The organism is Litchfieldia stipae, assembly GCF_014837155.1.
Lineage (GTDB): Bacteria > Bacillota > Bacilli > Bacillales > Bacillaceae_L > Litchfieldia.
On sequence record NZ_JACYHA010000010.1, the window covers coordinates 1 to 115,343 of the forward strand.

Genomic DNA, 115,343 nt, shown 5'->3' on the forward strand with positions numbered 1-115,343 from the left:
CTATCATTTGATTCTTCGATATAACCCTTCAGTTCCATAAGGAACTGCCTAACCTTTACCAGAGTGATGTAACCATCCTCCATTTAAGCTAGGAACATTTCGCACAACTAACCTGCTCCTTTAGTTCAATAAGTTTCTCGATTCTTCTCTGCTCAATTCACATCCTGAACAGTCTTTTTTGGTTGTGCAAATAAACTTAACATCAAAGTAAAGCCAGTTACTATTCCAAAGACGTTATAAGAGGAAATTTTATAAATCCACAAGTTAATTAAGGAATCAATGAAAAAATCTGGATTACTGTAGAAGGCTGTTACAAGTATAGGGTAGATAAATGAAAGTAGCATACAGGGTAAAGCTACACACCAAAACAATGATGAATTGATATTGTATGACCACTTTTTTATAAAAAGAAGAGAGATATAGATTCCGAAGATTGTTGATACTAATGGTTTGGACCATAAAACAAGGACGTGATTAAAGGTTTCTTGAGCCGATAATCTTAGCTGCTCTTCAATATTAAAACTAACTATTGCTAATATGGTTAATCCGATAACCCAAAGTAATTTCGAAACATAATTCAACCACTTGCGTCTCTCCACTATTTCACCCGCCCCCATTATTTATTTCTTCTTCAACTAAACTGCCGCTTTAGTTCAATAAATTCAACAAAAAGGGCTTTAATTCCTTCCTGGATCAAAGCTCCCGTTAGCGAAAGAAGGCAGCTTAAATAATAAACCCTAATATCAATACCAGTATAAGTGTTCCAGTACCCTTCCAACCTAGACTACCCACTAAATCAGAGAGGTTATTTCCGTGAACACTACTAGAGGGATTGTTTAACTCTCTTTGCCTAACCTCTCTCGTCTTTCTACAGGCGTTTCAGCATCTTTTCTCATCCTAATCCCCCCCATAAAAAATAAACAAAACTTTATCAAGAAAAAATCATAATTTAGATTTTGTTTTCCATTTATGATAATAACCAATTACATAATACAGACAGAAAGCAATTGCTCCTAAACAAACTATATACAGTAACACGATATGCGACATTGAACCATTATGGGGTAAGAATAAGTCATAATTCATATAGAAAAATAAGAGTAGAATCCCCAATTTGAGAAGATATAGATAACATAAAACTAAATCATATCTCGGCTGATTTTTAAAAAAATGCTGATACACTACTCTTATTAAAACTACAGTAAAAAATAAAATAGTAAACCAAATAAGAACCGTTTCAAATATGTCAGGTTCCAATACAATTCCCTCCCTCATTTTTATGATATATATAATTTAATAATCCTGCCTCGTCAGTTTAAGTGAAACACTTCACAATATCATAAATCTTCATACTAAAATCATACCAGAAGATAACGAATTATTGTTTATAATTTCCACAATTATGGTAATCGTTGTTTCACAGTATACGTCTAATACGAAAAAGACCACCCTAGAAAGAGTGATCCCCTTACATTATTATTTAATTACAAATATTCTTGTACTGCGTAGTAAATAGATCTGTTGTTTTTTCTTCTTTCATATTCATCCTTAGGCTTTGATTGCTGAAGATTTTTATGAAACTAAAGATCCCATTATCCAAAAACATCAATCCATTAAGCTCTCATCTATATATACTTCCATTCCCTCTTCTTCCAGGCATTCACCAAAAAATTTAACTGCTTTCCGATAGTCATGGTTTAGTATATTCAAATCTTGGTCATCTGCATCATATACAGCCACTACAACATCATTTGCATAAAGATTAATATAATCATCTGATCCCTTTAATTGTGCCTCTATGCTGAATTCTTTGCCTTTCATTACTTCTTAATTTGACTTTAATGCCTTAGATACCAAGTCTTTAATTTCTTCCATTTATATAGCCCCCTATAGTTAGCTCTTTATAGGTTGTAACATAATAGAATGTTTATGTACAATTTAATTTTGATTGTTTTCTATGGGTTTAGCTTAACAACCTATTTTTTCTCACAGGCAACTGGAGACCAAAAGCCATCCTTTTTGATCACTACTTCCCCGTCTTTATCAAAGTTATCAAAGCATTTCTCTATAATGAGTTCATTTGCTTGATGATTCTTGTAAATCAGGTTAAATACTAAACCGCCTATCGTTAGAATAGCAATACTACCCAGTATTGCTAAAATCATATGTAATTTATTTTTGTTCAAGTATGCCCTCTCCCTTTATAATTTTTCCCTACCTATGGCTATTCCCAAAAGCAACAATCTTTAGAAAACAGCCTTGAAGCTTATACTTACTACAATAAATATGACTGAGAAAACTGAACAAACCTCTCGCATTGTTCTCCCCCTTATCAAGGGTCGAAATACTTAGGTCCGAACAAAAAAACTCAAGTAACATAACTACTGTGATTAATTTCATGTACAAGTGTTTGTAATGCGTTACCTTGATGTGAATTTTCCATACTTTTTTGGATGACATCTTTATTTTCATAGAGCTTATCTAATAACTCTTTTAACCTTTGATCATTCAGATTTTCTTCTTCCAAGGTAAGTGCGTATCCTTTTTCTTGGAATGCTTTTGCATTCAAAATTTGATCTCCTCGACTTTGCTCTAGTCCTAATGGAATGATTAACATCGGTATTTTTAGTGCTAAAAATTCAAAAATCGAATTTGCCCCCCCCTTGAAATCACAAAGTCAGTAGCAGCTAGAATATCAGCTAACTCTTCATGTATATATTCGAATTGACGGTATCCTGGTACAGATGAGAAATGTTGCTCTGTGTTATTTTTTCCACACAAATGAACAACTTGGTACTGTTTTGTAAACTGTTCTATTGAACCTCTGACAACCTCATTTATCTTTTTCGCTCCTAGACTTCCACCCATGATTGTTAGAATCGGACGTTTATCATCAAATCGGAGAAACTCTCTCCCTTTTTTAGCAGAACCTGTTACTATCTCTCTTCTTATAGGAGAACCTATCACTGTTGTTTTGTCTTCCGGAAAGAATTCCTTCGTCTCACTAAATGAAGTGAAGATCTTGGTTGCAAATCTAGTAGAGATTTTATTAGCCAACCCTGGGGTCATGTCACTTTCATGAATGAATATTGGTATTCCTAGTGATCTAGCGGCTATGATAACAGGGACGGATACAAATCCTCCTTTTGAAAAAATCAAATTTGGCTTCAATTTTTTTAGAACCGCTCTAGCCTCTGCACAGCCCTTAATTACCCTAAACATATCCACAACATTTTCAAAATCTATGTATCTCCTAAGCTTTCCACTACTAATCCCATAGTAAGGAATGTTTATCTTTTCAATTAATTCTTTTTCAATGCCTTTTTGGGAGCCAATATAATGAATATCCCAGTTCTTAAGCTCTGAGATTATCGCAATATTTGGTGTGACATGACCAGCGGAGCCTCCACCAGTAAAAACAATTTTCTTATTAGGCATATGTCCTCCTGAGTTTTCGGTTATTTGACTTCTATTATATTCCTGTAATCTTACTACTATTAAACACCACCATATAAGTGATGTAGATATATATTATTCTTCCATGTCTTCCGGAAACTGATATAGTACTGGTAGCTTAATTATTTCCTGTAGATTAATTATTTCATCAGTCATTAAATCCAATAGTTCATTATATCGTTCATTTGCTAATCTCTTAGCTTCATTCCCCTCCGTTCTTGACTCCCACTTGAGCTCGACAAATTTATGGTAGAAAACATGATCACCATAGACAATGTTATTGGTTACAAGAGTCAAAAATGAATGCTTTTGTTCTTTCGTTAGATCTGAGAAATTATGTGCTCCGTATTGATGCGTAAATTCAGCAATCAACGCATCAACGGGATGATATAAATTCAGTAGTCTTTCTTTAGAAGTTTGGATTAATAATTCTTCCTCTCTTATTCTACGTTGCTCAACAAGTGTTTGTTGAATGCTATTCTCTGAAGATTCAATTGTCTTTTTATGCCGTAATAGGTGATAGCACCAGCAATTAATCCACCTAGAACTGCGCCCCACAATGTTGCTAATGTGCTAATCCAAGTTTTTTCATCACCTGCTACTGGAAGAATACGAACGAACATTAAGAGATTAATCAGAATTGGCGTAAACACCGCAATCATAATTGCAGAAAACACAATCTTATTAATTTTTTTATCTAGTATAATATTAGTCACTTCAATTCCCCTCCTATGTATGTATCTCTGGCTAATTAAATATGATTTTTTCAACTTTTACATTGAACAATACGAACTATAAATAGAGAGTGTGTGAATTTGCTATACGATTATTGGTAAATCTTTTTAATTCTAATTTCTTTGAGCAAAAAACTAAATTCTTTCAGTCTATATTGCTTAGAATAGTCTACTAAAGACAATTTAATAGAATAAATAATAACAATAACTCCTAGAGCAATTAACGCCAGTTGGATAAATATAATTTGACTTGTTATAAAAAATTGAATAGCTAGCGGAATTAGTGAGATTATAACACCTTGAGAAAAACTTTTCTTTATACTTTCTTGGCTTATCGAATGACTTAGCTCATCTTTTATTAGTCCTTCTATTGTATGATTAATATTTTCATTGATTAAATCTATCCCCAGCCCATCTTTCACATTTTTTATAAACCTTTCGAGATTTCTGAGATTATATGTTTCGACACTACCATACTGCTTTTTTATAAGGGTACGATTCCATAACGAAGCAAAAAATACTGTAGTGAAATATATAATAAAAATAACAAACGCAATTAACAGATTTTTTGTTAAAAATACTCCTATTAAAATTGCTTCAAAAATTATTAAAATAATAAAAATGATAAACCATTTATTTATTATCACTCCATCAACAATAGTGTTATGAAACGAATATACCTTGTTGTATTCTTTTAATAGTTTATTTAACATTAATATCCCCCTTCGATTTCTGTTTAATTATTTCTACGTTATCCAAAACTATAAGTTTCATTAAAATAAGATGAAGAACCTTATTAGCTTTTTTATAAAACTATATAAAATTATAGTATATATGAAAAAGGATGTTCCCTAGCAATTGCTAGTGGAACATCCTTTTAAAATTAAATTCACTGATCATTGTTTATTTATACAAAATATCATCCCTAAGCGACCCAACTTTAGTTAAAGCCTGATCAATATCACCTTCACCCACACCAAAGTGAGCGAGGGCATCATGAAGATGTTTGACGATTGCATCAAAATGCTCTGGTTGAATGTTCATTCCTTCGTGCGCTTTTGCCATTGATTGGCCAGAATATTGCTTAGGACCTCCAAGGGCAAAGCTGATGAATTTTGTTTGATGTTGAATTTGTTTTTTCATATCAGTATGCTCAAAAAAGTGACTAACCGTCTCATCTTTCAGAACTAATTCTGAGTAGAAATACTCAACTACTTTGGCAATCGCTTCTTCTCCACCTAATTTTTCATATAATGTTTGTTCCATCTCCGAACACTCCTTTTCTTGAATTACTTCATTAATATTAGCAAGTTGTTCCAATTTCTATACTGTAACCTTTGCTCACATACAAGTATTATGGTTCAAACCAAGCTTCTACAATAAGCCTCAGACACCTTTTGGATTGCGTCTTTATTTTTAATCATGATCTCGCGTTGGCCCTTCATTTCAATCCAGCCTTCCTTCTGAAATTTGGACAGTTTTCGGCTCAGGCTTTCTGGGGTTAAGCCGATAATATTTGCCAAATCTGCCTTACGAATGTCTAATGAGAACCGTCCCTGTTCTTCCCTCCATTGTTGCAGAAGGACTGTGGCAATGCGTTGTTCTGCTTTTGGCATTTGCAGGATGGACACGAGCTCCTCCGTTTTTTTCAACCGCTGACTTAATTCCTTTAATAGCTTTAACGCTATTACTGGATATAGCTCCACAAGCTCCTGAACATGACGTTGTTCAATCACACAGACCTCTGTTGCTTCCAATGCTTCGATATTCCCAGTACATTCTCGTGCTTCAAAAAGTGAATATTCTCCAATGAACTCACCAGGCGATAGGATTCGTAGAATATGTTCCTCCCCAGACTCTAGAATTTCGTTTATTTTGACCTTCCCTGTATGGATAATGAGTAGCTTATCTAGCACTTCTCCCTCGATAAATAGTACGTCATCCTTACCAAATTTCTTAGGATAGGCTAGTCCTTCGATATGCTCCATTTCTCTAACGGAAAGCGTATTAAATATAGGTACTTTGTTCACACATGAGACCTTATTACCATGATGACTGCAAGCTTGTTTTGACTCGTCCATAAGTACCGTTCACCTTTCTTCCAAATTGTAATAGTCGAATAGCGTTTAGAATCACTACTAATACACTTATTTCATGAATCAGCATCCCGGCTGATAGAAAGATTTTTCCATATAAAACACCAAGTAGCAGTAGTACGACCGTCCCAACAGCCAATGCCATGTTCTGCTTCATGTTACGAATAGCCGCTTTTGCAAGAGCATATCCATAGCCAATTCGTTGTAGGTTATCACTCATAAGAACCACATCGGCTGTTTCAATCGCTATATCTGTACCCGCTGCCCCCATCGCAATTCCAAGATCTGCCATCGCTAGAGCTGGTGTATCATTAATCCCATCCCCAACCATTGCAACCCGGTAACCTGCTTCCTGCAGTTGTTTAATATGCGCTACCTTTTCTTCAGGTAACATTTCAGCATATACGTGATCAATTCCAAGCTGCTTGGCTACCTTCTCTGCTGTATATTTATTATCCCCTGTAAGGATCAGCGTTTTCTTTATCCCTAATTCCTTCAATTGCTGAATCGCTTCCACTGCCTCATGGCGCACCTGGTCGGCGATTGAAATATGTCCTTCAACATGGCCATCCACTGCAACAATGACCACGGTATTACCTAATAACTCCTGCTTTTCTATTTCTAGCTTTTGAGAGTGTGATAGTTCAATATTATGTTTCTCTATCAACTTCTTATTGCCAAGTATAACGAATCTCTGATGAAACTTTGTGACTATTCCATGACCTTTTTCAACTGTAAATTGGCCTGGTTTATTGACGAGCGATATCCCGCGAGCTTCCGCTTCCTTCACAATGGTTTTCCCAAGATGATGCTCTGATATTTGCTCAGCTTCAGCCGCAAGCTGAAGAAACGCCATCTTGTCCATATTATACGAAGTAATACTTGTGACAGTTGGTTTCCCTGCTGTTAACGTGCCCGTCTTATCAAAGACAACAACATCCACCTTTGCCAAGCTTTCGATCACTTCTCCTCCTTTCATCAATATCCCCTTCTTCGCTCCGTTCCCTATTCCTGAAACTAAGGAGACAGGTGCTGAAATGACGAGGGCGCCAGGGCAAGCAATGACAAGGAATGTTAAGGTCAATTCAATATTTCTCGTAATAAGAAACACAAGGATCGACATCATTAAGATCCCTGGCGTGTACAGATTCGCGAATTTCTCAATAAACTTTTGGGTTCTTGCCTTCGCTTCCTGAGCTTCCTCCACTAACTCAATGATTTTTGAAAAAGTGGTATCTTCTCCAACCTTTTCAGCGATAACCTCCATATATCCGTTATCCACCACCGTCCCGCTAAACACGTGATCATCTACTTTTTTCACGACTGGCACCGATTCTCCCGTAATCGTGGCTTCATTCATAAAGCCATGACCCGAAATCACCCTCCCATCCACCGCAACCTTTGTTCCTGATTGAAGCAGTATCCGATCCCCCACCAACACCTCTTCTATTGGTAAAATAAGCGACTTGCCCCCTCGTACGACAGTAGCAATCTGAGGAGCCATATCTACTAGAGACTTTAATGAATTCCTCGTTTTTTCTAATGATCGCAGCTCCAAATAAGCACCAAACAAGAACAAGAATGTCACAACCGCTGATTCCACATACTCCCCAATGAGAATCGCCCCAACCACGGCAATTGTGACCAGTAGCTCAATACTAAATGACTTCATCATAATCGATTGGATTGCCTTTTTAGCAATCGACCAACCCGCAATACCTGTAGCAGTAAGTAGCATGACCTCCTGCAAAACCAACAAACCAAGCTGATGAAATAGAAATGCAGCAACCAATAATGTTCCTGAACCAATCACTAGATGTATTTTTTTTATCTTCCCCATTGGAATATCCCTTCTTTTTTCTAAAAGGCTGATTTCTGGAAGTATATTGTTTTTGAGACATAGATTAATTGATGAAAAGTATATAGCAGCCTGAATACACGGAGACTCCCGTGGGATGCGTGTTGCCCCACAGGACGCGGAGTGTATTCAGGCTGCGGCTTCAAAATCAACATTCATACGAAACAGCCTTCTAAAAAAAGCATCATTTTACAACCGTATATCCTAGCTTCTCAATGATTGACCTAACACCATCAGCATTTATAATCGTTTCATCACAGGTCGCCTTCACCTTGTTAGAATGAAACAACACTCTCGCCTCGTCTATTCCGCTTTGCTTATTTAATGTGTTCTCTATTTTCTTAATACACGACGGACAACTAAGGTCCTCCAACTGAAATTGGACTTTGATCATCACTCATCTCTCCTTTATGCTTTGATGAGTTTAGTATAATTTCATTCAACACGAGAAACCTTGATTATAATCAATTTTTGCTAAATGAATTTCAACAAAAAAACGCTCCTTACAAAATGTAAGAAACGTTCGTATTTATTCCACCACTGTAAATGCCGGTAGCGGATCATTAAATAAGCTCCAGTCCATCTCCATTTCTTCATCAGTTAACAAGCACTTGTCTAACGAAGCTTCAATCTCCTCTCGATTCATATCAATTCCGATAAGAACGAGCTCATTCAATCGATCACCAAATTCTTCATCCCAATTTTCTAGTAAATCAGGTTCTTCACTTAGAATTTGATTTCTTTGCTGTTCAGGATAAGCTGCCAGCCATTCACCTGCTCCTTGTAGCATGATGGAAGTACCCGCTTGAGAGAGTAAGCCTGTCAGATCATTTCGTGTTGGTAGCCAAAAGAAGCCTTTTGCACGAACGACATCTACCGGCCAATTCTCTAACCATTGCAGCCATCGTTCTGGGTGAAATGGTTTTCTCCTGCGATAGACAAAGGATGAGATGCCATATTCCTCTGTTTCTGGAATATGTTCTTCTGTTAATTCCTTAATCCATCCTGCCCCCTGACTTGCCTCTTCAAAATCAAATAAGTTCGTATCTAAGATGTCATCTAATGCAACCTGTGCATGAGTACTTTCAATGATTCTTGCATCTGGATTGAGCTTGTGAAGAACCGCTTTTAGCTCCTGAGCACTCTCTTCATCTACTAAATCCATTTTGTTTAACACCAACACATTCGCAAATTCTATTTGATCGATTAATAGATCCACCACTTCTCGCGTGTCCGTCTCATCTGTCCCCTGCTTTCGATCTAGAAGACTTTCACCTGATGAGAAATCATGCCAAAAGCGATTTGCATCAACAACGGTTACCATCGTATCCAGTCTGCAAGTTTCAGATAAATTAATTCCCACGCTCTCATCCACGTATGTAAAGGTTTGAGCTACAGGAATCGGCTCCGAGATTCCCGATGATTCAATCAAAATATAATCAATATCCCCCGCTTGAACGAGCTTTTCCACCTCAATCATCAAGTCTTCTCTTAATGTGCAGCAGATGCATCCATTCTGAAGCTCAACTAATTTTTCATCCGTCCGAGAAAAACCACCTTGCTTAACCATCGTCGCATCAATATTCACTTCACTCATATCGTTTACAATCACGGCAATTTTTTTATCCTCACGATTGTTTAACACATAATTTAATAATGTTGTTTTCCCTGAACCTAAATATCCACTCAGCACTGTTACTGGTATTTTTCTAGTCAATTCCTTCACCTCTTTTAATAAATAGTAACCATTACGATTTATATAGTAAAAAAATGCTTCCATTTCTCATTTTATCAACCTTTAAATCGTAATTGTTACGATTAACATCATAATCAATCTTTATCTAAATTGCAAGTCATTTTAATTAAAAGATGATCAGTAGGGTTATTGAAGGTGTTTGTCGAATTAATATATACGCAAATTGGAAAAGGAGGAAAATCACCTTGGATCCCGTTGAAGGTTTTGAAATCAAAATGGCTACAATCCACGATAGTATGGCCATTATTAAAATATTAAAACAGATCGCTCAATGGATGAAAGATCATGATATTAACCAATGGAGATTTCTATTAGCTGGAGGTGATGATGAAGAAATTGAACAAGCCATCATAAATCAAGAAACCTACATTGTTTTAAAAGATAACGATATTGTGGCTACGTTCACACTATTATCTACACAAAGTGAATGGGATCAGCATATTTGGGGAAAAGAAACTTCTTCAACATCACTTTATATACATAGACTTGCCATCATTCCTCCTTATATGAAGAAAGGATTAGGCAAAAGACTATTGAACTGGATACAAGACCATGCAAGTGATTACGAATATCTGAGGTTAGATTGTGTATCAGAAAATAGGAAACTGAATACCTTTTACAAGGACAATGACTTTGAACTTATTGGTGTTACTGACGGTCATAGTAAATATCAAAAGAGGATAAAAAAGAATTAGAAATTCATAAAAAATGCTTGGAGTTTATTATGCTCTAAGCATTTTTCGAATGCTGAGTAATTCAAAATCAGACGTTAATGAGATCCTTTCTGACAACTCATCCAAAAGCAAATAACCGCAATAAGACTACAAACATACGGAATGGTAGCGTATCCCCAGTAAGTAATAATCGTGCCACCAACTAACGAGCCAAGCGAGATTCCCCCATAAAGTGCCGTAATATTCCACGCCATCACCACTCCACGTTCCCTTGGATATTCAGCAGATAACCTTGCTTGGTATGCGGCATACCCAATATAGCCAAGGAGTGACCATATAAATAGTAGAAAATAAATCAAATAATCCGTCGAGAATAAGAACCCAATCCCAACAAGTGGAAAAGGTAGACAAAGCAGGAACGCGATCGAAATCTTCCTTTCTCCAAACCGATCGCTTAATCTGCCACCTATCAGACTACCAAACACCGCTCCAACTCCATAAAAAGTAACAGCGTAGGCAATTTCAGCTGTTGTAAATCCATTCTCGCTATACAGAGCCGCCCCTAAGTATACATAAAGAGCATACATCGCAATCGCCCAAAGCGTGATCACACTTACTGATCCTAGTATTCTAACCAGATTTCCACCTAGTAGCTTTCTAGTTGTTTCCGCTTTCGGCAGGTTTCTCCAAGCTATATAATTAACGATCGCAAGAATAGCACCACAACCGGCTAATACGATAAAAACAGACCGCCACCCAAGATAATATTCTAGCAAAGTCCCCAATGGAGCCCCTGCCCACAGTGCATTTAAATGCCCTGAAATCACAATCGAAATCCATGTCCCCCTCCGATTTGAAGGAGCGATTTCTCCAATAATCGCATAAATCAAAGGCGTAATCATCGCAACAGACAAACCAGCTACAACCCGACTTACAAGGAGACAGAAAAAAGAAGGAGCAATCGCTGTTAGCACATTCGAAACAGCAAACATTAATAAGCCAATCGTAATTAAGACCCTTCTCCCTTTTTTATCTGAAAGCCATCCAAAGAAAGGGGCCGCGAAAGCATAGGTAATCGCAAACACAGAAACCATCCACCCCGTCTTCGCAGAGCTCACATCATACGCTTCTGAGATGAATGGCAATAAAGGAGACACAACAAATAAATCCACACCCATGACAAACAACGTCATCCAACCAACGGCCAAACTAACTCTCCCCTGCAGCACCACGACATCCCCTTAAGAATCATAATCCTTATATGTATATTAAATTGGGGCTGAGAAAGTTAATGGTTTCTGGGAGGGGATTGAGGAAATAGAATTTGGATAGAACATGTGCATATAATCATAGATTTTTCCTGTTAGACTAGCCAATAAGACAGTATATGAGATACTAACCACTGATTTGTTTGGGCACTCCTATTGGACAAGACATTAGCTTTTTATCAGCGTTCTGTCCTGTTGCGCGCTCCAATTGGACAAGACATTAGCTTTTTATAAACGTTTTGTCCTGTCTGGCCCCCCAACTGGACAGCACATTTACTTTTAATTATCGTTTTGTCCTATTGGGCTCTCCAACTGGACAAAGACATAAGCTTTTTATCATCGGTTTGTCCTGTTGGTCACTCCTACTGGACAGCACATTTGCTTTTTATCATCGTTTTGTCTTGTTGGGCATTCCTATAGGACAGCACATATGCTTTTTATCATCGTTTTGTCCTGTTGGGCACTCCTACTGGACAAGACATTTGCTTTTTATCAGCGTTCTGTCCTGTTGGGCGCTCCTATTGGACAAGACATTTGCTTTTTATCAGGGTTTTGTCCTGTTGGGCGCTCCTATTGGACAGCACATTAGTTTTTTATCAGCGTTTTGTCCTGTTAGGCGCTCCTATTGGACAGCACATTTGCTTTTTATCATCTTTCTGTCCTTTTGGGCTCTCCAATTGGACAGCACATTTGCTTTTTATCAGTGTTTTGTCCTGTTGGGCACTCCTATTGGACAACACATTAGCTTTTTATCATTGTTTTGTACTGTTAGGCACTCCTACTTGCCAAGACATTTGCTTTTTATCAGCGTTTTGTCCTGTTGGGCTCTCCCACTGGACAGTTCAAAAGCTATTTATCATCGTTCTGTCCTGTTGGGCACTCCTACTGGACAAGACATTTGCTTTTTATCATCGTTCTGTCCTGTTGGGCTCTCCTATTGGACAAGACATTTGCTTTTTTTCAGCGTTTTGTCCTGTTGGGCTCTCCTACTGGACAAGACATTTGCTTTTTTTCAGCGTTTTGTCCTGTTGGGCTCTCCTATTGGACAAAACATTAGCTTTTTATCATCTTTCTGTCCTATTGGGCACTCCAATCGGACAGAACATAAGCTGTTCATCATCGTTTTGTCCTGTTAAGCACGCCAATTGGACAGCACATTTACTTTTCATCATCGTTTTGACCTGTTAAGCACTCCTATTGGACAGTACATAAGCTGTTCATCATCGTTTTGTCCTGTTAAGCACGCCAATTGGACAGCACATTTACTTTTCATCATCGTTTTGTCCTGTTAAGCACTCCAATTGGACAGTACATAAGCTGTTCATCATCGTTTTGTCCCGTTAGGCTACCCAACTGGACAGCACAAGAGCAATTACTCATTGAGTTGTCCAGTTAGCTTCTCACACAGAAAATCCTTTAATTAAGCGCCCCATAAATCACATTACGCAACCTCGGCTGATGAATCTCTTCGAAATTAGGTAGCATCTGCTGCATGTAGACGGCAGAAATCTTTTCCTTTGGATCAACCAGCATCCACGTTCCAGCCATGCCGCACCAGCCAAATTCCCCTATCGAGCTGTTACTCCCATTTAAAGCTGGATTCATCATCGTTCTCACACCAAGCCCGTATCCATAGCCCTTTAGGTAGGACCAAGTATAATCGGCATGCTGCTCTGGTGTTAATTGGTTAGTAGCCATGAACTCAACGGTTTTTCTACCTAGAATTCGAGCACCATCCAACTCCCCGCCATTTGCTAGCATATGAGTGAAGCGGCTAAAGTCCCCAAGAGTTGATAACAATCCCGCCCCTCCACTTTCAAAGGTAGCCTCTTCTTGATAATCCTCATCCATCACTGTATTTTTCGTTAACTCGCCGTTCTCACTCCGATTATACAAGCTGCAAAGGCGATGTTTTTTCTCCTCTGGGATACGGAAGAACGTGTCCTCCATTCCTAGTGGAGTAAAGATTTCTTCTTCCAGATATTCACCAAACCTTTTTCCGGAAATCACTTCGATTAAGGCACCGAGCACATCATGACTTAACCCATAACGCCATCTCGATCCCGGATCAAAGGCTAAGGGAATCGCAGCCAATGCTTTTGAAAGCTCCCTAACTGTTATTTTTCCACCTTGCTCTTCCCTCAAAGCAGTTAGAGTTCGTTTCACCTCGCGTGCTGGCTCATCGCCATCACCACCGTAGGATAACCCAGAGGTCATGGTAAAAAGATCTCGAATCTGAATAGATCGAGTGGTAGGAGCTTTCACTACTTCTCCGTTCTCATTTTTATCAAAATACGTGAGATTCTTAAATTCCGGCAAATATTCTTCTAATGGATCATCAAGGAGAAATAATCCCCGTTCATATAACATCAGGGCAGCCGTACACGTGACCACCTTCGACATCGAATAAATGCGATAAATTGTATCTTGATCGATCGCCTTTTCCGATTCCACATCGGCTACCCCAACATAATCCTCAAAAACCGTTTTTCCTTGATGTGTCACCGACAACGTACAACCAGCTGGTCCCTTCTCTACAAAGCTTCTTAATAACGGACGTAATTTATCTAAGCCTTCCACGATAATCTCCCCTTTTTACCTAAGTTTGAATATATATCTATAAATTCGACGTTTAAGTGGCAGTCCCTTCAAGACTATGAATCAACTTCATACTTATAGGAAAGCAGTATGTTCTCAAGTAATAGGACATATGATAGACTTATTTTATCTGAATTTACAAAATAATCCACTGAAGCTGGGAGTGAAGAACGCTTGTTGTTTCAAAATGATCGTTTAAAAGTACGAAAATTAGAGGAACAGGACAAGAGCCTTTTAGTGAAATGGCTCTCTGACCCTGCTGTTCTTGAATTTTATGAAGGAAGAGATAACCCTTTTGATCTAGAAAAAGTAAATCGTGTTTTTTATCACTCCGAAGACAATGAAGTTAGATGCATAATCGAGTTTGATCAAAAGGCAATAGGTTATATTCAATACTATCCATTAGATGAGCAATCAAAAAAGGAATATGGTTTCAGTAATGAAATCATTTATGGAATAGATCAGTTTATTGGTGAAGTAGAATATTGGAATAAAGGAATTGGAACATTGCTTATCACATCTATGATTACTTTTTTACTGACGGATAAAAAAACAGATCGAATAGTGATGGACCCTCAGATTAGAAATACAAGAGCTCTAAAATGTTATGAAAAATGTGGTTTTAAAAAGGTCAAAATCCTTCCAAAGCACGAGCTTCATGAAGGAAAATATCAAGATTGTTGGCTAATTGAATACCAAATGAATTCGATCTAAAATCATTTTTGAAGGATTAAAAGAGCTTGAAAAAAACCTAAGTAGTTCAGTTTTGAAGTAGCAAAACTGAACTCCCAAGGTTAATATCAAAATAAATCGCATACTTTTAGACAACTAAATCTCAAGTTAAACCTAATCAATCTTATTATTTGGTATTGGGGGTTCAGATTTTTCATCATTAATTTTCCAAGTCCCATCTTCATCTATTAGCTTGTACTTACTAGAGAGTATATATCCTGGGTAGTCAGGATTAGTATAATTCAAAGTTATCGTTTTGCACTCAAATTGTTTAGTTTGTCGTGATGTCTTGGTGTCCATCTGTTCAGGGAAGGTACATGAACTAATTCCCTCTGTCTTTTCTACCACCTTCTCAAGTTTTTCTGGCTTTTTCTTTAATGAAACCTCTCTTATTTGGGCAATAAACTCATTGATACTCATTCCAAACATCCTCTTAATATCTTCTTTATAGCCAGATGAATATAATTGATATAACAACTCAAGTTCATTTTGTTCACGAGATTCAAAGATCAGTCCAATGGTTTCTTTGGCTGTCAAAGGGTTTGAGCTGGGTAAAATAGTCGGGGTAGAAGTGATTTCTAAAATATACCATCGTCTTTCTCTATTGTTTTGTTTTAACAGCATTTCTCCATTAACCTCTATAGGTCTATCTAGGATATCTATTGCTTGGTAACTGAAAGCAACCACTGCATCATTTTCCGATTCCGAAACTACGTTTACACTCTCAAATTCTACTGTTTTTTCCTTATGGAATAGACGTGTTATGTCATTTTGTTCATCAGCAAGTTGATTATTTATAAATTCGGGATGTAATAATTCATGAACATCTTGTTTATTGTATGCCACTTGAAAGTTAGTTACGGTGCTTATCGGTGAAAGATTAGGTGGCTTTTCTACTAAAAAGTGTGTTGCCACAATTACCATAACAATGATGAATGAACCAATTATTAATTCCCTCACCTTCACCCTCCCCACTCCTTTATACACTCTTGAAAATTCATTAAGTTGCCTTTGTTCTTCAGAAAACTTAGAAATAAGCTCATTTTTAACACTAACTAGCCCCATCCACCACATCAATCTTAAGGACAATCTTCGTTTTCTCAAGATACGTAATCTGATACGTTTTACCACGCTGAATCGTAAATGGCTCCCAATAGAGCGTCAAATCTCCTTCGTCTGTTTCAAGTGCCGTTAAGTTTGTATGCATATTCGGACCATAGACATCCTTTACATACAGCTCCTTCACAATCCAATCGCCTTCGTGATAATCGTTGATGGCCGCACTTTGCGTAATGACTTCTTGGCTACTGAAGCGAACGAGCCACGTGCAAAATACCAATAGACAGACACCAAATGTGGCAATCATCACGACTTTCGTCCGCTTTACTTTATGTGGATTTTTGAAGGTGATGACTGCACATAGATACAGGAAGAACGCGCAAAAGCATAATGCTCCAAGATACAGGCCCGCCCCACCAAGTAGTTCAAACCAGAGAACATATGTAAAATCAGGATAAAACAACTCCCGCAAGAAAAGAAATGCGGCTCCAATCAAGATAAAAACGATCGCTGCTCCCAGAAAAACATAAGCGATTCTCATTCGTTTCTGATCCTTTTCTGTTTCAATCTTCCTAGCTACATGTTGCTTTCTCCCCATAACAATCACCTGCCACTTCATTAGGATATGTATAGATATCTACGTATTAGTGACATCAAAGGTTTCCTTTTTAATTATCGATAAACCTGCCAAACAATCATCCAAGCTATTAATAGAATCATAGTAATTACTGACATGATATAGCCTGTTTTCTGCCACTTAGTTAAGAGGGCTTTTTTCATTCGCACAAGGAGTAGTACCAATGAAACCACTGCACTTGCCGTCAATACATAATTCAAGCCAAAATGAAGATACAGCTCAGAGTAAGCTCGGTTTGAATTGGTTAACATTCGAATCGCTAACACCACAATATTGATGATGATCCCTGTTCCAGAGAGAGTTAATAGGACATTCCATTTTGATAGCTTAGTAGATTTCTTCTTTCTATTTACAATCGCACGTACCAACAGAACGAACGGTGCAATTAGAAAATAGAGCAAACACACGATAAAAATCACTAACGTCGCTGTCAACCATGCCTGACTCTTATCCATTGGAAGATAATCTGCATAGGTGGTAGAAATCTGTTTAACCACTCCATCGTTCACATGAAAATACATGATCTGATTTGGAATAAATGCAGGGTTCCCATCTGTTAATTGATAGACATATGGACTTGTTTGACGATAATTCGCTTTGTACCCTGAAGCATTGATTTCAATTTCCTGATCGTTAACAGCCGATATGTCTAGAGGAATGAAATAATAGTAATAGAGATTAATAAACCCATCCATCATGCGACGCGAGGATAAATAAGTTCCCTCCACTTCACTTGTACTAGGGAGATTTTCTTCAACCGTAAATTCTTTTTCACCCACTAATTCACTCACCAAACCAAACAGAAGGTTCCCCTCTCCAGCCTGATTTGTTAACACAACCACCCCGAAATTCTCCTCAGGGACAATATGAAAATTAGTCGAAAAGGCAACAGTGTTCCCTGAATGTGTCAGACCGCGATACTTCCCAGCATATTCCCAAAAACCGTGTGCAATACCAGGGACATCCTCATTCACTGAATAACTGGTCGACAGCATCTCATGCAAGGTTTGATCCTGTTCAAATAATGGAGTGTGCTGCCCCTCTCCTGGCATCAACGCCATCGCAAACCGCGCCAAATCTTCCGCTGTCCCGTTCATCCCACCACTCGGATACATCGGAATATAGAACGGAACTGATTCATCAAATGTTGACCAATCTAGCATCGTATAACCTTTCGTCTTGTTCTCAATGATATCTGGATCATCCTCGATTAGTAAATTTGTCGTTGATTGGTTCATATCTATCTTTGAAAAAATATGCTCCTCCACATACTCATGAAACGGCTCCCCTGTTAACTGCTCCACAATATATGCAGCCAATGAGGTCGAGTAATTCGAATACGCAACAACTTCTCCAGGTCTGTACACCTGATTCGGCTCTGTTAATTTTAACGTTTCCTCCAATGTTGTCATCTCAGGAGAAGGCATCAGCAAATCAAAGATCCGGTCCTCAAACCCTGCCGTATGATGCATTAATTCAAGCATGGTAATGGGTTCATCATAGTTCAATTTCGTTAAAATTCCGTCTGGTAAATAAACACTGATATCCTCGTTCAAATCGATTAACCCCTGCTCAACCAGCTGCATAACAGACGTCCAAACGAAGAGCTTTGTCACCGACCCCCATTCCATCACTGACGTGTCCGGCTCAACCACCACTTCACTCGCGATATCTCCATACCCATATCCTTTTGAAAAAATGATTTCTTGATCCTTAACAATCACAATACTCGCACCAGCAACCGAATGGCCGATATGTTCTTTGACATACTCATCAACAAACTCCTCTAAATCCTCCACCTGAATCCCTGAAGGAGTTGTCATCTCAGTTGCTGAAAAAGCTCTTGGAGTAAATAAAAAAGATAGACTTATAAAAATAAGAAGCATTAACCCTACATTTGTTTGTTTTATCATTAGTTTCTCCTAACTATTCCTTGTTTTCGAAGAATACGGATCTATGTATAAGTCTTGGTTGAATGTTCAAAAGAGTACATTAATTATATCAAACTTCTGAGGGAAAAATATCCAATCTTAAGATTCAATCGTGACTTTACAAAATTTTCACATTTTAAAAATCAACTTTCTTTCTCCCTTTGCCATTTCGTTAGTTAAAATAGGTATTAAATGGAATAGACTACAAATTATAAGTAGGTGGAAAGGAGCAAGATGATATGCAATTTTATCGTGAAAGCAAGGAAGCCGTTCTTTCGCATTTGCAAACAGATGAACATGGACTTTCACAACAGGAAGTACATAAGCGTTTGGAACGTGATGGCTATAACGAAATAAAAGGGAAAGAAAAAGTACCAACGTGGAAGTTATTTATCGAAACATTTAAGGACTCGATGGTGATTGTGCTATTAATTGCTGCCGGGGTTCAGTTAGTACTTGGAGAAGTTGTAGAAGCGTTGATTATTTTCCTTGTGCTCATCATTAATTCCATCATTAGTGTGGTCCAAACGAAAAAAGCGGAAGGTTCACTTGAGGCATTACAGAATATGTCTGCTCCAAATGCGAAAGTGATACGAAACGGCGAACGACAAACAATTGCAGCCAGAGAGCTTGTCGTCGGTGATATTGTCCTGCTCGAAGCAGGTGATTATGTCCCTTCAGACGGTCGTGTTCTAGAAAGTGGATCATTAAAAGTCAATGAAGGAATGCTTACTGGTGAATCTGAAGCTGTGGAAAAAGATGTGGAAGCAATTGATCAAGAAGCAGCCTTAGGTGATCGACGTAACATGGTGTTTAGCAGCTCATTGGTTGTCTATGGTCGATGTTCCTTCGTTGTTACAGGTACAGGGGAACAAACGGAAATTGGGAAAATCGCCGGCTTGATTGCCACAGCCGAAGAGAAACAGACCCCATTACAGCGAAAGCTAGATGCATTCAGTAAGAAGCTTGGTGTCGGAATCCTCATTCTCTGTATCCTTATTTTTGCAGTAGAAGTGGGTCGGATCTGGTTCGGTGACAATACCGAGGATATGACAACGGCCATTTTACATTCATTAATGTTTGCCGTAGCTGTCGCTGTCGCCGCTATTCCAGAAGCATTGTCATCGATCGTAACAATTGTTTTATCAGTTGGAACGAACAAAATGGCAAAGCAGCATGCCATTATTCGGAAGCTACCAGCTGTAGAAACATTAGGCTCTACCAGTGTTATTTGTACCGACAAAACGGGTACCTTAACACAGAATAAAATGACCGTAACAAATTATTTCATCGCAGGAGATGGAAAAAAAGCTGAACTTCCAGCATCTCATGAACATTGGAGCAACGCAGAGGAAATGCTTTTTAACATCATGGTGCTCTGTAATGATTCCTACATCAACAATGAAGGAAAAGAAGTGGGTGACCCAACAGAAGTAGCGCTCATTAACTACGTTAATCGCTATGAAGAAATAAGAAATAGCTACAAACGAGAAGCAGAATTACCTTTTGACTCAGACCGTAAATTAATGTCGACGGTGTATACCATGAATGGCACTAGAATGATTTTAACTAAGGGTGGACCTGATGTGATGTTCAACCGTGTGAGTCATGTATTATTCAATGGGAAAGAAGAGCCACTAACAGATGAATTACTACAGCTTTTTAAAAAGACGAATGAAGACTATTCCAATCAAGCGCTTCGAGTTCTCGCTTATGGATTCAAACCATTGCCAGCTGATAAACACACCATTGGTCACGAAGATGAAAATAACTTAATATTAGTAGGTTTAACTGCCATGATGGATCCACCTCGTGAAGCAGTCTATGGATCAATTGAGCAAGCGAAGCAGGCAGGTATTCGTACAGTCATGATTACAGGTGATCACAAAACAACTGCTCAAGCAATCGGGAAAGAAATTGGACTTATGGGTGAGAATGATATTGCCCTGACAGGCCAAGAGCTAGATGCATTATCTGAACAAGAATTAGATGAGAAATTAGAACAGATATCCGTCTATGCCCGTGTGTCACCTGAGAATAAAATTCGCATTGTCCGTGCTTGGCAGAAGAAGAATAGAATTACCGCAATGACTGGTGACGGTGTAAATGATGCGCCTGCGCTTAAACAGGCAGATATCGGCATCGCCATGGGAAGTGGGACAGATGTTGCCAAAGACGCATCATCAATGATTTTAACAGACGATAATTTTGTATCAATTGTTAACGCCGTTAGTGTTGGGCGTACGGTATTTGACAATATTAAAAAGGCAATTGGCTATTTATTCGCTGGTAATTTAGGTGCGATTATTGCAATTTTATTTGCCGTAATCATGGGCTGGGCTAGTCCATTTACTGCACTTCAGTTGTTATTTATCAACTTAGTGAATGATTCCTTGCCAGCTATTGCATTGGGAATGGAAAAATCAGAACCTGGTGTCATGAAGAAGAAACCACGTAATATTGATGAAGGAATTTTTGCAGGTGGCACACTGCGAGCTGTTATCACAAGAGGAACACTGATTGGGATTGCGGTCATCATCGCTCATTACATCGGATTACAGCATTCAAATGAATTAGGTGTCGCGATGGCATTCTCAACATTAATCATCTCACGTACTTTACAAACATTTGCCGCACGCTCTACGACACAAACCGCTATTGGCGCTGGATTCTTCAGTAACAAATACGTCATCGGTGCCGTCGCATTAGGCTTTGTTCTGTACGGATTTACCCTATTACCATTTACGCGTGATATCTTTGCGATTACAGCAACATTTGGCTTCGAGGAATTTCTAATAGCACTTGGTCTCTCCCTTGGAGCACTTATCTTGATGGAAATTCTGAAAATCCTTGTACGACCTAAATAAGGTTAGGCATTGAATCACTGAGGTCCATTATAAAAAAACTCCTATGTGATTTGTTTGAGAACAAATTGGCATAGGAGTTTTTTATTGCTTTAAAAGGTTATTAAGTAGCCATTTTGGAACAATCCTATAGGCTGATTTCATATAATTTGTTACGTTAACCCCGCAGCCAGAATACACTCCGCGTCCTGTGGGTGACCGGTGAGCCTCCTCGTCGCGTTGCTCCTGTGGGGTCTCACTTTGGCCACTGGTCCCACGGAGTCTACGTGTATTCTGGCTGCTAGATTCTATATTTTACCACGAGTAATGATAAACTCAATCACTTCCTCAATCGATAACCGATTCCGATGACTAATTGAAATTCCCGCATCCTCCAACTCTCGCTCCATCACCGACACATCATCCGTCACGATTTGGAAAGGTGCCTCTTCCACCTTCATCACATGTGGATGATTCTTCAATGCTTCTGGAAGATCAGAAATCCAGAGCCTTGCCCACTTATTATAGATTTCATCTTTTTCAAAGGTAGTAATAATCTTTCCCTGATCCAAGATGGCAATATAATCACATAATTGCTTCACTTCATCATTATTATGAGTGGCAAGAATGAGGCTTTTATCCCCTGCCTCCATATACTGCATCAGATCCTCTTTCATTTTCCGCTGTGAAATAATGTCCACACCTGCAGAAGGCTCATCTAATAACAGGATCTTCGCATCATGGCAGATGGAGAAAATAAACTCTACTTTTTTCTTCGTCCCTTTTGAGCACTTCTCGAACTTTTTTTCCTCATCAATACTGTATCTCTCAACCAATAGCTTACAGTACTGATGGTCCCAAGAAGGATACCAATACGAGATCAAGGATGATAGCTCTTTAATCGTGTAATTCCCAAATGGTTCAAGCAATTCACCTGCATAACCAATTTCCCGTTTAATATCGGTTTCCTTTTCAGTCATCGAATCTCCAAAATACTGAATCGACCCGCTATCAGCTTGAAGGAGATTCATCAGCATTCTGAAAAAAGTAGATTTCCCGGAGCCATTGGTCCCCACCACAGCAAGGGCGGTTCCTTCCTCCACCTGCAAATCAATGGGACCTAGTGAAAACTTCTGATAATGCTTTGTTACCCCTTTTATCTCAATCATTGAGGTATTCATGATCATCCCCCCATTATTGACTATCAAACTTCCGGTTTAACACATCCGTGAAAATTGTCGACAAATCATCCTTCGTGCAGCCGACCTGTCGTCCTTGTTCTATCGCCTTTTCAAACGCATCATACACAACCTTCTGCTTCGTTTCTTCCTTTTGTAGCTCCTCAAGCGCTCGAACAAATGTCCCTTTTCCTTGAACAGTCTTGATATAGCCACTATTCTCTAGATTTTGATAGGCTCTTCTTGAAGTAATGACGCTGCACTCTAACTCACTAGCCAACACACGAATGGATGGGAGCGGTGTGCCAGGTGCAAGATGTCCACCTACGATTAGCGCTTTTAGTTGCATTTCTATTTGATGATAAATCGGTTCTCTACTTTCCTCTGAGACACGAATCGGCAGCTTCATCGCTTCCCCTCCCTCCATTACAAGTAATCTCGTCTCGCTAATCTCCGGGCCAGCAATTTGTTCCAAACCACTGAACTACCAACACCGACCAAGAGGGGGATGACAGCTACTAACCAACCATGACTTTTAATAAGAAGTAATACCCATTCAGCAACCCCTTGATCCATAAATCGATAGAACAAAAAGATCGTCAAGAAATAGATTACGATAAAAAACCAAGGAACAATATGCAGTACTTTCCCATTTGTCCCGTATTCAATCACAGGATTTATGCCACCTAAAGTTAGGGCATACCCAAACCAAAACAACACAAACATCCAATACTCAGCCAGCGTCACATTCCCAAAGAATCCATCCGATAAGGCAAACGACATCGCCACATAAAAGGCCAACGAAATGACGACCAACGTGATCATCATAAATACCATCCGACTTAACGCAAGAATCGGAACTGGAATCGGTAATGTACGAAGGAAGGCCATTCGTTTGCTAAATGGATCCTCCTTGATCGTTTGAAAGCTTAAATATGGCATAGACATGAAGACCGCTCCAAACGCTGGTGATGTTGCGATAAAAATAACGTCCAACAACATATAATTATAAAACGGCGATTCTGCCCCAAATAAATGTTGAACCATTTGCTCAAGAAGATTCGACGTGATCAATCCCAAAAAGATGGTCACGACGAACGTAATCGCCAACGCTCTCCATTGTGCTTTTACTTCCTTTTTCACTAACCAAGCTACCTGTTGATACAAGTCACTTCCTCCTCTTAGTTAAAAAGATTTGGTCGATCTGCATAACCTAAGAAATCCACACCGAAATGAACTAACACAGCAAAGACGATACACCAAATCACAATACTTGCCGTCATCCAAACAGCAACCTTCTGCTTCGTTCCACCTAATGTCAAGCTCACAAATGCCGTAATATGACTTCCAACCACTAACGGTCCAATCAGAGCTAACCCAGGCAACCCATACTTATTCCAAAGATTCTGTGCACGAACCATACGCTTTCCAGGTTCCTTCTCTTCCCCACCTTTTCGCTTCCTTCTCCACGCCTTAATTTTCTCCACGAAAACAATCAATAATAGTACAGTCGCAACATTACCAGCAATCGCAATAAGAATTGCAGCAATCGGAGACAACCCCGCAATCATCGCTAACGCAACAACCCCATACCCCTCAAAAAATGGCACCGCCGCTAAAATAAATACTAATACATAAGCCCACAAATATTCTAATACATTCATCCTAAATGACCCCCTATAGTGTTATGGTGTTTATATCTATATGAACACTATAACACTGTGTGTATTTTGTTGTAAAGGGGGGGAATGTAAATTTTGAGGGGTTAATTGTAAATTATTTTTTCCGTTAAAGTGGGAATGGAGCTGGGCTCGGGGGAAATAAGCGAAGGGTTTTCCGTTATATCAAAAATAGAGCTCTTTTCGGGCTAAATAAGGGAAGGTTTTCCGGCTATACAATGCAAAATCGCCTATTTTCACGTTTTTTGAGCCGATAGGCGGAAATTCTTCCTCTATTTAAGCTAATTTGGATCATATTTTCTAAATAAGCGGAATTCCTTCTGCTATTTATCAGATTGGACGCTTAACCTGATCTCCCAACCGATAAGAGCGGACTCTCTTAATCCCAGATGCGGGAATCAGCATCTTTTTATCGACTAGTTGAGTCAGTACATTTCTTACCGTCTTGTCACTTAGCTTCAAATACTTCTCCACTTCCTTAGGGAATATAGCTTCTCCTTTTCGAACCACTAGTCTAATTACTTCCTTTTCAACAATGGACAAAGAGGTCAGATCCAGTTCATCACCCAGCCATTGGCCAATCACTTGCTGAACAATCTGTTGGCATCGACGAGGCTTCTCACTCACTTGGTCATAAGAAAAGCGAACCACGGTCCATCCGTCAATCACCAACTGATTTTGACGTTCAAGGTTGTCTGAAAATTGCCATCTGCTTATGTTCTTTAGGTGTGGGCCATACCCGTCGACCTCAATGCATATCCGGATGCCGGGACGAATATAAGCAAAATCTAAATACCTTTTGCCATCCTTGAAATCATCGACTTCATATTCTGGATGAAGGTACTTGAAGTGGAAAAATAATGGCCACCACACTTGCTTCAAAAACAACATTTCAGCCTGATTGTGACCTTCTTGTAAGCGCCGCAACCGTTCACCTGTTCTTACCTGAAAGTGAACATTCAAAAAGTTCTGATATTCTTCTTCAAATCCCATAGGATTCCTCCTCCTATCCAATGGTCATATCCTTAAATTCCTCTACTATCAAATTTCGATACCACTATTTACTTATTTGAACTTCGGGCAGTTTTTTTAATGATGATGTTAATGCGAGTGAAAAAAGAAGTTTAATGTGGCTTAAATTGTAGAAAGTAAAAAGCGGAATAGCAAAGATAGAGGAAAATTTGAGGATAGAACTATTTTTAGTTTAATAAAATTCTTATATTTGTCAATCCGTTTTCTTTATCTTCTGACAAAGTCATTCTTTCAATTCTATCCGGATGTTCTCCCCCCCTCCAACCTTACAAAAAGATGTCTAACCCCAGTGCTGTTATATTAACTCATCTTGATCTTGCATACCGTTACTGGTGAATGTAAAATAAGGGAAGGTTTTTCCGTTATATCCAAAATGGAGCTCTTTTCAGGCTAAATAAGGGAAGAATTTTCCGCTATCCGAAGCAAAAGCCCCTATTTTCCCGGTTTTTGAGCAGATAAGCGAAAATTCTTCCGCTATTCAAGCAATTTTTCACCACATTTTCTAAATAAGCGAAATTCTTCCTGCTATTTTCAGACCATCTATACCATCCGCTCAACCGGAGGATCTCCCCACTGAATTCTACCTGCTAATATTCCAAATTGGACGATTGCTTCCCCTAGCGAATCCTCAATGCAGTAACTTCCTTTAAGGAAATTTCAAAGTACTCCCCATCCCAACAAAAACGGCCCAACCAAAAGGCTGCACCGTTTTTTTTCTATTCTACAATATAAACTTCAAGGACTTTCGTATTGCCTTTCGTGTTGACGAATACATCGTAACGTCCCACTCTGTAAGTCCCCTTGGCATTGTTGTTGATGAGGATGGTCTCAGTCAACGTCCCGCTTCCGCTTCCATCTGCATAGATTTCATCAATCGTGATGACTAATTCATTTTGATTTGCTTTCAGCTTGTTAACAACTGCAGATGCTGTGGCTGTTTCTACAGTATCCACGACAAAGACTTCAGACCACTCACTGGCACCCTTAGCATTCAACGCGCGGATTCTGAATTGATACATATCACCATTTTTAGCTTGAGCGAGAATACCATTCAGATTGGCGAATTGATCAATATCCTGAGTGATAAAACTTTTCACTCGTGTATTGTGAGCGATTTCTGCTAAGGTGACCCACTCGCCTTTATTTGTGTTGAACTGGATTTCATAGCTTTCAGTCAACACATCACTATTTGCCCAATCGATCGTGAACGTGCCTTCATGAACAATAATCTTACCAGGTGCCGGAATATGTTCCGTACCAAATGCAGAACGGACTTCCTCATTAATCCTGACGTTAGTGATTTCAGGAACGGCTGGAACAGATACAGGCGCGATTTCAGATTGGGAACCAGAATTCGTTTCGATTTCAGTTCTCAAAGCAGTTGCCTGCACCAAAGCCAACAAGCACTTACAAAAAACTTTACAAGAACTTGGTATCGATCCTATTACAATGCATGGCTTAAGACACACTCATGCAAGTGTTCTATTATATAGGAAAGTTGACATCAATTACGTAAGTGAGCGTTTGGGACATAGCAATATCGAAACGACTTATAAGCACTATTCTCATGTGATTAAGGAACTGCGGGAGGAAGATGAGAAACTTACGATTGAAACTTTTGAGAATATGTGGGCTCAGAGAATAACTCTAAACTTTCTTATCACTATTCAATAAAAGCACCTTTTGTTGAAAAAATTTTTTTATTGAACAGTATCCTTGTACTATTAAAAAAAAAATGCTTGTTTTCTTCCTAAGGCTCACTCTTTATTTAAAGTAATAAGTGCTAAATAACAGTCTAAAAAATGTTCATAAATAATCCACCCACAACATAAAACACTAAATTAATTCCTAGACTAATTCACTACCAAAAATTAAAATTTAAAAATAGTAGGCATCTTAACTAATCAAGTTCCTTACTATTTATATTTTGATAGGTAGCTTAAAAAGAGTTGCCGTATGCAACTCGGATGTTTATTTAACTCTTTTTTTGCCCCACAAACTGAATAACATGTGCCAAACCATTATGAAATTCTCCTTCATTCCTTACAACCTCGCCCATAAAAAAGTGAACAATCCGCCAATCAGAAAAAACGTTTAAAAACTCTTCTGGTTTATAAAGTAGTTCTACGTTTTGTGGTCCGCCACTTTTGTATGGTATCTGATAAACCGAATAACCTTCTGAAATAAAATAACCACCTGGTTTAATTGTTTCTTTAACACCTTCAAGTGTTTTTGTACGTAATGCCTCTGGAAAGTGTCCAAAAATACAAATCAATTCATCCCAATAATCTTTATCCCAGTTAGCTTCATTTAAGTCTACAAGCTTTGTTTGAACTGTTACATTTCTATCCTTGGCAAGCTTTTCTGTTTTAGCCAGTCCGGCTTGCGCATAATCCCATGCAGTTACATTCATTCCTTGTTGCGCCAAGTAGACCGCATTTCTACCTTCTCCTTCAGCAATAGCCAATGCTTCTCCTGATAGGTTTTATTTTTTATGGATATCTGCAAGAAATAAGTTTTGATTAGTTCCATAAACATAATTCTCATTTTTAAATCGATCATTCCAAGAATTCATAGCTTGTTCTCCTTTGATTTAATTTTTTAGTGGATACTTTTTATTAACTGCTCCATCATTTCCTTATCCATCGGTCCGACAATTTTCTTTCGAACAATCCCCTGCGAATCAATTATATAACTTGTTGGGATCGTAAAAGCTTGATATGTTTCTTCTATATCGCCTTTAGTATCAAGCAGTATTGGAAAAGTTAATCCATAATCTCTTACAAATTCCCCAATATCATTTGTGTTCTTTTCTGCAGTAGTTAAATTAACTGCTAAAATTTCTACATTATCATTTTGTTGTTCTAGATAAAATTCTTGCATATGAGGCATTTCAGCTTTACAAGGCGGACACCAAGTAGCCCAAAAATTTAAAATGACTTTCTTTCCTTTAAAGTCAGACAGTTTTACTTCTCTTCCTTCTAATGTCTGGAGTTGAAATTCAGGTGCCAAATTCCCTTCTTTTATTCCACTAATTAAATCATTATTTTCTATTCGATTGTTAAGGGAGGTTTCATTCATATTTTCTTTTTCTGAAAATGCATAGTCATATACTCCCCAACCTAAAAGACCAATCAAACCTACTAAGGCAAGTATTTGTTTGTTCATAATCCCACTCCTTTAAAAATCGTGAATGTAGAGAGATAAGCACTGATCTTTTCCATTTGACCAGTGAATAATAACAATCCCATTATGATAAGAATTACTCCATTAACTAACGAAAGCTTTGGTAAAACCTTATTGATTCTTTTAACCACATTTAAAGAGTATGTCACAAGAAAAGATAACAGAAGAAAAGGAATGCCTAGACCTAAGGCGTATATCCATAATAAAAACATGCCAGAATAAATCGTTTCAGTTGAACTAGCCAGTAATAAAATGGACGATAAAGCAAGTCCTACACAAGGTGTCCATCCTGATCCAAATGCTAAACCAAGGATAAATGATTTTAGAGAACTAGCTTTGGACTTCCTATTATAATCAAACCGTTTTTCAGTCATTAAAAACTTTATTTTAAACACACCAAGCATCTGTAACCCAAAAATAATGATGAGGAATCCCCCTATCATTTGAATTAATTTCTTATTATCTAAAAATATTTGTCCTACAACACTTGCCGAAGCTCCTAATAATACAAATACAATACTAAATCCAAAGATAAAACTTATTGAACGAGAAAACAGGACACTCTTCTGGGTATTTACTTTTCCATCTTTTACTGACCCATCGGTTAAATGAGCAACATATGCAGGAATTAATGGAAACACACAAGGTGAAAAAAATGAAAGTAATCCTGCAGTTAATGCAAAAAATATTGTGATATTCTCCAATTCTTACCCACCTTTCTTTCTACTGTAGTTTTCTATCCCAAAAGTAAAGAGACAAGATGATTAATCCTACAAAAAACCACTGCTCCATCGAGAAAATAAAGACCGTACTTTCATTGATTAGACTCAATGAGAGTATTATTTTGAAGAATGAAAATAAGACGATGACAGAAAAAAATGACTTATATGAAGATAGAATTTTTTTAACTAGGATGAGTATCAAATTAGTCAACGAATAAATGCCGATAAGAACATGATAAATGAAATTATCCTCTACGAAGGTTGCGGATAAAAAGTGATAGACAGACAGCACTGAAAAACTAAATAGTAATCCGTATTTCAAAGTAACTAGCATTGAAATATCTAATTTCCTTGCTTTATAAATAAAGTAGTAGATTGAAAAAATAATAGCTAAAATTAAGCCACTTCTTCCTCCTGTGAAATACAACAACGACAACGGACTTTTTATTACTAATGATGGATCCGTAAGAAGTAAACTACCTTTCCAAATAAAAAAGCCTAAAAACACGCTATTAGTTAATAAGTCAAATACCGCCTTATTTTCTTCCCTATTCGGTAAGCGTAGGAACAATACTTTTATAAGAACTATTCCAAATAGAATTGCCACTCCAAGAAGAAACCATTTAAGGAGAATCGTAAATGAACCGATTTGAATGATATCCATGGGTACCTCCTAAAAAATTGCTTGATGTTTACACAAAAAGGGGCTGTTTAGCCCCTCTTCTTAAAACATTCTTTGAATCAAGACGATGACTCCTACCAGGAGCCAAACTAAAATCCCTGGTCATATGGGTGGGAAAAATGACCGTGATTTTTTGTTAGAAATTCCTCAACTACCTTTGCCACAGTTGTTATGATCTTTATTCATATTATCAGTCTACTCCATTACTTATTTTATAATTTCTGCCTGCGATTCTTGAATACCGCCACTTACACTTACAACATTACCATAACCATAATCTTTTAAAATGTTTGCAGCTTGAAGACTTCGTTTCCCACTTCTGCACAATAGAACGATTTCCGCATCTTTAGAAAGACCTTTATAATCGGATTTTAATGTGCTTAGTGGAATGTTTTTCATCCCTTTAATATGACCTGCTTATATTCATGGGGTTCACGCACATCAACAAAGATTATGTTACTTAATTTTGGATCCTGTAATTTTTGCTCCAACTCATTAATTGAAATTGTTTTAATACTTTTATTTTCAAACTGGCTATAGCCAAAATATAATACTATAATGACAAGGGGTAGATATAATGCTATTGTTTTAATCTTCAAAGAAACTCCTGCTTTCAGATGTACTTATAGTTTAAAACAGCATCAGCTTGGTAGGCTGTTTCTAAAAAGCTAACAACGCCAGCGAGTTCTGCCCCTTCTATTAATTCCAAACCATCAGCAATTAACACATTCATTTGACAACCATACAATTTAATTCCCGCATTTAAAGCCAAGTTAAAAAGTAAGGATAGATCTACTCCATGTGTTCTCGTCATTCTTTTTAAATAACGTTTATCTAAAACACGCGCTCCATCAAGATCAAAAAATATGGCAACTTCATTTTTTTGTTCAACCATTTCGATTGATTTCTTCAACACATAGGGAACATTTGAGCTTAACGATACAAAATAAACAAATTTCTTGTTCGTCATTATAACCCCTTCTTTCAAACCTACTATGAATCCACTTTATTTTCCCCTATTTTTACAAAATATCTAACCAAATCTTAACGGCAGTAGCTCCAATTAATAACGCTAAAATGACTTGTAACACTTTTGTATTTACTTTTTTTCCAGCCATTGCACCCAATGGGGAAGCAATTAAACTTGCAACGATCATAATAAAAGCTGGGAAGTAGTCAATTTGTCCGGTCGTAATTTTACCTACTGTCGCTCCGATTGAAGAAATAAACGTAATCGCCAGTGAAGAAGCAATTGTCATTCTTGTTGGAATTTTTAATACCACTAACATGATTGGCACTAATAAAAAGGCTCCTGCTGCCCCGACAATCCCAGCACCCACACCTACAATAAGGGCTAATATCGCTGCAAGCCATTTATTAAATTTCACCTGATGTAATCGAATATCGTCTATTCCCTTTTTCGGAATAAACATCATCACTGCTGCAATTAAGGCTAATATCCCATAAATTAAATTAATGCCTCCTTCAGACATTAACTTTGATCCAAATCCTCCAACAAAACTACCCACTAAAATACTAGCACCCATATACATAATTAGCGTTTTATTTAAATATCCACCTTTTCGGTAAGCCCAAACTCCACCAATAGTTGCAAAGAATACTTGAATTGCACTTATGCCCGAAACTTCATGTGCAGTAAATGCTGCTAATCCAAATAACGGTGGAATATATAATAACATTGGATATTTAATAATAGACCCGCCGATTCCTAACATTCCTGAAACATATGATCCAATAAATCCTATTAAGAAAATCGTAATGATAAATCCAAAATCCATTCTGTTACCTCCTTTTGAAAAAAGGGAACCCTATATAGGCTCCCCTTATTTTTTACCCTTTTTTAATCCAAAATTTAAATACATCATTTTCTTCTTCGTGTTTAATAAACTCATGACCACCAGATTTTGCCCAAGCTGTTAGGTCGTTTTTAGCACCTTTATCTGTTGCATGAATCTCTAAGATTTGACCCGATTCTAATTCATTGATCGCTTTCTTTGTTTTTACAATTGGCATTGGACATGCTAATCCTTTTGCGTCTAATACTTTAGTTGCTTCCATTTTATTATTCCTCCTAAGAATTAATTTTTATCGTACCGCACAACGGTTTGGTCCGATTTCCATTTCACGTTGTTTTTCATCATCTGGGTTAATTTTTCCCATGTTTGTTTCTCGAATTTCTTGATATGCATTAGGTTGTGGTGGTAGGTTTTCTGTTACTAGTTTTCTGAATTCATTTTCGTCCTCGATGTTTAGACCGTGATTTTTTGTAAATAGTGTTCCTAATTTTTCTGATACACTACCATCTTCATTCAATTCATCAATGATCATAAAGTGCGCTGGAAGAACAACTAAATCTTCTGATAGCTCTCTGTAACGTGAATACAGACTTTCTCTTAATTCTGCAACCCAATCTTCTGCCATTCCAGCTAAATCTGGTCTTCCAATTGAGTCGATGAATAAGATATCACCTGATAATAAGAACTTAGAATCCACAACAAACGATGTAGAACCGATTGTGTGTCCTGGTGAATATAGCGCATGAATATCAATCGCCGTATTTCCGATTGTCACTACATTTCCACCTGCTAGAGCCTCGTACTCAAATGTTACTTCTGTCGCATCTTTTGGAGGTAACCAGTACGTTGCACCTGTTCTCTCAGCAATCACTCTTCCTCCTGAAATATGGTCAGCATGAAGGTGTGTATCAAATACATGTGTAATCTTTGCGCCAATTTCATTTGCAAAATCAAGATAAATGTCAGTCATACGAGTTGCATCGATAATTGCAGCTTCGCCATTTGAGACGACCATGTAAGAAAGGCAGCCCTTGCCGATACGAACGAACTGATACACTTCGCCTCCATCGTTTAAATCTCCAACCTTCACAGGCTCTAAGTGCTCACTCCACGCTTTCATCCCACCTTGCAGGTAAGAAGCCGTTAAGCCTTGTTCTGATAACATCTCTGCCACCATTAATGAAGATCCTTCTTTTGCACAAACGACTAATACTTCTTGATTAGCCGGGATCTTATCTAAGATTCCTTCCACTCCATCCAGTAACTCGAAATACGGAATATTATAATAGTCGAAGTTTTCTCCTTCAATTTTCCAATCTTGAAAATCACTTTCATTACGAACGTCTAGAATAAATAATGGTTCTTTATTAAATACTTTTTTTGTTACTTCTTTTGAAGTCATAGCTTTTACAGTCATATCATTTTACCCCCTATGGTATATTTAAAATTAAAAAATATATCAATTCATATTAAAACGTAAGTGTTACCTCTGCATCTTTTGCAAATTCTAAAAAGGTTACAGCTCCACCCACTTCAATTCCATCCACAAATGCTTCCTTTTCTAATCCCATCACATCCATTGTCATTTGGCAACCAATGAATTTGACACCCATTTCTTGTGCCATTGCCACTAACTCAGGTATAGCTGGTACGTTTGCTTTTGCAAACCCTTCAACAAAATGCTCTTTCCCCTCTGGCATTGGTAGTTGTGTGTATGCCTCTTTATGAATTAAGTTTAATCCTTCAAATGTAAAGAATATGGCAACTTCCTGATCAGATGCTGCTGCAGCTGTTGCGATATTAAAAACTTTATATGCATCAAATAATCCACCATTACTTGCAATGATTGCTACTTTACTCATTCTCTAATTCCTCCTAGTTTCTTAATGCTAGCATAATATTATTTGGATCATAACCAACTATCCACTTACCATTTACCTCTGTTTGAGGCACACCCATTTGTCCGGTTTTCGCGACTAGTTGATTCATAATCTCTGGGTTTTCTTCAACGTTCACCTCTTTAAAAGGTATATTTTGATCTGCCAAAAAGTTCTTTAGCATAACACAATACGGACAACGTGTGGTTGTGTATACCTTTACGGTGCTCATATCAATTTTCCCTCCTTATTTATTTACACTACTGGTTTTGCCTGACCAAGCACTCATTCCTGGCAATACATTAATCACATTTGCAAAACCTTTTTCTGCTAATTTTTGAGCTGCGAGATCACTACGGTTTCCAGTTCGACACACCACATAAATCTCATCCGATGTATTAAGCTCAGAAAGACGATTCTCCAACTCTCCTAACGGAATAGAGATAGCGTTTGGAATATGGTTGAATGCGTACTCCGCTGCTTCTCTCACGTCGAGAACAACAATATTCTCGTTAACATCTAGTTTTTTCTCCAACTCTTCATTGCTTGTAATGTTAGGATGTTTTCTTTCAATTGTTCCATCATTCGAAGATTTTCTAAGGTAATGCTTTAACACATCTCCTTGTTCAATTGTACCTAGATACTGATGACCAGCGCTTTTTGCCCATGCTTCAAGATCAGCTTTTGACCCTTTATCTGTTGCTTGAACCTCTAAAACTTGACCAGCTTGCAACTCATTCATTGCCTTTTTTGTTTTTACGATAGGCATTGGGCAAGCTAAACCCTTTGCATCTAATAAAAGATCTGTTTTTAATGAATCCATTTATAAAACCTCCTGTTTATTACCCTTCTGGGTATATTAACTTCTAAAAAAAATCACCTTATTTTGTTTCGCCTTCCCATGCAAGCATTCCACCTGTCATGTTGGTTACCTTAAACCCATGGCTTTCAAGAAATTGACAGGCGCGACCACTACGTGCACCAGAACGACAAACCATGATATAGTCTTGAGACTTATCTAATTCATGCATACGGAATTCTAATAACCCTAGTGAAATGTGAATCGCTCCTGGAATTTTCCCAGTTTCAACTTCATCCACTTCACGAACATCAATTAAGTTTAATGGTTGACCTTCTACTAACAATGTTTCTACTTCTTTAGCGGATAACTGCTTCATTTTTTCTCCTCCTATTTATCTCCAGGCGCTCATACCACCTTTTACATTTGTCACGTTCGTAAATCCTAATTTCTTTAATATTTTAGTAGCATTTTGACTTCTCATTCCACTTTGGCATAGGACAACTACTTCTTTGTCTTTTGATAGTTCCTTCTCCGCTTTTTGCGCAAGTTGCTGGAGCGGAAGATTTTTAAACCCTTTGATGTTATTTCCCTTAAACTCCCCAGGAGTACGAACGTCAACAAATTGTTTATTCTTATCTTTTAATTCATTTTTTAAATCTATTGTTGAAATTTGTCTAACCCCTTTAACCGGGATGATTCGTTTAATAATAAATAACAGAAAGAGTCCAATGATTATATAATTGAGATATTCCAAACTTACTCCCTCCTTTTATGTAGGGGAGAATCCCCCTAACGTGTTTAGATAAATAGGTTTACATTTCCATCTTCTGCATCAGCTAAATATGCAGCTACACCTGCATACTCGATATTATCTAAAAGTTCTTCTTTGTGAAGTCCTAATAAATCCATTGTCATCGTACAAGCAACGAGCTTAACATCTTGTTCTTTTGCCATTTCAATTAAGTCTGAAAGTGGCATTGCATTATGCTTTTTCATTACATCTTTAATCATTTTAGGACCGAAACCTGCAAAGTGCATTTTTGACAGACCCATTTTTTCAGCCCCTCTTGGCATCATTTTTCCAAACATCTTTTCCATGAAACCTTTTTTCACTTCAATATCTTCATCCTTACGTAGAGCATTTAATCCCCAAAATGTGTGGAAAATAGTTACTTCATGATCATAGGCAGCTGCCCCGTTTGCAATAATATAAGCAGCCATTGCTTTATCATAATCACCACTAAATAATACGATTGTTGTTTTTTTTGTTTCTGTCATGTTTGTTCCTCCTCTTGTTGTTTACCCATCAGGGTATTATACTCTATAAAAAAATTTATCCTTTTATAATCCAAAACTTGAGCACGTCATTATCTTCTTCATGTTTTAATAGTTCGTGTCCACCTGGTTTAGCCCAAGCAGTAAGGTCATTCTTTGCGCCTTTATCAGTTGTATGAATTTCTAACACCTGACCTGACTCTAATTCATTAATTTCTTTTTGTTTTTACAATTGGCATTGGACATGTTAATCCTTTTGCATCTAATACTTTATCTATATTCATTGATCTTCTCTCCTTTTCTTTTACCTTTACCCCTATGGGTATAATACTATTAAAAATAAAAGAGAGTGTCAACCCCTTTATTTCTATCTACTTCTTACAAGCAGATTGACAGCTTCTTTTAATAGTTCTTCTGTATTTTTCTCACCTATTTCTTCAGCGTTTCTAACACATTCCACTAAATTAGAACTGACGACTACTCCAATTGTCCGATCAATTGCTGTTCTTGCTGCAGACAACTGAGTAATAACATCCTTACAGTCTTTATTTTCTTCCATCATTCTTAAGATTCCTCTAAGTTGACCTTCAATGCGCTTTACTCTATTCTTCATTTGGTCATTGTATTCCATCTGTTTTCCCCCCTTTAACAATAACTTTCTTTATTTAACTGATTTTCCTTTAATACCTTTTCAAGTATGCGACTGGAACATTGATTGCTCCCTTTACGGGATTTTTATAAGACTCATTATAGTCACTAACATCTACTTTAATCAATGTTGTTAAATCTAGTTCTTTCTTATTTATATAATTTAATCCGAGAATTGGAAAATTTCTTTTATCAATCAGGTACCCGAAAACTATTAATATGACAAAAATTACAATAAACATGTGACTGTCCTCCTAAACTTTCAGTGGCTGACAAGACTTATGATATACCACGCGGGGTATATTGTCAACACTCTAAAAATAGATTTTAAAATGAGCCAATGAATAATATCTCACTGAGCTTTTATAAGCATTTATTTAGGGGTGAATTTTTTTCATTTTAAAGATTTAAGCTTTCTTAAAGCATCCTTTTCCTTCGTAATTTCCTCAGCTGTCCTTATTCCCATTCTTCTAATAATCGGTAAAGGAGGGCACCATCCCTGCAAGGAATGTGGATCATAAACACACTTGTTATTCCTGACAATGCCATCCATTTTTTATTGCCTAATAATCCAAGTAAAGATGATATCAATACAATTGATGCAAAGTTAAGTTCTAACACTCTTTCGGTATCCCATTCATAATTTAATTCTTTAATATGTGTATCTATTTCTTCTTCAGTTTTTCCGTAGATTTCTTGATATTATGTGAAGTTTTTCGTTCTATTTCAATATTGATTCTATCATCGGTATCTAACTTTACTTTAGTTGTAGTTGGTGGAAATAGCTCTCTCATGTATTCCCATCCTCTCGTTGATTGGTATATAAACCCATTGAGTTTTTTAAATAAATCTTCTATAATACCTAGTATAATTATAGGAATTAAAGGATATAGGAGGAACCTTATATGAAACGTTTTTTAAACTCTCTTTTCAATGAGAAATGTCCTACTTGTAATAAAAATTTAGTCAGCGATAAAACGAACTCATTACTCTCAATTGTAATTAAATCATGTCCAGATAATCATTTTCAAAAGGAATATCATCCTGCACTTGAAACATACGTTGAAAGTAATAAAGTGTCTTAAAATAAAATATCAGACCAAATTTTAATTGAAGTAGCTAATATGAGTAATGCCAAAATCCATTGTAGGATTTTGGTATTTATTTTCTTCCCAAAATTAGCACCAAGTGGTGAAGCTATTAGGCTTGCTACAACCATGATTAACGCTGGATAATATTCAACTTGACCCGTTGTAATTTTCCCAACAGTTGCACCAATAGACGAAATAAACGTAATAGCTAAAGAAGTCGCTATCGTCATTCTAGTTGGAATTTTTAGCACTACGAGCATAATAGGAACTAAAATGAACGCACCAGCAGCACCAACAATCCCCGCACCAATCCCGACTATTAATGCAAGAACAGCTGCGAGCCATTTATTAAACTTCACTTGATCAAGAGGGATCTCGTCGATTTCTTTTTTAGGTAAGAACATCATCACAACAGCGATGAAAGCTAGAACTCCATACACAAAGTTAATTCCACTTTCGGTATAATCGATCCCCCAATACCTACCATTCCGGACATGAAGGATCCAATAAAACCGATAAGGAATATAACCACGATAAAAGTGATATCCACTTTTCTTTTCCTCCAATCAAGGGGGGAGGTTTACCGTTTAAGCTACCTCCCCTAAACTCTATCCTTTTCTTAACCAGAATTTATAAACGCCATTTTCTTCTTCGTCTTTTAGTAATTCATGTCCACCCGATTGAGCCCATGCGGTCAAGTCATTTTTTGCCCCTTTATCGGTTGCATGAATTTCAAGAACCTCCCCTGAACTTAATGCATCCATTTCCTTTTTTGTTTTTACAATTGGCATTGGACAAGCTAGCCCTTTTGCATCTAATACTTTATTAGCTTCCATGGTATTCCCTCCTTATCTAACGGCACATCGGTTAGGACCGATTTCCATTTCTCTTTGTTGTTCTTCCTCTGGTTTGATTTTGCCCATATTTGTTTCACGAATTTCTTCGTATGAATTTGGCTGTGGTGGAAGGTTTTCTGTCACCGTTTTTCTGAATTCAGCTTCATCATTAATATTTAATCCATGATTTTGTTGATAAAGCACACCAAGTTTTTCAGATATACTTCCATCATCATTCATTTCATTAATTCCCATGTAATGTGCAGGCAACACTAGAAGATTATCAGCAAGCTCTTTGTAACGTCGATAGAGTGTGTTTCTTAAATCTCCTACCCAGTCTTCAGCTTTCCCAGCGAGATCAGGGCGACCAATGGAATCAATAAATAAAATGTCACCTGTTAACAAATATTGATCATCAACGACAAAAGATGTACTACCAATGGTATGCCCAGGAGAGTAAATAGCTTTTATAGTTGTCTTTCCAACCTTGTTTTCATCGCCGTCATTAATCTGTGAATAGTTAAACGTGACTTCACCAGCGTCCTTTGGTGGCAGATAATACGTTGCACCATGTTTTTCAGCAAGTTCTCTACCACCAGAAATATGGTCTGCATGCAAATGAGTATCTAAAACGTGCGTTAACGTAATATTATGTTCCTTTATGATCTCTTCGTATGGAGACAACATTCTGTTAGTATCAATGATTGCCCCTTTTCCGTCAGACTCAATTAGATAGGAAAGGCAGCCTTTTCCTATCCGTACAAATTGAAAGATGCTTCCACCATTTTTCAACTCACCAACCTTAATTGGCTCAAGGTGTTCACTCCAAGCCTTCATTCCACCTTCTACTGAGTAAACATCTCTAAACCCCTGTTCCATTATTTGTTCGGCAACAAATTCTGAAGCACCACCTTTGGCGCAAATAACATAAATTTCTTTGCTCTTTGGTAGTTTATCTAAAATTGAATCTACTCCTTCTAATAATTCAACGTAGGGAGAATTGATTACCTCTATGTTGCGTCCTTCTATTTTCCAATCGTCAAAATCGCTGGTATTACGGGTATCAAGGATGAAAAGGTCTTCATGATTAATTACCTTCTGGGCTAAATCTTTAACAGATATTGTTTTCAGAGCTGTTGTTGTTCCCATGTGTCTCCTATTATTGGTTTTTATCAGTAGGTCCTGTCCAATCTTTCATTCCAGGAACTACATTTTTAACGTTTTTAAACCCTTTTTCCGTTAATTTTTGTGCGGCAAAATCACTTCTACTCCCCGTTCTACAAATAACATGTAGATTGTCTACATTTTTAAGTTCTTCAAATCGCTCTTCTAATTCACCCAGAGGGATATTGACGGAGCCTGGAACATGACCAAACGCATATTCAGCCGGTTCTCTCACATCTAAAACAGTTACTTTTTCATTACCATCTAATTTTTTTAATAATTCATCTAAATTAACCACATCCGTATGCTTTGCTTCAGGCTTTTCTTCCTCGGAACGAGCTTTTCGAAGATAATGTTTTAATGTCTCACCCTCTTCCACAGTTCCTAAATACTGATGACCGGTACTTGAAGCCCAAGCCTTTAAATCAGCTGTTGAGCCTTTATCGGTTGCTTGAATTTCCATCACTTCACCTGGTTCAAGGGTGTTCATTTCTTTTTTTGTTTTTACAATTGGCATCGGGCAAGCCAGTCCCTTTGCATCTAACACCCTATTAACTGTAACTTCCATTGAGATTCCTCCTTCTTGGGTTACGGTTTTTCCGCTTCATCTTCCCAATTAAGCATTCCACCAACCACATTTTTCACTTGATACCCCTTATCTTGCAAAAACTCAGCAGCCATTCCACTTCGACTTCCCGATCGTCATACCAAAAAATGCTCCTTGTCTTTGTCAATTTCATGTAATCGATTTTCAAGCTCTCCTAAAGGAATATGGTAAGCACCTGGTATTTTCCCTTGTGCAACTTCTTCATCTTCACGAACATCGATAATACTTTGCGCTTTTCCTTGCCTAACTTTTTCAGATACTTCTTTTGGTAAAATCTCAGCAACTTTTGACTTAGTATTCATTTCGTGACTCCTTATGTTGAAGTAATACAAGTCAAATTTAGAATTCTCTTTTGTCGGATAAATATGTTTATTAACAGCCCTCCATATAAAACCAAAACAAGTTCCTGGTAGTGACTTTTGTCACATCATTCAAATTTCTTACATGATAATATACAAATACCCAATAGGGTATAAAAATTAATGGAGTGACCAACATGAATAAAAAAATAATAATAGTAGGTGGAGTTGCTGGAGGCGCAACAACTGCCGCAAGATTGAGAAGGTTAGATGAAACATCAACGATTGTTCTATTTGAAAAAGGGGAACACATTTCATTTGCCAATTGTGGTTTGCCTTACTATATTGGGGAAACGATTAAGGATCGAAGCAAGTTGTTAGTCCAAACGGTTGATAGTATGAGTAAAAAGTTTAATTTAGATATTCGAAATCTTAGTGAAGTGATAAAAATAAATCGAAAAGAGAAAACGGTAACAGTAAAAAATGTACTAACAAATGAGATTTATAAAGAAACTTTTGATACTTTGGTTTTATCTCCAGGTGCAAAACCTGTAATACCACCAATCCCAGGAATAAATGAAGCATCAACTATTTTTACTCTTAGAAATATTCCTGACACAGACAACATTAAATCATTTGTAGATGAACATAATCCACTACAGGCAGTTGTAATTGGCGGCGGATTTATCGGTCTTGAAATGGCAGAGAATTTGGTTGATCGTGGATTATCTGTCACTCTAATTGAAATGGCAAATCAGGTAATGGCACCTCTAGATTATGAAATGGCATCAATTGTTCACCAACACTTGTTGGATAAAGGTGTACATCTTATATTAGAAGACGGAGTTAAATCTTTTGAGGAGAAAGGAAAAAGACTTATACTAAGCAGTGGTAAAGAAATCCAAACTGACCTGACTATTCTCTCAATTGGGGTTAAGCCGGAAAGTCAATTGGCACTTGAAGCTGATTTAGAAGTTGGTGAACGTGGTGGGATTATTGTAAACCAATACCTTCAAACAAATGACCCGGACATCTACGCTCTTGGAGATGCCATAGAGGTTATTGATTATATAAATGGTGAACCGACCATGATTCCTTTAGCTGGACCTGCGAATCGTCAAGGAAGAATAGTTGCAAATAACATTTATGGAAAAAAAGAATCCTACAAAGGAACATTAGGAACAGGAATTGCAAAGGTATTTGATTTATCCGTTGCTACGACAGGCAACAATGAAAAGAACCTAAAACGTTTAGGTATTGATTATCAGGTGGTTCATATTCATCCAAGTTCCCATGCTGGATATTATCCTGGTGCGCACCCAATTGCTCTAAAATTACTATTTGATAAATCAAATGGGAAAATATTAGGAGCTCAAGCGGTAGGAAAAAAAGGCGTTGATAAACGTATGGATGTGATTGCAACTGCGATTAAAGGAGAACTTACGGTATTTGACCTTACTGAGCTAGAATTATCTTATGCTCCTCCTTTTTCATCTGCAAAAGATCCGGTAAATATGGCAGGTTATGTGGCTTCTAATATTATTGAAGATGGAATTAAAACTGTTCAGTGGAATGAAATTGATGAAATCATAGCCAATGGTGAGCTGTTAGTCGATGTCCGAGAACCACAAGAAAGAGAGAATGGCTATATAAAAGGATCAATAAATATTCCTCTTGGCGATATCCGAAACCGCTTGGCTGAACTTCCAAAAAGTAAGCCCATATATGTTTCTTGTCAAGTCGGACTACGCGGTTATTTAGCCACTAGAATTTTAACGAATTTAGGATATAAAGCCATAAATTTAGATGGTGGTTGGAAAACGTATTCTTCGGTATATAAATAAGATAGAGTAAAAACCCTGTATTGCTACGGGGTTTTTAACTCTTCAACCTTTGACTTACCTACATATTCTTCAACTTTTTTCTGGAACCAATAGATGATATGTGAAAATGAAATAAATGTTAGAAAAATTTGATGTTGTTTAAAACGAATTAATTTGAAGACATTAAGTTTTTGAAACAAGGAGGTGAAAGGATATTATAATTATCTTTCTATATACTTTTATTTATACAACCAATTAAACGATTTTCAATATCTTGTGCAAGCTTCTTCACTTCTTCATTGTTTACTAAATTAATCAGTGCTGTTGGTCTAGGCATCCCAATTTTTGTTTGACCATTGTCACTGTAAACAACAATTTTACATGGTAAGAAATACCCCACTAAAAGATTTTCATTTAACACTCTTTGCGCTTCATGTGGATTACACACTTCTAATACTCTATAATCAGTGTCAAATTCAAGACCTTTCTCTTGAAGCTTTTCCTTTATGTCAAACATCCATAATACCCCGAACTTCTCCTCTTTTAGATTTATTTCCAGGCTCGTGATAGCTTCATTAATATTTTTATTAGTTTCTACTGTGTAATCAAACATCCTTGTTCCTCCTAAATTTTAATTTTTGTTGGTAGCGATGATAGCATATATAGCTTGATTTACATGTACAGTCTTTGTAGCAAATCCATTTTCTTCTAATAAATTGCTCACCTGGTCAGACGAAATTTTTTCAGATAAGGGAGGACCTATCCCCGTTTCAACCGGCTCCCATTCAAATAAGACCAATCTTCCGCCTGATTTATTATTGTCAAAGAAATAACTAATTATCTCTTCACAATGTCATTTAAAAGTTAGATCTCTTGTTGCACAGTATAAATCTACTGTGCATTATTAACTGCTTATTACATTATTTAATGGTTCACCGAAAACCATCTAAGGTATTCTCTTATGTAAAAAATGTGTAAAAAGATTTCAAATCCTACCTTTTTAACCCTTTTCCCTCAAAAACAAAAAACACCCACAAACATTGATGTATCAACATTTGTAAGTGTTCTATCGTTTCTTAATTTAACTCGCTCTTACCTAAAGATACCGGTGGCCAAAATCGAACTAATACTACCGGAAGAATACAATAATCAAAACACTGTTCGCCTGTCCCCTAAAAACCTATTCTCAAAATTTACGATATCATATTGCTATAAATGCTATCAACTTAGGTTCGTTTCCAAACAGAAAAATCCATCATTACTTTCTATTCATGTATGAGAGACCTATCAGTAACCCCTACCTCCTAACCACCCCAACAACCGCCGGAAACTGAGAAAACTCCTTCTTCATCTCCCGAAATGAAATACCACTTTTCCCTCTAGCCATCTCTACTTCAAGTGGATATTCATGACAGTTTATAGGCAGCTGATAAAATGTTCTACTAAAAAATTGCTTAGCCTCTTCAGCACTATGTGCAAAAATAAAAACGAATTCATGCTTGTTCTTTTTTAATGAATAGATTCTAATCGGGTGAATACCCAATATGTTCTTTTCAATCATTTCAGCCACTTTGATATGATCGGCTTGGTTCAAATCTAGTTGTGAGATATTGTCCTCTAGTGAGATTTTTCGTTCTGATAATAAGTGGTTGATGTAATGGGCTAATGTGGATTCTTCATAAAGTAAACAATCATGGTAGAGCTCTTTTACCAACATGGGATCACCTCTGAATGTATTGTTGCTAACCGAAGATTATTTCGCAGGTCCTGTTCGTTTCCGATACAGTATATATATGTGGATCTAAGTATGAATTACTCACTTATTCCTCGATTCTTCCTGTATATTCATTGTATTTCACCGTGATGGTGCCTACAGGGCCATTACGATTTTTCGAGACAATGATTTCAAGTGATGGATCGTCTACTTCCTTGTCATAGTACTTTTCACGGTATAAGAACAGGATCACATCGGCATCCTGCTCAACACTTCCTGATTCGCGAATGTCAGACATCATTGGGCGTTTGTTTGATCTTGATTCGACTGATCGATTAAGCTGGGCTAAACAAATGATGGGGAGTTGAAGTCTTTTGCAAATGTTTTGAGGTTTCTTGAGATTTCGGTTACTTGTAAATGAGCATTTCCACCGTAAAATTGGCTAGATTGGATGAGTGAGAGATAGTCGATAAATATGATTGGCTTCTTGGTTGGGAATTGGTTAATTACTTTCCTGGTTTTGGCTCTCATTTCTCCGACCTTTTGGGCAGCACTATCGAATAACTGGACATTGGTTTCATCGAGTTGTGCAATGACATGTGGCCATTGATCCTTTTGGCTTGGGCTGAGCAGCTTCTTGGGGTCCCGCATTTTTGCACGATTGAAGCCGCCTGTGGAAGCAATGAGTCGAGTGGTGAGGAGTTTGACAGGCATTTCTAAGGAGAAGACAATTGGGACATAATCTGCCCATCCCGCTGTTTTAGCGAGATGGAGCATCACATCTGTTTTTCCCATGGAAGGTCTGGCAGCAAGGATGGTTACTTCTCCATCCTGAAATCCACCGGTCATTTCATCCAGTTTTGTGATGCCGGATGGGGCGGTTTTGACAGTTACTTGGTCCTCCCATGGTGCCTCATACATGTCTGCTAAGGCAAGCTGAATTGAGGTGTGGTCGTTGATCTTGATTTGGTTGATTTTATCTAATTCAGCGATGACTTTGGCAATCTCCCAATGATGGATGGCTGCTTTTTTGAGGATATTTCCCTTTTCCCGCTCCTTCCACAAGTCAATAATCGCCTCTTCAATTTCTTCAAACTTCTCAATATCGGCGTACGACAACAGCTCAGACAAGTACGATACCCCACAGAAGGCTTCCAGTTCTGGTAAGGTTGAGAGAGTAATTAAATCAATGTTCTTCCCCGCATGATTGAGCCCCACCATTCTACGCATCAATTCTTTGTGACTAGTACTCTCTAATTGTTCTGGATTGATAACGGTATCTTGAATCAAATACCCAGCTTTCATCAAGCTTCCTAACAACGACTTTTCGGCAATACTCACCAGTCCTCACCTGCCGTTAGCTTCAATTCGAATTCTGTAGGTACATCTCGCCCCTTGATAGATTGATATTGCTCGTCACCGGATTCTTTTTTATTGTTAGAGAGGTCAATTTCTTCAACGGTCAACAAGGATTCATTTTCCCAGTTCTTAAGGATACCTACAACATAGTTCAATTTTCGTTTGTTATTCGTACAAGCAATTTGCAGCGCCTTCATAATTACATCTTTTGGATTTAGGAATTTAGTGTCATCTAACCACGACAACAATTGTTCTTTGCCATTGACGTTTGAGTAGCCAAATCCATTTTGATCCCAGAACTCGATGATTTCACTGACCGTTTCTTTTTGTTGTTGTTTTTTATTTTCTTTTTGTTTTTCTTTTTCTTTTTGCCCACTTATCGTGTCACGAGTCGTTAACGTATCGTTATTGGCTTCATCTATGTATGGTGGGGAATCGTCTAGAATAAACATCCTCGAAATCCTCTGGTTCAATTTTAAAGAAAGAAGTGAATAAGGCTTGAATATCTCCCTTCACAATGTGAGCTGTGACATATTCGATGAGTGATGTATCCTCGACCTCCTTCAATTCAGAAAATATACAATCCATGACTGGTTTGCCACCTTTATGCAGGTTATAATTTCCCCAGTTCTTGATCGCAATTTCTCTTGTTTCAGGGTTGTAGCGAATCATTTGATGATGACGAATCATTCGGTCCATCAACGCATGAATCGTTTCAATTGAATAACCAGTATCGAAGGCCATTTGTTTTTTTGTGATTTTATAGATTCCTATTTGAGTAGTATGGGGATTTGTAAGGAGATAGAGAAAGAAGTACTTATCCTCAGGGGTCATTTCCTCCGACACAATCGGATTCTTCCAGAAATCAGTGCGAACCATTCTGTATTTTGCCATAACTAACACGATCCTTTCGTTTCCTTATAATTGGATTTCATTTTAGTTATAGGGGTGGGAGAGGAAAAAGGGGCATCGTTTTAATTAAAAATTGTTAACGGTTTGGAATTATACTTTATAAAAAGTTAAAAGGATTGCGTGATCAGTCCTATAACTGAACTCACAATCCTTTTCATATCGCAAAAAGCAGATTTAGTAAACATATTATAATTTACATAAAAAAACTGAGCATTTTTTATTAATATCTAGTTCAAAAAGAGCCCGATCATATTAATTATAACCAATCGTTATCCAAAGTGAGTATGAAACGACCATACAATAAGCATGATACTCACGATTCCCCAAGCTACGACACTAACAATCCACCAAATTATGGAGTTAGCTTTTGTTGAACTTTCCTCGCTTTCCATACTTCCTTTTATAAAAGCAAGCTTACTTTCCATATTTTTTTTCATAGAAACAAGAACAGCAAATCCAATGATGAGGAAACCAATCGTTAACCACATTAATGCGTTCACTTTTAATACCTCCTCTTTTTCGTGAATATATGTAACTTCTATTTATTTTTGTAGGAGTAACCACCATTTGATTATCTACTTTATTTGATTCATCAAAGTATAGTTCATTTTAAGTAGCATTAATTCTAAACAATAATTAATCCTAAAATATCGACACTGATATGAGCAAAATGATTGTTGAAAACTGCCTGTATCAAACGAATATGACCTATGATAAACTTGTATTTTATTTTTTGAAAAATCAATAAATTACGCTAAAGATATTACAGTAAGAAATGGGGTTAGTCAATTGGGACAAGGAACACAAAATAGTTACTCTCCACCAAAACATATAGTCTCAGCAGCAACTATTGTTATTAATGAACAAAACGAAATTCTTTTAATCAAGGGACCTAGGCGAGGTTGGGAAATGCCTGGGGGACAAGTGGAAGAAGGCGAGTCTATAAAAGATGCTGCAATAAGAGAAACAAAAGAGGAATCAGGGATTGATATTGAGGTTGTAAAATTTTGTGGGATATTCCAAAATGTGGAGTCATCGATATGTAATACGCTGTTCTTAGCTAAGCCAGTTGGTGGCAAATTAATGACTTCACCTGAAAGTTTGGAAGTAGGGTTTTATCCTCTTGAACAAGCATTGGAGATGGTTACTTGGAAGAATTTTAGAGAAAGAATTGAATCCTGCTTGAATGAAGACACACAGCCATTTTTTATTGAATTTTAATTATTTTGTGGTCCTCTCAAAAGGGACAAAAACAATATCGACATCTTAGTTTGATCTACTGTCCATGAAATCGTTAATCGTTAATTCAAAATGACACACAGAATATAACCAATGGTTGACTCTGTTAGATATAAGTTTATTTTTTCGTATTGTATGTAATTAATCTTACTTGGTTTTTATAAGAATCAACTACATACACTTCTTCTTCGATTAAATTATATAATTCATCTGGACTTATCTCACCGATTGAACCAACTAAGAATATTGTGACTTTCTTGTCAATGGTATATAGATAAGCAGCGACGCAATCATGTGTACTATTAACTATAATAGGGTTGATATCTGGCATCAGAATGATTTGATTAGATACCTTCACAATTGTAATTTTTGACATTTCCATACTTGAATTACGAGAGTACCGAAACCCAGAAGTGAAATACGTTCCGCTCGGGAGAGTTTCTCTATACCGAAAATTGTGAGAGTACCGAAACCTAACATAAGGCAACCTCCAGCAATTCTGGTTTCTCTATACCGAAAATTGTGAGAGTACCGAAACACTGGCTGGCTGACCTAATTTCATCAATTGTTTCTCTATACCGAAAATTGTGAGAGTACCGAAACACTAATACTCTATCAATTAAGAACGGTTTGTTTCTCTATACCGAAAATTGTGAGAGTACCGAAACGGTCCACGGTCATACTCAGATTAAATATTTGTTTCTCTATACCGAAAATTGTGAGAGTACCGAAACAATACTATTTACTAAAGCGTAAGAATCGTAGTTTCTCTATACCGAAAATTGTGAGAGTACCGAAACGATTGGACTTCGGAGATCATGGAGGTCAAAGTTTCTCTATACCGAAAACTGTGAGAGTACCGAAACAACTGGCACGAATAACCTAACTGGTAATGGTTTCTCTATACCGAAAATTGTGAGAGTACCGAAACAACGACTTTTTTGTTTCTGAGTACCAGGAAGTTTCTCTATACCGAAAATTGTGAGAGTACCGAAACAATATCTCCATAATTTCTTCAGATATTTTAGTTTCTCTATACCGAAAATTGTGAGAGTACCGAAACATTCTGGTGAGGACTTTATAAAAGCGAGAAGTTTCTCTATACCGAAAATTGTGAGAGTACCGAAACACACCGGGTGGAGGGTTATTCATCAAACGTGTTTCTCTATACCGAAAATTGTGAGAGTACCGAAACATACAAAAATTCACCTACAGAAAGGAGTATGTTTCTCTATACCGAAAATTGTGAGAGTACCGAAACCTGCATTCGTTTTAATTTTTATCTGTGAAAGTTTCTCTATACCGAAAATTGTGAGAGTACCGAAACCAAAGCGATCTACAAGATCTAATTGCAACAGTTTCTCTATACCGAAAATTGTGAGAGTACCGAAACACATAAAAAAAACTCACAATGCCCCTTGTGGTTTCTCTATACCGAAAATTGTGAGAGTACCGAAACTAATTGGATAGAATTCTGTTTTCATAGGATGTTTCTCTATACCGAAAATTGTGAGAGTACCGAAACGTACGATTAAGGATGTGAAAGCATGACAATGTTTCTCTATACCGAAAATTGTGAGAGTACCGAAACATATCTCTATGGGTTCAATTGAGAAGTATGGTTTCTCTATACCGAAAATTGTGAGAGTACCGAAACGAGGGACAGTACCAGCATTGTAAACATTAGTTTCTCTATACCGAAAATTGTGAGAGTACCGAAACCAAGCGGTTTTAGAACAAAATAGAATCTTGTTTCTCTATACCGAAAATTGTGAGAGTACCGAAACCAAACCGTGGCGCAGACGTAATGACCACAGTTTCTCTATACCGAAAATTGTGAGAGTACCGAAACAACAGAATGAAAAAGCTTGACCATGCAACTGTTTCTCTATACCGAAAATTGTGAGAGTACCGAAACATCCATTTCCGATATCTCATGTAGAGCAATGTTTCTCTATACCGAAAATTGTGAGAGTACCGAAACATTTACTGTTAGTTGAACAATACGAGCTTGGTTTCTCTATACCGAAAATTGTGAGAGTACCGAAACCTGGGTTGATGTACTCTTTTCGTGTAATGAGTTTCTCTATACCGAAAATTGTGAGAGTACCGAAACTATGTTTGGACAAGACATTTTAACTCTTGGGTTTCTCTATACCGAAAATTGTGAGAGTACCGAAACATTCTAGTAAAGCTAATTTTAGACCGAACGTTTCTCTATACCGAAAATTGTGAGAGTACCGAAACAACCACTCATGAACATCCTTACTTACACGAGTTTCTCTATACCGAAAATTGTGAGAGTACCGAAACCGACAAAAGTGAAATTAAATGATGTGAAGTGTTTCTCTATACCGAAAATTGTGAGAGTACCGAAACTCTTGCATCACATGGGCTACTCCATCAACTGTTTCTCTATACCGAAAATTGTGAGAGTACCGAAACTCTGTTCTTCATGTCTAGTGGCTTTTATCGTTTCTCTATACCGAAAATTGTGAGAGTACCGAAACGATTACCAATTAAAGAAACTACAGTTGGTGGTTTCTCTATACCGAAAATTGTGAGAGTACCGAAACCTATTCAACTAAAAGACACAGAAATTGATTGTTTCTCTATACCGAAAATTGTGAGAGTACCGAAACCACATGCAGACGGATTCTTGGTTTACGATGGTTTCTCTATACCGAAAATTGTGAGAGTACCGAAACCGATTTAACAAGAACGACTTATCATTGATTGTTTCTCTATACCGAAAATTGTGAGAGTACCGAAACGGTTAACAAGGGAGTTAACGCATGAAATTGTTTCTCTATACCGAAAATTGTGAGAGTACCGAAACTTCTTGTATGATTGGTATTCAACAATAGTAGTTTCTCTATACCGAAAATTGTGAGAGTACCGAAACATGTCCATGTGAATGAACCGACTTTCAATGGTTTCTCTATACCGAAAATTGTGAGAGTACCGAAACAAATCGGCGTTTGTTGCGTGGATCCATTATGTTTCTCTATACCGAAAATTGTGAGAGTACCGAAACTAATGACACCTTAATCATTTTGAGCTGCTTGTTTCTCTATACCGAAAATTGTGAGAGTACCGAAACTAACAGCAGCAAGGCATTTATCTCGTCTTTGTTTCTCTATACCGAAAATTGTGAGAGTACCGAAACAGGTCACATTACGCTCCGATATTGTTCAAGGTTTCTCTATACCGAAAATTGTGAGAGTACCGAAACAGGCGGAGCCTTAAGGTCTGTATTCTTTATGTTTCTCTATACCGAAAATTGTGAGAGTACCGAAACTAATATCATAAAAACACAACACTCTAGTAGTTTCTCTATACCGAAAATTGTGAGAGTACCGAAACAAGTCTCCCACGTGCTACTCATTACAGATTGTTTCTCTATACCGAAAATTGTGAGAGTACCGAAACTGGCTCTTATGGCTCTGCAACACTCTAATCGTTTCTCTATACCGAAAATTGTGAGAGTACCGAAACTGTCGCTATCTCTGTATTTTACTTCTGGATGTTTCTCTATACCGAAAATTGTGAGAGTACCGAAACCTGAAAAAGATGAATTGTTGGATATGATTAGTTTCTCTATACCGAAAATTGTGAGAGTACCGAAACACTGATGAACATATAAAATTGTTAAAAGATGTTTCTCTATACCGAAAATTGTGAGAGTACCGAAACGTATAAAATAACAACAAATTAGATGTTTGTGTTTCTCTATACCGAAAATTGTGAGAGTACCGAAACTGTGTTCGTTTCTATATACCTATGATACCAGTTTCTCTATACCGAAAATTGTGAGAGTACCGAAACATGGATATGAATAATAGATACATTGAAATAGTTTCTCTATACCGAAAATTGTGAGAGTACCGAAACGTTCTTCGATATCTAATTGCTGAATGATTTGTTTCTCTATACCGAAAATTGTGAGAGTACCGAAACAAATGTTGTTGGTGGTGGAGATGGAATTGGTTTCTCTATACCGAAAATTGTGAGAGTACCGAAACAATAAGAAGTAGATTTCGCCATTTTCTAGGGTTTCTCTATACCGAAAATTGTGAGAGTACCGAAACCGACATAGGAGCAAACCCTTTACCCCTTATAGTTTCTCTATACCGAAAATTGTGAGAGTACCGAAACCCATCGAGCTATCGTGCTTTTATCTTTTTGGTTTCTCTATACCGAAAATTGTGAGAGTACCGAAACCACCATTCACTTTCCTGTTAAGGGTAAGTTGTTTCTCTATACCGAAAATTGTGAGAGTACCGAAACATGTCCTTGAGACCTCACTGGAGGGTCATGGTTTCTCTATACCGAAAATTGTGAGAGTACCGAAACTTGTGGAATCAGAAACCGTTGATACAATCAGTTTCTCTATACCGAAAATTGTGAGAGTACCGAAACATACCATAGTGCCAGGCTTAAAAGTAGAATGTTTCTCTATACCGAAAATTGTGAGAGTACCGAAACTTCAGCTAATGACAGGATACGTCTTGAAGTGTTTCTCTATACCGAAAATTGTGAGAGTACCGAAACTAAAGAAGTAGTAAAGATAATATATAAAGAGTTTCTCTATACCGAAAATTGTGAGAGTACCGAAACTCTACAATCCCTTTGATTCTCGCATTTCCAGTTTCTCTATACCGAAAATTGTGAGAGTACCGAAACCTTTAATTAACTTGATTTTAATTAAACATTGTTTCTCTATACCGAAAATTGTGAGAGTACCGAAACTGTAATCCGTTAGTAAACATGAAATCATAAGTTTCTCTATACCGAAAATTGTGAGAGTACCGAAACCTCTAATCGTCTACGTTCTGATATTTTAGCGTTTCTCTATACCGAAAATTGTGAGAGTACCGAAACTATAGTCTGGAGGTTGAATAATGGTAAAAGGTTTCTCTATACCGAAAATTGTGAGAGTACCGAAACTACTCTTTAGCTTCATTCATTTTATCTCTTGTTTCTCTATACCGAAAATTGTGAGAGTACCGAAACCTTATATTCTTCATATTCTTTTCTTTTTCTGTTTCTCTATACCGAAAATTGTGAGAGTACCGAAACAATCGTACGTTTGTAGAGTTGAGATGAATAGTTTCTCTATACCGAAAATTGTGAGAGTACCGAAACAAATACTAAAGACGCTTACGGATTAACCGGTTTCTCTATACCGAAAATTGTGAGAGTACCGAAACAATCTAATATCATTGTTAGATAGGTTACAGGTTTCTCTATACCGAAAATTGTGAGAGTACCGAAACATTTGAGGACTTTTCCATATCTTTATTTGCGTTTCTCTATACCGAAAATTGTGAGAGTACCGAAACCTGTACTATCTGGGTTGTCTATGTGTAAAAGTTTCTCTATACCGAAAATTGTGAGAGTACCGAAACCTTCCAGTTTATCGCTTAGAAGGCTGGAAAGTTTCTCTATACCGAAAATTGTGAGAGTACCGAAACCTCATCATTATTATATCATAAACCCTCTATTGTTTAAAAATATGATTTAATATATGCTTTTATATTATCAGGCAAACCCGTCAAATCAAGGTTTAGATTAATTTCCAGATGCTTTGTTAAGACAAAAAGTATAGTCTTTAATTGCTGATTTATGTCTGTGGAAAACTTTAGATTCTCATCTTTCATTGAAAGGTTATCCACATACTGTAATAAAATATTTAATGCCTGATTATATAATTCATCATCACAGTAGAAAGGTAATTCTTGCATAACCTTTCTTTTTATTTTTAAAATGCTGGCTGCATTTAGAATCTTACCACCAAATACATAATTACAATTATCTGTTAAAGAGCTATTAGTGATAATAATAAAATTCACACCTTTTTTTACGAGCTGTTCAATAGATATCCTTAACTCAGAAATCTCTTCTTGATCGGCATATAATTCTGGATATTCTAATATAACTAATGTTTTTTTCTCAATCATTTTGTTCGCAAGTAATGATAACAATAGCTTTTTAAACTGGATGGGCTTCAACAAATTATTTAATGACTGTAATGAAATAAATGATTTGAAATGATCCAATTCAAAGTCAACTAATCTTATTCCTAATTCATACTTTGTTAAGTTCGACTGAAAAAAATCTATTTCTTCACTTAAACTTTGCCAAGCATCTATAAACTCATGATAAATTGGAGACATCGCTATTTCACTTACAATATCATCTACTAATATCTTCAAAGGGGATTTAGAAGTTATTTTGTCTAATTGAACATGTGCATCAAATGGAATAAAGAGACACTCCCAATCTTTTTGATAGAGTAATTGTGTATCTTCAAAAATAGAGATTTTAGATTTTTTATTATTAAAATAATCATCAATATCCCGTGCTAATTTATACCAACAACTATTTGATCCTTTTAAAATTGTAACTTTGCCCACCTGAATCTCGTTTTCATTACGATCTTCTGTTATATTCCATATTTTCATAATATCACCAGTGGTTCTTCAGTAATTAACTCTTCTTGAATAGATTTACCGCCTACTAATATGAACATTTTTTCATATTGCTTTTCTGTAACAGCCATAATTCTTACAGATCCTTTATTTGGCAAATTTCTTTTCAAACCTTCTGTATATTGAAATAAGCTAGTTCGATTTGGAAATATTTTCGCATAAACTGAATATTGCAACATTGTAAACCCATTAGTAATTAGATATTTTCTAAACTTTGTATATACACGCCTCTCTTCTTTTGTATTCATAGGGAGATCAAAAAATAGTAATAGTCTCATAAATCTATAAGGCGATTCCATCTTGTGGATATACCAGCAATTTCAGATCATTGTTATTCATAGACTTTATAAAAGACTGAATAAACAAATCAATTGCATTTAATACAGTTTGTTTTTGATCTCCTATGTAAATCTTTGCGTGTAAGCGACCTATAAGCTGTTGTTTTGTTTTAGTGTCTAAATATTCTGAATTATCAGTTGAAATTCTTACCCATAAATCAATGATTGGCCTAAAAATCTCCATGCAATCATCAACTAAATTAAATGCATTAAATTGATTTCTATGTCCAATCCCGAATGCAGGGTGCAAACCGTAGGCTACAATTGTTCTAGCAAAGCATGCTCTTAATACAATATATCCATAATTTAGTGCTGCATTATATGAATCTATTGCCCCTCTTTGTCTTCGAAAATTATCTCCAAACAATTCTTTAAAATATAATTTAGCTGCAATTCCCTCACGATTTGTTTCGTCACCGTTAACCACATTATTTGCCAAAGTATTTAGACTTGAAATAACACTATTGCTTCCTTTTAAATATTCTATCACTGATTTCTGGTTATTAATTTTTATTTTTATTAACTGTTTCCACATCTCGTCTCTAATTTCATTTGACCATTGCATTTGATTATATAAAACACCGTATACACGATAATGACTATATAAACCTAGTGAAAATGTATTAGGGTGATGAGTATCGTCACAGAAAATCATTAGAATATGATATTCAGACAATTTGTTCATCAAACGTCCAGTTACTACTGTTCTACTATTATCTACCACAATTGTATGTATATCAGAAAGAGGAATTAGTATTTCTTCCTCATCCTTAACAACTTTCAGGTTATCCAAATACAACTTTATTTCTTCTGCATCCGAAATATAAATGATTCTCCAACTCAAAATAGTCCACTCCTTATTAATAGATTTAACTATTCAACAATTAATGGACTCACTTAACAAAACAGAAAAGCCCCATAAAATGGGGCTTGAGTTCGGGATAGACCCTTATTTCGGTAGGATCTCCCAATTTTCGGTATAGGTGAAGAACGTCTTCCTCACACTATTATTATATACCCATTTTACTATAATTGTAAATAGTCTTTGAAATTTTCTTTTTCTATTTTATAAGTATTCCCTAAAACATCAACATTATACTTAATGACATTACTTAATGTACCAGGAGCTAAATAACCATCCTTTTGATCTCCTTTTTTCATATAAATAAAATCCACTTCAATCTTATTCCCCCTGGGCATTGCATCACCCCTAAAAACTCTTTCAAAATATTCTCCATTCTTTTCAAAAGAAAAACGGTCGTTTTTATATAAACTAAATTGAAATTCAAAAGAATGATCTATTTTTTTATATTTTTCAGATCTTTCCTCATTGTATTTATCCATATCGAGAACATAGTTACGCCCTACCTGCTTAAACCAATAATAAGGAACTCCTAAATACTTATATTTCCCTTCCTTATTTTTATAAACATCTATTCTAAGACTCTTAATAGTAAGTAATACTACATCATTATTTGCATTTGGATATTTATCAGTTATGTTCATATGCACTCTAAGTTTACGATCGTAATACCTAAAGTTTTTCACTGGAACTTTTCCATCCTTCATAATGTATCCATTTTCATCATAATATGCTTTAAATGGATTATCTGCCTTAGAGTATTCTTTAATTATTTTTAAAATATGTGAAAATAGTTCTGGGTTATATTTTGCAATTAAAAAGGATTCAGGATTTTTTTTAATTCTTTTCAGAAGCGATTCAACATCTTGTTTATCTAGTTGATAGATATTTCCAGATTTGCCTAGATAATAGGTATCACCTTCATGTTCTCTTGTTCCATAAATCGTTCGATTTGACATTGTCCTATTAACCTTTCGATCAACTTTGTGAGAATATTTTATTTTTGGTTCATAATTCATTAGATTACGAAGAAAATTACTAAATGATTTGTGAAAAAATTCATCATCATTTATTATTTCCCCTGTCGCTCTACTAAAAATAATTCCCTCGTCATTCATGTCAAATTCTTTAAAAAAATTAAAAATAGGCATTCTTCCAATTGCTGCAACAATTAGTGCATCAATTGCGTGATGTGCATATGCATCCCTGTTTTTAGTTAACTTCGCTCTTCTTCTTAATGCTGCAGTAAAAGAACCTCTAATTGACATTACTTTTGTACGAATATCATGTGTCTTATAAAAATTGCGTAATGTGTTTGAAAAACTACGCATTGCGTACTGTGTATCAACCAAGTTACGATTAATAAAATCTTTTTGCAGCTCTACATTATTTTCTATGTCACGAATTTCTAACAAATAATCCTTCTTTTTCCTTGGTATTCTTTTGCTTTTAAAAAGATTTGTAACATCAACTTTAAATTGTTCAAAGCTTCTTTTTGCTTTGCCAGAAGAAAAGTATTGATAAGGTGTTTTTTGTCCCTTATTCTGATTTTCACCATGGTAACACAGTACTTTATTTGCCTGACTATCATCAAAGGATATTGAAATTGGTATAATATGATCAATTTCAAACAAGGAAGGATTCGAAACAATATCATGGATTGATATACTTTTCCCTGAATACACACATTTATAATCCTGTGACACCCACAATTTTAAAGCTAGATTTTGCTTACTGTTTAATTTCAATTCTGATATAGATTTTACCCCAAGTAACTTAGCCATTTCTTTTTCATGTTTGCCTATCTTTTTTTGAAATTCCTTATATTGATTCTTCTCTTCATCACTATTCTTTTCCCGTGCTGTTTCTATCACTACTGCGTGTAACTCACCATGTTTTTGACGAACTGAATTTACAATCTTAATTGCCTCACGATGAGCTCTTTTCGCTACTGTACTTAAAATTGCTGCGTCATCAAATTTTATTTTTGAGTGATTCCATTCTGCATTTAGACGATTTTGTTCTAGTCCTCTTTCTGAAAAGATTTGCATTTGATTTTTGTTCGTGTGCCAAAGTTCATCCAATACTGAGTTTATTACTTTCTTAGATAATGAATGATATCCTGTAAATGTTGAATTTTCTTTAAAACTATCTATTATTTTCTTAATAGTTTTTTCATCAAATTTACCAGTAAAAACATTTTTTAACCTTTCAGCACGACGTTGATATGACTTTTCTGCAGTTAATATTTCTGTAATTTCATCAATCACATCAATATTATTAAGTATTTCATCAGGCAAATGATTATCTTCAATTATATTTTTTATAGTTTTATAACCTTTAAATTCAGTAAATATTGGTTTATTAGTTTTCAAATTAACACGATAACCAATTACTTCTGTCTCATCGGTTACACCTTTATATTTCATTATTTGAGATACTGTTAGATTTTTTCCTTTTTTGATAAAGTTTTCAAATAAATAAAGCTTGTCTTCAAATGATAAATATTCTCCTCTAATCTGTAATTTATTTAAGTCCCCACTTAATAAATTAAACAAATCAGCTGTAAATGACATCTTAGCAATTCGAAGTTCGTCCGGTAAATATGTACACTTACCACGCATTTTATCAATCATCGAAATATAAGTAAGCTTTCCTTCTTCGTCAAGAAAGTAAGGGCCGTATGGTGTCAGAGATTTTTCTGATCCAGGGCCTTCATAATATTGTCTTCTCTTTTCTATTAGTGAAATAAATTGATTGATAAATTCATCTGTAATTTCTTTATGATATTCTTTTTGCTTATTTAATATCGCTAATGTTTCGTTAACATAATCTTCCGTTCGGAAACGATTCTCATGGTTTCTCATCTTCTCTTGCTTGTTAGCTAATCTTTCAAGTTGAACCTCACAAATAAATTTATCATCTAATAACTTTCTATTTTTTGATAACTGCTCTTTTGTCGATAATTCATTGCCAATTGTTTTATCTTCATCAGGAATATCGAGAGTTGTACCTCTTTTCTTTACTAGATGATATAATGCAACAACTAGTCTTTCTTTGCTGACTTCACCATAAATTGCATCATAACGCGCTTCATAAGGACTTTCTATACCAATCATTGAAGTAGGTAAATTAGATTCTTTGAACAATTTACATGCCCGTTCTAATCGATGTGCTCTCCTTCTTTTTAAACGTCTTGCACCTCTAAAACTTCTTCGCTCTTCATTTGCATTACGTGTAGCCTCTTCAAATAATCTAACTCCAGCATCAATTATTTCACCCGAATCTTGATCAATGATTCCCCACCCAACTGATGAAATTCCAATATCTAATCCAAGCACCTTTTTCATTACCGTTCACCCTTTCTCTCATTCTGTCTATTAATACTAATTTTATAAAAACATAAGATACTTCCATTATAATTTATTTTCCTCTTATTTCCATGATGTATTTTGATATTTTTTCTATTAATAGAGAGATTCTTTTCTTTATATAAATATAGAAGCACAGAGCTTAAATTAGCTCTGTGCTCTAATGTGTTCATCATAGAAAGCAAATAGATTTCTCACCTGATAAGTGGGGCGATATTCAATACTTTTTTCTATGGTACATATATTAAAACTATATCTTCAACAAGCATGTGTGTAAAATCTTCTTGGTAACAGGGGACATGAGTTTTTTCAAGAAGTCCTTTCACCTCAAGTAATGAAGGATGCATTACATTTTTGAGAAGCGCCAATTCTTCTACACCAATGGTGTTAGTTGAGCTTGTTGTTTGATAATTCTTCTTTGTATAACCCCACGGTTTAATTGAGTCACCGAAGCGATTATATAATTGCTGTGCCATTAATATCCCCTCAGGATCATGGTCTCCCGCGTAATAAATCGTATAGCCTTCATTGACTAGAAGATTCAATAGCTTGATTGCAGATACTCTGAATTGGCCCATTGTGCAAATGAGGGGTGGGACTCCTCCAATCTTCTCATAGACATCATCAACAATTGTTGAAAATATCCCTGATCCTTCTACTACGAAAATCACATTGTTATCCCAGATTGATCTAACCCTTGAAAATTTCATTACTTCTCTTAACGGTTCAAGAAAGGTTTTCCCTATTCGATTCCCTGCCTCATAAAGGATACTTTCTTCGACCGAGCCTATGTTGATACGTAATCCAGAAAAAGAAACATAGTTTGTAATATCATCCTTTTGAATTCCTACTGATAAAAGCAATTCCTGAATCCGCTCGGCTCTAGTTTCATATTCAAAAGCTTTTTTGTCTGTTTTCACAAAAACAATCTTAATTACATCCACAAACAATTTTCCAATTTCCTGATTTGTGTCAAAGGCATGAGGGTTCCCTGTTATTTTCGAACTAAAAAATGGCAACCGCATATCCTTTTGCAACGGTAATAGTTCAACTGCTTTAGCAATCGTCACTAGATATTCATTTAACACCTGAGGACTTTCATTATATAATTTCAGAAACCGTCTATATCCGTCTTTCTTCTTTTCCACACTTTCCACATACCATCCAAAATAAGTATGTTTTGAGATTGACTTCACCTTATTCAAAAAAGAAAGATACTTATTTCTCTCTTCCGTTTCTTGCTGTTTATGTGTTGATATCGGCTGATCATAGTATAGCTCGAGTAATGTTTTAATGTCACCGATATTGAATTCACGATCCTTTAAGGTTTCTTCCATTTTACGAAAAGTGATAGATATCGTCTTGTTTCTTCGAAAATCATCCCCAAAAAACGAAGAAATACATTCCTTCTCTTTACTTGATAGATTTTTCAAGACGACTTTTCCATTAACCTCTGCTCCATAACGTTGGTATTTCTTCAATAAAGAAAAAAAGAGTTTATCAAACCCTTCTCTTCTATCTTGAAAGTAATAAATATCTTTAACTGCTTTGTTCATTTGCTTCATCATCTACCATTCGGATGATATCTATAAAATCTAGCTGTGAACTTAATTCTTCTCTTGGCTCTACTGGTCCGATATATTCCTTTGAGATACCGTTCCACTTGTACCTGAAAAGAACAACTTGATCAGCATCCTCTGCATTTTTAAAATCATAAATCGATAAGGTTGGTACCGTTTCATAGCACCCCCATAAGCTTTGTGACGTATAGATATAATCGAAATCTAATTGCTTTAGCATTCCAAAAATTTCGCTAATATTATTCTCATCCACACCAGCAAAGGCTTCATCTAACGTAATCAGTCTTGGACAATCCTCATCCGCTTCCGAATATCTGGAGTATACTGCTGCTAGAAGTGGGATGTACATTGAGATGGCTTTTTCTCCACCACTTAGCCCATAGTAAACCTTATTAGTCAAATGTCCTAAATCGTCATTTTTTAATTTTGCATGAATCTCAAAATTAAACCATTTTCGATAATCAAATACTTCATGGATAACCTCTTTAAAACTTTTCAGCCTTTCTCCACTTCGTTCTGCAAGCTGAAGTTTACGAGTTATCTTACTTCGAAAATGAGTAATCATTTGTTCCTTTTCATATTCATGTAAAATTTCCGCATCCATACTCAAAAGCTTCACAAGCTTTCGAGTATGGATTTCTTCTTCTGTATCCTCACTGATTGGTACCCACTTGATTTTTAGACTCAGTTTACTTGATGTTCTTACTTGTGACATAATGCTGTTCATTTCCTTGATCCAATAACCGACATCACCTATTCGATCATAGATCACCTGACGAAGATCCTGTAGCAAGAACTTTTCATAAAGTTCCTTGTCTTTTTCGCTCATCCGCATTTCCTGGAGAACAATATCAGCATCTAATTTTTCAATCGCAATTTTAGGACTAAGCTCCAATTCAACCCCATTTTCAATGCGAGTCATCGTAATCACGATTCGATTTGCATATCTTTTTAATTGATTGAACTGCGAATAATGTTCTTCCAAAATACTTTCGTTTTCAATTCCGCCCCATTCATTTAGAATTGTATCCTCATCAATTGATCTCGAAAAATCAGATTGGTAACTCTTTATAGCACGAAATGCTTGATTGTAAGTTTCATAAATTCGTGATTCTAAGTACCCTATCCGATTATAAAGGTCTGGTAAAACATTAGGATACTTTTCGCTGATCTCCTGTGATAATTCTTTTGCTTGTTGAATAAGATCCTTTTCCCCCCATCTAACCATATGGAAAGTTAGATCTTTTCTGAAAATGTTCTCAGCAACCTGAACCAACTCTTTCGTTAACGGGATTTTCTGTTGATTATCTTTCAGCAGACGCAGATTATTCGCCTGGGCAATCATGATCTTCTCATTTTCTTTCTGCTTCACCTTTATTTTGTCTGGAATTTCTTGTTTAAGCTCTGTATATTTATTTAACTGGCTCGTTATTTCTTCACCACCCTTTGCCGCTAATTGTTTTTCAATATTCTCATATCGGATACCCTCTTTATCCATTTTCATATTAATACTTGATATTTCTTCATGATAGGAAGTATTTAACGATTCAAGTTCCTCAATCCATTCTGTGACCTGCTTAACATGATTGGACGCTGAATAAAAGGTCGACGTATGAAGCTCCAAACTCTGTAATTCAATTTTATATTCAGTAATTCTTTCTAGACACTCTTCAAAAAGACTATACGGAGATTCCACTCGAAATTTGGTATCCTTTAACTCTGTTCTTAGTTGGTTTTCTTCAATTGTGATTTGGACATTTATCTCTCGTAACTGCTCTTCAAGTTCATTAAGTCTTTTCTCGAAATAATCTTTTAGATATCGATCAAGTCCATCTATTTCTTTCTTTACTTCCTTCAGATGTTCACCACTTGGAAATTCCTCTCTCTCTTTTACAAGAAAATCTATTTCACGATTTCCATCCACGATTAGTGAATCAATTTCTAAAACCTTATCCTCCAACTGTTTATAACTATCCTTTAACTCTGCTAAAATATGGTCTCTATACTGAAGTCTTGCCGTTTCACCAAGGTATTTCGGCCTTTCAATTTCATGAGCTTGTCCATAAATAAAGTGGGAGTAAAATTCACCTGACTCTAAAATAAAACCATCTGATTTTTCCTCAATCGAAATACCTTCTAAGACACGACCGATCTGTTCTTCCAACGATAACCCTATTTCTGATACCCGTAAGTATTTAGTCAAATTATTAGAATGTTTTGCATGATTACTTTTTGCAACTATTGTCTTCTTGCTCACATACTCCTCATCTGCCGCTGCGACGATTATGGAATTGAGTAGTCCCGCCTCAGTAATAGCAGATTCTATTCTTGCTTTTATCGCACCATCTATATCATCGTCTAAAAACTCAACAGCCTCATAAAACGGTATAAATTGAATTCCTTCCTCGAGTAGCACATTTCGAACAGAGAGCTTTTCTTCCGAACAAACTGGGATTGGCTCATTACCAGCCTCCCAATAAGTTATCTCATCTTCAATTCGATTTCGTTTATCGTCCTGTAGCTGCCATTCCACCTGTAGATGTACGAGTTTCGCCTGAATAGCTTCACGTTCCTTTTCGTATTTATCTGTTAAAAACTGCAAAACATGATCTTCCGTAACCTTAAAATATAAGCGTTGAACAAACAATCTTAGTTTTTCCTTATCTCCTTCACTTAATGGCAAGTAAACTAAGTTGTCCATCCACTCATTTACTTCACATAAATATAAATTTAGCTCCTCTTCATACTTCTTTTCTAGACGTGCACGAGCTTTTAGTAATTCATCTCGTTCTGCCTCGACTTTATCAATGTCTTGTTTAATTCCTTTACGATCTTCTCTTATCCTTTCAATCGTTTTTGCAAGCTGAGCGACAGCCTTCATCTGATTTTCATGCTGGCTCACTTCTTTTTTCCATTCGATAAATGTGAAGGTCGTGTTTTCATACTGCTGTTCAAAAAAGTCGGACAAATGCTGATTCTCACGAAAATCCATTTCCTCTGCATAGGCATTCAACTCGTTTAAATTAGAACGGAGACTAGTTTGCGCTTTCGCGATAGCCTCATTCCATTGTTGAATTTGTTCATCGTAATTTTTCACTGATTCATTATTTTTAGAAAGCTTGTCTCTTCGGTCATTTATACTTACTTGATAAGCATGTTGATTTTCAGTCAATTTTGCTTGTTCTTGTTGTAAGGAGAAAACATCCTGATTTGCTTCCAATGACCGAATTGTCTCATCTGTGGCAGCTAAAGTTGTTTCAAGCTTATTAATCTCTTCCGTAATTTTCTTCAATTGATCTTGGTTGGTTTGAAGCTCTCTTTTCAAATCACTCTCCTTATTTAGTTGACCACGAAGCTTTTTATCACTATCAATCAAGTTTTTTGCCTTTGAATAGAGTAATAGTTCATTATACTCTTCATAAGGGAGGCTAATTCCAGCTATTAACCTCTTATCTATTTTTTGTTGATCGATTTCCTTTTTAATGTTATCGATCGTTTCAATGGTTTCAATTAATGGACGTAAATCCTCCATTGTTATATCTGGTAATGACTCACTTAAAATTTCATTCAAGGTACTCGGTTTGATCCCTGTAGTTTTCGCACTTGATAATTTTGGTGTTCGCAATTGAATAAGGAGTTTTATGAAATCCTGATATTTTTCCACCGTTGCAAAACCAAATAAGTATTTATTGACATTCTTCATGTAGTCTTCTGCCTTATCTACGACAAATCCACTTTGTCCAACAGCCTCGATCAACTGTTGTTTCGTTAATGGAACCTTAACTGTTTTACCATGTAGCACTTCCACCTTATATAACGAGAGGTTTCTAGTTCCTACTCCAACACGCTTATTATCTAGTAAAAAACATCCCCAAAAGGTCGGAGTGGTTTTATTAGGATGCGCTTCTAGCCCAATGATCGTTGTTAAATATTGGTTCGTTACACCTTTTCGATATTCCAAATACATATATCCGATTCTTCCATCAGTTAATGGAGCATTTTGTTTTCCTAATAAAACATCCCTCATTTTCCTTGAACGTGATTCAAATGGATCAAGCCTTTCTGGACTCGTTCTTCCATCTAAAACAGGCGTAATGAGACTCGTCATTGACATAGTCTTTCCACTCCCATTCGGACCATGTAGTAGCAAATTCCCGTCCTCAAAAATAAATTCCGTATCCTCATGCTTCCAAAAATTAAAAAATCCTCCGCGATTTAACTTCCAACGCATATTATTCACTTCTATTTTCCTCCACCTCAAGTTTAATAGCTGGTGACCCGTCTACAGAGTACCCGCAAATTCTTCCCATAACTTCGTAAAAAACATACTCTTTTCGAACCGAATCGAACTGCATCATATTCCAATCCGAAAAGTTCCCTGTAATTTCTTGAACGAGTGTACTTGATCCCTTAGAAATATAAGCAACAGGCCATTCATGACTATGTAAATCTCTTATTTCCTCCACCCACTGTTCCAATTGGAACCTTGTAACATATAAACTTCCATTAACATCACAGGATAATACTCCCTTTTCTAAATACTCACGGATTAGCGATGAAATCTGCATCATTAACACAGACTCTTTTCGTCTATTCGGAAAAATATCAACCTCTGTATTAGGTTCTTCTCGTGTAAGTAATGCGGAGGATTTATATAATTCAAACGAACAGCCTAGATAATTTTCAAACTCTGTACTTAACAAGTCCTGATGTTCCCTCATAAATTCAATGTCATCATCTGAAAGATTGTTTTCATTTAAACACGGAAGTAGCAACAGTTCACGATACAGTCTCTCTTTTTGAGTCAAACTTTTTCCTTGTCCCGCCTCCCATGAGAGGGTATAAATATCAATAATTGATTCCACCTTTGTAAGGTCTATCGAATTATTTCGTAAATAATAGCGATGAATAGGGGTTTTATTATAAAGAACGTCATAATTCTCACTACTTTTATACTCATCAATAGCAAACTCAACCGTTTCAATCATTCCCATCGCTTCAACATATTTCAAAACTCTTATCAGAGACAAGCGATTCTGATATCCCCTTCCTAATGTCCACTCGATCGTTTCATTCAATGGAAAATTGGTTGTAATATATTTCGTGACATCTGAAAGAACAAATTGCTCATTTAACAGTTTTTCTAAATAAGCCATCACAAGTGCAAACAGCACATAGTCTTCTTTTTTAATAAATTCTTCAATCCCCATCCATGATTTTGGTGTAATTGGTATTTTTTCTAGCTTGACTAATTCAGCTTGAATCAATAAATCATATTTAAACTTTTCATAAAAAAATTGCCGTAACTCCTCTTTTCGATCAATAATTGCAAAAAAGACCTCGGGATTTTTCTCTCTTGTAACCCAAAATGAGTGCAGTAAATACTCAATTAGTTCCTGTGTATCTTGATCAAACGCTTTTGGAATCATCTCGATCACCCCGTAAACCAAAGTTCATAATCTGACATACTTAACGTTCCATCACTAGATAAGAGTTCTATCTTTTCTTCAGAGTGGAGAACCAACTGGAATTCCCTAATCCCTTCAGCCCTCCCTATCCAATTTTTATTATTTTGTGCATCGGTAATCCAATTCAATAAGGTTTCTCGTATATAAGGATCGACCAACCCTAAATCCCTTATAATAATTGCCTCCATCTCTAATAATTGTGTTAAAAGACGCTGACGCTTCTTCTGATTCTCTTCATATGCCTTGATTGTTTTACGGATGGCTTCTTCATCACGGTAAACATAGGTTTTTTTCTTCTTCTCTCTCCTTTCCCGCTCTTTTGTCATAATAGGTACTTTATGAGGAGGATGTTCCCAGACTGTTTCTGTCGTTCTTTCTTTGCTTCGTCCTAGGGCTCTTATCTCCTTGATCGTTCTAGAACCAAAAATCATCGCCGCCATTTGATGGCATTCTGTCACTGAATCACTAGTAAAAAATAGACGTGACATTTGAAGATAATCAAGTTGACGGTTTCTACCAATGCTATTTTTTTCATTTAACTCCTTTGCCAAAGTGACAAGCCTTGGGATTGTTTCTCTAGTCTGTGAGATCATAAAGCTATATCCAGTTTGCTGACCTTCTGTTTCAACAAACCAATGATATAACCCACGCCATTCTTGCTTTAATTCATCAACTACTTCTTCAAAACTAAAACTCTCTTCATAATTAAAACTGGAAAATTTCTCTTTTGCGACCAACTCAATGATTCTATTAATTAATTGTGAATCATCAATGATCTTCAAAATCTGACAAATTTGATGATGGTATTCATGGATAGCCATGATAAATCGTTGAACATAGTTGATAAATTTATTTTTAAAGGAAATATAGGTTTCATTGTCTTCCATAATTTTCTTTTCAAATGCCAAACTATTAACATGACTTAGGTAGTCGCCAATTTCCTTCATTAATCTTTTAAAGCGTTCAAACACATCATCCCACGTTTGAACAAGGTCCTCGCACTCAGCATTTGATTTGATTAGGCTAACTTCAACCTTCGATAATCGTTTTATCTCTCCCAGTAATCGATCAACTAGAGAAATAGATAACGATCCATTTGAACGTTCCATTTCTAACTTCTTTGTTGCCGCTTCGTAGCCAATCGTATATTCAGTAGCTCGGTACATAAACCGTCTCTGCCGAAAATCCTCTAACTTCATTACCTTACCTTTATCTAAATGTGGTTCAAGGTTACCCCATCCAACCAATGTATCTAAATCCTGTTTTAAATCCTCCATTGAATACAGATTGAATCCAGGGACTTCTTTCATATAACCTAGTAATTCCTCAGTATTCAATAGAACTCTATATTTCTTGTACTCTTCATAAAAAAACCTTAATAACGAACGGTAATAGACTGTTCTTTCCGTATTTAGATATGAAACCTCTTGAATTTTCCGCTTAACGATATCGTAATTCATGATCGCACCTCCCATAATATATTATTTTTTAATATCATTTACAATTTTCTGAATATTTATACACAAAAAAGGAATTAAAACGAACTCCTTCTTTCTTGGGATTTCATTCAGTTTCAAAGAGGTTATTGACACACTAAAAAATGTAAACTAAACTAAAAATACGTAAAAGGATAATCGTTATTTTCTCCACCACATCGGCTAGAGCTGATCGCGATAAAAAAAATCACTCTTTCTCCGCCACGTTGGCTAGAGCTGGGGTGATTTTTTTTATTGTTGAAACAGTAATTTGAATTTCCCCTCTTACTTATTTGATAAATAAATGCACATCTTGATTACCTCATTAACCCAACCCTTTAGATAACTCCACCATCTTCTTAATCCCTTCATACTCCGTTTTATCAAGAATATCCACTTCATTATTAGTAGCCAATAATATTTGATCTCTGCATTTCGTAATTCTCTGAATCATTGGATGAATAGTTACACTTTGAAGATTCACAAATTCATAGAGGTCTTCAATACAGATAGGTAGTTTGTAACCTTTGCTACTACTGGCAATTAATAATCCTTGGTCTCGCAATTTCGAAACAATATTCGATCTAAAATAATGCGTTTTGATTTTTTTGTGTCGAATGGCATTAAGGTTTTCAAGAATGTCTTCTGTAATGATATATTTAGTAGGGTTTTCTCGTAATTTATATAGAAGTAACTTCAATAAATCGATTCTATCTTTCTCATCATTCTCTTCACTATAACTATTTTTATCTATATATTGATATGCCAGGTTAACAGCCTGTTTCAGGATGACTTCATCACATCTCACATTTTTATCCATTTTCGATAGATCCACAAAATAATTTCTATAGTCTTTTGGCCAATGTTCTATTCTGATAATGCGTTTTTCTAATATCTTATAGAACGTCTTGTATTCCTCTGTCAATTGGCTTGTATCATAGCCCTTAGCTATTGTTCCTGCAACAAGATCAGCTAATTGAATTAGGACATTCAACTTACTATTATTAAACCCGAAACTAGAGTGATTGAATAAATCCGGGATGCTCTTCCGATTCACATATCTCTTAAATTCTTCCATAAATTATTTATTTCCAAACTCATCAGCTACAAGTTCCAGTTGCTCAAATGTTTTATATAAATCATCGTATAATTGGCTATTTAGAAACTTAAAAAAAGACTTCTTATGACGAATACCTCCGTCCTCTCTAAATTTCCGTTTATCAATCACATAAGCAAAAATATTGAAAGGAAGATCCTTTAGCTCATGTAGAATCAAGCTTCTTCTCTTATGATTGTTTTTTATTTTACTTGATTTCATTTCTCCAGTCTGAAAAAACTTCTGCCTAATGGATTCAACCTTCTTCTCCAATACATCCTTATTAGAACCCTTAACAAGAATGGCAACGATGATAAAATAGGTAGAAACGTCATCCTTCTCAAAATCAAAACCATAATTTCCATACTCATCTACAAAAGCAAATTGAATCTCATTCATCAGCGTTCACTCCAACCTATAAAAATGATTGATTATTTCGAATAATTTCGATATGGCTTTGTAATTCTCCTTTTGTTTTTGTAAATTAATAGCGTTAGTCACTGAATAGGCATAAATAAAAACAGACATGCAGTATAAACTATTGCACACCTGTTTTTTAATGGAATCTCTCTTTTCATCGGAAAATCAATATTATAACTTTGTCATATTCTTATCATTGTTTTTTAATAAAAAATTCGGATTTGTGTAGTTATGAATTATTTTAGAAGAACTAGACAAAATATCATTCGTAGATACCAATGTCATAAGAGTATAATTATTGAAATCATTCTTTGAAATGTCTGATCTTATATATTCTTCTGGAAAATCTACATGTTTATCTAACTCATCAAGATTTTTACTCCAATCTTCGGGAGTAATGCCCTTATTAATTACTGAATGTAAATTTTTAGCCCATTCTTCTGGAGAACAAAACCATCCTATACGTTTCATTACCTCATAATAATCTTCAACTGTTTTTTGTGCTGATTCAGGAGTATATTTATCTGGGAATAATCTATGGAGTTCTTTAGCAATTTCTTGTTCATACATATCAAACTCACAATACTTCTTCATAAACCCAACCTCCTCCTTTTTTCATATACCAAATCCCTTTTATTGTAAGCATCGTGTTTGCTAATTCCTCATTACTAAAAGTAATTTGATAACCTAAATCAAATGTATTTCGAAATTTACCATCGTTACCTCTAATAATTTTTTCATAAAACTCATCCACCACATTATTATCATTATTTAGATATCTATATACATCTTTACCTATAAAATCCTTAATTGAGTTATCTGCCATGGGACCAGAAATTATATCTGAATGACAAGAATATCCTAATATCTCACATGGATCTTCATTAGGATACGCTCTATGAGCTAAAATATACTCAGCCCACTTACGATTTACACCTAAATAAACATGGTGATTATAATTAAATGGACAGGGCTCTGGATTACATCGTAAATCTAAGACACATCCTACGGACTGTCCACCATGATATCTACTTAACAATTTAGCACGTTTATAGGCTTGTTTGATATCATTAGTTGTATAAAAACCATTTCCAAAATCTTTTTCGGGTAACCAACATGTTGAATCTGCAATGTTTTCTTTGAAACTTTCTATATTTTCTATATGTGTAGCGTGATAAATTTGATGGGGTAACTCAACATGATTTGTAATCGCCATTTAGTCTCCTCAAAACAAAAAAATTATTTAATATATAATTCTAATTATACTCTTATACCCAAAATATGTTAATTATTAAATTCTTAATTTTCAAGAGATAAAACAGTATTTTCTATTGTTTAAGGACACTATAATTTTATTAAATATCTAAATATTTACAAGTTCATAAAAAATAGAGAAACTGAGATAGCTACCAAAGCCTATAATGCTAGGACCCCACATTTTTGCTTCGTAACCAGTTACCTCCTCAAAAATATCTAATAACTGATAGGCATCTGCCTTCTTCTTCTCATTTTCCACACTTTCAATAAATTCAATTACACTTTTGTCGGTTTCTTTCATCTTTGGTTCATTCATACATTCACTCTCTCCTATTCTCTGAGTAAACATGGGGACGGTTCTATTGTATACTTTTCATACCTAACAACCATCCCGCTGTTTCCTAAACCTAACTTATTACTTCCTTATTTCTATATTCCCATCATCATCTATACTAACGAATCCCTTACCAACATTTAAATCAATAGCTTCTTGTACATACTCCTCCGCTTGACTAGTAATCCGATTGTATCTAAGCTGTTTTAGTACCTCACGAATTAGATCAACTCTTGGGAGTCGTAGTGCAGTGTTCATAATTTCCATAATACCATTGGCATATTCCACTTTACTGATATCCTGTAGGGCTCTCTTTTCATTGGTGTGTTTACGGAAATCAGTATATGAATGATATTGTTCTTGATCTTTCCAGATAAAGTCTCCTTTTTCTTCAGTTTCTATATGGAGCTTCATCGTTGTTAATGCCCCTCGTATGACTGACTCTATTTTTGCACCGCTTCTGTTAAAGCCCCATGCATTGACAATGGCCTTTGTCATTTGTGAAAAGCTAATCGGAGCACCTTCATGAACTAGTCGCTCTATCTGTGTTCTTATAATCGGCAAGCCTTGGTAGGTGTAAAAATGTTCGTTATTCAAATCAACATCAACTAATTCGACAGGGTGATAATCATTATGCTTTTCTTCTATTTCCTCAATTGGAATCATGAGATTACTTATCTTCTGTTGTATCGACTCTTCCTTCTTTTCTTCTTGAATCTTCATTGAAGCATTTTCCTTTGGGCTTGAGTTATGTTCTATTTCCTTCAATTGATTTAGGAGATTTTCAACTTGTTTATTCTCATCATGCCACCATTCTATCGACCAAATTTTAATGATGTGCCATCCTAATCGCTCTAAGATGATGTCACTTAATTTATTCCGGTCTCGAGTAGTCTTACGGCTTGCATAGTTAGGTCCGTCAAGTTGAATGGCAGCCATATATTGCCCTTCATGACTAGGGTGTACTACCGCTAAATCTAATTTAAATTCACTTTTACCAACGTCCATTTCCACTTTATAACCCTTTTCTTCTAATGTTGCTTTGATCTTAGTTACAATCGTATTGTATTTTGTTTTCCTTCTATTGCGATTTTCTAATAACAGAGGTTCATTCCCTCTTTTTGCAAATTCCATAAAGGAACGCAAGCTATGAACTCCCTCAGCTTTCGTACGTGAAAGATTAATTTTGTCTGGTTCCATTGAGGCAAAGATCATCATTTCCTTCTTAGCTCTAGAGACTGCTACATTAAGACGACGCCATCCTCCATCACGGTTTAAGGGACCAAAATTCAATGATACCTGACCCGCTTCATCTGGACCGTATCCAACTGTAAATAGAATGACATCTCTCTCATCACCTTGAACATTTTCTAAGTTCTTCACAAATACCGGTTCCTTTACTTCATCGTTGAAAAACTTCTCCAACGTCGGATCATCCTTCAATCTCTCGTCAATCATGTCCTCAATGAGTGTTTGCTGAACTTGACTAAACGTAACGACACCAATACTTTCAAGTTGTTTTACAGGATCTTTTAGTCTTGTGAAAATTTCATTAACAACGGCTTCAGCTTCCTTTTTATTCTGCTTTGTCTTTCCACGGTCATAGACGCCTCCTACATTTCTGAAAGAAACACGTGAGACAATGTCATCAATTGAAGGAAACGTAATCAATTTATTTTCATAAAAATGATTGTTTGAAAAAGAGATCAGGCTTTCGTGCTCACTTCGATAGTGCCATCTAAGATGCTTCTGTGGCATTCTTATTGACAAGCAGTCATCCAAAACACTCTCCAAATCCTGCACATCAAAGTCTTCCTCTGTTTGTTGTGCGCTAAAGAAGCTTGTTGGTGGCAATTGTTTCGGATCACCTACTACAATCACATGATTCCCTCTTGCCATTGCACCGATTGCTTCACTAGTAGGTAACTGAGAAGCCTCATCGAAAATAACCAGGTCAAATTTAGGAAAGCTTGGATCCAAGTATTGTGCTACTGATAGTGGGCTCATTAACATACATGGTTTAATTTTAGGTAATAGATTCGGTATACGTTCAAAAAGTTGACGTATCGCAATTCCTCTTCCTTTGCTTTTAATTGCCTTCATCAAAATGCCTGGCTCAGAATTTTGAATCACATTGTTCATTAAGTTAGGAACACGTTCCATTAATTTAACGTAAACCTCTAGTTTTGTTATTTCACTTATTTGATCATCAAGGTGATAGAATTTTTGTAATTTGTTTTCGAATGCTGCTTTTGTAAAATGAGATAGTGTCTTGCTATTGGTTATTTCTTCATCAATGCGTATTCGATAAAAACCATATAAATAAGTTGAAAGTAGATGTTGATGATCAATGTCTCCATTTAAGTAAGGAGTTGTGACATGTTCTAAACCACACGAATTTGCGTCCTGTATCGTGCGAGCAAGATGGCAGCTGTCTTTTAACATAGGTAAGGCATCTATCAGTTGAGTTGCTTTTTTCTCAATGTAGTTAGCCCAATCAACTTGTTCTGGGTCATAGAACGTTGAAATGCTAAGTTCTTTTTCAATAAATCCCCAACTATTCATTAGTTCATCAAAAATTCCCTTGTAAGTTTTCATTTGCTTTTTAAACTCAGATTTAAAAAGCACATGTTTGTTACCCTCTAGATTCTGAGCTACTTCAGCTATATAGCTTGGCGTATTGTCGATCGCTTTTATCGTTGAGCGGACTGATTCAGACCAAGTCAATCCTTTGTCTATTTCATCCCATTTTCCATTTGTATCCTCCCACAGCTCGGTGAAGAATTCATTCATCACTTCACTATGCTGATCCAGCACTTGTTTGTTTTCTTGTACTCGTTGAATGGTAGTGAGTAGCTTTTCTAGCTCACTTGCAGCTATTTTGTCTTTGGAGATTAAAAATTTCTTAAGTTCATTTGTAACCTTATTTTTGCCGATTACTTTCTTAAGAAACCAGCTGTTCTCGGCAACTCTTAACTCCTGAAGCAGAGAGTCCGTGTTCACTTTTACAATGGACTTATCAAACCTTTGTACTAATTCGTCCATATCAGCATCCCGCTGTCTACCACTGTTTATTACATCAATAATGTTAGTCTTCACCTTATCAAAAGATTCTTCACCTACAATGGATAGATTGATAGTAGGTATCGTCAGTAAGGATGGAATGATTTCTCGGACAAACCTGTACCATTTATGTTCTTTATTTCGGCCTTCTAATCCTACTTTTTCAAAGGACTTTTCTATCTCTACTAACTTTTTTGAATTTAGATTAATTGTAGTTAGATGTTCTTTCATGTGATCGAGAAGCTTTAATGAATACTCCGTTTGTTCTATGCGTACCCAGGGATTATTTTGAACACTTCCGCACACTTCACCTGCAATTGCTATTTTCTCGATGAGTTGTTTAGATTTTACAAACGCTTCTTCATTCATCTCTCTTACTTTGTCTCTATCAAAGTCTATTTCTTTTTTCGGTTTATCTAAACCAGAATAGATTTCTATCATTTGATAGATACTCTGCCCTAATGATGTTGTGTGGTGGAGATCATGTACGTATTTGTTTAGTTCTTTCTTTACTTCCTTTATCTCCTCTGCCTTTTCACTCCAATTTGTGCCCCGTGTTTTATACTGGTTTTCAAAGGAGGACTCAAGTTGAGCCAGAATATCTTTCTTCTGACCTTTATTAGAGTAGACCTCAAGACAGAAATTACCTAATCCGATATCTGTAAGTCTTGATTGTACGACACTTAAAGCAGCCATTTTTTCCGCAACAAAAAGGACTGTTTTACCTGTTGCAAGTGCGTGAGAAATCATATTAGTTATTGTTTGTGATTTCCCTGATCCAGGTGGACCATGCAAAACAAAACTATTCCCTTCGCCAGTTGCTAATACAGCTTCTGTCTGAGTACTATCAGAACTTAATGGCATATAAATCTTTTCTTCCTCATCCTTTTCGGTAGTTAACGGAGTCGTCATTGACTCACTAATTTCTCCAACATAATTCCCTTCAATTAAGCTTTTAACTACTTTATTCTTTTTAAAAACGTCTGTATGGTTAACAAGATCATTCCACATAACAAATTTAGAAAAAGAAAATACTCCTATACTAGCTGATTCCTGCACGTCCCAATTTTTCATATGCATGATGACTCTACGTAATGTTGTTAGGACTTTCTTAACGTCAGCTCCGTGGTCATCCTTTGGAATTTCATAAAGAGGTGATGCGTCTATTTCAAACTTTTGCCGTAGATATTCAATGAGTGAAATATTAATTTGGATGTCTTCGTCTCTCGCTCGAATATAGTATCCTTTTTTTGCTGAAACTCGGACCAAATCTATCGGCATTAATAATATGGGTGCATACCGCTCAGTTGAATATGATTTAGGTTCATACCACTTTAAAAATCCAAGCGCAACAAATAGAGAATTAGCTCCACTTTCCTCCAATGTGTTTTTTGCATTCCTGTACAACTTAACTAGTTCTTTTTCTAGTTTTAGTTCAGATAAAGTTGAGCGTAAACGATTATTTTTCATATCTTCATGAAGAATCTGTGAATGCAAGATTGCATGTTGGTCCTTAAAATCTCTCACTTGATTACGTAGTTCAGCTGGTAATGTCTGAATGTATACTTTTTTACCCATTGATAGGATATCCTCAGTTTTTGCGATGTCAGAAGTAACTAATGGGATGCCCTGAGTATGAATACGGTAATTAATTAAATTATTTCGCAAACTCATATCAATCAATCTATTTTGCCAATAGGTTACTTTATCTGTTTGTTTGTTCAGATCATCTGATCCTGTATCCGATTCTGGTATGACCTCGACCTTATCAAAAGCAAAGTTGTTATTAACCTTAACAGGCTCCTCGTTGTTTGATAGAACTTCCAGTTTGTCTCCGTTTACTTTTTTTAATGCAATGGGTCTTATTTGGCCAATACGACTTCTGTATACATCAATAAAAAATTGAAAGTAATTTGGTTTTTCTATACTACTTCTCGCATGCTGAACAGCACTGTTGAAACTAGTTTTACTATTAGTTAACAAAGTGGATTCGACAGCGACTATTTCATTAATACCACTTGCCATCTTCTTCGTTAAAATACTTTTATCATCTTGAAAACTTTCTGGTGAGGATTGTTCCTTTAACCAAAATGCTGGAAATGCATGTCCTTGAAGAAAAACAACGATCGGATGTATTCCAATCGCTTCAGCACAAGCTGCATAAAGTAAGGTTAAATCCAGACAGGTTCCCAGCTTATGTTCCTTCATCACATCAGGGAAACGGATTTTCTGACCTTCCTCTTCAAAACTGGCTGGTGGGTTAGCATAAACAATTTGGTGTGATTGTATCGCAGAATAAATAGCCGATAATTGAGCTAATACTCGATTAGCATCTCCACTTTGATAACCATCCAACGCGTTATTGCCAGTATTCGTCTCCAAAATCACAGATGCTTGTTTAATGATTTCCATAATAAAAGGTCTGTTTGGTGTAATAAAACTGGAGATTATCTCTGGGACAACAGAAGAACCCGGCCAAGAGTCAAATGATAGAACATCTATTGGCACGTAGTCTTCATGAAGTACACTATCTCCTGATGTAATCTTAAGATGGAGATGCCCTCTCACACTTTCGTCAAGGCTACTGAGATACTCTGAAGATAGTATAAGATCTGGTTTAAATTCTACTATTTCACCAGCTTCTAACTCTTCAAGATTTAAGGTGAAGGGTTCAGCGAAAGAAGGATTGGTTGTAATATGTATTTTAAGATTGGTAAAAGCTTCAGTGGTGGTATTTTTTAAAGAAAGGAATTTGATAACAGGCACATGAACTTGTTGCAGCGCAAAACTAACTTTCCGATCATACTCAAACTCGCAACTAATAATCGACTCCATCTGGCTACCCCCATTTACATTTTCATAGCATACAAATATTGACACTATTATAACAAAATTAGCCGAAATTTACCGAATGCTGTAGTAAAGATTCACAGTAAATTACAATATTGCTATTTATTCGACAAGTGACAGGCACTTCTCATGATTATCTTATCTTTAAACACACCAAAAAATACCAGTTTATACCACGGGAATTTCATTTTATCAAGGGAACTAGAAGTGATTGGAAAGTGCTGGGGAGACATGTTACAAAAGAAAGTCTATAAAGATGCTACAATTAGGTACCTCGTTAAAAACAAGCTTAGATTTATTGCTCTGAGCTTGTGGCATGTTATTTATTGTGTGATTTAAGCTTTGAATTCAAATGCTATTCTGTTTGGTATGATAAATTTTCTCCACAATTAATTAACTACTTACCTTCAGCGTTCCCCCTTTTTATTACATTTTTTATTTTCAACATCGAATTAGCATTTATTTGAAATTCATATGGTACTTTCACTTCTTCAACTGTACAGCCGTTATCAATGAGATACCTTATTAATTTATCCAACTCTTCATATCGTTTCCCTTTGGAATCAACTAAAGGGAATATACGAACTTCCTCCTTCTTAACTCTTAATAACTCGTTAAGTGTTTCAATATGAATTTGGTAATCTAATTTATCTGCATACGTAAAAAGAAAATGTGCAGAAAGAAGAAGATCAAACTCATGTAACGGGAATATATGTGTCACTTGATTCGCTCATATGACAAGTACATTCCTGTAAAGCACTGAAGTCCTTTATTTTTCAAATCTTCGCCCGAATGACAATAGGCAATATCACAATCTGTTATATCTAAACCTGAATGGTTCCCCACAGCTGTAAAATAAAAGGAGAAATTTCGGCTAAATCAGAAAATAGCCTTATTTCTCTTAAAATAAAGGAACTTTTTCCGCTTATAGCCCCCAAATCATTAAATTTCGGCTTTTTTAGAGCAGTTAACCGAAAATCCTCCTCTTATATCAGCCCTTTCAGCCCCCTCTAAACACATTAACGGTAAATTCTTCCCTTATCACTTTAACACCATGAATAAAATGCTTCCTAGACGGTACAATAAAAATTCACGTGAACAAATGAATCGACTACCTTTATTTCTTACCATTAAGGAGGGGATTTATATGTTTTGTACAAATTGTGGGAATAAAGTAGCTGCACACGATAAATTTTGCTCGAGCTGTGGCAAAGAAATAAAAAGAAATGACCACTTCGTACAATCCGAATCGTCCACTGCCCAGCAAACCTCTAGTAGGAAAAACACTGAACATCAATCACCGATCAATTCCGTTTACATTGTATATGGGGTTATTTTATTAGTAGCTTATTATATTGTCTTAGCGATGTTTGTCCCTGCATATGGAGATGTTGCACCTTGGCTTTTAGTGATATCGGTCTTTCTTATTGATCGGTGGGTTTTTCATAAATTAAGGCTGTTTTCGTATAGATTGTTGCTAATCACTCAGCAGCCTGAATACACTCCGCGTCCTGTGGGGTGACCGGTGAGCCTCCTCGTCGCAGGCTCCTGCGGGGTCTCACTTTGCTCACTTTTCCCACGGGAGTCTCCGTGTATTCAGGCTGCTTGAAACTACTTTCTACTCTTAAAACAACAAACTTTGAGAAAACAGCCTAAATTAAAGAAACAGAATATCCAGGAAGTATTTATTCTACTTGCTTGTGCTAGCTTTGTTTCTGCCCTTTTTTTTGCTGTGTCTTCCGGAGAAAATGCTGGTGGCGGACTTTTCTTTGCAATGTTATCAACCTTCATTAATATGGGCATAGCCTATGTATCATTATTGGCTACTCGAAAGCTTGAAAAAGTACTAAAAGAATCAAATAGTAAAACAACATAGGTAGTTAGGTGGTAGTGATGATCAATAAGTTTAAGACTCTACATCCAGTGATTAAATTAATAGTAGCTGTTACACTCTTTATCCTCGTTGGATTCCTTGTGACCAATATTGCAACCTATTTTCTTGAACGTCAAGTAGATGAGGAAGATATCGCATATGCCGAATGGTATGATGGAACCTTCTCTGAAATGAATGATCTAATTAGCGAAGTCCAATCTATTTATGACAATATCAGTAGTTATCCAGATACGCATATTGACTTAACTTCTTATAGGAGGATGAAAGTTCATCTTCATGCCTTATCAGACGAAATGGTAAACTATCCCAAACCACATAATCGAATCCTAAAAGAAGCACATAAGCATTATGTAAAGGAATCAATACATGCACTTCAAGCTCTGGACGGTCTTGATGAATACGTGGATAACCGCCAATATTTCAGCTCTGGTCCATCCAATTTTTTAGATAATATGTTAAAGGCAAATACATACGGGATGAAAGCTGGCGGTCTCGTATATGATTTTCGTGACATAAATAACGAATGGTAATCGCTTTGAATGAATACTTTTCATTAGATATATTAAAAAACGGAATCCTATTCTAGATTCCGTTCCTTGTTCTTCTATTGATGTTTATTCAAAATTCCTCTGCACATACCTAGCCTCTTCTTCCGCACTCAACACCCCAGTTGCTTTCCCAACAGTACCTCCCTGCAATTCCCAGATGGAGTTATGGTCATGATGTGCCCTTGAGAAGTCGCCGTCCTTCCAATTGTTTAGGATATGTAGATATGTGCTTTCATGTTTGTAATCATTGGCTTGAATGACTTCAATGAGTCGGTCAATTCTTGCGGGAGTGATTTGTAGTGCTCCCCATTTTTTATCAGCTTTCACTTTTTGGTGACTCATCTTATGGATGGCATCCTGCACGGCAGATTCGGACATATCGAACGGAAACACTTTTTCTGCATCCTCAATATCGTCCTTAGTAATCGGTGCTGCTTGCTCGTCTTCTTCATCTACGCTCTCACTTGTTTCCGCGCTTTCTTTCGTTTCTTCCGCAATCACTTCTACCTTCTCCTCAGCTGGAGTGGATTGAACGGTATACATATATCCGAAAAAAGCGATTATAATGATGACTCCTGCAATAATTAAGGTTGGCTGTAATTTGTTTTTCAATATGAAAACTCCCCATGTTCTTGTAATAGTTGTATTTGAAAAATCAATCAATCTACCAATCTCCTAATAATTGTAATACATTTCATGATGAAAAGCACGAAAGACACCTTTGATTCTATAAAATCATTTTCTATTTCTTGGATAAGGTCTATATTTTCCTAATTAAAAAAATAAAAAGCCCCACACCTATAAGTGCGAAGCCTTCACCTAATACCAATCTTTTCAAAACCCCTAATACTCCGAAGCCACCTTCTTATACCCCATCAACCTCTCATACTCTTCGATCGTAATCGTCAATATCGTTCCATGCTTAAAGCCATATGGAAACGTAAAAGATTGATCAGAACGCACAAATTTCCCACTAGATAGATGGTCAGCAACGAACGGAACATACCCTTGTTCTTCTGCTGCACATCCATAAAAATCTAAGAATAAGCACCATTTACCATCCTCTAATTTCACAGCTGTTGGAGCTTCATATAACCCTTCTTGAAGGGACTCCATGCTCTGATCAAACTCATCAATCCTTTCAAATGGTCCAGTAATATTCTCAGATTCCAACAGGATAATTCGAGCTGGATTCTTTTCACTTTTTACGAATAAATAGTACTTACCATCTTCCTCATACATCGCTGAATCTATGACTCCACTGTCATCCTTCCGATATAGAACCTCTGCATTGGTGAAATCTTTAAAGTCCTTTGTGCGAGAATAGTAAATTCCCTTCTCTCCAAAATGGTTCGAACGATGGGAGGATGACCAGTGAATCACATAATCATCATTTTTCTTGTCATAGATGATATCTGGTGCCCACAAACAGCCGAAATCCTCATCACCTAACTTGATCATTCTCTGTTCAGACCAATGAATCAAGTCATCAGACTCCCACATCACCAAACATTTACTTCCGTTCCGACCAATTTCATCCCATGAATGCTGATACTTATTCAGCATTCCATAGGACAAGCTCAAGTCTGTGGCTAAAATGACAAACTTACCTTCTTCTGTTCTAATAATGGTAAAATCTCGGACGCCTTTATCCCCATAATAGCTCCATAAGACTGGGTTCCCGTTATTGACCTCTTCCCACATGAAGCCGTCCTTACTAAGGCCGAAGTATACCTGTTCGCCGTCTGGAGTTCTTTTTTCCTTGAAATGAACGAATAAGTAAGCCTGCATGATTTAGATACCTCCACAATTTAGTAGCATCTTCATTTAGTTAAGCCATAATCCACATCAACCACCGGTTTCCCCGTTGAAAAATCAAATTTACTAATGCTCGTTTCTCGTAATAAAGAATGCTCAGGATCAATTAATCGATGGTACACCAAATACCATTCAGCCTTGTATTCCGTCATCGAAGCGTGCCCTGTCCCAAAATACTTCTCCGACTCGCTTGTCACGCGATTATTCTCAGGGCTCTCGTACGGCCCAAAGATCTGATCACTCGTTGCATAGCAAATCTGATACCTAGGATCTCTCGTATCATAGTTACTCCACGTAAGAAAGTATTTCCCGTCTATTTTCTGCATGTGCGGTCCTTCATTTTATACCCCAATATCAAATACAGCCGGGTCCTTCCCACGGTTTTGATACAATTGTTTTGTTAGATTAATAGGCTCCTGCTTAAACGTAACCATGTCATCCTCTAATGGGACAATCCAACATTTCCCCTGTCCCCATAATAAATAAGGCTGATTGTCCTCATCAATGAACAAGTCTGCATCAATACTCTGGCAATCATATTCATCCTTCTTAATTAACGGACGACCAAGCATATCCTTAAATGGCCCTAGCGGTGAATCAGAAACAGCGACCCCAATTTGCGCTTCAGCACTAAAGTACATATAGTATTTTCCGTTATATTTATTCACCCCTGGTGCCCATGCTCTTGAATTCGCCCACTCGACATCATTGAGGTCTAATGCCAAATAAGGCCCTTCCCAATGAATAAGATCCTTACTATGAAACACATGGAACTTTTCATATAACCAACCATCACTGTCCTTTGTTGGATACAGATAATATGTGTCTCCATCCTTCAACATAAATGGATCTGCCCATTGCCCTTCAATCACTGGTCCTTGTTGATATGTAATCATCCCTCTAACTCCTCACTTTTTAAAAATGTAATGCCAAATACTCTCGGTGTTTCATCCTCAATCGCTTTAAACGTTAACTTCACACTTCCCTCACTCGATAAATGAGAGTGATTCAACTTGATTTTTTGAGGAAGAAACTCTCCTTCGGCTCCATCACTCACAATGATTGTCTGTGTCTCTTGATCATTTAAGAGTAACTCCATCCTTTTCCCTGCATCTTTTTGGTGAACATCAATCTGCAGGTAAAAATCATCATCTGTCTTCATTAATTGAAACTCGTAACTAAACCATCCATCTTTAAAGGCTTTTCGATAACGCCTTCCCCAAAATGCATCAACCCGCGAATTCTTGTATTCTACTTTTTTCGCATGTTCACTATTATTGTCATCAAAATTATGCAATTCAGCTAAAACCAGCTCCTGCTCTCGCAACCATTCTTCCTTCTGCTTAATCGCAGCTTGAGCTTCCATAGAATTCGCTTCCAATAGATTAAAATAAATTCCATATCGTTCCCCATGCATCTCATAATACGGACTAAAAACCATGTTTTCCTTCACATCTTTTATTTGAAACGCAACCAGCTTATCCTCACGTTCAATTGGCTCCATATGGTCATGTAAATGATCTCGCCAATCAACGCTTGTCGTCATTAATGTATCTGGTAATAAGCGATCCTTCGTCCCTACTCGAACCAGAATGCCGTTTGGATTGTCGGCTTTCACATTCTTGGTTCCTAGCCCACCTGCCAATACATATGGACCATATTCAAATGCTACATAATTAGGATGATCTTTGGTCGTTACGAGCTTCAATGACGGCTTGAACTTAATAACAACGGTTTCATTTTTTCCAAGAGCCTGATTAAGATAAGCAAATCCGTCCTTCCATTCATAATCTGCCGGCACACCATTACACAGCACTTCAAATCCATCCGTCCAAGTCGGTATCCTTAAGCCTAGATAAAGCCGTTTACTAGGCTCATCACTTAGTGTAAAGGTGACAACACTATTTCTACGATCAGCCTCTTGAACAAGGTGAACTTGTTGATCAGGTAGACTTACTTCATTTGAAAAGTAAAGATTCACAAACACACGATCATTCTCTTGAAAATAATACGTATCTGCAAGCTTTGCAAAGCTTTCAATCCCCGTACCTGTACAACACCAAAATTCATCATAAGGACGGTTATAGACTTTGTTGTACCCCGCTCCCATTGGTTGAAAGTACATCATCATCCCATTTTCAGGATTTTGCGAAGCGAGAATCGCATTAATATATGTTCGTTCATAGTACGCCAAATATTTAGGGTCTTTCGTGAGAACATATAGATTGTGCGTTAACTTCAGCATATTATGAGTATTACACGTTTCACATGTACAATCCCCATTTCGAATTTCCGCATCATAGTACAGCGAACCTGGTTCATGGAAATGCTCACTTTGACTATTTCCACCTGTGCAATACGTATGCTCATTAATGACCATCTCCCAGAAATTCTTTGCCGCCTCGAAGTAGATTGATAGTCTTTCTCTTTCTTCAACCGAAAGGAATGATTGCAGTTTACTGTCTTGAAAGACTTGATACTTCTTTGATGCACCAATTAATTTAGGAATCGTCGTGTTGGCATGCTTTCCTGGTAAAATATTTTCATTGTTCACTAGTCGATTAAATAGCTCATCCTCATCAAAGTAGGTAGCCGCCACCATATGCTCCTTCTTTTTCGTCCATTCAAATAAGTGATAGAGCGCATCATTCATGCCACCATACTCGATTTGCAACATTCTTTTCTTATCCGCTAAGCGCATCATCCGCTGATAAATATAATCTCCAAACTGACTAGCAACCACTAATGCCAGTTCACTCGTCTCTTCATCCATCCCTTTTAGCGACTTATGAACATCTAAGAGCCCCGCTAGAATTTTGTGCAAATTATACCATGGGACAAGGACATTCTCCTTCTCTTCAGGTGAAATGACCTTTCCTTCAACCTCATCAAGCGCTGACTCCCGAAACGCCGAAATATACCCAGCACTCTCTGGATGGTTTGAAGCATAATTTTCCTGTGCCATTGACAACCCAGCAACTGCCACCTGCATTTCTACTAATAGTTGCTTTTTAAAGTTGCTTGATTTCTCAGATTGATAGGATAAAGCGAGCGCTGACATATAATGTCCAAAGAAATGGCCTCGAAAATTAATCGCATCACTTCGTTCCCAGCCTTGATATCCCTCGCTTGTTAATGGTTGCAGCCCTGCAACCTTATAGACTTCAAATAAGAACTTCTCAGATTTCAAGCTTAGTAAATACTGCACAAGAAGATCCTGAGCCCTTTTTACATATGAATCTGTGATTGTTATATGATTTGTTTGAATTGATTTCATCTAAATCCGCCTTTCAAACGATTCTCTATAAACTCATTTCCCCATTTTGCTAAGATGGAATCGTATTCACTTTTAGTAATAGGCAAAATCGTCCCGTGACGTTTTTTCAACTGACCAAATGAGTAATCCTCTTTCGTCGGCTTCGACCAACAAGCCCCTGTTGTATCACTAATATCAGTCGTAATAATCGGCAAATATCCACCACTCGTCGCGTATTGGTCGACAAGCAGCCCCCATTTCTCTTCACCGTTAAACTTGAAAAACTGAGGCCCTTCCACATCTTTACCAGTCAGTTCAAGTCCTAGGGATTGAAGAGTAGAAATAACCTTCCATTCTCCCATCAAACGGTCACTGGACTCAATCGTTATTTGCCCATCACCAGAAGCGCGATAATCGCCTCAGCATTACTCCACCCACCTCTGTGATAGATGCTAAGATCAGTTGCTAGCATATAAAAACGCTCTCCATCCTTACTACGAAACAAATACGGATCACGAACCCCACACTCACCAACGGTAGAATACAAGACTGGACGTTCATTATTTAGATCAGTCCAATGAAATCCATCTCGGCTCAACGCAAAATAAATCTGCTCCCCATCCTCCTTCTCCCCAATAAAATGGGCAAATAAATAACCATAGAAAGAATCTTCAACCTTCTGTTTATTCATCATAACCTCCAGAATATTTTTATGTGTTTGTTATTTGTAAACGGCTTCATTTAATTTTAAAGGCGTTTTCTCAAATTTTGTTATTTTTAGATACAAATTTAATTAAAAATGAGATATCAGCGGGCTGAATACACTCAAGACTCCCGCGGGATGCGTGGCCAAAGTGAGACCCCGCAGGACGCAGAGTGTATTCAGCCTGCGGGCTTTACAAGCAAGAATTTATACAAAAACAGATATTTCAAATGTTTATGCCTTATTTCGATAGTAACATATTTTCGAAGCGATAAAGCTCTTTTAGCTAACACCTTTTGTAAAATTTTTATATTTAAAAAGGTAATTTCAACAATATATAGAATTTTTAAAATACATATAACTTTAATGAAATGTCAAAAGGAGATGACCACAATGGCAACGACCAATTTACTGGATGAAATCGAAGCATTAGAAAAGGAAATTCACGAGAAGAAAATCAAATTAATGGAGATGAGGAAATCGGTACCTCGCCATGAGGTGACCAATTATTCATTCATAGATTCAATGGGACGCGAAGTACACTTGCTAGATTTATTCGGTGATAAGAATGAATTAATCGTCATTCAAAACATGGGGAAATCTTGCCCTTATTGCACCATGTGGGCTGATGGCTTTAATGGCGTATACCATCATATCATTGAAAAAGCAGCCTTTGTTGTCGCCACTCCTGACTCACCTGAAATCCAAGATGCCTTTGCTGCCGAACGTCAATGGCAATTCCCAATGGTCTCAACGGAAGGCACGACCTTCAAAGAAGACTTTGGCTTTGTAAAAGAAGGCTATCAATATCCAGGCGTCTCTACCTTCCAAAAAGATGAGGAAGATAATATCTATCATGTAGCAAACGCACCATTCGGACCTGGAGATGAATTCTGCTCCGTCTGGTACTTATTTGACCTACTTCCATCAGGACAAAAAGGCTACCATCCAAAAAGAAAAATCAACAAACACTCAGACTTCGATTTAACAAACAACATTGCGATTCAAGTCAATAACCACGAAGAAGCTGTTGAGTTCTATACAAACATCCTAGGCATGGAAAAGGTCTTCACCAATCATATAGAAACAAAGCTATCTATTGGTGGGAAAAACTTCTACGTCGAACAGAGTCACGATAACAAAATCTTTTTCGAACTAGCCGTTCAGGACTTTGCCGCTTCAAAAGAGCTGCTATTATCCAATGGCTGCAAAGTAACAACAGAACACAGTGAAAAAAGTGTCATGATGTCCGATCCATTTGGGTTGCATTTTCATCTTTTCCAAAGTGCTTAATACATAAAGGGAATGAAGGTAGCTGCTGCTTCTATTGTTTTGTTGGCATAACTACCTTCTCCTATTCATTCGCTAAGCTTTATCCTTTTGTTCTAAAAAGGCTGGCTTTCGTTCGTGCGGAAACTTATTAAACAATCCATTTCTTATCCATACTTCAGTGAGTTATCCTCATATATTATTTTACCTTCTTTATCAATATGAGCTTTTAAATTTTCATTAGTGATTGCTTCATAGTGTATAAAATCAAAGAAATACGGCAAAGGATATTCCTCGTTTAGTAGATCAGATAACCTATATATAGTCTCTGATGTAACACTCTTTCCTTTTATTGCAAGATCTATATCCGATCCTATTTTGTAATTTCCCATTGCTCTACTTCCAAAAATAATACCACATTCAATTTCGTCAAATTTCTGTAGAGCCATATTTATATACTGTAAGTCACTCCTAATTAGTCCAAACATATTATATTTCCTTTAATAATTTTTCATATAAATTTTTAAGTAAAGGTAGAAATTGTTCTTGTATTTCTTTCACTAACTTTTCTGCCAGTTCTTGATTATAAGTATGGCTTGTTAGATTTCGTTTAGTTAGCGCATCCATCCACAGGTGTCCTTCTTCAATTAACTCCACCTGAAAAGCTTGTTTTATGGACTCTCTAGGACTTTTTGACAGATAGCCCTCTGACTCTAAATAATCCTTAAGTACTTTCCAGGCTAATTCAAAGGTGGTCTCAAAGAATTGGATAATACCAGCTTTTTCAAGTTCATTGGATAAAGGGCCATTCGAGTATTTCTCTAGGAGCTTGAAAGACTTTTCAAAGTTCTCAAATCTTTGTTTCCAACGAATATCTTTCATTTCATCCATATCTTCACTCCTAATAAATTTTGTACTTGCAATGTCTGAACCTCTTACACTCCTATTATACATCAATCAATCATTCATACGAAACGGTACAGAAGCTACTACGATTCACTTTCCTACTCCTTCTAAGTTAAAAATAATAGATTTAATCACTAAAATTCGATAATATGAATATTGAGATAATTTTAACAAAGGAAGGAGATTTACCATGACACAAGAATTAGGTCATAGTTATTATAAAGAATTAATCGATTTACAAGATGTAGACGCGGTAGAATCTCAAATTAAGAGTTTACTTGATGTTCAGATTGAATCCGTTTCAGACCTGGAAAAATGGTTAGAAGATCAAAAGAATTTAATGATGAAAATCACGGAGGCGATGACTGGACACCAAGTTGACTTCTACCGTAATACAGAAGATGCCCAAATCAAGTCGACATATCTTCACGATCAACAGGTCATCCAACCATTATTAATGAAATATGAAGCAAAGCTGAATGAGAAATGCTTTGAGTCTCCTTATTTATCTCAATTAGATGAAAAACGTTACGGCTTAATGCGACGTGTACTCGAGTCTAAAGTGAAATTGTTCAGAGAAGAAAACATCCCGTTAATGGTAAAAGAACAAGAACTCAATACCAAATATAGTGAAATTATGGGCGGGGCAACCATTGAATGGGATGGAGAGGAAAAGCCTTTACCATTTATCATATCCCAACTCGATCATTTAGATCGCTCCGTGCGAGAAAAAGCTTATTACGCGATGATGTCAGCACATCGTCAAATTAAGCCTGATATGGATGCAATCATGGATGAGCTTGTACAACTACGCCATCAAATGGCTTTGAATGCAGGGTTTGAAAATTATCGTGATTATATGTTTGTCGTCAAAAATCGTGAGTATACTGTCCAAGATTGCTATGACTTTCATGAAAATGTAGAGAAACATATCATCCCGGCTTGGAATCGACTTGCAGAAGTATTTAAATCTAAGCTTGGAGTAGATACATATCGCCCTTGGGATAACACAGCTAAATTGATGAAAAAGCCACCATATCAAGAAGTGGCGGATCTTATGGATGGCGTCTCTGATATGTTAGGTAAGACTGATCCATACTTTGCAGAACGTTTCGATTACATGAGAGAGAATGGGTTACTTGATTTAGGTGATCGAAAAGGAAAAAGTCCAGGTGGTTTCTGTATCTCCCTACCTGTTTCAGGAGAGACCTTTGTATTTGCGAACTTTAGTCCATCCTTCTTCTCTCTAATCGCATTAATTCATGAAATGGGACATGCAGTAAATGGGTATCTCGAGTTTTCCGAGCACGGTCCTATTGAAGATTACCAACACCGAATGGAAGTTGCAGAACTGTATTCTCATGGGATGGAATTGCTTTTATTAGATAAGCTAGATCGTTTTTATCCAGATGAGGAAGATTTTAAGAGCGCACAGCGTGAAGAGCTTAGACGCGCATTCACCATGCTATACGGTCCATTATCAGGAGATCTCTTCCAGCATTGGATGTATACAAATCCTAACCACACGGCAAAAGAGCGTGATGAGAAATACTTTGAAATCTCAAAGCGTTATGGCTTAAACCCTGTTGATACTTCTGGACTTGAGGAGGAAATTGGAATGAGCTGGGCTGGCACCCTTCATTATTTCCAAGTTCCATTCTATAATATTGAATACTCCATCTCGATGCTTGGTGCGCTTCAATTACTTGAGAACTATCAGAAAGACCCAGAGCAAGCAGTCGAATCCTTTAAAAAAGGAGCAAGTGCCGACTATAACCAATCCATCGCAGATATTTATGAAGAAACTGGAGTCAGCTTCGATTTCTCAGAACCAGCCGTCAAGCGCATGGGTGAATTCCTAGAAAAAGTCATCGGCCACATTGGGGACGGTTCTTAATTTGCCTATTTAGAAATTTTGCATGCAAAAAGGCACAACTAGTTGTGCCTTTTGTTTTCTTAATTCTTCACTTCAAGTAACGTTAATGAGTAGTCTCCTACTTGCCCTTTTTCATATAAATTCGTCATTGAAGTAGAATATTCCCTAATCGTTCCCCTAAACGATAAATCTCTCTCAGGCACTTTCACATCGAATGTCCCTTGATACAGTAACGTCGCAATATCATGATACTCCTCACTTGTGACTTCAAAACCAACAGATATTTCATAGGAATTATTTACTTTTCTTTCTTCAAAACGTTTCACTTTAATCAAAGTATGATTTAATATTATTTCTTTTACCATCGAATCGTCTCCATTTATTTCATTTATTTAAGGCTATTCTCTAACTGGTTATTGTTTATTGTTGATTTAACTGACTAAAGAATACAGTGCGTTTAAGTGTAACGTCTGTCCATCAACCTATCATTACGCTTATACAGTACCAGCGTTTACCTTATAAATCAAATACGAAAAGAGACGATTACATTATTAAACATAATCGTCTCCTGTTTTTTCACCAATATTGTTCTACTTTACCAGCATTCAATCATTTAACTTTATCAAAAATAGCAGCCGAATCCTTAAATTCTTGCTTTCTCTCACTTGTGAAATGGTTCACCGTAAAGTTTTTTTTATTTTTGTCTTAATTCTTATTTTCAAGCAACGCAACAAGGAATGCAAGAACAAGTCCTTGCCCCCATCCTTGTACTCTTTTCTTAGGAACCAGTTTGTAATCTTCAGCAGTATACATTACTGCCGTACCAGAAGAAACATTTCGAACGGAACCGTCTTCATCAATGTTTGATAGAATCCCCTCATATGCTTTTGCAATATATTTCTGATGCAATGGATGTCCGTTTACTGTCAATGCAGCTGCAATGCCTGCTGTAGCCGAGGTTTCAAGGTATGAGGTTTCATCGTCTAAGATGGTATGCCACATATGATCCGAAGACTGTAATCTAACAAGTGCACTCAATTGGTCTCTTAAAGCATCACCAATCTGCATCCACATAGGCATAAATGGGTTAAGCATTCTGAATGCCTTTGCCATCGTATAGGCTGCCCATGCATTTGCCCTTGCCCAGTAAATTCCAGACAAATTATCCTTTCTCGTATTATCCCATGCGTGATAGAACAAATTGGTCTTATTGTCCTGCAAGTACTCCTCATGCCAATAGAACTGCTTCAATGCATCATCGATATATTCCTTATTATCAAGCTTAAATCCGATACGAAGCAGGAAGTAAGCTGCCATGAACAATGTATCCGCCCATGCCTGTTCCGGAAAATCATTCTTCGATGAAACCGTATGCTGCAACACCCCATCCTCGAAACGGATCGCATCCTTTTGAAGATACTCAGCCTTCATCACTGCAAGATCAAGGTATTTGGAATCTCCTGTAGCTTCATGCAGTGTCAGCAATGTATGCCCCATAGCACAAGCATTCACCATCATTGGTGGAAGCCCTATTTCAAGATATTCGTCTACCCATTTGACCAAGAAGTCAATATATTCCTGATTTCCGGTTACTTCCCAGGCTTTCCCGATACCATAAAAAGCCACCCCACATGACCAGCCCCATGTAAAATCCATATTCATTGTTCTTCGAACTACGCGGTCAATCATTTCCTTTACTTCGTTTTCATCGTATTCAAACCTTTGCATTTCCATCTTCCTCTCTATATATTTTTTATGTAACCGTTTGATTTCCAATTCTTACTTTACCATAGACTCTATGAATGTTGACTATCCTATTTTACTAGTTTAAGAAGCACTAGCTTGTTCATTCCTATCTATCGTCATCTGACGCCATTTCCCTTGGCGCCATCTCCAAAGCATGAGTATCCCTCTTAACCATTCATCAACCATAAACGCAATCCAAATTCCAACAAGTCCGAATTCAAAATGTATCCCAAGGATATAAGCCAACGGAACACTAACTCCCCACATCGAGAGAATTCCTATGAAAACAGGAAAGTTCACATCTCCCGCTGCGCGTAAAGAAGCGATAACGATCGCATTAAAAGAACGACCTGGTTCAACTAAGGCTGTTAATAAAAGAAGGATACTCCCTGTTGCAATGATCTTTTCATTGTCAGTAAAAAGAGTTAAAATCGGCTTACTAAATAGGTAAAGAATGAGTCCAACTACACTTGTTATCCCTATCGCAATTAAGAGACTATGAACACATCGCTTATATGCAGCATCAAATTGCTTCGCACCGATTTGATGTCCAATGATAATTTGATTACCTTGACCAATTGCGATTGAAAAAAGCAGCACAAACATCCCAATATTCTGAGCATAAACCTTCGTCGTTATTGCCTCCGTACCAAGCATCACAATAAAGGAAGTGATGACAAGCTGTGACCCATTAAAGGAAAGGTGCTCCCCCGCTGAAGGAATTCCAATTTCAAGTATTCTTTTCATCTCTATATGTGGGAATCTCTTAAATACATACGAGAAAGGTAGTGTAGGTCTAATTCTTTTATATAAAATAATTACGATGATGGCTAATCCAATGAATCTACTAAGTATAGTGGAAATCGCTACTCCTGCTACACCAAGCACCGGAAGGCCAAACATTCCAAAGATAAAAAGATAATTACCAATGATATTGATTCCATTCATGGCAAGTGTGACGTACATAGCATCTCTCGTGAACCGATAACTACGTAGAATGGCTCCCATTGTCATAATACCTGATTGTAGAAATATACAACCACCAACGATCTGCAAATAGAGTGTTGCTTCTGAATTAAGATTGCTAGATACACCCATGATAGAAATAAGGTCCGAAGCAAAAAAGACAAGGGCCACCCCAATCACAAGGCCAACTAGTATATTTGAAACGATGGAAACTACTGCTATTTGACTTGCTTCTTTGAATGAATTTGCCCCAAGACTCCTAGAAACAAGTACACTCGTACCAGTAGCTATAAAGCCAAACAACACACCCATTAGCATTAGTATTTGATTTGAAACACCTACTGCGGCAACAGCATCATCTGAATACTTACTAAGCATAAGTGTATCAGCGTTACCCATCAGTAAATGTAACATCGTTTCAATAAAAATCGGCCATGTGATTGCAAAGAGAGTGAGCTTTTGAACTGAATTTCCTCTCGTCTTCATGTTGATCTCAACCTTCTTTTGACAATGATTTTTTTGTAATTCCTCTCATGACTTGTTTCATCTTTCACTGATTCCTATCATTTTTCTGTACCAGGCTTCGTACATGTTCAATTCGTGAATCCAGCATGATGGAACATACATAGAGTATGAGGCTTGTGGAAAACGCTCATACCACTTCTTTTCCCCCCCAGATTTGAAGGGTCTTTTACAAAGTCCACGGAGCGTTCAATAACTTTGTAGTCCGAATATGATGCTCTTTAAAAGTTCGTAACACCTGTATCCCTCCATCAAAATATGAACTTCATAGCTATCTCATTGTTTATTTGATAGTATAGATAGTAACATATGGTCACCTTTTTCCGAATGCAAAAAAACGCAAATAACTTGTAAAAATCGAGCTTTTTATCACACGAAAACGGAAGGGGAAATACCGTTTTGGAAATTCGTAAATATAATCAGAATCACCTTGGGGTTCATATTCATTTTGCTCTCGATAAAGTAACTTATCCTGGCTGGGAAGATATTCGCAATCTGGTGAATGTACATAGTTTGTATTGGATTCATGAGGGTGAAGGGACATTCTTAACAAATAAGGAGCATAAGGTACAGGCTGGTATGATGGCTTATTTAAAACCTGGTCTAGAAATGTCCATGCGCTCAGAACCACACGCTCCACTCCGTATGACCATGATCCTCTTCGATTGTGCAGAGCTAGTATATGATGCAGTGTGGAAAGATATCATTCCCATCGATAAACTAAGGCTGCCCTTTCTAAGTCAATACACTCTCAAACAGTCGGAGGAATTTGGACAGTTATGCAGGAAGATACATCAAGAGTTGGCACCGGGGATCACCGGTGGGGCTACCTTGTCTCAAGCAAAATTACAGATTCTTCTACACAAGCTTCATCAAATTGAGGAACCTGATTGGAGCATCACCGATTCAGGTGTACTCTCCGCCTTTGAGCAGGTGAAAAAGCGTCTAGAAAATGGATATAGGGAAAATCCACGAATTGAATTATTGGCTGAGGAATACAGCATTTCACCATCATACCTTCGTAAGCTGTTCATCAAATATACTGGAATGGGCCCAAAAGAATATCTTATTCATTTACGTAACGAGCAGGCATGCCGCTATCTCATCTTTACTGATTACCCGATCAAAGAAATCGCCAAACTATGTGGATTTTACGAAGAATATCACTTCAGCAAAATGTTCAAAAAAGTAAACGGCGTATCACCTAGCACCTACCGAAACAGGAAGCATGGGGAAGCATGGGGACGGTTCTTAATTTGCCAATTTAGAAGTTTTGCACGCAAAAAAGCACAACTAGTGAAATTTGATCTAGTTGTGCCTTTTGCTTTGAACAAACAATTTCTCTATTATATAAACGTCATTAACGTTCCACCAATAGCCCCTGTGACAACAATAACCCAAGGTGGTAACTTCCAATAAACCAGCATGCTAAACAATATAGCCGCAAAGGCAAAGTCAATTGGCGCTAAGATAGAACTGGTCCAAATCGGCTGATAAAATGCAGATATCAAGATTCCTACTACTGCTGCATTAACTCCCATGAGGGCACCCTTGACCTTAGGATTTGTACGTAGAGTATCCCAGAAAGGCAGTGTTCCTAGAATTAATAAAAATGCTGGTAAGAAGATCGCAACCGTTGCTAACAGGCCACCTGCCCATCCATTCATTACGGCACCTAAGTATGCTGCAAAAGTAAATAACGGACCTGGCACAGCTTGTGCTGCTCCATACCCAGCAAGAAATGCTTCCTCGCTTAGCCATCCAGTCGGTACAAATTCTCGTTCAAGCAATGGTAAGACGACGTGTCCCCCTCCAAATACAAGTGATCCAGAACGATAGAAACTATCAAACATGGCAATCCAATGGATAGAAGTCACTTCTCTTAAGATTGGAAGAAGAATAAGTAAGCCAAAAAACAACACTAAACATCCTGTCGCAAAACCACGGCTGATTGGAAAACGAACTCGATCACCCGCTTCCTCTTTCTGCTGTCTATAAATCAAAAAACCTATGACTGCTGATAAGAGAATAATTCCTACTTGAGTAAAGGCTGTTTGCCACAATAATGTAACCACTAATGCCAACAATGCGATTGCTTTTCTTTTTAAATCAGGCGTTAATTTCTGGGCCATACCTAGAATCGCATGTGCCACAACGGCAACTGCAACTATTTTTAACCCATGAATCCAACCAGCGTCACTGACATCTAATCCTTGAAGAATCAATGCAAAAATAATTAATGCAAGCACAGAAGGGATGGTGAAGCCTAGAAATGAGACAATCCCTCCCAATACGCCCGCACGCATCACACCAATACCTATACCAACTTGACTACTTGCTGGTCCTGGTAAGAATTGTGACAAAGCGACTAAGTCAGCATAACTTTTTTCATCCATCCATTTCCTTCTCCGAACATATTCATCATGAAAATACCCCAAATGAGCAATCGGTCCACCAAATGAGGTGAAGCCTAATCTTGTCGATACCATTAAAATTTCTAGTAATGATTTAAATAAATTTCTTTCTTTCACCTTTGTTTTTTCCACTTATAATCTCCTTCCAACATACAAGGTTGTTTGTTAATCTTTAATTTCCTTGAACAATTCATACGCCTTTTTTCTTGCCTCAATAAGAACACGATTTCCTTTTTCTGTGGCCCGATAATACTTTCTTATTTTTCCTTCTACATTCTTTTCTTCCTTCGATAGAAGTCCATCGCTTTCCATTGAATGAAGAATTGGATACAAGGTACCTGAACTAATGTTATATCCATGTTCTCTCAGTTCCTCCAACATCCACAGACCAAATATCGGATGCTCCTTAGCATGGTGTAAAATATGGATTTGTATAAAACCTAGAAAAAGCTTTCGCAATACTTTCTCTTCCAAAAAACGACCTCCCGTTTTCGAAACACAATATCGGCTTCCTACACAGAATGGTAACATAGACAAAAATCTGCTTACAACCCTATTTACAATATCTTTACAAAAGTCTTTGTTAAAGAATCATGTGAGGATTTCAATAATTAGAAGGAAAAAGGAAGATAGAACGGGAACTATTGATATACCGGATTTAATAAAGGAGAGAAGGCTATGAGTAAATCGTTTATTGAACAAGTACATTATATTAGAATTCCTGTAAAAGATTTAGAACTATCTGCACAATGGTATAGAGATGTATTAGGGCTACAGTTACTAAACCATACTAAGGAACTTGCCATTCTAAAAGTAAATGAGGGACCTTTCTTACTTATCTTAATTCCTACCAAAGATGAAACATTTGCACACTTTACAATTGATCATGAACAAGAATTCAGCATTGGCTTTACAAGTCCAGAATTATCTAAATTTCATCAACACTTAGTTGATAATCAAGTTAAGGTCGAGGAGATAAAAGAAGATCATGGTCATGCCTTTTTCCACTTTTATGACCCAAATGGTAATAAGCTTCAAGTACACTGGTAAGATGATCATGAATAAGTTACCTTATTTCATTAACGGGATGCTTTAACGGAATAATAACGGGAACGTCCAAATCAGACGTTCCCCCATTTTTATGTATGTATCAAGTTCCTCAGAAAGCCTTCCAGAAACTTTATGTATCAATTACACAACTCTTCATTTCACAGCTCTACTTAAATCTCAATCTGCTTAATGATTCTCGCTGGGTTCCCCCCAACCACGACATTATCCGGTACATCCTTTGTCACGACTGCCCCAGATGCGATGACAACATTATCTCCAACCGTTACACCCGGGTTGATGATGGCAGATCCTCCAATCCATACATTGTTTCCAAATGTAATTGGTTTAGCAAATTCTCTCCCTGAATTCCGTTCCGTAGGGTCTAGTGGATGTGTGGCTGTATAGATCTGAACGCCAGGAGCAAGCATACAATTATCACCAAATCTCACTTCACACACATCCAAAATCGTACAATCGAAGTTAGCAAAAAAATTCTCTCCTACATAGGTGTTGTAACCATAATCAAATCGAATATTAGGCTCCATATAGACATTTTCTCCTGTTGAACCTAATAATTCCTTTAATAATTCCGTTCGCTTTTCACCTTCAGTTTCTAGCGTTTGATTAAATAACCTGACCAAGCGTCTTGCTTCCTCACATTCCTTCAATAAAACCGGATCAGCAGGATCATACAGTTCCCCCGCTAACATTTTCTCTTTTTCTGTTTTCATAATTAATGACCTACTTTCTTTAATAGCTATTCTTTCAAGTAGACACATATCTATTTCTATTTTAACTCACTAAGTTTTTCATTAATACGGCGTTTTTTATATAGCATTTTCCCCGTTTCTCCAATATCATGAATCATTGATTTATTAATGAAAGAACCGAAAATCATACCCGCAATTGGAATCATTTGAAATAGCTTTTTCCAGCCAAAGTTGTCTCTGTATGTCATGATGACCTCTCTCCAGCCCTTAACCTGTGATAGGGTCTCATCCCTCATTTCCATCTCTGGATCTGAATAGGCGGACAGCTCCTTTAACACAGCTTGTTTACCAACAATATCTGAAGAAGCAAATTGGAGACATTTAACGATGAAAATTCGCTCCTTTTTATCATTAGGATCATACCCATATGTCACGGCAATTTCCTGAAGTGTTTTAAGAGATATACCAAGCAGTAATGGAATATCAATCGACAATGTGAAGATGCCACCTATTCCAGTTGTGGCTCCTTGTGTCATTGCGATGTTTTTTCGCGAATGGATAAGTTCATCACTGATTTCATCCATCATCTGTATCGATAACTCCGAAATGGTTTCTAATGAGACATCCTCATCTCCTGTTTTCCGAACATACCTTTTTAAAATCTCCTTCTCATTTGATAAATAACGTCCACCCGTTTGTAAATAACTACCCACTTCATCTAGCGCTTGTCCGATTTTTTTGTGAATGAACTGTGGCGTCAGGCGGTCAAGGAGTTTAAAAGGGAGACGCCCAAGCTTCTCCCAACCATAGGCCCTTCTGCTCTTCCTCCCACATTTGAATTGCATCTAATTCTTTTAGTAACGCTTCTTTCGTTTCGATTCTCACCACACGTTCCTACTCTCCTTTTCCTCTTATACGAAATAACCTGATAAGCTTATTCACAAACTTCTGAAATTCAGCCTGCCCTGGTTGCGTTTGATAATACCATTTCCTCACCTTTTCAATGAGCCACATCGGTATTTCTTTCCCGTCAATTAAATCATAGTACTCTTCATAGCCTTTTTTTAAATACGTCCAACGATGGTCCGTCCCTTCTTTTAGGTACTCTGACACATCAAGAAGCACGTATTGACGACATAACTGTTAGCTACTCCCCTTTGGAGTATATGAACTTATTTATTAATCATACTATGATTCTAGTCTATGCGCAATGTATTAGCTTATGTCACTAAATGGTAAGGAGCAACTATTTATGTGTCCATTGTAATAATGACTTTTCCCTGCGCATGGCCTTCCTCAAAATAGCGCATTGCTTCAGGAATCTCATTCAGCGAATAGCTTCTATCAACCACGGTCTTGACTTTTCCTTCTTCAATAAGACTTTTCATAAACTCTAAATCTCTCTGATTTGCCTTCTGCATAAAGGTGATAAATTTCTTTTTTCCAAAGATGGAGACCAAGGGACCCATAAACAAGATTTGATAAAATTGACTCGTTTCTCCACCTACATGAATGAACACACCATTCTTTTTTAATTTTCTCTTATAAGTAAAAATCGATTGCGCCCCGTTCACTCCAAAAATCACATCAAAGGCCTCACCATCATTCACAAAATCCTCTTTTTGATAATCAATCACACGGTCAGCTCCAAGGGATTTCACAAGGTCTACATTCCGACTACTTACCACCGCCGTCACATGAGCCCCCATTGCCTTTGCAAGTTGAACGGCAAACGTTCCTACGCCACCTGAACCTCCATGGATCAGGATTTGCTGTCCTGCCCTCACCTTCCCCACATTCCTTATCGCTTGAAGCGCGGTAATAGCTGCCATCGGAACACCAGCTGCTTCTGTAAACAATAGATTACTAGGCATGATGGCCAATGCGGTCTCATCGACAACAACATACTCTGCGAATGCTCCCCACCCGCTGCTAGATAAGTCTCCGTACACCTTATCTCCAACCCGAAATTTTGTAACATTTATACCAACAGCCTCCACAACTCCCGCCATATCCCCTCCAGGAATACGATACTTCGGCTTCCTAAGTCCAAATGCTAACCGAACCGGAAACGGTTGACCTGTTAAAAGGGCAATATTTCCATAATTAATCGAAGATGCATGTACTTTTACCAGGACTTGATTTGCTTCAGGTCTAGGTTTAGCTACCTCGTCAAGTTTAAGCGTATCTGGTGTTCCATATTTTTCAGAAATAAGCGCCTTCATTCTCCATCCTCCTACAATTGCTTTTTTTTCATTGTAATTGGAGTATCCTGTTACTGCATTGACTTAAGGTAAGAGAAACACTCATTATTGCATTCGCTTTTTGATTCTGCTTAATGACTCAGCTGTGATCCCAAGATAGCTTGCTAATTGATGCTGAGGTACACGTTTGAGAAGCTCTGGCCGATTCTGTATGATTTGTTTATAGCGCTCTTCTGGAGAAGAACGAACAAATGCCGCATACTCATTTTGCACTTGAATCAAATAAGTCTCCATCATTCGGCGTGTCATCTGCTCAAGCTCTGAATATTGCTGATACATCCCTTGCTCAGACTCAAGATCGGCAACAACCAACACACAATCCTCTAAGCAATGTAATGTGTACTTCGTTTCTTGGTTAACATCTTCAACATTAAATAACATAATCGCTTGTTCTTCAGTAAAAAAATTCGTTGTAACCTCTTTCCCATCATCCCCTACTTGATATTTCCTGACACACCCCTTCAATACAAAATAACAATTCGAAGTAGGAATATCTCCCTGTTTAATCAAATAAGTTCCCTTTGGAAACTCTCTTATCACTAGTTCTTCTGTAATCGCCTGTTGCTCCTCCTCACTTAACGCTGTATATTTCCCCATATATTTCTTCAGAATTTCTTTCATCGCAAGACTCCTTTTCATCCTAAATCAATAGGTAGCTTTTTGATTGGAACGAAAACATGATAAGCGGAATCAAGGTTGTGAATGTCCTCAAACACTTGAACAAGCTCAATCTCAGCATCCTCTGCTTCCTGTCTAGAAATTATCAAAAATCGGGCAAAATCATGAATCAAGACATCTCCAATATCAAGCAAATCACCAGTGTATGTAAATTTAGCACAAAATAGCGGTCCTAGCTTGACGGTGAAAAAATTAGGTAACTCAACCTTAATTGAATACGGGACACCGACAAGAGCCTTGAATTTAGTAGAGTTTGGTTGACAGTTTGAATAAATCACATAACAAGGACTACTTATTGCTTCATCAACACTTTCTACCAACATGTTTGAATGAGCCCGAATCTTTTCTTTATAATCAGAGGTTGCTATATCAACCTCAAATACAATGCCGCTTAATTGAATAGAATGAAAGTCTGTTAGGGTAAAATCCGTCACAATATCTCCATTGATGTTTTTAATTGGACGTTTGATAACTGGAGGAATATCAGATACAGTGATCATCTCTCCATTCTTCCTTAGAGAGTTTGGAGAAAGACCATATTGTTTTTTAAAGGCACGGGAGTAAGACGAAGGAGTTCCAAAGTTCAGTTGTAAGGCAATATCAGTTAACGACAGATCATTTATCCGAATCAATTCTACAGATTTATTCAATCTTCTAGCTAGTATATATTGATTCAAGGAACTGCCCATGATTGCGGAAAAAAGTCTATGAAAATAATACTTTGACATATGAAAAGTGTTCGAAACTGAACCTAGTGATAACGGTTGATTCAGATTCTCTTCAATATATAGTAAAGCTTCTTCAACCACTTCATAATGTTCCATCACATCACCTAGTTTCCACATTTTTCAAGACAACTTACACCCCTAATGTACTATATGAAAATGAATACGTAAATAGTTCAATTTGGGATTTCCGATTTACAGCAAGATTGGGAAAGTGGAACGAAGTTGTGCGTGTTAATTTGTAAGTATAAATAAAACGCGATATGGAGGAAAATCAAATGATTGAACATAAGAAAGGAACAGGAGAGAATCTCATCCGTTGGACAGGAGTATTCGCCATATTAGCAGGGATTTTCTACATCGTCATTCAATTTATCCACCCAGCTGATCAGCTATCTTCTGTTAACACCAATAGATGGCTTGCAGTCGCTGCGCTGACCATGGCGATGTCTCTTTTCAGTTTCGTCGGAATTCTAGGAATCTACATTAGGCAAGTGAAGGAAACTAACTGGCTTGGTCTGATTGGATTTGTCACCTTTAGTCTGTTCTGGCTCATTTCAATGACTTTTAGTTTCATTGAAGCCTTTGTTTTACCCTTACTTATAAACGATGCTCCACAATTTGTAGAGGGTATAGTGGGAATCTTTGGTGGAGTGAAAAGCGAGGTAGCACTTGGCATTTTCCCAGCACTAGCACCATTAGCAGGAGCATTATACATGGTTGGTGGACTGTTATTTGGAATCGCAACATTTCGTGCTAAAGTCTTCCCACCTTTAGCCGGGATTCTACTAGCATTTTCAGCTGTTATCACACTTGCCGCCGCAGTTATTCCCCATCCATTTGACCGGATCTTGGCGATACCGATGGGGATTTCTCTGATTTGGTTGGGTGGTGGTCTTTTTATTAAACATAAAACGACATAACTAACAGCCACCAGAATCAACCTGGTGGCTTTCTACAAAGTACTTTATTCAAGCAAATCCTCTGAATTCACCTTAGAAACAAACCCTAATTCCCTCCAAGCATTTTCTGTAGACCATGGCTTCTGTGGGTTATCAGAGACACCATAATATGTCCCATATTTAACAGTCGATTGAAGGGCTAAATCAAATAGTTGAACCGTATCTTCACGAGATAATAAGGTGTGATGTAATCGTTCTTTTTCTTTAAGTGCCTGCTTTTCATCTTCCGGAACACTGCCAATTCGTAGGTTAATCACGGAAAGATTATTTGCTTCATCATGTGCCATAATATGAGCAATGTTTTCAGACGCCAGCTTCAACACCCCGTATAGTCCTTTTGAATACGGATAATCGTTTATCGTGATTTCCCTCCCTAATTTAGATCTTCCCTCTTGCTCATAATAATCCGTTGTATGATTACTACTCGCAAAGACAACCCTAGGAATACCCAAGTCAATCGCAGCTCTCAACATATAAAAGGATGAACTAAAATGAATGTCGGTCATTTGCTTGAAATGGTCGACTTCTTTCAAATCTTCATCAATATGAATCGTTAACAAATTGAGTAATACATCAGAATCTTTCGGTATCGCTCCTAGTAATTCCTCATAATTCGTTGCATCCACTTTTTTAAATTTCGTTGCGTATTTCGGTTCCATTTTATCTAAAACAATGATGTCATACTTGTCACTTAATCCCTCTGTTAGGATCGTCCCAATGGTCCCTGCTCCACCAACAATTGTAATCTTCTTCATTTTCAGCCTCCGTCAATACAATAGTTAGAGTTAGGTTCCTTCCTTTTTTTAGAAAATATACATTGGCTTGATTTCAGTCAACTACTCCTGGCTTGAAAAATAAACGAAGAAATTTCCCTTATTTGATAAAAATCATAAAAAATAACTTATATAGCGGAAGAAATTCCTCCTATTTGCTCAAAACAAGCAAAAACAGCTACTATTTCTTTGTATAAGCGGAAATACCTCCCTTATTTTCTCCAAAATGAACCTCATTTTTCATATAACGGTAAAATCTCCTCTTAATCCTTCCGGCTCCAGCTCCAGCGCCACCTCCAGTTCCTCCCACTAGCTTGTCCACCCACCGCAGTGCCAAAGGAGGATAAATCTCCTTTGGCACTGCGGTCACCTCTACTACTTACCAAATCACTAACGCAACAATCGTTGAGATAACTAACCCCAACAGCACGGGTTTGAAGTTTTTCCGAACGAGTTCCATCACAGGTACACCACATAATCCTGCAACTGCTACTAGGGATGACCAAGCAATGATCGTACCTCCACCAGTCCAGATCGAGCCCATCTGTCCGATCGCAGCAAGGGTCGATGGATCAACTGAATTCGAGGCTAGTGCCCCAGATAGCGCACCTGTTAACGGTAATCCTGAAAAACCAGATCCATCCAAACCTGTAATAATTCCGATGATTAAAATACCAAAAGCTGATAATACGATATTTTCCGGGATGACTGTCTGACCAGCCTGCACCAACTCAAAAAGGAAGGCTGGAGGTTCTGAGTTAGCTAAAGATAGGATACTTGCCGAAAAGTCCCCACTTCCTAAGAAGAAGAAGCCAGCTATTGGAATGACCGGTCCCATTGCTTTAAAGGCAAACACAAACCCATCTGTGATATGTTCACTAATCCGTTCAAGAGCTCCACTTTTTTCTTTTGTTAGTGTAGCGAATGCGAGTAAAAGAACAGCCACTCCACCAATAAATGCAGCACCATCCCCTCCTTCAAATCCACCCATTCGTCCACCACTTAGCTTTGTGTAAATCATGAAAATCATGACTGCAAGCATGGATAGAGGCACCAAAATCGCAAATACTTTCCCTTTTGAGCCTGGTCGCACATGTTTCGGCTGATCCCCTTCATCCTGCTTACTTTGTAAAACAGTTAATTCCTTATCAATATTAGCATCATTCGGTTGACGCATTTCTTTTCTAAATTGGAAGTACACAAATACAATGGCGGTGATCCCAGTGATAAGAGATAAAACCAATGCCTTCTGAGCAATAAGTGATTGATCAATTCCTGCTGCTGTTGCACTTAACCCTGGGGCTACTTGGATAACATAGTCAGAAGAAAGTGCCATTCCTTGACCTGCAAGTGCAACGGCCATTGCCGCAGCCATAACAGGTAAACCAGCTCTTACAGCTGCTGGTACAAGTAAGGCACAAATGAGAGGAACTGCTGGAGTAGGCCAGAAAAAGAGCGAAATCGCATACGTGACGATAATCAGTGTGAAATAGGCAATATGACCATTCTTCATCACCTTTTTCAAAGGAGAAATCATCTGTTTATCCGCACCCAAATCCTTCAATGAATGCAGCAAGGCCACCATAAACGTGATGATTAGGAAAATACTAAACAATTCTTTTGCAGCCGTTAAATTCGCGTTAAAAACAGAAGTAAATCCACCTACAAGACTTCCTTTATACACCCAAGCCACAAGAAACGTCCCTAATAAAGTCGGTAATACAACACCCTTCCTGAAAATCATTGTAACTATAACAACCAACGTGACAAACAAATATAACCAATGTGCCATCGTTAATTCCATCATATACTCCCCCTATTCACCAAAATACGAGACTATTATGGTTGAATATATCCTATGCACATTCGCCTAAGTAGTGATAAAAAAATGGGTGGGCTATGGAATCAAATTTGTAAAAATGCTGGCACATGATTAGCAACATTCCTCTAGTGAGTATTGTAAAAGTAGAACATGGTACTGAAGTCTACTCTTTTCTATTTTCTTGTTAGACCTTACTTCTAGTACATTCATTTATTCTCAGCCTTTTTATAAGCAAGCTTTCCTCGACAATATGTCATAAAAACATCTAACTTTTCATCAAGAATTACGATATCCGCATCTTTCCCTTTCGAAATGCTTCCCTTCCGTTCGAATATATTTAATTGTTTGGCTGGGTTAACAGAAGCCATTTTAATAACATCTTCAAGTGAACATCCCGTATAATCAATGATATTTTTCACAGCATTTCCAAATTTAAGGATACTCCCAGCGAGTGTACCATCACTAAGTATTGCTTTATTATCTTGTACTAAAACGTCCTGTCCACCTAGATCATACTGACCATTTGCTAAGCACTTAGCTCGCATAGAGTCTGTAATCAAAATGACTCTTTCACTTCCTATTTGCATATAAGCAAGCTTGACCATTTCTTGTCGCACATGGATTCCATCAGTAATTATTTCAACTTTTAATTCATCACTTAAAAATGCTGCACCAACAACACCAGGTTCACGATGGTGTAAACCTCTCATTTGATTATATAAATGTGTGACATGACTTGCTCCAGCCTCTATTGCTTCATTTACCACTTGATATGTGGCATCTGAATGACCAATAGAGGCAATGATACCATTTTCTTTTAAATAACGAACCATCTTTAGTCCACCCTTCGTCTCAGGTGCCAAAGTGACTAATTTAATGGTTTCCTTCGACAAGGTTTTCCATTTTTTCAAAACATCTAGATTAGGTTCAACAATATACTCTAATGGCTGTGCACCTGCTCTTTTTGCATTTATAAATGGACCTTCAAGATGAATCCCAAGTATTTCTGCTTTCCCTGGCACTTGCTGCCGTTCTATATAATTCCCCACATTTTCAAGAGCCTTTTCAATTGTTATATTACTCTGGGTCATCGTAGTCGCTAAAAAACTAGTAGTGCCTTCTCCTGGTAGTATTCCCGTCATTATATCAAGTGCTTCCTGTGTTCCATCCATCACATCCGCACCATTAACACCATGAATATGAACATCAACAAATCCAGGAATCGCCTTACATTTTGGGGGAATCTCAATAACTTCAAATTGATCCTCTTGTTGTAAATCTTCCAGCACTCCAAAGCTAATTATTTTCTGATCATGTATGATTAAAAACCCATTTTCTAAAATCAATTCTTCAGAATATACTTCCATTCCCTTAAGCAAAATAGGTTTTTTATGTAGATTCATTGAAATCCCATCCTTCCGAACCGATAGAAATCTATCTTAATCTTCCCGTTATTAGCCTTTTTAAAGTTCTTATATATTAGCAACAATACTACAAGATTTATAAAAAAGGTATTTCGAAAAACTCCCTAGATCAACGCACCCCACTAAGCTAAATAAAAAAAGCTATTCCACTTTTAGAATAGCCCTCGAAATTATAAAAACTGTATATAACTTATTTACTTCTAGAAACTTTTGGATGGTGTTTGAAGTAGATAAAGACCTTCGTTATTACAATTGCCAAAATTAAAATGACCAGATAATTGAGGAAGAGATAGAAGTAATTCATACCATTATCTAGCTTGATTAAATCCCATGCATTCAAGACAGGCTTGAATAAGAAAGAGAAAAAAGCACTCGTTATTACACCATAAAGGAATACATTCTTATTGTTATTGATACACCATTGATATACCAACATGAAGGTGACAGGGACAAGTGAAGCATCCAAGGCAAAGTTAACTGGCATAACAGGTATCACCTGAAACGGATAATATACGTACCCAGTCCTCATAGCTATAGCATCCGAATAAGTAAACCAAGTATGGATATTAAATCCATAAAATCCAATTTGAAAAGCCCTTGTTCTATCGATTTTAAAATAAATGATAACAAGAGGCACAACCAGCATCAAAAAAATGACCCAGAATGGACCAGTATTAAAATGAGAGAAGTCCTTCCAATACTCCAACCACATAGAAACAACCTTCTCTTGTAAATCCAGTATCTCATTTAATCGCTTTCCTTGCTCCTTGGTCATCATATCTATCCACTCCAGCAATTTCTTTTATGCTAGTATTTGTTAAAAGTAATTTCTTTAAACACTTGTCTCCACTAAAAAAATAACCTCTCAGTTGCTGTTAGTGAGTAGACATACACCCATTTATCATATCGTTGAACGCAAAAAAGCGACGGTACTTAATTGGCAAACATTAGGGAGGAATATAATTGGATCGTTTACATGAATTTGACAAGATTCTATACGGTAGAAAAGAGAATACCGATTCTTTAATTAATTATTGGACAGACTATTCAAACACTTCTACATGGCAGTTTTGGGTTTTAATTGCTATTCTTTTAGTCCCATTGGTTATTCTATATTTCAAAATTGACCGAAGTAAAGTATTTCTAATTGGTTTTTATGGTTATAGCGTTCATGTTTTTTTTACATTTCTCGATATTTACGGTATAAATAGAGGGTATTGGCATTATCCTTATCAGGTTATCCCTGCACTGCCAAGCGTCTCAATTGACGCCTCCTTGGTCCCTGTGGCTTTCATGCTAATTTACCAATGGACATTAAATAATCATAAAAATTATTACCTATACGCTATCATAACTGCTGCTATATTTGCATTTATTTTAAAGCCTATTTTAGTAAATACTGACCTTTTTAGAATGTACGGAGAAATTAATTATTTTCACTTATTCTTTGGGTACGTATTTGTACTTTTGATAGCAAAAGTTATAACCTGGTTATTTCATAAATTACATAAAATTAAACCACACAAAAAATAACCGACATAATGCCGGTTATTTGAGATTTCATTTCAATTTATTTTGTTTGAGAAATTGTATTAACAAGTTGAATCAGTGCTTCGTTTATCGGCGTAACTGGACGACCAAGAACTTTCTCGAAATCATTGCTTTCAACTGCTAGTGAACCGTTTCTAATGCTCTCTTGAATCCCTACTACAATAGGAATTACAAAATCAGCTAAACCTATTCCTTTCATGATCTCAGCATATTTTTCGTCACTAACTTGTTGTACAGGTACTTCTTTACCTAATACAATACCAAGAGCTGCTGCCAATTCTTCTTGAGTTAAAAGAGGACCAGAAAGTTCATACACTGTATTTTCGTGGCCGTTTCCAGCAAGAACTGCTGCAGCGGCATCAGCATAATCTTGTTGCAGTGCCCACCCTACTTTACCTTCTCCTGCCGAAGTTACCCACGGGGCTCCTGCAATTAGCCCTTGGATGCTCCCGACTTCGTTTTCCAAATACCAATTGTTACGTAAGAAGGAATATGGAATACCCGTCTTAATGATGGCTGCTTCTGTCGCTATATGAGGAGGTGCCATTAAATTATTACTCTCTGTTGCATTAGCTATACTTGTGTAAGCAATAAATTTCACCCCTGCACGCTCAGCTGCTTGAACAGCATTAGCATGTTGATGAATTCTTGTTTCATTGTCACCATCGGCTGAAATAATTAATAGGCGGTCAATCCCTGTAAAGGCATCATCTAATGTTTCTGGACGATCAAAATCTCCTTGACGAACTTCCACTCCAAGAGCACCAAGTCCAACTGCTTTCTCTGGGTTTCGAACACTCACCACCAGATCACTTGCAGGTACTGACTTCAATAATGATTCTACAACCTTGGAACCTAATTTCCCTGTTGCTCCAGTAACTAAAATTTTCATTTATATTTCCCCCATTTCAAGTTCATTTGTAACAACATCGATTACATGTATTCATCTTAGTTACATGTAACCGATTTGTCAACAAGTGAAATAACATATATTATTTTGTTATGGTTTTGGTATAATAAACTTGTAATCAAATTAATTACATGATTAGGAAATAAAATTTAATAAGGATTAGTTAATAGGGTGGTGACTGATCATGTCCATCAGCAGCCGATTTGCTGTCGGAATTCATATATTGACTCTAATTGAATTGAATAAGGAAGGGGTAACATCTTCTGAATTCTTAGCTACAAGTGTTAACACGAACCCAGCCGTGATAAGAAAACTTATGGGAATGCTAAAAAAAGCTGGTTTGATAGAGGTACATCCAGGAATTGCAGGTGCTAAACTTGCAAAGGGATTGTCTGATATTACATTGTACGACGTATATAAGGCAGTAAATATTGTACAAGAGAAAGAATTGTTTAGTATTCATGAAAATCCAAATCCTGAATGCCCCGTAGGTAGAAACATCCAAGATACAATTGAAATATTTTTCACATCTGCCCAATTGGCAATGGAGAAGGTTTTACGGAGTGTTACTTTAGAAGATGTTGTAAAGGATATTGCTACAAAAGAAAATACTTGTTAAAAAAGGCATTTCAAAGGAATGTCTTTTCTTTGTTATAAATGTACCTACAACAATGAAAGGCGTATTCACTACATAATTTGTTGAACTGCGATACAATTCCTTGATTCTTTTGAATAAATATAAGTTCCAAGAGCAAAATATTATTGCAACATCAAAAGAAAATAGGGGTGATCATAATGTATGGTAATAATAATTTGTTTGGTGTAGGATTGATTGCGCTTCTTTTAACGTCTATTTACACTGCAATTTTAGCTTCTCTACTTATGAAAACTAAAGAACGGGTTGATTATATTTATCATAAGGAACGTTCAAATTAAGAAGCTTAAATTGGGCGATGATTTTATCGCCTTTTTATTTTTATTGCAAGCTCTTGCTAAGCTAAATTTTATTAATTTAAGAAAAACTGCCCGTAGCATTGTTCCAAGATTCTATGTATTCATTGATTGTTTGATAGCGGTCTTCCTTTTCTATATTTACAGCTTTTAATGCCACCGAATACATTTTTTCATTACCTTGCCACTTATCTATATTACGTTCAATGCCATTAACAAATAACTGAAAAGCAGATGCCCCCATTAAAAAGACATTTGACCTTTCATCAATCTTCGCATCTAGTTTAAATTCCTCTGGAGCCATGTAACGACTTGACCCACACATTCGACCTATAGTATTTATTACTGGTTTTTTACTGTAAAATTCCACATCACAAATTCTCGTCTGCTCAGTAATAAAATCATACATGATACTGCCATCATAATAATCAAGAGCAATATATCCACACTTGTTTACATGTAAATGGAACAATAGTATATCTTGATAGATACTTAATTTCTTATCTAATGGTAGAGTTAAAAATTCATCAAATGAATTATACTGCTTACCCATACACTCTCCTTCAAACCACTAAAAAAGGTAAGATAAACCCTTTTCGATTTCCTTATGGTCAATCATCTCAATGAGAATGGGATGGCGAAGGTCTTCATAAATTAATACTGTTGATTTAAGTCTAGTGATTGCCACATCAGTACCCACATTACTTCGTATCGTTTCTGCTCCTGCCATTTTTATAAAAAGTTTTTTGTTATTATTTTGTACACCAAAGCATAAATAACCAGAATCTTGCTTGTCAAATACCGAAAAAACATTTCCGTACTCAGATATAAAAACTGAAATCAAAATCTTGCTTCAGTTCAAATGATAGCCCATTGATGTTTTTAGTTATCATAACTTATCCCCAATCACCTTTCGCATACACATTTTCCCTATCAAGTTTTATCATTAATTTAATAAGTTCTTTATTTCGTTAAATAAGGAATAACACCTTTAAATATTGGATATTTTCGAGGAGATATTGGATTTGTTTACTGCACAGTATGAGTCTACTACTCATTATTAGAATTCTACACTATGTTCCAATAACAGAATAATACAATGTGAATAAAATTTACATTACATGCATCCAATAGCTTGAGTCATACTGGCTTATAATAAAAATGCTGCATAAAAACACATAGATTAAATGCCATATATAATTTAATTGTCTCTGCAACAAGACAATAATTCGCATATAGAAACGCTGTCTGAGTAATAAGTACCTAGACAGCTTCATTGTTACTTTAACCACTATATCCCCCCATTTTTCACTAGAGACTCCCTAAATTATCTCTCATGCTTTTTAATTTAAACAAGTTAACCCCTATAACATTTTCAAAAAGAAAGTTCTTTGCAGCATTAAAACTGTTAAAAACTTCTGCTTCAACCATAACAAATTCATCCTCAAACATTTGAGCAATACATGCACCATATAAATTACTATCATCAAGTTTTACAACTGCCAATCGTACAACGATACCGCAAAAATTAACATCATCCTGCCATATAAAGTCATTATTCATCTAGATTCCCCCTTTCTAAATGAACAATTAACCATTTAATACCCTTTTCCTTTTCAGATATCAAAACTATTATGAAATATCTACTTGGTTTTTATTTTACTTACCTGCTTATATAGAAAGTAAGTTCTGACCTTATTTTCTTTAGCTTTACTATATTCATAGCAAGAAAAAGTAAGCAAGGAACTATCCCTTGCTTACTTTTTGAAGTGCTAGACTATTTGATGCATTTACTATACTTTTTATCAGCATTTCATCAAAGACATACTCAGGCAAAACAGCATAGAGGTATTTTATGGTTAAACCTATAGTTGTAAAAACCCTTAAATGCAATAATTGTTCTTGTTCTTCGCCCCTATCCTTTTCTAACATTACATAGAACAGGTCAGTTGAACTTTTCCCCATCCATTCATAACCTGTTTCCTTAGAGATTACAATGTTGTAATCTCCGAAGAATGAGTAAACCAAATTGTCTTCTTGTAATACTCGGTCCTTGTACTTTTCCATTTAGATCTCCCTTTCTAGAGTGTAATGTCTACACTGTTAACTTATATTTACTGACTTGAATCCCTTGTTTTTCTAAACATTTCAATCTTTATCAGTAATTAACTCCTGTATTGCTTGGTAAGTTTCTTTAATAATTTTCTTTTCAATAAAGTATTCTGGGATGACAGAAAATAAAAACTTAACTAGATGGCTGATATTACTAAATTTTCTTTGCAAAATATCTCTTTGTTCCCCTTGTAGGTCTTCTTCATTAACAATTACTACATAGTTACCTACAGTTAAGGAATTATTCACCTTTACTACTGATACGTAATATCCTCCACTTGTAGCCATAACCATATTTTTATCGGCATGCACAATTGTAGTTTCTTTTCTTTTGTCCATTTACTAGCCTTCTTTCGTAAGAAATTTATTCATGATGATTATTCCATACGGAAACGAAGATACCTGTAAAATCCCCTAATAATTACGGTCAAATTGCCCTTTAAATCAATGTTAAGAAGTAGTATATAGAAATATATAGTTAAGCTAAGAGACTCCAAATTAATAGATAAAAGTTAAAAAAAGTGCTCTATAGATTTGATTCATTATTTTACTTGTTTTATAAATAAATAGTAGGACAACAACATAACAGTTATAACAATCAATCATAATACAATTTATAATCAGCCTACCACATACATTAAGGAGGTTGATTCATATGAAAAATGAAAAGAGAAGTTTTAAAGAAAGGTACAGTAATGATTGGATCTGTACACTGAAGCAGGTAGAAGAACTAAAAAATGCCTTACTATCAAAAACTATTGAAGAAATTAGATTTTGTGAAGACGGAACTTGGGATAAAGAAGAAAAAAATGTCAAAGGTGATCCATTGTTTATACTTATAAAGAATAATCTTCACTTTGTTACTCAAAATGATATTGACGATTTGCTTTTTAATATTTGCGATTTAATTTTCGGTTTAAAACACTCTTTATTTGATAAAAAACTTCCATTAAAGAGTAATGCGTTAAGAAATGACCTATTCCACTCCTACAATTTTGTATTTAACTATTTGAACTATGAATTTAAATGCATTATAAAATGGAAGAGTTCTAATAGTAATTTGTTAATTAAAATTGGCAACAAAATAATTGGCTATTTCGAAGATATTAGACAGTTGATAAATTATTTCTTGGACTTATCAAAAATAGAATTACCTTTTGATTTTTATTTCCCGAAATTTTGGAAGGAGATAAAGAAATTTGAAGATTATTATTTTACCTTAGTAAATGAAACTAATTTTTCTTCTATTAGACCTACAAAGGAAATCATATTACAAAATAGGTATCCTTGGGAAAGTCATGGAACATATTCAAAAATATCAGATTTTATTAACCGATATTCGTTAGATATTCCTATTCCCAAAAATGTAGATGTAAAAAAATATATTAATACGCAAGATATATTTTTTTGGCACGAACGTATTTATGGATATGAGAATAAAGATCTTGAAGCCCTTGCAGAACTTACACTAATCCATATAGAGAATAATCCTTTAGAACCATTTGAAATAAGAAAAGAAAAATGTACATATACAAATGGTTCTAAAATTATTCTAGACAAAGAATATTCCATAGAATGGAATCATTCAGAAAGATGCTTCAAAGTCAATTCATTAAATGATGATTGTAAATATTTCGACAACCCTAAATCCTTAATTGCATATATTTTATCGGTTATTCCAGATGCTATAGACAAAGAAATTAAAAATAATTACTATACCAAAATTGAAAAATTTGCGTATCAAATCTTTAAGGACTCGAATGATACCAGTGAATATAAAGATCTAGTTGATTTTATTTCAAATTATGTTCAGTGGAAATTGCGCAGTAATGATTTACCTTTCTAAGGAGACCTTTTTATATTACCTTGCTATTCCAAAACTAATCTCAAAACTGTCCTTTGCACTAGCGTAAGGCAGTTTTGAGATTACGATAATTAGATTATTCCCATCAACAATGCGTACAGCCACATATATATATAGAAAAGCAATTACTTACGTTTATGATAATAGGAAGAAAATTAACATCTAAAGAGTATCCTGCAAAAACAAAAAATAGTGAATAAATGTTAAAACTGTTTATGTAAGTATGTGTCGCACCCATCTCTTTTGTTCGTGTAGCAATTCAAAGTAGCATTAGAAGATAGTGAATTTTATTTATGTTGGGGTAATATAGATATTCTAATTAATAAAAAAGAAGAACAAACAAGCATTGGGTTGCGTTATATCCAACGGTTGTTACTTTTGGCACCAAAGTTATGCTACCTAGTCCTTACCGTATTTAATTCAATAAGCAGACATTCAATATCTCTTTCCTTTATAATAGCAGATACATTATTGCATTCCATTTTAACAACTACATTTTCTGTAGTTATCTTTTTGATTGTAGAAATTCTGTGATTTAAAATGATTGAATCATTTACTGGAGAAGTTGCCATCCTTAATAGTATCTTACAACCTTCATGTTCTTTCCTTAATTCAAAACTATTGACCCTTATCATTAAGCTACAGCAGGTCGCCAACCAAGTAGGCTACTACAGCACCCGCCACTTTACCAAACTATTCACCGAATACACAGGCTGCTACCCTTGCTTCTTTTTTAATTTAAAATCTATTTTCACTGAAAAACCCCTGTCCTCTTAAACAAACGTCTGATTAAAAGAACAGGGGTTTTTCAGTGTTTAATTGTTTAATTGAAATCCGAAGAACGATTTTATTGACTATGCCTCTTCTCTAATCTCTCTTTTAACCGAATGAGCCGCGGTCTATTGAACCTTTGGATTAAACAAAACGGGATTTGGACAACCACATTCACAAGCGAACATATCAGAGCCATTTGCGCATAATCACGCGGATTAACCAGGATACAAGCAAACCCGAAAACCCCCATTCCAATATGACCTATTTCCGCTCGGTAGGTCTCAAGGATAAACCGATTAACATACTCTAAACTGTGCTCCTGTTTCAAATGTTTTTTTTCAAAATTCCATACCTTGCCCCATTCCGGGAGCTTATCCTTCCATTTGTTCAGAGAAATCATGTGATAGAAGCGTTTTTCAAACGAACGCTCCTTAAAAAAAACAGTTCATCTTTTCATATATCGAACTCGGCAGCAATCTGTGGACGACCCAAGCAGTGCCAAAGCAGCAGACTAGCCAAAAGGTTGTATTACTCACAATCATCCATAGCGAAAACCACGGCATTCTATTCCCCCTGACCCAAAACCTTTAAGTACCTCTGTATTTCTATAAATCTCCCCGTTTCCCCTTCTTTACTATACGAATACTTATGACTCCCGCTGTCGGCTCATGTTAGAAAAAAGCTTCCATGAAGCGGAACGCCATAACCTATGCAGTTTGTTAAATTTCTAATATTCAACTTATACTTTTTCTTGCTATGAAATGCGTTTCATATATTATGATATAGCTATAAATGCAAAACATTTACTTTTAACCTTGCAAAAACATAGTTGGCGTAACGTATAAGGCGGCGTGACAGTTGTGTTTTGGAGTGTTCAGTTATTCTGAACACTCTTTTTGATGTGGGTTTAACATTCCTCATAAGGCATCAGCTTTGGATCAAAAGAAAGCACAAGAAACGCTCCCATGCCTGCTTTATAGCAGTTTTTGTTTTGCGAGCCATGCAGCCCCAATGACTCCTGCTTGGTTGCCGAGAGTGGCAAGGGCGATTTCAACTCCTTGAGCCACTCGTGGAAAGGCAAATGGGATAAAAGCTGATTTTAACGACTGTAACAAAGCGTCGCCTGCCTTTGATACACCGCCGCCGATAACAATTTTTTCGGGGTTTAATCCGTTTGCTAAATTGGCAAGAGCTAAGCCTAAGTGAAAGATTACCTGTTCTAGGACTCGTTGGGCCAAAGGATCGCCTGCCTTGGCTGCATCAAACACGAGTTTAGCGGTGATTTCTTCAACCTCCCTTAATCTGCTGTTCTCTACGCTTGAAGAAAACTCCTCTAGGGCCAGTCGGACAATGCCGGTTGCAGACGCTACTGTTTCTAAGCAGCCCTTTTTACCGCAATTACAAGGTGCACCGCCAACCGGAACGGATGTAATATGACCAATTTCACCGCCGGCTCCATTGGCACCATGGACAATCTCGCCGTTCACGATAATGCCGCCGCCGACACCTGTTCCTAATGTAACACAAAGCAGGTTTTTCGCTCCGTTACCGGCCCCTTTCCACATTTCACCGAGAGCAGCGACGTTCGCGTCATTTTCTACAGTCACAGGCAAGGAGGTTTCACGCTCGAGGATCTTCTGTAACGGGAAGTTCTCCCAACCTAAATTAACCGCTACCTCAAGGGATCCGTCCTCCTTATTGACTGGACCCGGAGCGCCAATGCCAATCCCAATTAACCGGTCTTTGGCCTGTTTTACCTCAGTCAGCTTTTCATCAATGGATTTTGCGATGGATGCGGGAATATGGATGCCTTTTTCGCTTTTGTTCGTGGGAATTTCCCAGCTGTGCAGGATCTCGCCATCCTGGCTAATGAAAGCCATTTTAATCGTTGTCCCGCCTAAATCAACACCAACTAACCATTTCTTTTCCATTATTTCTCCCTCTTTTTCATATGTATTCTATTTGCTTGCTTTCCTTTTCATTTGGAAAAGGGACCTGTCCCCGTGGACCGTCCAAAAAGAAAACCGCCATTTTGGAATAAGGCGGCCTTCTTTATTTGTTTATTTTCTTACAAGAATCGCGCTCCGTCATGCGATAAGGCACAATAATTCGTTTGGCAGGTTCATCCGGGTTATTAATCATTTCGATTAAGCTTTTCGCGGCATGAAAGCCCAAATCAAAAATATTAATATCGACCGTCGTTAATGGCGGCTGTGAAATTTCCGATAATAAAAGATTGTTAAAGCTGACAATCGAAATATCGTCTGGTACACGAAGCCCCATTTCCTTTAATGTATTAATGATTCCGAAGGCCATTAAATCGTCGGCCACTACGAGAGCCGTCGGCGTTTCCTTTAATGACAATAATTCTGAAATCGCCTGTTTTCCGCCTTCCATTAAAAAATCCTCGTGGACAAGAAAATCCTCGCAGATTGCAATGCCAGCCTCCTTTAAGGCTGTTTCATAGCCCCGCTGCCGATCCAGTGTCACCATTAAGGAAAGATTTCCGCTGACAAAGCCGATTTTTTGATGACCGAGCTGCAGCAGATAATCGGTTACTTCCTTGGCTGCAGTAAAATTATCATTATCCACATGAGAAATTTTCTCTACATCATAGGAGGGTTTTCCGATGATGGTATAAGGAAAGCCTTTTTCCTCTAAAA

111 protein-coding genes, 11 pseudogenes and 1 CRISPR repeat array (1 of these 123 running past the window's edge) are annotated in these 115,343 nt (G+C 36.7%); of the genes and pseudogenes, 19 read left to right on the forward strand and 103 right to left on the reverse strand.

From position 1 onward, the window contains the following. Positions 1–152 precede the first annotated feature (152 nt). From F7888_RS12620 to F7888_RS12675, 13 genes and pseudogenes are all read right to left on the reverse strand, one after another. Positions 153–599, reverse strand: coding sequence for a hypothetical protein (locus tag F7888_RS12620; protein WP_191780003.1), 447 nt, complete (start codon positions 597–599; stop codon positions 153–155). Between the two features lie 124 nt (positions 600–723). Further along, positions 724–804 (reverse strand): annotated as a pseudogene (locus F7888_RS22950) (DUF6366 family protein); the annotation flags it as partial. A gap of 801 nt (positions 805–1,605) precedes the next feature. Beyond that, positions 1,606–1,821, reverse strand: a complete 216-nt coding sequence (locus F7888_RS12625) for a hypothetical protein (RefSeq protein ID WP_191780005.1) — start codon at positions 1,819–1,821, stop codon at positions 1,606–1,608. Between the two features lie 155 nt (positions 1,822–1,976). Further along, positions 1,977–2,186, reverse strand: a complete 210-nt coding sequence (locus tag F7888_RS12630; RefSeq protein WP_191780007.1) for a hypothetical protein — start codon at positions 2,184–2,186, stop codon at positions 1,977–1,979. 182 nt (positions 2,187–2,368) lie between these two features. Then, positions 2,369–3,438: pseudogene (locus F7888_RS12635) on the reverse strand (undecaprenyldiphospho-muramoylpentapeptide beta-N-acetylglucosaminyltransferase). 93 nt (positions 3,439–3,531) lie between these two features. Next, a complete protein-coding gene (locus tag F7888_RS12640; RefSeq protein ID WP_191780009.1) occupies positions 3,532–3,828 on the reverse strand; it encodes a hypothetical protein in 297 nt (98 codons plus the stop codon). Positions 3,829–3,896: 68 nt separating this feature from the next. Continuing rightward, a complete protein-coding gene (locus tag F7888_RS12645) occupies positions 3,897–4,172 on the reverse strand; it encodes a hypothetical protein (protein ID WP_191780011.1) in 276 nt (91 codons plus the stop codon). Positions 4,173–4,282: 110 nt separating this feature from the next. Next, positions 4,283–4,903: a hypothetical protein gene (locus F7888_RS12650; RefSeq protein WP_191780013.1), complete on the reverse strand. Its 621-nt coding sequence runs from the start codon at positions 4,901–4,903 to the stop codon at positions 4,283–4,285. 190 nt (positions 4,904–5,093) lie between these two features. After that, entirely contained in the window at positions 5,094–5,456 is a 363-nt protein-coding gene (locus F7888_RS12655; protein WP_191780015.1) for a group I truncated hemoglobin, read from the reverse strand. Between the two features lie 95 nt (positions 5,457–5,551). Then, the gene (locus F7888_RS12660) at positions 5,552–6,271 is read right to left on the reverse strand and encodes a Crp/Fnr family transcriptional regulator (protein WP_191780017.1); all 720 of its coding nucleotides are present in this window, start codon (positions 6,269–6,271) and stop codon (positions 5,552–5,554) included. Next, entirely contained in the window at positions 6,234–8,126 is a 1,893-nt protein-coding gene (locus F7888_RS12665; RefSeq protein ID WP_191780019.1) for a heavy metal translocating P-type ATPase, read from the reverse strand. The genes F7888_RS12660 and F7888_RS12665 overlap by 38 nt, the downstream gene beginning before the upstream one ends. 202 nt (positions 8,127–8,328) lie before the next feature. Beyond that, on the reverse strand, positions 8,329–8,538 hold the full coding sequence (locus tag F7888_RS12670) for a heavy-metal-associated domain-containing protein (RefSeq protein WP_191780021.1): 210 nt from the start codon (positions 8,536–8,538) through the stop codon (positions 8,329–8,331). Between the two features lie 135 nt (positions 8,539–8,673). Then, positions 8,674–9,861, reverse strand: a complete 1,188-nt coding sequence (locus F7888_RS12675) for a GTP-binding protein (protein WP_225228785.1) — start codon at positions 9,859–9,861, stop codon at positions 8,674–8,676. A gap of 224 nt (positions 9,862–10,085) precedes the next feature. On the opposite strand from F7888_RS12675, the gene F7888_RS12680 reads away from it, so the two are divergent. Next, entirely contained in the window at positions 10,086–10,595 is a 510-nt protein-coding gene (locus tag F7888_RS12680) for a GNAT family N-acetyltransferase (protein ID WP_191780025.1), read from the forward strand. 74 nt (positions 10,596–10,669) lie between these two features. Here F7888_RS12680 and F7888_RS12685 read toward each other — a convergent pair whose 3' ends face one another. Further along, positions 10,670–11,803: an MFS transporter gene (locus tag F7888_RS12685; RefSeq protein ID WP_318246276.1), complete on the reverse strand. Its 1,134-nt coding sequence runs from the start codon at positions 11,801–11,803 to the stop codon at positions 10,670–10,672. Positions 11,804–13,258: 1,455 nt separating this feature from the next. Then, the gene (locus tag F7888_RS12690; RefSeq protein WP_191780028.1) at positions 13,259–14,422 is read right to left on the reverse strand and encodes a serine hydrolase domain-containing protein; all 1,164 of its coding nucleotides are present in this window, start codon (positions 14,420–14,422) and stop codon (positions 13,259–13,261) included. 192 nt (positions 14,423–14,614) lie between these two features. Here F7888_RS12690 and F7888_RS12695 point away from each other — a divergent pair, with 192 nt between their 5' ends. Further along, positions 14,615–15,154: a GNAT family N-acetyltransferase gene (locus F7888_RS12695; protein ID WP_191780030.1), complete on the forward strand. Its 540-nt coding sequence runs from the start codon at positions 14,615–14,617 to the stop codon at positions 15,152–15,154. Between the two features lie 132 nt (positions 15,155–15,286). Here F7888_RS12695 and F7888_RS12700 read toward each other — a convergent pair whose 3' ends face one another. The 3 genes from F7888_RS12700 to F7888_RS12710 all read right to left on the reverse strand — a co-directional run bounded on the left by F7888_RS12700 (position 15,287) and on the right by F7888_RS12710 (position 18,781). Then, positions 15,287–16,132 carry a hypothetical protein gene (locus tag F7888_RS12700; protein WP_191780032.1) on the reverse strand — a complete coding sequence of 282 codons (846 nt, stop codon included), beginning with the start codon at positions 16,130–16,132 and terminating at the stop codon, positions 15,287–15,289. 91 nt (positions 16,133–16,223) lie between these two features. Continuing rightward, positions 16,224–16,829: a hypothetical protein gene (locus tag F7888_RS12705; RefSeq protein ID WP_191780035.1), complete on the reverse strand. Its 606-nt coding sequence runs from the start codon at positions 16,827–16,829 to the stop codon at positions 16,224–16,226. 74 nt (positions 16,830–16,903) lie between these two features. After that, positions 16,904–18,781 (reverse strand): serine hydrolase domain-containing protein, encoded by a 1,878-nt coding sequence (locus F7888_RS12710; RefSeq protein WP_191780037.1) that lies wholly within the window; start codon positions 18,779–18,781, stop codon positions 16,904–16,906. A 257-nt stretch (positions 18,782–19,038) separates the two neighbouring features. Between F7888_RS12710 and F7888_RS12715 the strand changes: the two genes are divergently transcribed. Further along, the gene (locus F7888_RS12715; protein ID WP_191780039.1) at positions 19,039–21,666 is read left to right on the forward strand and encodes a cation-translocating P-type ATPase; all 2,628 of its coding nucleotides are present in this window, start codon (positions 19,039–19,041) and stop codon (positions 21,664–21,666) included. Between the two features lie 284 nt (positions 21,667–21,950). Here F7888_RS12715 and F7888_RS12720 read toward each other — a convergent pair whose 3' ends face one another. The 6 genes from F7888_RS12720 to F7888_RS22625 form a co-directional block, all read right to left on the reverse strand. Next, the gene (locus F7888_RS12720) at positions 21,951–22,823 is read right to left on the reverse strand and encodes an ABC transporter ATP-binding protein (protein ID WP_191780041.1); all 873 of its coding nucleotides are present in this window, start codon (positions 22,821–22,823) and stop codon (positions 21,951–21,953) included. A gap of 13 nt (positions 22,824–22,836) precedes the next feature. Then, the gene (locus tag F7888_RS12725; protein WP_191780043.1) at positions 22,837–23,229 is read right to left on the reverse strand and encodes a GntR family transcriptional regulator; all 393 of its coding nucleotides are present in this window, start codon (positions 23,227–23,229) and stop codon (positions 22,837–22,839) included. Between the two features lie 17 nt (positions 23,230–23,246). Beyond that, entirely contained in the window at positions 23,247–23,987 is a 741-nt protein-coding gene (locus F7888_RS12730) for an ABC-2 transporter permease (RefSeq protein WP_191780045.1), read from the reverse strand. 14 nt (positions 23,988–24,001) lie between these two features. Continuing rightward, positions 24,002–24,484 carry a small multi-drug export protein gene (locus tag F7888_RS12735; protein ID WP_191780047.1) on the reverse strand — a complete coding sequence of 161 codons (483 nt, stop codon included), beginning with the start codon at positions 24,482–24,484 and terminating at the stop codon, positions 24,002–24,004. 345 nt (positions 24,485–24,829) lie between these two features. Next, on the reverse strand, positions 24,830–25,513 hold the full coding sequence (locus F7888_RS12740) for a DNA-binding response regulator (protein ID WP_318246278.1): 684 nt from the start codon (positions 25,511–25,513) through the stop codon (positions 24,830–24,832). A 734-nt stretch (positions 25,514–26,247) separates the two neighbouring features. Next, positions 26,248–26,925, reverse strand: a complete 678-nt coding sequence (locus F7888_RS22625; protein WP_225228790.1) for a fibronectin type III domain-containing protein — start codon at positions 26,923–26,925, stop codon at positions 26,248–26,250. Between F7888_RS22625 and F7888_RS22630 the strand changes: the two are divergent. Then, positions 26,921–27,205, forward strand: a pseudogene (locus tag F7888_RS22630) (tyrosine-type recombinase/integrase); the annotation flags it as partial. The gene F7888_RS22625 and the pseudogene F7888_RS22630 overlap by 5 nt on opposite strands. Before the next feature lie 301 nt (positions 27,206–27,506). Here the strand turns inward: F7888_RS22630 and F7888_RS12750 are convergent. The 20 genes and pseudogenes from F7888_RS12750 to F7888_RS22835 all read right to left on the reverse strand — a co-directional run bounded on the left by F7888_RS12750 (position 27,507) and on the right by F7888_RS22835 (position 37,334). Next, positions 27,507–28,106: pseudogene (locus F7888_RS12750) on the reverse strand (methyltransferase domain-containing protein). Between the two features lie 26 nt (positions 28,107–28,132). Further along, positions 28,133–28,699, reverse strand: a complete 567-nt coding sequence (locus tag F7888_RS12755) for a peroxiredoxin family protein (RefSeq protein WP_191780049.1) — start codon at positions 28,697–28,699, stop codon at positions 28,133–28,135. Further along, on the reverse strand, positions 28,696–29,421 hold the full coding sequence (locus tag F7888_RS12760) for a cytochrome c biogenesis CcdA family protein (RefSeq protein ID WP_191780051.1): 726 nt from the start codon (positions 29,419–29,421) through the stop codon (positions 28,696–28,698). Before F7888_RS12760 ends, F7888_RS12755 begins: the two co-directional genes overlap by 4 nt. A 19-nt stretch (positions 29,422–29,440) precedes the next feature. Beyond that, positions 29,441–30,103, reverse strand: a complete 663-nt coding sequence (locus F7888_RS12765; RefSeq protein WP_191780053.1) for a hypothetical protein — start codon at positions 30,101–30,103, stop codon at positions 29,441–29,443. 225 nt (positions 30,104–30,328) lie between these two features. After that, a complete protein-coding gene (locus tag F7888_RS22635; RefSeq protein ID WP_225228776.1) occupies positions 30,329–30,520 on the reverse strand; it encodes a rhodanese-like domain-containing protein in 192 nt (63 codons plus the stop codon). Continuing rightward, positions 30,517–30,720 carry a rhodanese-like domain-containing protein gene (locus F7888_RS22640; protein WP_225228777.1) on the reverse strand — a complete coding sequence of 68 codons (204 nt, stop codon included), beginning with the start codon at positions 30,718–30,720 and terminating at the stop codon, positions 30,517–30,519. The genes F7888_RS22635 and F7888_RS22640 overlap by 4 nt, the downstream gene beginning before the upstream one ends. A gap of 14 nt (positions 30,721–30,734) precedes the next feature. Further along, positions 30,735–31,091 carry a DsrE/DsrF/DrsH-like family protein gene (locus F7888_RS12775; RefSeq protein ID WP_191780055.1) on the reverse strand — a complete coding sequence of 119 codons (357 nt, stop codon included), beginning with the start codon at positions 31,089–31,091 and terminating at the stop codon, positions 30,735–30,737. A 52-nt stretch (positions 31,092–31,143) separates the two neighbouring features. Continuing rightward, positions 31,144–31,920: a sulfite exporter TauE/SafE family protein gene (locus F7888_RS12780; protein ID WP_191780057.1), complete on the reverse strand. Its 777-nt coding sequence runs from the start codon at positions 31,918–31,920 to the stop codon at positions 31,144–31,146. 52 nt (positions 31,921–31,972) lie between these two features. Then, positions 31,973–32,200, reverse strand: coding sequence for a sulfurtransferase TusA family protein (locus F7888_RS12785; RefSeq protein ID WP_191780059.1), 228 nt, complete (start codon positions 32,198–32,200; stop codon positions 31,973–31,975). Positions 32,201–32,227: 27 nt separating this feature from the next. Beyond that, entirely contained in the window at positions 32,228–33,355 is a 1,128-nt protein-coding gene (locus F7888_RS12790) for an MBL fold metallo-hydrolase (RefSeq protein WP_191780061.1), read from the reverse strand. A 52-nt stretch (positions 33,356–33,407) separates the two neighbouring features. Beyond that, positions 33,408–33,800, reverse strand: a complete 393-nt coding sequence (locus F7888_RS12795) for a DsrE/DsrF/DrsH-like family protein (RefSeq protein WP_191780063.1) — start codon at positions 33,798–33,800, stop codon at positions 33,408–33,410. 13 nt (positions 33,801–33,813) lie between these two features. Further along, positions 33,814–34,047: a glutaredoxin family protein gene (locus tag F7888_RS12800; RefSeq protein ID WP_191780065.1), complete on the reverse strand. Its 234-nt coding sequence runs from the start codon at positions 34,045–34,047 to the stop codon at positions 33,814–33,816. A 15-nt stretch (positions 34,048–34,062) separates the two neighbouring features. After that, the gene (locus F7888_RS12805) at positions 34,063–34,638 is read right to left on the reverse strand and encodes a sulfurtransferase TusA family protein (protein ID WP_191780067.1); all 576 of its coding nucleotides are present in this window, start codon (positions 34,636–34,638) and stop codon (positions 34,063–34,065) included. Positions 34,639–34,696: 58 nt separating this feature from the next. Then, a complete protein-coding gene (locus tag F7888_RS12810; protein ID WP_191780069.1) occupies positions 34,697–34,993 on the reverse strand; it encodes a rhodanese-like domain-containing protein in 297 nt (98 codons plus the stop codon). A gap of 15 nt (positions 34,994–35,008) precedes the next feature. Further along, positions 35,009–35,371 carry a rhodanese-like domain-containing protein gene (locus F7888_RS12815; RefSeq protein ID WP_191780071.1) on the reverse strand — a complete coding sequence of 121 codons (363 nt, stop codon included), beginning with the start codon at positions 35,369–35,371 and terminating at the stop codon, positions 35,009–35,011. Between the two features lie 44 nt (positions 35,372–35,415). After that, entirely contained in the window at positions 35,416–35,895 is a 480-nt protein-coding gene (locus F7888_RS12820) for a DsrE/DsrF/DrsH-like family protein (RefSeq protein WP_191780073.1), read from the reverse strand. A 55-nt stretch (positions 35,896–35,950) separates the two neighbouring features. After that, positions 35,951–36,176, reverse strand: a pseudogene (locus F7888_RS12825) (sulfurtransferase TusA family protein). Positions 36,177–36,259: 83 nt separating this feature from the next. Continuing rightward, positions 36,260–36,523 (reverse strand): metal-sensitive transcriptional regulator, encoded by a 264-nt coding sequence (locus F7888_RS12830; RefSeq protein WP_016204401.1) that lies wholly within the window; start codon positions 36,521–36,523, stop codon positions 36,260–36,262. A gap of 49 nt (positions 36,524–36,572) precedes the next feature. Then, positions 36,573–36,782: a hypothetical protein gene (locus tag F7888_RS12835; protein ID WP_191780075.1), complete on the reverse strand. Its 210-nt coding sequence runs from the start codon at positions 36,780–36,782 to the stop codon at positions 36,573–36,575. A gap of 423 nt (positions 36,783–37,205) precedes the next feature. Continuing rightward, positions 37,206–37,334: a hypothetical protein gene (locus F7888_RS22835; protein WP_263601193.1), complete on the reverse strand. Its 129-nt coding sequence runs from the start codon at positions 37,332–37,334 to the stop codon at positions 37,206–37,208. A 111-nt stretch (positions 37,335–37,445) separates the two neighbouring features. On the opposite strand from F7888_RS22835, the gene F7888_RS12845 reads away from it, so the two are divergent. Beyond that, positions 37,446–37,625, forward strand: a complete 180-nt coding sequence (locus F7888_RS12845; RefSeq protein ID WP_191780077.1) for a hypothetical protein — start codon at positions 37,446–37,448, stop codon at positions 37,623–37,625. Here F7888_RS12845 and F7888_RS12850 read toward each other — a convergent pair. From F7888_RS12850 to F7888_RS12870, 5 genes and pseudogenes are all read right to left on the reverse strand, one after another. Next, a pseudogene (locus F7888_RS12850) lies at positions 37,622–38,181 on the reverse strand (sulfite exporter TauE/SafE family protein). The gene F7888_RS12845 and the pseudogene F7888_RS12850 overlap by 4 nt on opposite strands. Positions 38,182–38,239: 58 nt before the next feature. Beyond that, a complete protein-coding gene (locus F7888_RS12855; RefSeq protein ID WP_191780079.1) occupies positions 38,240–38,467 on the reverse strand; it encodes a sulfurtransferase TusA family protein in 228 nt (75 codons plus the stop codon). A 12-nt stretch (positions 38,468–38,479) separates the two neighbouring features. Further along, positions 38,480–39,616, reverse strand: coding sequence for an MBL fold metallo-hydrolase (locus F7888_RS12860; protein ID WP_191780081.1), 1,137 nt, complete (start codon positions 39,614–39,616; stop codon positions 38,480–38,482). Positions 39,617–39,626: 10 nt separating this feature from the next. Then, on the reverse strand, positions 39,627–40,199 hold the full coding sequence (locus tag F7888_RS12865) for a sulfurtransferase TusA family protein (RefSeq protein ID WP_191780084.1): 573 nt from the start codon (positions 40,197–40,199) through the stop codon (positions 39,627–39,629). Between the two features lie 20 nt (positions 40,200–40,219). Beyond that, positions 40,220–40,540 (reverse strand): rhodanese-like domain-containing protein, encoded by a 321-nt coding sequence (locus F7888_RS12870; RefSeq protein WP_191780086.1) that lies wholly within the window; start codon positions 40,538–40,540, stop codon positions 40,220–40,222. 194 nt (positions 40,541–40,734) lie between these two features. Here F7888_RS12870 and F7888_RS12875 point away from each other — a divergent pair, with 194 nt between their 5' ends. Further along, entirely contained in the window at positions 40,735–42,381 is a 1,647-nt protein-coding gene (locus tag F7888_RS12875; RefSeq protein ID WP_191780088.1) for a CoA-disulfide reductase, read from the forward strand. Between the two features lie 208 nt (positions 42,382–42,589). Here the strand turns inward: F7888_RS12875 and F7888_RS12880 are convergent, their stop codons facing one another. The 6 genes and pseudogenes from F7888_RS12880 to F7888_RS12900 all read right to left on the reverse strand — a co-directional run bounded on the left by F7888_RS12880 (position 42,590) and on the right by F7888_RS12900 (position 46,833). After that, positions 42,590–42,973, reverse strand: coding sequence for a DUF302 domain-containing protein (locus F7888_RS12880; RefSeq protein ID WP_191780091.1), 384 nt, complete (start codon positions 42,971–42,973; stop codon positions 42,590–42,592). 684 nt (positions 42,974–43,657) lie between these two features. Then, positions 43,658–44,077, reverse strand: coding sequence for a hypothetical protein (locus tag F7888_RS12885; RefSeq protein ID WP_191780093.1), 420 nt, complete (start codon positions 44,075–44,077; stop codon positions 43,658–43,660). 103 nt (positions 44,078–44,180) lie between these two features. Continuing rightward, positions 44,181–45,379 (reverse strand): annotated as a pseudogene (locus F7888_RS12890) (replicative DNA helicase). Positions 45,380–45,411: 32 nt separating this feature from the next. Beyond that, positions 45,412–45,885: a DnaD domain-containing protein gene (locus F7888_RS22955; protein ID WP_318246282.1), complete on the reverse strand. Its 474-nt coding sequence runs from the start codon at positions 45,883–45,885 to the stop codon at positions 45,412–45,414. Beyond that, the gene (locus F7888_RS22960; protein WP_318246283.1) at positions 45,848–46,327 is read right to left on the reverse strand and encodes a hypothetical protein; all 480 of its coding nucleotides are present in this window, start codon (positions 46,325–46,327) and stop codon (positions 45,848–45,850) included. Before F7888_RS22960 ends, F7888_RS22955 begins: the two co-directional genes overlap by 38 nt. 287 nt (positions 46,328–46,614) lie before the next feature. Beyond that, positions 46,615–46,833, reverse strand: coding sequence for a hypothetical protein (locus F7888_RS12900; protein WP_225228788.1), 219 nt, complete (start codon positions 46,831–46,833; stop codon positions 46,615–46,617). A 301-nt stretch (positions 46,834–47,134) separates the two neighbouring features. Between F7888_RS12900 and F7888_RS12905 the strand changes: the two genes are divergently transcribed. Beyond that, positions 47,135–47,566 (forward strand): NUDIX hydrolase, encoded by a 432-nt coding sequence (locus tag F7888_RS12905; protein WP_191780097.1) that lies wholly within the window; start codon positions 47,135–47,137, stop codon positions 47,564–47,566. A 136-nt stretch (positions 47,567–47,702) separates the two neighbouring features. Here F7888_RS12905 and F7888_RS12910 read toward each other — a convergent pair whose 3' ends face one another. The 15 genes and pseudogenes from F7888_RS12910 to F7888_RS12985 form a co-directional block, all read right to left on the reverse strand. Continuing rightward, positions 47,703–47,960, reverse strand: coding sequence for a hypothetical protein (locus F7888_RS12910; RefSeq protein WP_412096002.1), 258 nt, complete (start codon positions 47,958–47,960; stop codon positions 47,703–47,705). Positions 47,961–48,021: 61 nt separating this feature from the next. After that, positions 48,022–53,061: direct repeats of the CRISPR family, unit length 36 nt; unit sequence GTTTCTCTATACCGAAAATTGTGAGAGTACCGAAAC. Between the two features lie 33 nt (positions 53,062–53,094). Next, complete coding sequence (locus tag F7888_RS12915) at positions 53,095–54,051, reverse strand: hypothetical protein (RefSeq protein WP_191780101.1); 957 nt, start codon at positions 54,049–54,051, stop codon at positions 53,095–53,097. Next, positions 54,048–54,377, reverse strand: a complete 330-nt coding sequence (cas2, locus tag F7888_RS12920) for a CRISPR-associated endonuclease Cas2 (RefSeq protein ID WP_263601194.1) — start codon at positions 54,375–54,377, stop codon at positions 54,048–54,050. The genes F7888_RS12915 and cas2 overlap by 4 nt, the downstream gene beginning before the upstream one ends. Beyond that, a complete protein-coding gene (gene cas1 / locus F7888_RS12925) occupies positions 54,361–55,260 on the reverse strand; it encodes a type II CRISPR-associated endonuclease Cas1 (protein WP_191780103.1) in 900 nt (299 codons plus the stop codon). The genes cas2 and cas1 overlap by 17 nt, the downstream gene beginning before the upstream one ends. A 182-nt stretch (positions 55,261–55,442) precedes the next feature. After that, positions 55,443–58,628: a type II CRISPR RNA-guided endonuclease Cas9 gene (gene cas9 / locus F7888_RS12930; protein ID WP_191780105.1), complete on the reverse strand. Its 3,186-nt coding sequence runs from the start codon at positions 58,626–58,628 to the stop codon at positions 55,443–55,445. 251 nt (positions 58,629–58,879) lie between these two features. After that, entirely contained in the window at positions 58,880–60,205 is a 1,326-nt protein-coding gene (locus F7888_RS12935) for a TIGR02679 domain-containing protein (protein WP_191780107.1), read from the reverse strand. Then, positions 60,189–64,460 (reverse strand): TIGR02680 family protein, encoded by a 4,272-nt coding sequence (locus F7888_RS12940; protein WP_225228789.1) that lies wholly within the window; start codon positions 64,458–64,460, stop codon positions 60,189–60,191. Before F7888_RS12940 ends, F7888_RS12935 begins: the two co-directional genes overlap by 17 nt. A 1-nt stretch (position 64,461) precedes the next feature. Further along, a complete protein-coding gene (locus tag F7888_RS12945) occupies positions 64,462–65,658 on the reverse strand; it encodes a TIGR02678 family protein (protein WP_191780110.1) in 1,197 nt (398 codons plus the stop codon). Positions 65,659–65,663: 5 nt separating this feature from the next. Beyond that, positions 65,664–67,157 (reverse strand): TIGR02677 family protein, encoded by a 1,494-nt coding sequence (locus tag F7888_RS12950; protein ID WP_191780112.1) that lies wholly within the window; start codon positions 67,155–67,157, stop codon positions 65,664–65,666. 340 nt (positions 67,158–67,497) lie between these two features. Beyond that, positions 67,498–68,667, reverse strand: a pseudogene (locus F7888_RS23070) (DUF3800 domain-containing protein). A 192-nt stretch (positions 68,668–68,859) separates the two neighbouring features. Beyond that, positions 68,860–69,282, reverse strand: coding sequence for a hypothetical protein (locus F7888_RS12965; RefSeq protein ID WP_191780118.1), 423 nt, complete (start codon positions 69,280–69,282; stop codon positions 68,860–68,862). Then, positions 69,266–69,904: a DUF3990 domain-containing protein gene (locus F7888_RS12970; RefSeq protein WP_191780119.1), complete on the reverse strand. Its 639-nt coding sequence runs from the start codon at positions 69,902–69,904 to the stop codon at positions 69,266–69,268. Before F7888_RS12970 ends, F7888_RS12965 begins: the two co-directional genes overlap by 17 nt. A 186-nt stretch (positions 69,905–70,090) precedes the next feature. Further along, a pseudogene (locus F7888_RS12975) lies at positions 70,091–70,261 on the reverse strand (YolD-like family protein); the annotation flags it as partial. A 99-nt stretch (positions 70,262–70,360) separates the two neighbouring features. Continuing rightward, positions 70,361–76,177 (reverse strand): DUF3320 domain-containing protein, encoded by a 5,817-nt coding sequence (locus F7888_RS12980; RefSeq protein ID WP_191780121.1) that lies wholly within the window; start codon positions 76,175–76,177, stop codon positions 70,361–70,363. Positions 76,178–76,589: 412 nt separating this feature from the next. Continuing rightward, complete coding sequence (locus F7888_RS12985; protein WP_225228778.1) at positions 76,590–76,913, reverse strand: hypothetical protein; 324 nt, start codon at positions 76,911–76,913, stop codon at positions 76,590–76,592. Positions 76,914–77,339: 426 nt separating this feature from the next. On the opposite strand from F7888_RS12985, the gene F7888_RS12990 reads away from it, so the two are divergent. The 3 genes from F7888_RS12990 to F7888_RS13000 all read left to right on the forward strand — a co-directional run bounded on the left by F7888_RS12990 (position 77,340) and on the right by F7888_RS13000 (position 78,616). Then, on the forward strand, positions 77,340–77,714 hold the full coding sequence (locus tag F7888_RS12990) for a zinc-ribbon domain-containing protein (RefSeq protein WP_191780123.1): 375 nt from the start codon (positions 77,340–77,342) through the stop codon (positions 77,712–77,714). A 117-nt stretch (positions 77,715–77,831) separates the two neighbouring features. Then, complete coding sequence (locus F7888_RS12995; protein ID WP_191780124.1) at positions 77,832–78,068, forward strand: hypothetical protein; 237 nt, start codon at positions 77,832–77,834, stop codon at positions 78,066–78,068. Positions 78,069–78,085: 17 nt separating this feature from the next. Next, entirely contained in the window at positions 78,086–78,616 is a 531-nt protein-coding gene (locus tag F7888_RS13000) for a hypothetical protein (protein ID WP_191780127.1), read from the forward strand. Between the two features lie 84 nt (positions 78,617–78,700). Here F7888_RS13000 and F7888_RS13005 read toward each other — a convergent pair whose 3' ends face one another. The 6 genes and pseudogenes from F7888_RS13005 to F7888_RS22655 all read right to left on the reverse strand — a co-directional run bounded on the left by F7888_RS13005 (position 78,701) and on the right by F7888_RS22655 (position 84,399). Continuing rightward, on the reverse strand, positions 78,701–79,246 hold the full coding sequence (locus F7888_RS13005) for a DUF6241 domain-containing protein (protein ID WP_191780128.1): 546 nt from the start codon (positions 79,244–79,246) through the stop codon (positions 78,701–78,703). Positions 79,247–79,477: 231 nt separating this feature from the next. Continuing rightward, a complete protein-coding gene (locus F7888_RS13010) occupies positions 79,478–80,425 on the reverse strand; it encodes a glycoside hydrolase family 43 protein (protein WP_191780130.1) in 948 nt (315 codons plus the stop codon). A gap of 32 nt (positions 80,426–80,457) precedes the next feature. Then, a pseudogene (locus tag F7888_RS22645) lies at positions 80,458–81,348 on the reverse strand (family 43 glycosylhydrolase). After that, on the reverse strand, positions 81,345–83,729 hold the full coding sequence (locus tag F7888_RS13025) for a glycoside hydrolase family 127 protein (RefSeq protein WP_191780137.1): 2,385 nt from the start codon (positions 83,727–83,729) through the stop codon (positions 81,345–81,347). Before F7888_RS13025 ends, F7888_RS22645 begins: the two are co-directional and overlap by 4 nt. Then, positions 83,726–84,070, reverse strand: a complete 345-nt coding sequence (locus F7888_RS22650) for a glycoside hydrolase family protein (protein ID WP_225228779.1) — start codon at positions 84,068–84,070, stop codon at positions 83,726–83,728. The genes F7888_RS13025 and F7888_RS22650 overlap by 4 nt, the downstream gene beginning before the upstream one ends. A gap of 23 nt (positions 84,071–84,093) precedes the next feature. Beyond that, positions 84,094–84,399, reverse strand: a complete 306-nt coding sequence (locus F7888_RS22655) for a hypothetical protein (RefSeq protein WP_225228780.1) — start codon at positions 84,397–84,399, stop codon at positions 84,094–84,096. A 405-nt stretch (positions 84,400–84,804) separates the two neighbouring features. Between F7888_RS22655 and F7888_RS13035 the strand changes: the two genes are divergently transcribed. Continuing rightward, the gene (locus F7888_RS13035) at positions 84,805–85,704 is read left to right on the forward strand and encodes a DUF899 family protein (protein ID WP_191780139.1); all 900 of its coding nucleotides are present in this window, start codon (positions 84,805–84,807) and stop codon (positions 85,702–85,704) included. A gap of 143 nt (positions 85,705–85,847) precedes the next feature. Here the strand turns inward: F7888_RS13035 and F7888_RS13040 are convergent, their stop codons facing one another. Further along, positions 85,848–86,168, reverse strand: coding sequence for a nucleotidyltransferase domain-containing protein (locus F7888_RS13040; protein WP_191780141.1), 321 nt, complete (start codon positions 86,166–86,168; stop codon positions 85,848–85,850). A gap of 1 nt (position 86,169) precedes the next feature. Then, positions 86,170–86,571, reverse strand: coding sequence for a nucleotidyltransferase substrate binding protein (locus F7888_RS13045; protein ID WP_191780143.1), 402 nt, complete (start codon positions 86,569–86,571; stop codon positions 86,170–86,172). Between the two features lie 205 nt (positions 86,572–86,776). Here F7888_RS13045 and F7888_RS13050 point away from each other — a divergent pair, with 205 nt between their 5' ends. Then, on the forward strand, positions 86,777–88,483 hold the full coding sequence (locus tag F7888_RS13050) for a M3 family oligoendopeptidase (protein ID WP_191780145.1): 1,707 nt from the start codon (positions 86,777–86,779) through the stop codon (positions 88,481–88,483). Positions 88,484–88,542: 59 nt separating this feature from the next. Here the strand turns inward: F7888_RS13050 and F7888_RS13055 are convergent, their stop codons facing one another. From F7888_RS13055 to F7888_RS13065, 3 genes are all read right to left on the reverse strand, one after another. Further along, complete coding sequence (locus F7888_RS13055) at positions 88,543–88,827, reverse strand: DUF3219 family protein (protein WP_191780147.1); 285 nt, start codon at positions 88,825–88,827, stop codon at positions 88,543–88,545. A gap of 340 nt (positions 88,828–89,167) precedes the next feature. Continuing rightward, positions 89,168–90,190: a glycoside hydrolase family 88/105 protein gene (locus F7888_RS13060; RefSeq protein WP_191780149.1), complete on the reverse strand. Its 1,023-nt coding sequence runs from the start codon at positions 90,188–90,190 to the stop codon at positions 89,168–89,170. Positions 90,191–90,289: 99 nt separating this feature from the next. Then, a complete protein-coding gene (locus F7888_RS13065) occupies positions 90,290–91,660 on the reverse strand; it encodes an MATE family efflux transporter (RefSeq protein ID WP_191780151.1) in 1,371 nt (456 codons plus the stop codon). Positions 91,661–92,095: 435 nt separating this feature from the next. Here F7888_RS13065 and F7888_RS13070 point away from each other — a divergent pair, with 435 nt between their 5' ends. After that, entirely contained in the window at positions 92,096–93,115 is a 1,020-nt protein-coding gene (locus F7888_RS13070; RefSeq protein ID WP_191780153.1) for an AraC family transcriptional regulator, read from the forward strand. On the opposite strand, the gene F7888_RS13075 is transcribed toward F7888_RS13070, so the two are convergent. Next, positions 93,043–94,185 (reverse strand): chromate transporter, encoded by a 1,143-nt coding sequence (locus tag F7888_RS13075; protein WP_191780240.1) that lies wholly within the window; start codon positions 94,183–94,185, stop codon positions 93,043–93,045. The two genes, F7888_RS13070 and F7888_RS13075, sit on opposite strands and share 73 nt — an antisense overlap. A gap of 90 nt (positions 94,186–94,275) precedes the next feature. Next, the gene (locus F7888_RS13080; RefSeq protein ID WP_191780155.1) at positions 94,276–94,584 is read right to left on the reverse strand and encodes a PadR family transcriptional regulator; all 309 of its coding nucleotides are present in this window, start codon (positions 94,582–94,584) and stop codon (positions 94,276–94,278) included. A 204-nt stretch (positions 94,585–94,788) separates the two neighbouring features. Between F7888_RS13080 and F7888_RS13085 the strand changes: the two genes are divergently transcribed. Beyond that, positions 94,789–95,160, forward strand: coding sequence for a VOC family protein (locus tag F7888_RS13085; protein WP_191780157.1), 372 nt, complete (start codon positions 94,789–94,791; stop codon positions 95,158–95,160). A 170-nt stretch (positions 95,161–95,330) separates the two neighbouring features. Here F7888_RS13085 and F7888_RS13090 read toward each other — a convergent pair whose 3' ends face one another. From F7888_RS13090 to F7888_RS13115, 6 genes and pseudogenes are all read right to left on the reverse strand, one after another. After that, positions 95,331–95,891 (reverse strand): maltose acetyltransferase domain-containing protein, encoded by a 561-nt coding sequence (locus F7888_RS13090; protein WP_191780159.1) that lies wholly within the window; start codon positions 95,889–95,891, stop codon positions 95,331–95,333. A gap of 56 nt (positions 95,892–95,947) precedes the next feature. Further along, a pseudogene (locus F7888_RS13095) lies at positions 95,948–96,704 on the reverse strand (EcsC family protein). Positions 96,705–96,764: 60 nt separating this feature from the next. Then, positions 96,765–96,983 carry a hypothetical protein gene (locus F7888_RS13100; RefSeq protein ID WP_191780161.1) on the reverse strand — a complete coding sequence of 73 codons (219 nt, stop codon included), beginning with the start codon at positions 96,981–96,983 and terminating at the stop codon, positions 96,765–96,767. Positions 96,984–97,120: 137 nt separating this feature from the next. Then, positions 97,121–98,095, reverse strand: a complete 975-nt coding sequence (locus F7888_RS13105) for an NAD(P)-dependent alcohol dehydrogenase (protein WP_191780163.1) — start codon at positions 98,093–98,095, stop codon at positions 97,121–97,123. Between the two features lie 84 nt (positions 98,096–98,179). Continuing rightward, positions 98,180–98,755 carry a Crp/Fnr family transcriptional regulator gene (locus F7888_RS13110; protein WP_191780165.1) on the reverse strand — a complete coding sequence of 192 codons (576 nt, stop codon included), beginning with the start codon at positions 98,753–98,755 and terminating at the stop codon, positions 98,180–98,182. Between the two features lie 14 nt (positions 98,756–98,769). Further along, entirely contained in the window at positions 98,770–99,657 is an 888-nt protein-coding gene (locus F7888_RS13115; RefSeq protein WP_225228781.1) for a helix-turn-helix transcriptional regulator, read from the reverse strand. A 158-nt stretch (positions 99,658–99,815) separates the two neighbouring features. Between F7888_RS13115 and F7888_RS13120 the strand changes: the two genes are divergently transcribed. After that, positions 99,816–100,460 (forward strand): hypothetical protein, encoded by a 645-nt coding sequence (locus F7888_RS13120; protein WP_225228782.1) that lies wholly within the window; start codon positions 99,816–99,818, stop codon positions 100,458–100,460. Between the two features lie 44 nt (positions 100,461–100,504). Here F7888_RS13120 and F7888_RS13125 read toward each other — a convergent pair whose 3' ends face one another. The 5 genes from F7888_RS13125 to F7888_RS13140 form a co-directional block, all read right to left on the reverse strand. Further along, positions 100,505–101,254 carry an NAD-dependent epimerase/dehydratase family protein gene (locus F7888_RS13125; RefSeq protein ID WP_191780170.1) on the reverse strand — a complete coding sequence of 250 codons (750 nt, stop codon included), beginning with the start codon at positions 101,252–101,254 and terminating at the stop codon, positions 100,505–100,507. Positions 101,255–101,453: 199 nt separating this feature from the next. Beyond that, a complete protein-coding gene (locus F7888_RS22845; RefSeq protein ID WP_263601195.1) occupies positions 101,454–101,582 on the reverse strand; it encodes a hypothetical protein in 129 nt (42 codons plus the stop codon). A gap of 69 nt (positions 101,583–101,651) precedes the next feature. Further along, positions 101,652–103,076 (reverse strand): hypothetical protein, encoded by a 1,425-nt coding sequence (locus F7888_RS13130; protein WP_191780171.1) that lies wholly within the window; start codon positions 103,074–103,076, stop codon positions 101,652–101,654. Between the two features lie 224 nt (positions 103,077–103,300). Continuing rightward, positions 103,301–104,497, reverse strand: a complete 1,197-nt coding sequence (gene nagA, locus F7888_RS13135) for an N-acetylglucosamine-6-phosphate deacetylase (protein ID WP_191780173.1) — start codon at positions 104,495–104,497, stop codon at positions 103,301–103,303. 211 nt (positions 104,498–104,708) lie between these two features. After that, the gene (locus F7888_RS13140; protein ID WP_225228783.1) at positions 104,709–105,296 is read right to left on the reverse strand and encodes a CBO0543 family protein; all 588 of its coding nucleotides are present in this window, start codon (positions 105,294–105,296) and stop codon (positions 104,709–104,711) included. Between the two features lie 185 nt (positions 105,297–105,481). Here F7888_RS13140 and F7888_RS13145 point away from each other — a divergent pair, with 185 nt between their 5' ends. After that, on the forward strand, positions 105,482–106,051 hold the full coding sequence (locus F7888_RS13145) for a CBO0543 family protein (protein ID WP_191780175.1): 570 nt from the start codon (positions 105,482–105,484) through the stop codon (positions 106,049–106,051). A 37-nt stretch (positions 106,052–106,088) separates the two neighbouring features. Here F7888_RS13145 and F7888_RS13150 read toward each other — a convergent pair whose 3' ends face one another. Then, entirely contained in the window at positions 106,089–106,961 is an 873-nt protein-coding gene (locus tag F7888_RS13150) for an SDR family oxidoreductase (protein ID WP_191780177.1), read from the reverse strand. A 202-nt stretch (positions 106,962–107,163) separates the two neighbouring features. Here F7888_RS13150 and F7888_RS13155 point away from each other — a divergent pair, with 202 nt between their 5' ends. Further along, the gene (locus F7888_RS13155) at positions 107,164–107,598 is read left to right on the forward strand and encodes an Rrf2 family transcriptional regulator (protein ID WP_191780179.1); all 435 of its coding nucleotides are present in this window, start codon (positions 107,164–107,166) and stop codon (positions 107,596–107,598) included. Positions 107,599–107,774: 176 nt separating this feature from the next. Beyond that, entirely contained in the window at positions 107,775–107,915 is a 141-nt protein-coding gene (locus F7888_RS13160; protein WP_191780181.1) for a hypothetical protein, read from the forward strand. Between the two features lie 76 nt (positions 107,916–107,991). On the opposite strand, the gene F7888_RS13165 is transcribed toward F7888_RS13160, so the two are convergent. The 5 genes from F7888_RS13165 to F7888_RS13185 all read right to left on the reverse strand — a co-directional run bounded on the left by F7888_RS13165 (position 107,992) and on the right by F7888_RS13185 (position 110,381). Next, positions 107,992–108,483, reverse strand: a complete 492-nt coding sequence (locus tag F7888_RS13165; protein ID WP_191780183.1) for a serine/threonine protein kinase — start codon at positions 108,481–108,483, stop codon at positions 107,992–107,994. Positions 108,484–108,501: 18 nt separating this feature from the next. Beyond that, entirely contained in the window at positions 108,502–108,774 is a 273-nt protein-coding gene (locus F7888_RS13170) for a hypothetical protein (protein WP_191780185.1), read from the reverse strand. A 467-nt stretch (positions 108,775–109,241) separates the two neighbouring features. Beyond that, complete coding sequence (locus F7888_RS13175; protein ID WP_191780187.1) at positions 109,242–109,493, reverse strand: hypothetical protein; 252 nt, start codon at positions 109,491–109,493, stop codon at positions 109,242–109,244. Positions 109,494–109,676: 183 nt separating this feature from the next. Beyond that, positions 109,677–109,997 (reverse strand): hypothetical protein, encoded by a 321-nt coding sequence (locus F7888_RS13180; RefSeq protein WP_191780189.1) that lies wholly within the window; start codon positions 109,995–109,997, stop codon positions 109,677–109,679. Positions 109,998–110,078: 81 nt separating this feature from the next. Beyond that, the gene (locus F7888_RS13185) at positions 110,079–110,381 is read right to left on the reverse strand and encodes a hypothetical protein (protein WP_191780191.1); all 303 of its coding nucleotides are present in this window, start codon (positions 110,379–110,381) and stop codon (positions 110,079–110,081) included. Positions 110,382–110,697: 316 nt separating this feature from the next. Between F7888_RS13185 and F7888_RS13190 the strand changes: the two genes are divergently transcribed. Further along, the gene (locus tag F7888_RS13190; protein WP_191780193.1) at positions 110,698–111,888 is read left to right on the forward strand and encodes a hypothetical protein; all 1,191 of its coding nucleotides are present in this window, start codon (positions 110,698–110,700) and stop codon (positions 111,886–111,888) included. 865 nt (positions 111,889–112,753) lie between these two features. Here F7888_RS13190 and F7888_RS22660 read toward each other — a convergent pair. The 3 genes from F7888_RS22660 to F7888_RS13205 form a co-directional block, all read right to left on the reverse strand. Further along, the gene (locus F7888_RS22660; RefSeq protein ID WP_225228784.1) at positions 112,754–113,080 is read right to left on the reverse strand and encodes a glycosyl-4,4'-diaponeurosporenoate acyltransferase CrtO family protein; all 327 of its coding nucleotides are present in this window, start codon (positions 113,078–113,080) and stop codon (positions 112,754–112,756) included. 574 nt (positions 113,081–113,654) lie between these two features. Continuing rightward, positions 113,655–114,611, reverse strand: a complete 957-nt coding sequence (locus F7888_RS13200; protein WP_191780197.1) for an ROK family glucokinase — start codon at positions 114,609–114,611, stop codon at positions 113,655–113,657. A 121-nt stretch (positions 114,612–114,732) separates the two neighbouring features. Beyond that, positions 114,733–115,343: the 3' portion of a LacI family DNA-binding transcriptional regulator gene (locus F7888_RS13205; RefSeq protein ID WP_191780199.1), read on the reverse strand. 415 nt of this gene lie beyond the right edge of the window; the window shows 611 of its 1,026 coding nt (coding positions 416–1,026); the start codon falls outside the window, past its right edge; its stop codon occupies positions 114,733–114,735.

What these genes read in the sequence shown, in the direction of transcription:
- F7888_RS12625 (WP_191780005.1), bottom strand. Translation starts at nt 1,821, where the DNA reads ATGAAAGGCAAAGAATTCAGCATAGAGGCACAATTAAAGGGATCAGAT.
- F7888_RS12650 (WP_191780013.1), bottom strand. Translation starts at nt 4,903, where the DNA reads ATGTTAAATAAACTATTAAAAGAATACAACAAGGTATATTCGTTTCAT.
- F7888_RS12655 (WP_191780015.1), bottom strand. Translation starts at nt 5,456, where the DNA reads ATGGAACAAACATTATATGAAAAATTAGGTGGAGAAGAAGCGATTGCC.
- F7888_RS12660 (WP_191780017.1), bottom strand. Translation starts at nt 6,271, where the DNA reads ATGGACGAGTCAAAACAAGCTTGCAGTCATCATGGTAATAAGGTCTCA.
- F7888_RS12665 (WP_191780019.1), bottom strand. Translation starts at nt 8,126, where the DNA reads ATGGGGAAGATAAAAAAAATACATCTAGTGATTGGTTCAGGAACATTA.
- F7888_RS12670 (WP_191780021.1), bottom strand. Translation starts at nt 8,538, where the DNA reads ATGATCAAAGTCCAATTTCAGTTGGAGGACCTTAGTTGTCCGTCGTGT.
- F7888_RS12705 (WP_191780035.1), bottom strand. Translation starts at nt 16,829, where the DNA reads ATGGGGAGAAAGCAACATGTAGCTAGGAAGATTGAAACAGAAAAGGAT.
- F7888_RS12710 (WP_191780037.1), bottom strand. Translation starts at nt 18,781, where the DNA reads ATGATAAAACAAACAAATGTAGGGTTAATGCTTCTTATTTTTATAAGT.
- F7888_RS12715 (WP_191780039.1), top strand. Translation starts at nt 19,039, where the DNA reads ATGCAATTTTATCGTGAAAGCAAGGAAGCCGTTCTTTCGCATTTGCAA.
- F7888_RS12720 (WP_191780041.1), bottom strand. Translation starts at nt 22,823, where the DNA reads ATGAATACCTCAATGATTGAGATAAAAGGGGTAACAAAGCATTATCAG.
- F7888_RS12725 (WP_191780043.1), bottom strand. Translation starts at nt 23,229, where the DNA reads ATGAAGCTGCCGATTCGTGTCTCAGAGGAAAGTAGAGAACCGATTTAT.
- F7888_RS12735 (WP_191780047.1), bottom strand. Translation starts at nt 24,484, where the DNA reads ATGAATGTATTAGAATATTTGTGGGCTTATGTATTAGTATTTATTTTA.
- F7888_RS12755 (WP_191780049.1), bottom strand. Translation starts at nt 28,699, where the DNA reads ATGAACAAACAAATACTTGCCTTAGTAGGTTTGATTGGTCTTTTAGGT.
- F7888_RS12765 (WP_191780053.1), bottom strand. Translation starts at nt 30,103, where the DNA reads ATGGATATCATTCAAATCGGTTCATTTACGATTCTCCTTAAATGGTTT.
- F7888_RS22635 (WP_225228776.1), bottom strand. Translation starts at nt 30,520, where the DNA reads ATGAAAAACATTCCACTAAGCACATTAAAATCCGATTATAAAGGTCTT.
- F7888_RS12775 (WP_191780055.1), bottom strand. Translation starts at nt 31,091, where the DNA reads ATGACGAACAAGAAATTTGTTTATTTTGTATCGTTAAGCTCAAATGTT.
- F7888_RS12780 (WP_191780057.1), bottom strand. Translation starts at nt 31,920, where the DNA reads ATGGATTTTGGATTTATCATTACGATTTTCTTAATAGGATTTATTGGA.
- F7888_RS12785 (WP_191780059.1), bottom strand. Translation starts at nt 32,200, where the DNA reads ATGGAAGCAACTAAAGTATTAGACGCAAAAGGATTAGCATGTCCAATG.
- F7888_RS12790 (WP_191780061.1), bottom strand. Translation starts at nt 33,355, where the DNA reads ATGACTGTAAAAGCTATGACTTCAAAAGAAGTAACAAAAAAAGTATTT.
- F7888_RS12795 (WP_191780063.1), bottom strand. Translation starts at nt 33,800, where the DNA reads ATGAGTAAAGTAGCAATCATTGCAAGTAATGGTGGATTATTTGATGCA.
- F7888_RS12800 (WP_191780065.1), bottom strand. Translation starts at nt 34,047, where the DNA reads ATGAGCACCGTAAAGGTATACACAACCACACGTTGTCCGTATTGTGTT.
- F7888_RS12805 (WP_191780067.1), bottom strand. Translation starts at nt 34,638, where the DNA reads ATGGATTCATTAAAAACAGATCTTTTATTAGATGCAAAGGGTTTAGCT.
- F7888_RS12810 (WP_191780069.1), bottom strand. Translation starts at nt 34,993, where the DNA reads ATGAAGCAGTTATCCGCTAAAGAAGTAGAAACATTGTTAGTAGAAGGT.
- F7888_RS12820 (WP_191780073.1), bottom strand. Translation starts at nt 35,895, where the DNA reads ATGACAGAAACAAAAAAAACAACAATCGTATTATTTAGTGGTGATTAT.
- F7888_RS12830 (WP_016204401.1), bottom strand. Translation starts at nt 36,523, where the DNA reads ATGGAATACAATGACCAAATGAAGAATAGAGTAAAGCGCATTGAAGGT.
- F7888_RS12835 (WP_191780075.1), bottom strand. Translation starts at nt 36,782, where the DNA reads ATGTTTATTGTAATTTTTGTCATATTAATAGTTTTCGGGTACCTGATT.
- F7888_RS22835 (WP_263601193.1), bottom strand. Translation starts at nt 37,334, where the DNA reads ATGAGAGAGCTATTTCCACCAACTACAACTAAAGTAAAGTTAGATACC.
- F7888_RS12845 (WP_191780077.1), top strand. Translation starts at nt 37,446, where the DNA reads ATGAAACGTTTTTTAAACTCTCTTTTCAATGAGAAATGTCCTACTTGT.
- F7888_RS12855 (WP_191780079.1), bottom strand. Translation starts at nt 38,467, where the DNA reads ATGGAAGCTAATAAAGTATTAGATGCAAAAGGGCTAGCTTGTCCAATG.
- F7888_RS12860 (WP_191780081.1), bottom strand. Translation starts at nt 39,616, where the DNA reads ATGGGAACAACAACAGCTCTGAAAACAATATCTGTTAAAGATTTAGCC.
- F7888_RS12865 (WP_191780084.1), bottom strand. Translation starts at nt 40,199, where the DNA reads ATGGAAGTTACAGTTAATAGGGTGTTAGATGCAAAGGGACTGGCTTGC.
- F7888_RS12875 (WP_191780088.1), top strand. Translation starts at nt 40,735, where the DNA reads ATGAATAAAAAAATAATAATAGTAGGTGGAGTTGCTGGAGGCGCAACA.
- F7888_RS12880 (WP_191780091.1), bottom strand. Translation starts at nt 42,973, where the DNA reads ATGTTTGATTACACAGTAGAAACTAATAAAAATATTAATGAAGCTATC.
- F7888_RS12885 (WP_191780093.1), bottom strand. Translation starts at nt 44,077, where the DNA reads ATGTTGGTAAAAGAGCTCTACCATGATTGTTTACTTTATGAAGAATCC.
- F7888_RS22955 (WP_318246282.1), bottom strand. Translation starts at nt 45,885, where the DNA reads ATGTTTATTCTAGACGATTCCCCACCATACATAGATGAAGCCAATAAC.
- F7888_RS22960 (WP_318246283.1), bottom strand. Translation starts at nt 46,327, where the DNA reads ATGGCAAAATACAGAATGGTTCGCACTGATTTCTGGAAGAATCCGATT.
- F7888_RS12900 (WP_225228788.1), bottom strand. Translation starts at nt 46,833, where the DNA reads ATGTGGTTAACGATTGGTTTCCTCATCATTGGATTTGCTGTTCTTGTT.
- F7888_RS12910 (WP_412096002.1), bottom strand. Translation starts at nt 47,960, where the DNA reads ATGTCAAAAATTACAATTGTGAAGGTATCTAATCAAATCATTCTGATG.
- F7888_RS12915 (WP_191780101.1), bottom strand. Translation starts at nt 54,051, where the DNA reads ATGAAAATATGGAATATAACAGAAGATCGTAATGAAAACGAGATTCAG.
- cas2 (WP_263601194.1), bottom strand. Translation starts at nt 54,377, where the DNA reads ATGGAATCGCCTTATAGATTTATGAGACTATTACTATTTTTTGATCTC.
- cas9 (WP_191780105.1), bottom strand. Translation starts at nt 58,628, where the DNA reads ATGAAAAAGGTGCTTGGATTAGATATTGGAATTTCATCAGTTGGGTGG.
- F7888_RS12935 (WP_191780107.1), bottom strand. Translation starts at nt 60,205, where the DNA reads ATGAACAAAGCAGTTAAAGATATTTATTACTTTCAAGATAGAAGAGAA.
- F7888_RS12940 (WP_225228789.1), bottom strand. Translation starts at nt 64,460, where the DNA reads ATGCGTTGGAAGTTAAATCGCGGAGGATTTTTTAATTTTTGGAAGCAT.
- F7888_RS12945 (WP_191780110.1), bottom strand. Translation starts at nt 65,658, where the DNA reads ATGATTCCAAAAGCGTTTGATCAAGATACACAGGAACTAATTGAGTAT.
- F7888_RS12950 (WP_191780112.1), bottom strand. Translation starts at nt 67,157, where the DNA reads ATGAATTACGATATCGTTAAGCGGAAAATTCAAGAGGTTTCATATCTA.
- F7888_RS12965 (WP_191780118.1), bottom strand. Translation starts at nt 69,282, where the DNA reads ATGAAGAAGTATTGTGAGTTTGATATGTATGAACAAGAAATTGCTAAA.
- F7888_RS12970 (WP_191780119.1), bottom strand. Translation starts at nt 69,904, where the DNA reads ATGGCGATTACAAATCATGTTGAGTTACCCCATCAAATTTATCACGCT.
- F7888_RS12980 (WP_191780121.1), bottom strand. Translation starts at nt 76,177, where the DNA reads ATGGAGTCGATTATTAGTTGCGAGTTTGAGTATGATCGGAAAGTTAGT.
- F7888_RS12990 (WP_191780123.1), top strand. Translation starts at nt 77,340, where the DNA reads ATGTTTTGTACAAATTGTGGGAATAAAGTAGCTGCACACGATAAATTT.
- F7888_RS13000 (WP_191780127.1), top strand. Translation starts at nt 78,086, where the DNA reads ATGATCAATAAGTTTAAGACTCTACATCCAGTGATTAAATTAATAGTA.
- F7888_RS13010 (WP_191780130.1), bottom strand. Translation starts at nt 80,425, where the DNA reads ATGCAGGCTTACTTATTCGTTCATTTCAAGGAAAAAAGAACTCCAGAC.
- F7888_RS13025 (WP_191780137.1), bottom strand. Translation starts at nt 83,729, where the DNA reads ATGAAATCAATTCAAACAAATCATATAACAATCACAGATTCATATGTA.
- F7888_RS22650 (WP_225228779.1), bottom strand. Translation starts at nt 84,070, where the DNA reads ATGGGAGAATGGAAGGTTATTTCTACTCTTCAATCCCTAGGACTTGAA.
- F7888_RS22655 (WP_225228780.1), bottom strand. Translation starts at nt 84,399, where the DNA reads ATGAATAAACAGAAGGTTGAAGATTCTTTCTATGGTTATTTATTTGCC.
- F7888_RS13035 (WP_191780139.1), top strand. Translation starts at nt 84,805, where the DNA reads ATGGCAACGACCAATTTACTGGATGAAATCGAAGCATTAGAAAAGGAA.
- F7888_RS13040 (WP_191780141.1), bottom strand. Translation starts at nt 86,168, where the DNA reads ATGTTTGGACTAATTAGGAGTGACTTACAGTATATAAATATGGCTCTA.
- F7888_RS13045 (WP_191780143.1), bottom strand. Translation starts at nt 86,571, where the DNA reads ATGGATGAAATGAAAGATATTCGTTGGAAACAAAGATTTGAGAACTTT.
- F7888_RS13050 (WP_191780145.1), top strand. Translation starts at nt 86,777, where the DNA reads ATGACACAAGAATTAGGTCATAGTTATTATAAAGAATTAATCGATTTA.
- F7888_RS13055 (WP_191780147.1), bottom strand. Translation starts at nt 88,827, where the DNA reads ATGGTAAAAGAAATAATATTAAATCATACTTTGATTAAAGTGAAACGT.
- F7888_RS13060 (WP_191780149.1), bottom strand. Translation starts at nt 90,190, where the DNA reads ATGCAAAGGTTTGAATACGATGAAAACGAAGTAAAGGAAATGATTGAC.
- F7888_RS13065 (WP_191780151.1), bottom strand. Translation starts at nt 91,660, where the DNA reads ATGAAGACGAGAGGAAATTCAGTTCAAAAGCTCACTCTCTTTGCAATC.
- F7888_RS13075 (WP_191780240.1), bottom strand. Translation starts at nt 94,185, where the DNA reads ATGGTATCGACAAGATTAGGCTTCACCTCATTTGGTGGACCGATTGCT.
- F7888_RS13085 (WP_191780157.1), top strand. Translation starts at nt 94,789, where the DNA reads ATGAGTAAATCGTTTATTGAACAAGTACATTATATTAGAATTCCTGTA.
- F7888_RS13090 (WP_191780159.1), bottom strand. Translation starts at nt 95,891, where the DNA reads ATGAAAACAGAAAAAGAGAAAATGTTAGCGGGGGAACTGTATGATCCT.
- F7888_RS13105 (WP_191780163.1), bottom strand. Translation starts at nt 98,095, where the DNA reads ATGAAGGCGCTTATTTCTGAAAAATATGGAACACCAGATACGCTTAAA.
- F7888_RS13110 (WP_191780165.1), bottom strand. Translation starts at nt 98,755, where the DNA reads ATGAAAGAAATTCTGAAGAAATATATGGGGAAATATACAGCGTTAAGT.
- F7888_RS13115 (WP_225228781.1), bottom strand. Translation starts at nt 99,657, where the DNA reads ATGTGGAAACTAGGTGATGTGATGGAACATTATGAAGTGGTTGAAGAA.
- F7888_RS13120 (WP_225228782.1), top strand. Translation starts at nt 99,816, where the DNA reads ATGATTGAACATAAGAAAGGAACAGGAGAGAATCTCATCCGTTGGACA.
- F7888_RS13125 (WP_191780170.1), bottom strand. Translation starts at nt 101,254, where the DNA reads ATGAAGAAGATTACAATTGTTGGTGGAGCAGGGACCATTGGGACGATC.
- F7888_RS13130 (WP_191780171.1), bottom strand. Translation starts at nt 103,076, where the DNA reads ATGGAATTAACGATGGCACATTGGTTATATTTGTTTGTCACGTTGGTT.
- nagA (WP_191780173.1), bottom strand. Translation starts at nt 104,497, where the DNA reads ATGAATCTACATAAAAAACCTATTTTGCTTAAGGGAATGGAAGTATAT.
- F7888_RS13140 (WP_225228783.1), bottom strand. Translation starts at nt 105,296, where the DNA reads ATGATGACCAAGGAGCAAGGAAAGCGATTAAATGAGATACTGGATTTA.
- F7888_RS13150 (WP_191780177.1), bottom strand. Translation starts at nt 106,961, where the DNA reads ATGAAAATTTTAGTTACTGGAGCAACAGGGAAATTAGGTTCCAAGGTT.
- F7888_RS13155 (WP_191780179.1), top strand. Translation starts at nt 107,164, where the DNA reads ATGTCCATCAGCAGCCGATTTGCTGTCGGAATTCATATATTGACTCTA.
- F7888_RS13160 (WP_191780181.1), top strand. Translation starts at nt 107,775, where the DNA reads ATGTATGGTAATAATAATTTGTTTGGTGTAGGATTGATTGCGCTTCTT.
- F7888_RS13165 (WP_191780183.1), bottom strand. Translation starts at nt 108,483, where the DNA reads ATGGGTAAGCAGTATAATTCATTTGATGAATTTTTAACTCTACCATTA.
- F7888_RS13175 (WP_191780187.1), bottom strand. Translation starts at nt 109,493, where the DNA reads ATGAATAATGACTTTATATGGCAGGATGATGTTAATTTTTGCGGTATC.
- F7888_RS13180 (WP_191780189.1), bottom strand. Translation starts at nt 109,997, where the DNA reads ATGGAAAAGTACAAGGACCGAGTATTACAAGAAGACAATTTGGTTTAC.
- F7888_RS13185 (WP_191780191.1), bottom strand. Translation starts at nt 110,381, where the DNA reads ATGGACAAAAGAAAAGAAACTACAATTGTGCATGCCGATAAAAATATG.
- F7888_RS13190 (WP_191780193.1), top strand. Translation starts at nt 110,698, where the DNA reads ATGAAAAATGAAAAGAGAAGTTTTAAAGAAAGGTACAGTAATGATTGG.
- F7888_RS22660 (WP_225228784.1), bottom strand. Translation starts at nt 113,080, where the DNA reads ATGATTTCTCTGAACAAATGGAAGGATAAGCTCCCGGAATGGGGCAAG.
- F7888_RS13200 (WP_191780197.1), bottom strand. Translation starts at nt 114,611, where the DNA reads ATGGAAAAGAAATGGTTAGTTGGTGTTGATTTAGGCGGGACAACGATT.